At 56.8% G+C, this 108601-nt stretch carries 116 protein-coding genes and 11 pseudogenes (1 of these 127 running past the window's edge); 60 read left to right on the top strand and 67 right to left on the bottom strand.

The features are described from left to right. Positions 1-61 precede the first annotated feature (61 nt). The gene (locus tag ACYZTY_RS16785; RefSeq protein WP_461954654.1) at positions 62-703 is read right to left on the bottom strand and encodes a hydrolase; all 642 of its coding nucleotides are present in this window, start codon (positions 701-703) and stop codon (positions 62-64) included. A 178-nt stretch (positions 704-881) separates the two neighbouring features. On the opposite strand from ACYZTY_RS16785, the gene ACYZTY_RS16780 reads away from it, so the two are divergent. Next, the gene (locus ACYZTY_RS16780; RefSeq protein ID WP_461954653.1) at positions 882-1805 is read left to right on the top strand and encodes a LysR family transcriptional regulator; all 924 of its coding nucleotides are present in this window, start codon (positions 882-884) and stop codon (positions 1803-1805) included. 216 nt (positions 1806-2021) lie between these two features. Here ACYZTY_RS16780 and ACYZTY_RS16775 read toward each other — a convergent pair. Together ACYZTY_RS16775 and ACYZTY_RS16770 are read right to left on the bottom strand one after the other, a co-directional pair. Further along, positions 2022-3450: pseudogene (locus ACYZTY_RS16775) on the bottom strand (IS1182 family transposase). A 248-nt stretch (positions 3451-3698) separates the two neighbouring features. Then, a complete protein-coding gene (locus ACYZTY_RS16770; protein ID WP_461954652.1) occupies positions 3699-4592 on the bottom strand; it encodes a LysR family transcriptional regulator in 894 nt (297 codons plus the stop codon). A gap of 127 nt (positions 4593-4719) precedes the next feature. Between ACYZTY_RS16770 and ACYZTY_RS16765 the strand changes: the two genes are divergently transcribed. From ACYZTY_RS16765 to ACYZTY_RS16755, 3 genes are read left to right on the top strand one after another with little or no spacing between them, the layout of a single operon-like run. Then, entirely contained in the window at positions 4720-5916 is a 1197-nt protein-coding gene (locus tag ACYZTY_RS16765; RefSeq protein WP_461954651.1) for an MFS transporter, read from the top strand. A 33-nt stretch (positions 5917-5949) separates the two neighbouring features. After that, positions 5950-6510: a cyclophilin-like fold protein gene (locus ACYZTY_RS16760; protein ID WP_461959336.1), complete on the top strand. Its 561-nt coding sequence runs from the start codon at positions 5950-5952 to the stop codon at positions 6508-6510. A gap of 25 nt (positions 6511-6535) precedes the next feature. After that, entirely contained in the window at positions 6536-7564 is a 1029-nt protein-coding gene (locus tag ACYZTY_RS16755) for an alpha/beta hydrolase (protein WP_461954650.1), read from the top strand. 43 nt (positions 7565-7607) lie between these two features. On the opposite strand, the gene ACYZTY_RS16750 is transcribed toward ACYZTY_RS16755, so the two are convergent. Beyond that, a complete protein-coding gene (locus tag ACYZTY_RS16750; protein WP_461954649.1) occupies positions 7608-8189 on the bottom strand; it encodes a hypothetical protein in 582 nt (193 codons plus the stop codon). A 193-nt stretch (positions 8190-8382) separates the two neighbouring features. On the opposite strand from ACYZTY_RS16750, the gene ACYZTY_RS16745 reads away from it, so the two are divergent. Beyond that, positions 8383-9309 (top strand): Gfo/Idh/MocA family protein, encoded by a 927-nt coding sequence (locus tag ACYZTY_RS16745; protein ID WP_461954648.1) that lies wholly within the window; start codon positions 8383-8385, stop codon positions 9307-9309. Between the two features lie 16 nt (positions 9310-9325). Here ACYZTY_RS16745 and ACYZTY_RS16740 read toward each other — a convergent pair whose 3' ends face one another. Both ACYZTY_RS16740 and ACYZTY_RS16735 read right to left on the bottom strand, forming a co-directional pair. Further along, positions 9326-9487: a DUF2986 domain-containing protein gene (locus ACYZTY_RS16740; RefSeq protein ID WP_461954647.1), complete on the bottom strand. Its 162-nt coding sequence runs from the start codon at positions 9485-9487 to the stop codon at positions 9326-9328. A gap of 84 nt (positions 9488-9571) precedes the next feature. After that, positions 9572-10267 carry a tRNA (adenine(22)-N(1))-methyltransferase gene (locus tag ACYZTY_RS16735; RefSeq protein ID WP_461954646.1) on the bottom strand — a complete coding sequence of 232 codons (696 nt, stop codon included), beginning with the start codon at positions 10265-10267 and terminating at the stop codon, positions 9572-9574. Positions 10268-10565: 298 nt separating this feature from the next. On the opposite strand from ACYZTY_RS16735, the gene ACYZTY_RS16730 reads away from it, so the two are divergent. Beyond that, positions 10566-11060: a cupin domain-containing protein gene (locus tag ACYZTY_RS16730; protein ID WP_461954645.1), complete on the top strand. Its 495-nt coding sequence runs from the start codon at positions 10566-10568 to the stop codon at positions 11058-11060. Between the two features lie 12 nt (positions 11061-11072). Here the strand turns inward: ACYZTY_RS16730 and ACYZTY_RS16725 are convergent, their stop codons facing one another. Next, positions 11073-11990 carry a LysR substrate-binding domain-containing protein gene (locus ACYZTY_RS16725; protein WP_461954644.1) on the bottom strand — a complete coding sequence of 306 codons (918 nt, stop codon included), beginning with the start codon at positions 11988-11990 and terminating at the stop codon, positions 11073-11075. 354 nt (positions 11991-12344) lie between these two features. Between ACYZTY_RS16725 and ACYZTY_RS16720 the strand changes: the two genes are divergently transcribed. Together ACYZTY_RS16720 and ACYZTY_RS16715 are read left to right on the top strand one after the other, a co-directional pair. Then, positions 12345-12797 (top strand): Ohr family peroxiredoxin, encoded by a 453-nt coding sequence (locus ACYZTY_RS16720; protein WP_461954643.1) that lies wholly within the window; start codon positions 12345-12347, stop codon positions 12795-12797. Between the two features lie 104 nt (positions 12798-12901). After that, positions 12902-14107 carry an epoxide hydrolase family protein gene (locus ACYZTY_RS16715; protein ID WP_461954642.1) on the top strand — a complete coding sequence of 402 codons (1206 nt, stop codon included), beginning with the start codon at positions 12902-12904 and terminating at the stop codon, positions 14105-14107. Positions 14108-14247: 140 nt separating this feature from the next. Here the strand turns inward: ACYZTY_RS16715 and ACYZTY_RS16710 are convergent, their stop codons facing one another. From ACYZTY_RS16710 to ACYZTY_RS16685, 6 genes are all read right to left on the bottom strand, one after another. Then, complete coding sequence (locus ACYZTY_RS16710) at positions 14248-14700, bottom strand: hypothetical protein (protein WP_461954641.1); 453 nt, start codon at positions 14698-14700, stop codon at positions 14248-14250. Between the two features lie 85 nt (positions 14701-14785). Beyond that, positions 14786-15817 carry an NADPH-dependent aldehyde reductase Ahr gene (ahr, locus tag ACYZTY_RS16705; RefSeq protein WP_461954640.1) on the bottom strand — a complete coding sequence of 344 codons (1032 nt, stop codon included), beginning with the start codon at positions 15815-15817 and terminating at the stop codon, positions 14786-14788. 299 nt (positions 15818-16116) lie between these two features. After that, positions 16117-16545, bottom strand: a complete 429-nt coding sequence (locus ACYZTY_RS16700) for a nuclear transport factor 2 family protein (protein WP_461954639.1) — start codon at positions 16543-16545, stop codon at positions 16117-16119. Positions 16546-16563: 18 nt separating this feature from the next. Further along, positions 16564-17310 (bottom strand): SGNH/GDSL hydrolase family protein, encoded by a 747-nt coding sequence (locus ACYZTY_RS16695; protein ID WP_461954638.1) that lies wholly within the window; start codon positions 17308-17310, stop codon positions 16564-16566. A 146-nt stretch (positions 17311-17456) separates the two neighbouring features. Further along, the gene (locus ACYZTY_RS16690; protein WP_140894195.1) at positions 17457-17858 is read right to left on the bottom strand and encodes a hypothetical protein; all 402 of its coding nucleotides are present in this window, start codon (positions 17856-17858) and stop codon (positions 17457-17459) included. 131 nt (positions 17859-17989) lie between these two features. Next, complete coding sequence (locus ACYZTY_RS16685; RefSeq protein ID WP_461954637.1) at positions 17990-18562, bottom strand: chorismate mutase; 573 nt, start codon at positions 18560-18562, stop codon at positions 17990-17992. Positions 18563-18754: 192 nt separating this feature from the next. Between ACYZTY_RS16685 and ACYZTY_RS16680 the strand changes: the two genes are divergently transcribed. Then, a complete protein-coding gene (locus tag ACYZTY_RS16680) occupies positions 18755-19660 on the top strand; it encodes a LysR family transcriptional regulator (RefSeq protein WP_461954636.1) in 906 nt (301 codons plus the stop codon). A 3-nt stretch (positions 19661-19663) separates the two neighbouring features. Here ACYZTY_RS16680 and ACYZTY_RS16675 read toward each other — a convergent pair whose 3' ends face one another. The 3 genes and pseudogenes from ACYZTY_RS16675 to ACYZTY_RS16665 all read right to left on the bottom strand — a co-directional run. Beyond that, positions 19664-20065, bottom strand: coding sequence for a RidA family protein (locus ACYZTY_RS16675; RefSeq protein ID WP_461954635.1), 402 nt, complete (start codon positions 20063-20065; stop codon positions 19664-19666). 170 nt (positions 20066-20235) lie between these two features. Then, positions 20236-21567, bottom strand: a complete 1332-nt coding sequence (locus tag ACYZTY_RS16670) for an IS4 family transposase (protein ID WP_461954634.1) — start codon at positions 21565-21567, stop codon at positions 20236-20238. A gap of 133 nt (positions 21568-21700) precedes the next feature. After that, positions 21701-21865 (bottom strand): annotated as a pseudogene (locus tag ACYZTY_RS16665) (phage infection protein); the annotation flags it as partial. Positions 21866-22084: 219 nt separating this feature from the next. On the opposite strand from ACYZTY_RS16665, the gene ACYZTY_RS16660 reads away from it, so the two are divergent. The 4 genes from ACYZTY_RS16660 to ACYZTY_RS16645 all read left to right on the top strand — a co-directional run bounded on the left by ACYZTY_RS16660 (position 22085) and on the right by ACYZTY_RS16645 (position 27359). Continuing rightward, a complete protein-coding gene (locus ACYZTY_RS16660; protein WP_461954633.1) occupies positions 22085-23635 on the top strand; it encodes a phospholipase effector Tle1 domain-containing protein in 1551 nt (516 codons plus the stop codon). Then, positions 23635-24291 (top strand): DUF2931 family protein, encoded by a 657-nt coding sequence (locus ACYZTY_RS16655; RefSeq protein ID WP_461954632.1) that lies wholly within the window; start codon positions 23635-23637, stop codon positions 24289-24291. The genes ACYZTY_RS16660 and ACYZTY_RS16655 overlap by 1 nt, the downstream gene beginning before the upstream one ends. Before the next feature lie 237 nt (positions 24292-24528). After that, the gene (locus ACYZTY_RS16650) at positions 24529-26202 is read left to right on the top strand and encodes a hypothetical protein (RefSeq protein ID WP_461954631.1); all 1674 of its coding nucleotides are present in this window, start codon (positions 24529-24531) and stop codon (positions 26200-26202) included. Between the two features lie 311 nt (positions 26203-26513). Beyond that, positions 26514-27359 (top strand): helix-turn-helix transcriptional regulator, encoded by an 846-nt coding sequence (locus tag ACYZTY_RS16645; protein WP_461954630.1) that lies wholly within the window; start codon positions 26514-26516, stop codon positions 27357-27359. Positions 27360-27405: 46 nt separating this feature from the next. Here the strand turns inward: ACYZTY_RS16645 and ACYZTY_RS16640 are convergent, their stop codons facing one another. Next, positions 27406-27915: a YkgB family protein gene (locus ACYZTY_RS16640; protein WP_461954629.1), complete on the bottom strand. Its 510-nt coding sequence runs from the start codon at positions 27913-27915 to the stop codon at positions 27406-27408. Between the two features lie 129 nt (positions 27916-28044). Further along, a pseudogene (locus tag ACYZTY_RS16635) lies at positions 28045-28197 on the bottom strand (VOC family protein); the annotation flags it as partial. A gap of 103 nt (positions 28198-28300) precedes the next feature. On the opposite strand from ACYZTY_RS16635, the gene ACYZTY_RS16630 reads away from it, so the two are divergent. The 3 genes and pseudogenes from ACYZTY_RS16630 (at position 28301) to ACYZTY_RS16620 (ending at position 30544) form a co-directional block, all read left to right on the top strand. Next, positions 28301-29227, top strand: coding sequence for a Gfo/Idh/MocA family protein (locus ACYZTY_RS16630; RefSeq protein ID WP_461954628.1), 927 nt, complete (start codon positions 28301-28303; stop codon positions 29225-29227). 53 nt (positions 29228-29280) lie between these two features. Further along, positions 29281-29523: pseudogene (locus tag ACYZTY_RS16625) on the top strand (VOC family protein); the annotation flags it as partial. A 256-nt stretch (positions 29524-29779) separates the two neighbouring features. Next, positions 29780-30544, top strand: a complete 765-nt coding sequence (locus tag ACYZTY_RS16620; protein WP_461954627.1) for a tetratricopeptide repeat protein — start codon at positions 29780-29782, stop codon at positions 30542-30544. Between the two features lie 655 nt (positions 30545-31199). Here ACYZTY_RS16620 and ACYZTY_RS16615 read toward each other — a convergent pair. Together ACYZTY_RS16615 and ACYZTY_RS16610 are read right to left on the bottom strand one after the other, a co-directional pair. Next, positions 31200-31499 (bottom strand): hypothetical protein, encoded by a 300-nt coding sequence (locus ACYZTY_RS16615; protein WP_461954626.1) that lies wholly within the window; start codon positions 31497-31499, stop codon positions 31200-31202. A gap of 128 nt (positions 31500-31627) precedes the next feature. Next, positions 31628-32302 carry an NADPH-dependent F420 reductase gene (locus ACYZTY_RS16610; RefSeq protein WP_461954625.1) on the bottom strand — a complete coding sequence of 225 codons (675 nt, stop codon included), beginning with the start codon at positions 32300-32302 and terminating at the stop codon, positions 31628-31630. Between the two features lie 170 nt (positions 32303-32472). On the opposite strand from ACYZTY_RS16610, the gene ACYZTY_RS16605 reads away from it, so the two are divergent. Both ACYZTY_RS16605 and ACYZTY_RS16600 read left to right on the top strand, forming a co-directional pair. Continuing rightward, the gene (locus ACYZTY_RS16605) at positions 32473-33075 is read left to right on the top strand and encodes an eCIS core domain-containing protein (RefSeq protein ID WP_461954624.1); all 603 of its coding nucleotides are present in this window, start codon (positions 32473-32475) and stop codon (positions 33073-33075) included. After that, positions 32999-33535, top strand: a complete 537-nt coding sequence (locus tag ACYZTY_RS16600; protein WP_461954623.1) for a putative 2OG-Fe(II) oxygenase — start codon at positions 32999-33001, stop codon at positions 33533-33535. Before ACYZTY_RS16605 ends, ACYZTY_RS16600 begins: the two co-directional genes overlap by 77 nt. Before the next feature lie 164 nt (positions 33536-33699). On the opposite strand, the gene ACYZTY_RS16595 is transcribed toward ACYZTY_RS16600, so the two are convergent. Together ACYZTY_RS16595 and ACYZTY_RS16590 are read right to left on the bottom strand one after the other, a co-directional pair. Then, positions 33700-34194 carry a PaaI family thioesterase gene (locus ACYZTY_RS16595; protein ID WP_461954622.1) on the bottom strand — a complete coding sequence of 165 codons (495 nt, stop codon included), beginning with the start codon at positions 34192-34194 and terminating at the stop codon, positions 33700-33702. A 65-nt stretch (positions 34195-34259) separates the two neighbouring features. Beyond that, positions 34260-35840: a winged helix-turn-helix domain-containing protein gene (locus ACYZTY_RS16590; protein WP_461959335.1), complete on the bottom strand. Its 1581-nt coding sequence runs from the start codon at positions 35838-35840 to the stop codon at positions 34260-34262. 257 nt (positions 35841-36097) lie between these two features. Between ACYZTY_RS16590 and ACYZTY_RS16585 the strand changes: the two genes are divergently transcribed. The 4 genes from ACYZTY_RS16585 (at position 36098) to ACYZTY_RS16570 (ending at position 40097) form a co-directional block, all read left to right on the top strand. Then, complete coding sequence (locus tag ACYZTY_RS16585; RefSeq protein WP_461954621.1) at positions 36098-36859, top strand: SDR family oxidoreductase; 762 nt, start codon at positions 36098-36100, stop codon at positions 36857-36859. 69 nt (positions 36860-36928) lie between these two features. Then, entirely contained in the window at positions 36929-37339 is a 411-nt protein-coding gene (locus ACYZTY_RS16580) for a cupin domain-containing protein (RefSeq protein WP_461954620.1), read from the top strand. Positions 37340-37431: 92 nt separating this feature from the next. Continuing rightward, complete coding sequence (locus ACYZTY_RS16575) at positions 37432-38514, top strand: HlyD family secretion protein (protein ID WP_461954619.1); 1083 nt, start codon at positions 37432-37434, stop codon at positions 38512-38514. After that, the gene (locus ACYZTY_RS16570) at positions 38511-40097 is read left to right on the top strand and encodes an MFS transporter (protein WP_461954618.1); all 1587 of its coding nucleotides are present in this window, start codon (positions 38511-38513) and stop codon (positions 40095-40097) included. The genes ACYZTY_RS16575 and ACYZTY_RS16570 overlap by 4 nt, the downstream gene beginning before the upstream one ends. Before the next feature lie 22 nt (positions 40098-40119). Here ACYZTY_RS16570 and ACYZTY_RS16565 read toward each other — a convergent pair whose 3' ends face one another. The 3 genes from ACYZTY_RS16565 to ACYZTY_RS16555 are packed head-to-tail and all read right to left on the bottom strand — an operon-like array spanning position 40120 to position 43001. Continuing rightward, positions 40120-40791 (bottom strand): class I SAM-dependent methyltransferase, encoded by a 672-nt coding sequence (locus ACYZTY_RS16565; protein WP_461954617.1) that lies wholly within the window; start codon positions 40789-40791, stop codon positions 40120-40122. Between the two features lie 45 nt (positions 40792-40836). After that, a complete protein-coding gene (locus ACYZTY_RS16560) occupies positions 40837-41733 on the bottom strand; it encodes an EamA family transporter (protein ID WP_461954616.1) in 897 nt (298 codons plus the stop codon). Next, positions 41730-43001: an MFS transporter gene (locus tag ACYZTY_RS16555; protein WP_461954615.1), complete on the bottom strand. Its 1272-nt coding sequence runs from the start codon at positions 42999-43001 to the stop codon at positions 41730-41732. The genes ACYZTY_RS16560 and ACYZTY_RS16555 overlap by 4 nt, the downstream gene beginning before the upstream one ends. A 125-nt stretch (positions 43002-43126) precedes the next feature. On the opposite strand from ACYZTY_RS16555, the gene ACYZTY_RS16550 reads away from it, so the two are divergent. Next, entirely contained in the window at positions 43127-43585 is a 459-nt protein-coding gene (locus tag ACYZTY_RS16550) for a winged helix-turn-helix transcriptional regulator (protein WP_461954614.1), read from the top strand. Positions 43586-43609: 24 nt separating this feature from the next. On the opposite strand, the gene ACYZTY_RS16545 is transcribed toward ACYZTY_RS16550, so the two are convergent. From ACYZTY_RS16545 to napE, 5 genes are read right to left on the bottom strand one after another with little or no spacing between them, the layout of a single operon-like run. Then, positions 43610-44206 (bottom strand): cytochrome c3 family protein, encoded by a 597-nt coding sequence (locus ACYZTY_RS16545; protein ID WP_461954613.1) that lies wholly within the window; start codon positions 44204-44206, stop codon positions 43610-43612. Positions 44207-44215: 9 nt separating this feature from the next. Further along, a complete protein-coding gene (locus ACYZTY_RS16540; protein ID WP_461954612.1) occupies positions 44216-44701 on the bottom strand; it encodes a nitrate reductase cytochrome c-type subunit in 486 nt (161 codons plus the stop codon). An 11-nt stretch (positions 44702-44712) separates the two neighbouring features. After that, positions 44713-47217: a nitrate reductase catalytic subunit NapA gene (napA, locus tag ACYZTY_RS16535; RefSeq protein WP_461954611.1), complete on the bottom strand. Its 2505-nt coding sequence runs from the start codon at positions 47215-47217 to the stop codon at positions 44713-44715. Continuing rightward, a complete protein-coding gene (locus tag ACYZTY_RS16530) occupies positions 47214-47474 on the bottom strand; it encodes a chaperone NapD (RefSeq protein WP_461954610.1) in 261 nt (86 codons plus the stop codon). The genes napA and ACYZTY_RS16530 overlap by 4 nt, the downstream gene beginning before the upstream one ends. Before the next feature lie 33 nt (positions 47475-47507). Beyond that, positions 47508-47675 (bottom strand): periplasmic nitrate reductase, NapE protein, encoded by a 168-nt coding sequence (napE, locus tag ACYZTY_RS16525; protein WP_461954609.1) that lies wholly within the window; start codon positions 47673-47675, stop codon positions 47508-47510. A gap of 493 nt (positions 47676-48168) precedes the next feature. On the opposite strand from napE, the gene ACYZTY_RS16520 reads away from it, so the two are divergent. Both ACYZTY_RS16520 and ACYZTY_RS16515 read left to right on the top strand, forming a co-directional pair. After that, positions 48169-48363 carry a hypothetical protein gene (locus ACYZTY_RS16520; protein WP_461954608.1) on the top strand — a complete coding sequence of 65 codons (195 nt, stop codon included), beginning with the start codon at positions 48169-48171 and terminating at the stop codon, positions 48361-48363. A gap of 126 nt (positions 48364-48489) precedes the next feature. Further along, complete coding sequence (locus tag ACYZTY_RS16515; RefSeq protein ID WP_461954607.1) at positions 48490-48675, top strand: hypothetical protein; 186 nt, start codon at positions 48490-48492, stop codon at positions 48673-48675. A gap of 118 nt (positions 48676-48793) precedes the next feature. Here ACYZTY_RS16515 and ACYZTY_RS16510 read toward each other — a convergent pair whose 3' ends face one another. After that, on the bottom strand, positions 48794-49216 hold the full coding sequence (locus ACYZTY_RS16510) for an MAPEG family protein (protein ID WP_461954606.1): 423 nt from the start codon (positions 49214-49216) through the stop codon (positions 48794-48796). 81 nt (positions 49217-49297) lie between these two features. Further along, positions 49298-50251, bottom strand: coding sequence for a diiron oxygenase (locus ACYZTY_RS16505; RefSeq protein WP_461954605.1), 954 nt, complete (start codon positions 50249-50251; stop codon positions 49298-49300). A gap of 199 nt (positions 50252-50450) precedes the next feature. On the opposite strand from ACYZTY_RS16505, the gene ACYZTY_RS16500 reads away from it, so the two are divergent. Next, positions 50451-51407: an AraC family transcriptional regulator gene (locus ACYZTY_RS16500; RefSeq protein ID WP_461954604.1), complete on the top strand. Its 957-nt coding sequence runs from the start codon at positions 50451-50453 to the stop codon at positions 51405-51407. Between the two features lie 54 nt (positions 51408-51461). Here the strand turns inward: ACYZTY_RS16500 and gfa are convergent, their stop codons facing one another. Further along, positions 51462-52037: an S-(hydroxymethyl)glutathione synthase gene (gfa, locus tag ACYZTY_RS16495; protein WP_461954603.1), complete on the bottom strand. Its 576-nt coding sequence runs from the start codon at positions 52035-52037 to the stop codon at positions 51462-51464. Between the two features lie 50 nt (positions 52038-52087). Then, positions 52088-52513: a hypothetical protein gene (locus ACYZTY_RS16490; RefSeq protein ID WP_461954602.1), complete on the bottom strand. Its 426-nt coding sequence runs from the start codon at positions 52511-52513 to the stop codon at positions 52088-52090. Positions 52514-52667: 154 nt separating this feature from the next. Here ACYZTY_RS16490 and ACYZTY_RS16485 point away from each other — a divergent pair, with 154 nt between their 5' ends. Together ACYZTY_RS16485 and ACYZTY_RS16480 are read left to right on the top strand one after the other, a co-directional pair. Then, entirely contained in the window at positions 52668-53387 is a 720-nt protein-coding gene (locus ACYZTY_RS16485; RefSeq protein ID WP_461954601.1) for a TetR/AcrR family transcriptional regulator, read from the top strand. A 131-nt stretch (positions 53388-53518) separates the two neighbouring features. Then, positions 53519-53848 carry a DHCW motif cupin fold protein gene (locus ACYZTY_RS16480; RefSeq protein ID WP_461954600.1) on the top strand — a complete coding sequence of 110 codons (330 nt, stop codon included), beginning with the start codon at positions 53519-53521 and terminating at the stop codon, positions 53846-53848. Between the two features lie 83 nt (positions 53849-53931). Here ACYZTY_RS16480 and ACYZTY_RS16475 read toward each other — a convergent pair whose 3' ends face one another. From ACYZTY_RS16475 to ACYZTY_RS16465, 3 genes are all read right to left on the bottom strand, one after another. Continuing rightward, a complete protein-coding gene (locus tag ACYZTY_RS16475; protein WP_461954599.1) occupies positions 53932-55257 on the bottom strand; it encodes an epoxide hydrolase family protein in 1326 nt (441 codons plus the stop codon). A 106-nt stretch (positions 55258-55363) separates the two neighbouring features. After that, positions 55364-56269 (bottom strand): alpha/beta fold hydrolase, encoded by a 906-nt coding sequence (locus ACYZTY_RS16470; protein WP_461954598.1) that lies wholly within the window; start codon positions 56267-56269, stop codon positions 55364-55366. Positions 56270-56279: 10 nt separating this feature from the next. Then, entirely contained in the window at positions 56280-56993 is a 714-nt protein-coding gene (locus ACYZTY_RS16465; protein WP_461954597.1) for an SDR family oxidoreductase, read from the bottom strand. A 193-nt stretch (positions 56994-57186) separates the two neighbouring features. Between ACYZTY_RS16465 and ACYZTY_RS16460 the strand changes: the two genes are divergently transcribed. Continuing rightward, on the top strand, positions 57187-57777 hold the full coding sequence (locus ACYZTY_RS16460) for a TetR/AcrR family transcriptional regulator (RefSeq protein ID WP_461954596.1): 591 nt from the start codon (positions 57187-57189) through the stop codon (positions 57775-57777). Between the two features lie 119 nt (positions 57778-57896). Here ACYZTY_RS16460 and ACYZTY_RS16455 read toward each other — a convergent pair whose 3' ends face one another. The 3 genes from ACYZTY_RS16455 to ACYZTY_RS16445 form a co-directional block, all read right to left on the bottom strand. After that, the gene (locus tag ACYZTY_RS16455) at positions 57897-58259 is read right to left on the bottom strand and encodes a hypothetical protein (protein WP_461954595.1); all 363 of its coding nucleotides are present in this window, start codon (positions 58257-58259) and stop codon (positions 57897-57899) included. Positions 58260-58391: 132 nt separating this feature from the next. After that, the gene (locus ACYZTY_RS16450; protein WP_461954594.1) at positions 58392-59084 is read right to left on the bottom strand and encodes an RES family NAD+ phosphorylase; all 693 of its coding nucleotides are present in this window, start codon (positions 59082-59084) and stop codon (positions 58392-58394) included. Next, complete coding sequence (locus tag ACYZTY_RS16445; RefSeq protein WP_461954593.1) at positions 59078-59482, bottom strand: hypothetical protein; 405 nt, start codon at positions 59480-59482, stop codon at positions 59078-59080. The genes ACYZTY_RS16450 and ACYZTY_RS16445 overlap by 7 nt, the downstream gene beginning before the upstream one ends. Positions 59483-59726: 244 nt before the next feature. Here ACYZTY_RS16445 and arsN2 point away from each other — a divergent pair, with 244 nt between their 5' ends. The 3 genes from arsN2 (at position 59727) to ACYZTY_RS16430 (ending at position 61416) form a co-directional block, all read left to right on the top strand. Then, on the top strand, positions 59727-60161 hold the full coding sequence (gene arsN2, locus ACYZTY_RS16440) for an arsenic resistance N-acetyltransferase ArsN2 (RefSeq protein WP_461954592.1): 435 nt from the start codon (positions 59727-59729) through the stop codon (positions 60159-60161). 114 nt (positions 60162-60275) lie between these two features. Next, on the top strand, positions 60276-60740 hold the full coding sequence (locus ACYZTY_RS16435) for an anti-virulence regulator CigR family protein (RefSeq protein ID WP_461954591.1): 465 nt from the start codon (positions 60276-60278) through the stop codon (positions 60738-60740). Between the two features lie 172 nt (positions 60741-60912). Next, positions 60913-61416: a hypothetical protein gene (locus ACYZTY_RS16430; RefSeq protein WP_461954590.1), complete on the top strand. Its 504-nt coding sequence runs from the start codon at positions 60913-60915 to the stop codon at positions 61414-61416. A 179-nt stretch (positions 61417-61595) separates the two neighbouring features. Here the strand turns inward: ACYZTY_RS16430 and ACYZTY_RS16425 are convergent, their stop codons facing one another. Both ACYZTY_RS16425 and ACYZTY_RS16420 read right to left on the bottom strand, forming a co-directional pair. Further along, a complete protein-coding gene (locus tag ACYZTY_RS16425) occupies positions 61596-62030 on the bottom strand; it encodes a GFA family protein (RefSeq protein ID WP_461954589.1) in 435 nt (144 codons plus the stop codon). A gap of 48 nt (positions 62031-62078) precedes the next feature. Then, positions 62079-63020: a carbon-nitrogen hydrolase family protein gene (locus tag ACYZTY_RS16420; RefSeq protein WP_461954588.1), complete on the bottom strand. Its 942-nt coding sequence runs from the start codon at positions 63018-63020 to the stop codon at positions 62079-62081. A gap of 105 nt (positions 63021-63125) precedes the next feature. Between ACYZTY_RS16420 and ACYZTY_RS16415 the strand changes: the two genes are divergently transcribed. Further along, positions 63126-63815, top strand: coding sequence for a winged helix-turn-helix transcriptional regulator (locus ACYZTY_RS16415; RefSeq protein WP_461954587.1), 690 nt, complete (start codon positions 63126-63128; stop codon positions 63813-63815). A gap of 57 nt (positions 63816-63872) precedes the next feature. Here ACYZTY_RS16415 and cls read toward each other — a convergent pair whose 3' ends face one another. From cls to ACYZTY_RS16400, 3 genes are all read right to left on the bottom strand, one after another. Then, positions 63873-65279, bottom strand: coding sequence for a cardiolipin synthase (gene cls / locus ACYZTY_RS16410; protein WP_461954586.1), 1407 nt, complete (start codon positions 65277-65279; stop codon positions 63873-63875). An 82-nt stretch (positions 65280-65361) separates the two neighbouring features. Then, entirely contained in the window at positions 65362-65922 is a 561-nt protein-coding gene (locus tag ACYZTY_RS16405; protein ID WP_461954585.1) for a lipid-binding SYLF domain-containing protein, read from the bottom strand. A 280-nt stretch (positions 65923-66202) separates the two neighbouring features. Further along, positions 66203-66898 carry an FMN-dependent NADH-azoreductase gene (locus ACYZTY_RS16400; protein ID WP_461954584.1) on the bottom strand — a complete coding sequence of 232 codons (696 nt, stop codon included), beginning with the start codon at positions 66896-66898 and terminating at the stop codon, positions 66203-66205. A gap of 106 nt (positions 66899-67004) precedes the next feature. Here ACYZTY_RS16400 and ACYZTY_RS16395 point away from each other — a divergent pair, with 106 nt between their 5' ends. Further along, positions 67005-67859: a LysR substrate-binding domain-containing protein gene (locus ACYZTY_RS16395; RefSeq protein WP_461954583.1), complete on the top strand. Its 855-nt coding sequence runs from the start codon at positions 67005-67007 to the stop codon at positions 67857-67859. Between the two features lie 102 nt (positions 67860-67961). On the opposite strand, the gene ACYZTY_RS16390 is transcribed toward ACYZTY_RS16395, so the two are convergent. From ACYZTY_RS16390 to ACYZTY_RS16370, 5 genes are all read right to left on the bottom strand, one after another. Continuing rightward, positions 67962-68363, bottom strand: coding sequence for a hypothetical protein (locus tag ACYZTY_RS16390; RefSeq protein ID WP_461954582.1), 402 nt, complete (start codon positions 68361-68363; stop codon positions 67962-67964). Positions 68364-68477: 114 nt separating this feature from the next. After that, positions 68478-68783, bottom strand: coding sequence for a panthothenate synthetase (locus ACYZTY_RS16385; RefSeq protein WP_461954581.1), 306 nt, complete (start codon positions 68781-68783; stop codon positions 68478-68480). A 225-nt stretch (positions 68784-69008) separates the two neighbouring features. Then, on the bottom strand, positions 69009-69146 hold the full coding sequence (locus tag ACYZTY_RS16380; protein ID WP_461954580.1) for a hypothetical protein: 138 nt from the start codon (positions 69144-69146) through the stop codon (positions 69009-69011). A 50-nt stretch (positions 69147-69196) separates the two neighbouring features. Next, a complete protein-coding gene (locus ACYZTY_RS16375) occupies positions 69197-69919 on the bottom strand; it encodes a nuclease-related domain-containing protein (RefSeq protein WP_461959334.1) in 723 nt (240 codons plus the stop codon). A 172-nt stretch (positions 69920-70091) separates the two neighbouring features. Next, a complete protein-coding gene (locus ACYZTY_RS16370; protein ID WP_042932149.1) occupies positions 70092-70364 on the bottom strand; it encodes a hypothetical protein in 273 nt (90 codons plus the stop codon). A 653-nt stretch (positions 70365-71017) separates the two neighbouring features. Between ACYZTY_RS16370 and ACYZTY_RS16365 the strand changes: the two genes are divergently transcribed. Both ACYZTY_RS16365 and ACYZTY_RS16360 read left to right on the top strand, forming a co-directional pair. Beyond that, complete coding sequence (locus ACYZTY_RS16365; RefSeq protein ID WP_461954579.1) at positions 71018-72010, top strand: HipA domain-containing protein; 993 nt, start codon at positions 71018-71020, stop codon at positions 72008-72010. Next, positions 72003-72752, top strand: coding sequence for a HipA N-terminal domain-containing protein (locus ACYZTY_RS16360; protein WP_461954578.1), 750 nt, complete (start codon positions 72003-72005; stop codon positions 72750-72752). The genes ACYZTY_RS16365 and ACYZTY_RS16360 overlap by 8 nt, the downstream gene beginning before the upstream one ends. Before the next feature lie 244 nt (positions 72753-72996). Here the strand turns inward: ACYZTY_RS16360 and ACYZTY_RS16355 are convergent, their stop codons facing one another. Beyond that, complete coding sequence (locus tag ACYZTY_RS16355; protein WP_461954577.1) at positions 72997-73134, bottom strand: hypothetical protein; 138 nt, start codon at positions 73132-73134, stop codon at positions 72997-72999. A 317-nt stretch (positions 73135-73451) separates the two neighbouring features. Between ACYZTY_RS16355 and ACYZTY_RS16350 the strand changes: the two are divergent. Next, positions 73452-73695 (top strand): annotated as a pseudogene (locus ACYZTY_RS16350) (MATE family efflux transporter); the annotation flags it as partial. Between the two features lie 27 nt (positions 73696-73722). Here ACYZTY_RS16350 and ACYZTY_RS16345 read toward each other — a convergent pair. After that, positions 73723-74166, bottom strand: coding sequence for a DUF6130 family protein (locus tag ACYZTY_RS16345; RefSeq protein WP_461959333.1), 444 nt, complete (start codon positions 74164-74166; stop codon positions 73723-73725). A 297-nt stretch (positions 74167-74463) separates the two neighbouring features. Here ACYZTY_RS16345 and ACYZTY_RS16340 point away from each other — a divergent pair, with 297 nt between their 5' ends. Continuing rightward, positions 74464-74739 (top strand): hypothetical protein, encoded by a 276-nt coding sequence (locus ACYZTY_RS16340; protein WP_461954576.1) that lies wholly within the window; start codon positions 74464-74466, stop codon positions 74737-74739. 26 nt (positions 74740-74765) lie between these two features. Here the strand turns inward: ACYZTY_RS16340 and ACYZTY_RS16335 are convergent, their stop codons facing one another. Next, positions 74766-75269, bottom strand: a complete 504-nt coding sequence (locus ACYZTY_RS16335; RefSeq protein WP_461954575.1) for a hypothetical protein — start codon at positions 75267-75269, stop codon at positions 74766-74768. Next, on the bottom strand, positions 75238-76515 hold the full coding sequence (locus ACYZTY_RS16330) for a flavohemoglobin expression-modulating QEGLA motif protein (protein WP_461954574.1): 1278 nt from the start codon (positions 76513-76515) through the stop codon (positions 75238-75240). The genes ACYZTY_RS16335 and ACYZTY_RS16330 overlap by 32 nt, the downstream gene beginning before the upstream one ends. A 175-nt stretch (positions 76516-76690) precedes the next feature. Between ACYZTY_RS16330 and ACYZTY_RS16325 the strand changes: the two genes are divergently transcribed. The 3 genes and pseudogenes from ACYZTY_RS16325 (at position 76691) to ACYZTY_RS16315 (ending at position 80941) form a co-directional block, all read left to right on the top strand. After that, entirely contained in the window at positions 76691-78550 is a 1860-nt protein-coding gene (locus ACYZTY_RS16325) for an ABC transporter ATP-binding protein (protein ID WP_461954573.1), read from the top strand. A gap of 246 nt (positions 78551-78796) precedes the next feature. Beyond that, positions 78797-80234: pseudogene (locus ACYZTY_RS16320) on the top strand (IS1182 family transposase). Positions 80235-80788: 554 nt separating this feature from the next. After that, positions 80789-80941, top strand: a complete 153-nt coding sequence (locus tag ACYZTY_RS16315) for a YHYH domain-containing protein (protein WP_231669741.1) — start codon at positions 80789-80791, stop codon at positions 80939-80941. A gap of 284 nt (positions 80942-81225) precedes the next feature. On the opposite strand, the gene ACYZTY_RS16310 is transcribed toward ACYZTY_RS16315, so the two are convergent. The 3 genes and pseudogenes from ACYZTY_RS16310 to ACYZTY_RS16300 all read right to left on the bottom strand — a co-directional run bounded on the left by ACYZTY_RS16310 (position 81226) and on the right by ACYZTY_RS16300 (position 84102). Beyond that, positions 81226-81798 carry a hypothetical protein gene (locus ACYZTY_RS16310; RefSeq protein WP_461954572.1) on the bottom strand — a complete coding sequence of 191 codons (573 nt, stop codon included), beginning with the start codon at positions 81796-81798 and terminating at the stop codon, positions 81226-81228. Then, complete coding sequence (locus ACYZTY_RS16305; protein WP_461954571.1) at positions 81798-82187, bottom strand: hypothetical protein; 390 nt, start codon at positions 82185-82187, stop codon at positions 81798-81800. Before ACYZTY_RS16305 ends, ACYZTY_RS16310 begins: the two co-directional genes overlap by 1 nt. A 482-nt stretch (positions 82188-82669) precedes the next feature. Continuing rightward, positions 82670-84102 (bottom strand): annotated as a pseudogene (locus ACYZTY_RS16300) (IS1182 family transposase). A 184-nt stretch (positions 84103-84286) separates the two neighbouring features. On the opposite strand from ACYZTY_RS16300, the gene ACYZTY_RS16295 reads away from it, so the two are divergent. From ACYZTY_RS16295 to ACYZTY_RS16275, 5 genes are all read left to right on the top strand, one after another. After that, positions 84287-85645 carry an MATE family efflux transporter gene (locus tag ACYZTY_RS16295; RefSeq protein WP_461954570.1) on the top strand — a complete coding sequence of 453 codons (1359 nt, stop codon included), beginning with the start codon at positions 84287-84289 and terminating at the stop codon, positions 85643-85645. Between the two features lie 624 nt (positions 85646-86269). Beyond that, positions 86270-86917, top strand: coding sequence for a hypothetical protein (locus ACYZTY_RS16290; RefSeq protein WP_461954569.1), 648 nt, complete (start codon positions 86270-86272; stop codon positions 86915-86917). A 297-nt stretch (positions 86918-87214) separates the two neighbouring features. Next, entirely contained in the window at positions 87215-87895 is a 681-nt protein-coding gene (locus ACYZTY_RS16285; RefSeq protein WP_461954568.1) for a phosphoribosyltransferase, read from the top strand. Between the two features lie 118 nt (positions 87896-88013). Further along, a complete protein-coding gene (locus ACYZTY_RS16280) occupies positions 88014-89141 on the top strand; it encodes a saccharopine dehydrogenase (RefSeq protein WP_461954567.1) in 1128 nt (375 codons plus the stop codon). Positions 89142-89143: 2 nt separating this feature from the next. Further along, the gene (locus ACYZTY_RS16275) at positions 89144-89635 is read left to right on the top strand and encodes a DUF2269 family protein (RefSeq protein ID WP_461954566.1); all 492 of its coding nucleotides are present in this window, start codon (positions 89144-89146) and stop codon (positions 89633-89635) included. 35 nt (positions 89636-89670) lie between these two features. Here ACYZTY_RS16275 and ACYZTY_RS16270 read toward each other — a convergent pair whose 3' ends face one another. Further along, positions 89671-90417: an SDR family oxidoreductase gene (locus ACYZTY_RS16270; RefSeq protein ID WP_461954565.1), complete on the bottom strand. Its 747-nt coding sequence runs from the start codon at positions 90415-90417 to the stop codon at positions 89671-89673. 181 nt (positions 90418-90598) lie between these two features. On the opposite strand from ACYZTY_RS16270, the gene ACYZTY_RS16265 reads away from it, so the two are divergent. Then, a complete protein-coding gene (locus ACYZTY_RS16265; protein WP_461954564.1) occupies positions 90599-91168 on the top strand; it encodes a YceI family protein in 570 nt (189 codons plus the stop codon). On the opposite strand, the gene ACYZTY_RS16260 is transcribed toward ACYZTY_RS16265, so the two are convergent. Beyond that, on the bottom strand, positions 91165-91608 hold the full coding sequence (locus ACYZTY_RS16260; protein ID WP_461954563.1) for a hypothetical protein: 444 nt from the start codon (positions 91606-91608) through the stop codon (positions 91165-91167). The genes ACYZTY_RS16265 and ACYZTY_RS16260 overlap by 4 nt on opposite strands. Positions 91609-91910: 302 nt before the next feature. On the opposite strand from ACYZTY_RS16260, the gene ACYZTY_RS16255 reads away from it, so the two are divergent. Next, entirely contained in the window at positions 91911-93038 is a 1128-nt protein-coding gene (locus tag ACYZTY_RS16255; protein WP_461954562.1) for a GGDEF domain-containing protein, read from the top strand. A 32-nt stretch (positions 93039-93070) separates the two neighbouring features. Here the strand turns inward: ACYZTY_RS16255 and ACYZTY_RS16250 are convergent, their stop codons facing one another. Further along, on the bottom strand, positions 93071-93556 hold the full coding sequence (locus ACYZTY_RS16250; RefSeq protein ID WP_461954561.1) for a hypothetical protein: 486 nt from the start codon (positions 93554-93556) through the stop codon (positions 93071-93073). 123 nt (positions 93557-93679) lie between these two features. Between ACYZTY_RS16250 and ACYZTY_RS16245 the strand changes: the two are divergent. Beyond that, positions 93680-94027 (top strand): annotated as a pseudogene (locus ACYZTY_RS16245) (TonB-dependent receptor domain-containing protein); the annotation flags it as partial. A gap of 156 nt (positions 94028-94183) precedes the next feature. Here the strand turns inward: ACYZTY_RS16245 and ACYZTY_RS16240 are convergent. Beyond that, entirely contained in the window at positions 94184-94624 is a 441-nt protein-coding gene (locus tag ACYZTY_RS16240) for a hotdog fold domain-containing protein (RefSeq protein WP_461954560.1), read from the bottom strand. Positions 94625-94787: 163 nt separating this feature from the next. On the opposite strand from ACYZTY_RS16240, the gene ACYZTY_RS16235 reads away from it, so the two are divergent. From ACYZTY_RS16235 to mqo, 4 genes are all read left to right on the top strand, one after another. Continuing rightward, a complete protein-coding gene (locus ACYZTY_RS16235; protein WP_461954559.1) occupies positions 94788-95420 on the top strand; it encodes a TetR/AcrR family transcriptional regulator in 633 nt (210 codons plus the stop codon). Between the two features lie 159 nt (positions 95421-95579). Then, positions 95580-97193: a DUF1254 domain-containing protein gene (locus ACYZTY_RS16230; protein WP_461954558.1), complete on the top strand. Its 1614-nt coding sequence runs from the start codon at positions 95580-95582 to the stop codon at positions 97191-97193. Between the two features lie 100 nt (positions 97194-97293). Next, entirely contained in the window at positions 97294-98004 is a 711-nt protein-coding gene (locus tag ACYZTY_RS16225; RefSeq protein ID WP_461954557.1) for a GNAT family N-acetyltransferase, read from the top strand. 318 nt (positions 98005-98322) lie between these two features. Then, positions 98323-99963: a malate dehydrogenase (quinone) gene (gene mqo / locus ACYZTY_RS16220; protein WP_461954556.1), complete on the top strand. Its 1641-nt coding sequence runs from the start codon at positions 98323-98325 to the stop codon at positions 99961-99963. A gap of 167 nt (positions 99964-100130) precedes the next feature. On the opposite strand, the gene ACYZTY_RS16215 is transcribed toward mqo, so the two are convergent. The 3 genes and pseudogenes from ACYZTY_RS16215 to ACYZTY_RS16205 form a co-directional block, all read right to left on the bottom strand. Next, positions 100131-100754, bottom strand: a complete 624-nt coding sequence (locus tag ACYZTY_RS16215; protein ID WP_461954555.1) for a hypothetical protein — start codon at positions 100752-100754, stop codon at positions 100131-100133. Between the two features lie 9 nt (positions 100755-100763). Next, complete coding sequence (locus ACYZTY_RS16210) at positions 100764-101585, bottom strand: glycine zipper family protein (RefSeq protein WP_461954554.1); 822 nt, start codon at positions 101583-101585, stop codon at positions 100764-100766. A gap of 68 nt (positions 101586-101653) precedes the next feature. After that, a pseudogene (locus tag ACYZTY_RS16205) lies at positions 101654-102183 on the bottom strand (PAAR domain-containing protein). A 67-nt stretch (positions 102184-102250) separates the two neighbouring features. Here ACYZTY_RS16205 and ACYZTY_RS16200 point away from each other — a divergent pair. Next, positions 102251-102901 (top strand): annotated as a pseudogene (locus ACYZTY_RS16200) (malate:quinone oxidoreductase); the annotation flags it as partial. Between the two features lie 173 nt (positions 102902-103074). Here ACYZTY_RS16200 and ACYZTY_RS16195 read toward each other — a convergent pair. Beyond that, positions 103075-103773, bottom strand: coding sequence for an ion channel (locus tag ACYZTY_RS16195; RefSeq protein ID WP_461954553.1), 699 nt, complete (start codon positions 103771-103773; stop codon positions 103075-103077). Positions 103774-103873: 100 nt separating this feature from the next. Here ACYZTY_RS16195 and ACYZTY_RS16190 point away from each other — a divergent pair, with 100 nt between their 5' ends. From ACYZTY_RS16190 to ACYZTY_RS16165, 6 genes and pseudogenes are all read left to right on the top strand, one after another. Then, on the top strand, positions 103874-104068 hold the full coding sequence (locus ACYZTY_RS16190; protein WP_461954552.1) for a hypothetical protein: 195 nt from the start codon (positions 103874-103876) through the stop codon (positions 104066-104068). After that, the gene (locus tag ACYZTY_RS16185) at positions 104065-104391 is read left to right on the top strand and encodes a low molecular weight protein tyrosine phosphatase family protein (protein ID WP_461954551.1); all 327 of its coding nucleotides are present in this window, start codon (positions 104065-104067) and stop codon (positions 104389-104391) included. The genes ACYZTY_RS16190 and ACYZTY_RS16185 overlap by 4 nt, the downstream gene beginning before the upstream one ends. Before the next feature lie 14 nt (positions 104392-104405). After that, positions 104406-104513, top strand: a pseudogene (locus tag ACYZTY_RS16180) (DUF6124 family protein); the annotation flags it as partial. Between the two features lie 230 nt (positions 104514-104743). Further along, the gene (gene dapF / locus ACYZTY_RS16175) at positions 104744-105559 is read left to right on the top strand and encodes a diaminopimelate epimerase (protein WP_461954550.1); all 816 of its coding nucleotides are present in this window, start codon (positions 104744-104746) and stop codon (positions 105557-105559) included. Between the two features lie 57 nt (positions 105560-105616). Further along, positions 105617-105982, top strand: coding sequence for a hypothetical protein (locus tag ACYZTY_RS16170; RefSeq protein WP_461959332.1), 366 nt, complete (start codon positions 105617-105619; stop codon positions 105980-105982). Positions 105983-106461: 479 nt separating this feature from the next. Beyond that, on the top strand, positions 106462-106824 hold the full coding sequence (locus ACYZTY_RS16165) for a DUF6124 family protein (protein WP_461954549.1): 363 nt from the start codon (positions 106462-106464) through the stop codon (positions 106822-106824). 494 nt (positions 106825-107318) lie between these two features. Here ACYZTY_RS16165 and ACYZTY_RS16160 read toward each other — a convergent pair whose 3' ends face one another. Together ACYZTY_RS16160 and ycaC are read right to left on the bottom strand one after the other, a co-directional pair. Then, positions 107319-108335, bottom strand: coding sequence for an AbrB family transcriptional regulator (locus ACYZTY_RS16160; RefSeq protein WP_461954548.1), 1017 nt, complete (start codon positions 108333-108335; stop codon positions 107319-107321). A gap of 220 nt (positions 108336-108555) precedes the next feature. Continuing rightward, positions 108556-108601, bottom strand: partial view of an isochorismate family cysteine hydrolase YcaC gene (gene ycaC, locus ACYZTY_RS16155; protein ID WP_461954547.1) — the end only. It continues 587 nt past the right edge of the window; the window shows 46 of its 633 coding nt (coding positions 588-633); its start codon lies beyond the right edge, outside the window; the stop codon is at positions 108556-108558.

The following is a 108601-nucleotide window of genomic DNA, read 5'->3' as shown; positions in this document are numbered from 1 at the left end:
AAAATAAAGGCAGCGTCCGCTTTCGCGAGCGCCACCTTCATCAACTGCCCGCTAGTCAGGCCTACTTGTCCGCCTCATCCAGAGCCTTTTCAGCGTTGAACCCGTCGAAATTCTCGAACACGCCCATAAAGCCTGGGACGGTCACTTCTCGCGCCCAGTCGCGCTGCAGTTCGCAGTACATCTGCACCCGGCTGATGAGCTTCGCGCCCGCCTGTTCCATTCTGCGCAACGCCGCCTCGTGTGCGGCGAGCGATGTGCCGCCAACCGCATCGACCGGCACATAAACTTCATAGCCTTCCTGGATCGCGTCGAGCACCGGGAATGCCAGGCAGGCTTCGGTCCAGAGCGCAGTCATGATGAGCTTCTTGCGCCCGAGCGCCTTGACTGCCTGCTTGAATTCCGTGTCCTCCCAACTGTTGATCGAGGTGCGGTCATAGGTCGGCAGATGGCCGAGCACCTCTTGCAGCTCCTGAATCGGTGGCTTGTTGCGGCCGGTCGCGACATTGACGGTCGAGTGGATGATCGGAAGGTTGTAGTTGACCGCAGCCCTGGCGACGCTGGTGATGTTGAAGACGAGTTCATCACGCGGCATCGAGCGGATCGAAGACACCTGAACAGGCTGATAATCGATGATGATCAACGCCGAATTTTCCGGAGTCAGTAGCTGATCGGTATCGGGGTTGCGAAGAGTCTCGCTTGCCATTGGCAAATCCTTTTCATGGGTGACGCACGTTTGTGAAAAGGCCGGAGCCTGTGCGACTGATGGATTCCAGGACACGTGCGAATGATGCCGTGCCTGGAAAATCCATTGTGCTGTTCCCATGTTCGATGCAGTAGTAGCATTGCGCGATGTGCTGTGTCGCGAAAAGGGGAACGCAAGAATGGATATCGAAGAACTACAGACCTTCGTGGAAGTGGCTGATGCCGGGGGCATTTCGCAGGCTGCCCTGCGTCTTGGCGTGTCGAAATCGATCGTCAGTCGCCGCCTGGCTCGGCTTGAAACCGAACTGGGCGTGCAACTGCTGGCACGCTCCACTCGCGGGGCGGCACTTACTGAGGCCGGCGCGACGTTCCGGGACTACGCCGCCAGAGTCTGCACCGAGATCGACATCGCCAAGGAAACGATCCTGCCCGCCGGCGCCCTTCGCGGCCGCTTGCGCGTGGCCGTCCCGCTGTCGTTCGGCCCGACTCACTTCGCCCCGATGCTGGCGCAGATGGCACGTCGTCATCCGGAGCTGCATATCCAGACCTGCTACAGCGATCGCTTCGTTGACCTCATTGCCGAGGGGTACGATTGCGCCATCCGGGTGGGCTATCTGCAGGACTCCAATCTGATCGCAAGGCGGATTGGCCCAGTCTACGGCAAGCTCGTCGCGAGCCCCGACTACATCAAGGCGCACGGCGCACCCGAGACACCGGATGAACTGATCGCCCATCAGGCGCTCATGCAGGGCACCGAAGCCTGGCAATTCATGGATGGCGACAAGATCATTACGGTTCGACCGCAAGGACGCTTCAAGGCCGACAACGGCACCGCCCTCGTCGCCGCCGCGACCGCAGGCCTCGGTGTCGCCTACCTGCCCGATTGCCTCACCCATGAACACGTGGCATCCGGCGCACTGGTGCCGATCATGACAAACCATCCACCCCCCCCGGCCGGTGCCTACATCATCCGCCCGCCTGGTCCGCATCCAGCCCGGAAAATACGTGTGCTCACTGAACTGCTGATCGAGTTCTTCGGCGAAACTCCGCACCTGGCGGTGCAGCCGCTGTCACATCAGGATGATGCGTTGGCATGTAGCTGAGCAAAGCAGGAGCGACAGACATGCCCCTTCAGCTGCCATTCGCGAAGGGCTGCAATCAGCCCAGAGTGTGTAAAAACGTGAGATTGGGTTTTACATCGACGCTAGGAGACCGTGCTTACGTTTCGCAAACTGATCAAGTCCGTGACATTTACAGGAGCAGTTTAAACCGCTCAATAACTTCGTAGAGTCCTTTGGATGGGGTAAAAATGCCGGTTTTTACGCCGTTAACGCTTTCATCAAACCAGTGGCGCCGATGATTTTCATAACCCGCTTCAGGTTGTAGGCAAGCACATTCAAGCTCATCTCTGCGCTTACCCCGTTAAGCTTTCGGGTCAGAAAGTGCGTCGCACCCATCCATTGCTTGAGCGTTCCGAAGGGATGCTCAACAGTCCGTTTTCGGATCTGCATCATCTCCGGCGCGTTGCTCAGCCTGTTCTGCATTTCCTCCAATACGACCTCATGCTCCCATCGCCGAACTCGCCGTTGCTTGCTCGGTGTGCACTTCGATTTCAGCACGCATCCCTGGCAATTAGAACTCCAGTAACGGTGCAACTTCAGGCCTTTTTCAATGCTGGAAAAGCGCCAGATCAACGCCTCACCAGCGGGACAAATGTATTCGTTTTTTACCGCATCGTAGATGAAGGCATCATTATTGAAACGCCCGTCAGCCTTGGCTCCAGAGGTCATCGGCTTAGGCACATAGGCGGTGATGCCTGCATCGTGACAAGCCAGGATTTGTTCGCTTTTGAAGTAACCTCGGTCAGCCACTACCGACAACGTATCTGACGCCATCGCCTCGCGGGCCTGCTTGGCCATCGAGCTGAGTTGATCGCGGTCTGAACCGACGTTAGTCACCTCGTGCGCAACGATCAAATGATGCTGAGTATCGACCGCTGTCTGCACGTTGTAGCCGACGATTCCCGTGCCACGGTCATCATGGAACGGCTGTCTGGATCGGTCAGTGAGACCTGTTTATCGGGCGATTCATTGAGCTGGATTTCGATCGCCTGAAGCTCTTTCATTTGAGTTTTGAGCTTGGCGATTTTCTCTTCCAGCCGCACGGCACTGGGCTCGGAAGCTGTTGGTTCTTGCCGATCGGTAGCATCGAGTGCCGACAGGTAACGGTTGATGCTCGATTCAATTTCTTCCATTCGCCGCTTCAGTTTGGCGCTGGTGAAATTGCGGTCGCGGTTGTTGACTGCCTTGAATTTGCTGCCATCGATGGCGACCAGATGTTCTCCGAACAGTCCCAATTGCTGACACAGCACAACGAACTGCCGACAGACGCCTCGGATGGCCTTGCTGTTGTCTTTTCGGAAGTTGGCGATGGTCTTGAAGTCCGGCATCAACCGCCCGGTCACCACATCAGCTCGACGTTGCGTTGGGCTTCTCGCTCCAAACGTCGGCTCGACTGGATGCGGTTGAGATAGCCGTAGATGTAGATCTTCAGCAAGATCGCGGGATGGTAAGCAGGCCGGCCAGTATCGGCGGGAATGGCACTTTCAAAACCCAGATTGACCAGGTCAAGTTCGTCGACAAAGACGTCGACTACGCGCACCGGATTGGTATCGCTGACGTAGTCGTCGAGGCTCTCGGGAAGTAAGGTGCCTTGGCCTCGATGTTCACCTTGGATAAAGCGCTTCATGGGCGATCCCTGCGATGAAATCCTCAGAAATCATAGCAAGTGTTCGCGAAGGTGTTTTTACACACTCTGGGCCGATTGCTGACAATCACGATGGACCAGCAGCCGAGCCAAGGCGGACGTCAGATGTTTGTCTGTTATTTGATTGCGCCGAGCCTCTGTACCCGGTCGTCTCAGCATCGTCGCTACCCTCCACGAAGAAGGACGATGCAGAGACTCTACCCAAGTAATGAGTCTGCGATTCTCCGCCTCTAGACTCCTTCGCGCAGTGCTCTGGAAACAAGCGAAAATGCTGGAGAGGGTTGCCGCCGGCTGGGGTAATACAAGTAGTATCCAGCGAATGGGGGGCACCAGTCATCGAGTACTCGCATCAGCCTGCCTTCCTGAAGATGTGGTTCAAATTCCTCCTCGGGCAGATACGCAATTCCCAATCCCGACAATGCTGCATCCACTATGTGGATTGAAGTATTGAATGTGAGTTGTCCACTGACGCGTACATTCACCTGCTTGCCGCGTCGCTCAAAGTCCCACACGTAAAGCCCGCCTGATGTCTGCATGCGTTGGTTGATGCAGCGATGGTCCATCAAGTCGCGTGGGTTTTTGGGAACAGTACGAGTGGCAAAGTAAGCTGGCGCGGCAACGGCCGCCATCCGTAAGGGTGGTCCTATGGGCACTGCAATCATGTCTTTGTCGATGGTGTCGCCTAAGCGCACCCCCGCATCAAAACGATCAGCCACGATGTCTCTGAATCCGTAATTGACGTCGAACTCGACCTCGATGTCAGGATATTCGTGGAGCAATGGAGTGAGCTTGGGCAGCAGTGTTTTGCGCAGGACGTGATCGCCGCAGGTGATGCGTACTGTGCCCGCTGGCTTGTCGCGCAATTCTGTCAGGACATCCAACTCCGCTTCGATTTCATCGAAGCGATGACCGATGGCTTGCAAAAGCCGCTCGCCAGCTACCGTAGGCGAGACGCTGCGCGTGGTGCGTGTGAGCAGCCTGATCTGGAGGCGGGCTTCCAGGCCGCTGATGGCCTGGCTAAGCGCAGACTGGGTGACCCCCAGAATCGAGGCGGCGCGTGTGAAGCTGCCCTCGCGAGCCACAGTGACGAAGGACAGCAGATCGTTGAGGTTCCTTCTGACCATATTGCAAACGCCTTCGTGGTCTATTGATTAGCTTTACTTATAGCCTTATTAAGTATTCATTAGCTAGTCGCTGGAAAGTCCTTGCCGCACCATTCCATTCATTAAATTGAATGAAGGTGAGGCCCCGATGGCCACTGTTTTCCCGATAGCCGAGGGGCATGAGCAACCTGCTTACTGGAGCGGGGTCTTTGCAATGACGCTTTGCGTTTTCGCGCTGATCGCGTCGGAGTTCATGCCCGTCAGCCTGCTGACACCGATAGCCGTTGATCTGCATGTCACCGAAGGACGGGTAGGGCAGGGCATTGCGATCTCCGGGGTATTCGCAGTACTGACCAGCTTGTCGATTTCGGTGCTGGCGGGAACCCTCAACCGCAAGACGCTTTTGCTGGCCTTGACTGGATTAATGGCAGTGTCCGGCTTCGTGGTCGCGATGGCACCAAACTATCTGACGTTCATGGTTGGCCGTGCACTCATCGGCGTGGTCATCGGTGGTTTTTGGTCCATGTCGGCTGCAACGGCCATGCGCCTGGTGCCCGCCAACCAAGTACCCAAGGCCTTGGCCATTTTCAATGGTGGTAACGCGTTGGCGACGGTGATTGCCGCACCGCTGGGCAGCTATCTGGGTTCGGTCATGGGTTGGCGGGGCGCCTTTTTCTGCCTCGTGCCGGTAGCGGCGATTGCCCTTATATGGCTATGGACCAGTCTGCCGACCATGAAGGCGAAGGAGCGCACGGCGGGTTCCGGCAATGTCCTCAAGCTGTTAAAGCACCGTTCCGTGGCGCTGGGCATGGCTGGGTGCGCCGCGTTCTTCATGGGACAGTTCGTTCTGTTTACGTACTTGCGGCCGTTCCTCGAAACAGTGACGCAAGTTGACGTCACCACGCTGTCGCTGATCTTGCTCGTGATCGGCGGCGCAGGGTTCATCGGCACCCTGATTATCGGTACGTTCCTGAGGCGTGGGCTGTTCCGGACACTCGTCACCATTCCTTTACTGATGGCCGTAATCGCCTTGACGCTCATTCCCTTCGGCACCTCGGTCTTTGTCGTTGCTGTACTGCTCGGTTTGTGGGGGCTGGTGGCTACCGCGGCGCCTGTCGGCTGGTGGAGTTGGATTGCACAAGTCTTGCCCGGAAACGCTGAGGCCGGCGGCGGGCTGATGGTGGCGGTGATTCAGTTGGCCATCGCTTTGGGTTCTACCGTTGGCGGCCTGCTGTTCGATAGTCACGGCTACCAGAGCACTTTTGTGGCGAGCGCAGCCGTGCTTCTGCTTGCGGCGTTCCTGACTGTTTTGACATCACGCTCCAAAACGCCCCGAGCCGTCTGAATCGAGCGAAGAGCAAGGAGACGCAACATGACCATGATCTGTTCAAGCGCCCCTGTTTGCGAGCTGCGCACCTTCGCCTCGGCAACCGGGCACCGCCGACGCTGGGGACGGAGGGGCCTGCGCTGGTCGGGATTGCTGTATGGAATGCTTTTACTGGGCGGTTACGAAGCCCGCCAACATCCTGCATCTGGCTCACATGAAACAGCTGCGAAAGATGCCGCACAGGCGTCGTTGATATCGGAGAAAACACGCATGTGGATGGACGTCGGCGAGCATCGTTTCGCCATTACTTTGACCGACTCTGATACCGCTCGCGCGTTTGCCGCGATGCTTGCGCTGACGTTGGAGATGAGCGATCTGAACAGCAATGAGAAATTCGCCAGTCTTCCTGAAGCGTTGCCCACCCATCCGAGTGCCCCAGGAACGCTACGCAATGGCGATCTCATGTTGTATGGCACGGACACGCTGGTGGTCTTCTACCTGACCGTCAACTCGTCGTACGCGTACACGCGTCTTGGTCGTGTGGACGACCCCGCCGGCCTGTCTCAGGCACTGGGTTCGCGTGATGTTCGGGTCGTATTTTCCAAAGACTAATTGCTGCACATGAATAGGGTTTCCAATGAAAAAAGTCATTCTTCTACTCACGCTTCTTTTCAGTTCACTTTCAGCAATAGGAGCGGATATGTCTAACGGCGCCGATAATTTTTATACGAGCGAAAAAGTGACCGTGCAAAAAGTTACGTTCAAAAACCAGTACCAAATGAACGTGGCCGGGAATCTTTTTACGCCCAAAAATCTGGATCGCAACGCGAAGAGTCCCGCTATCGTTGTCGGCCATCCGATGGGTGCGGTCAAGGAGCAGAGCGCGAACCTCTATGCCACGAAAATGGCCGAACAGGGCTTCGTGACGCTGTCCCTGGACCTTTCGTTTTGGGGCGAAAGCGAGGGACAACCTCGCAACGCTGTCTCGCCGGATATCTATGCGGAGGACTTTAGTGCGGCGGTGGATTTTCTGGGTACCCAGCCATTCATCGACAGGGAACGGATTGGCGCCATCGGAGTTTGTGGCAGTGGCAGCTTCGTGATTAGTGCGGCGAAGATCGATCCACGCATGAAAGCCATTGCAACCGTGAGCATGTACGACATGGGCGCAGCCAATCGCAACGGGCTGAAGCATTCGCAAACGGTTGGGCAACGCAAAGACATCATCGCGCAAGCCGCGCAACAACGTTACGTGGAGTTCGCTGGCGGTGAAACCCGCTACACCAGCGGTACGGTGCATCAACTGGACGAAAATACGCATCCCATTCAGCGCGAGTTCTACGACTTCTATCGCACCCCGCGCGGCGAGTACACGCCGCCCAACTCGACGAAGGAACTGACGACGCACCCGACGCTGGCCAGCAACATCAAGTTCATGAACTTCTACCCGTTCAATGACATTGAGACGATTTCACCTCGTCCGATGTTGTTCATTGCAGGCGCCGATGCGCACTCAAGGGAATTCAGCGAAGAGGCCTACAAGCTGGCCGGTCAACCGAAGGACCTTGTCATCATTCCAGGCGCTGGTCATGTCGACCTCTATGACCGGGTCAATCTCATTCCCTTTGACAAGTTGACGAGCTTTTTTCGGAGCAACCTGAAGTAATCGATTGATCGGGTCTCAAAAAAGCACCTCAAGTGTGTCGATGCTACGTTAGCTCAAATCGCTCTAACGCATAATCCTTGCCTGCCAAGGTCAGTTCAAAAGTGGTGGCGCCAAACGTACCCCGTGTCACTTTTTGCTTCACAAGACGTTTGGCTTGAAGTTGCTTCAGACCGGTTTCAACTTCTAACGTGCTGAGTGAGACAAGCTTGCAAACCGAGTTTAAGTTTGCAATTTTTCTAAAGTTTGCATGATAGGCCAACGCTTCCATCAGTAGCGTTTGGTTCTCTGTCAGCCGTGGAAACTGAGGGTTGTTCATCTTGTAAACTTTTCGCTCTATTTCATGTAGCTCGTCGTAAGCGCCATCCGTATTGCGGGTGTAGTAAATCGCTACAGACAGAGTGCAGGTTAAAATCGCGATAATCATCAGCAGCGACCAATTCGGCACTGGCGTTTCCAGCAAAAGCCAATCCAGCAAACGTAGCAGTCGGCTCGTGGTATCTGCCAACAATGTCAGGTCGAAGTAAGTGTCGAGCAGCTTTATGGCAGCCCAGGCGACAAGGAAAATTCCAGCCCAGCAGGCCATAGCCTTGAACGTGAACGGGGAATGCTTGCCTTGTGGCGCCATGCTTTTCGTCTCTAGTGCAGAAACAGGTGTTATCAGCATAGCAGTGGAAAAGTGGTCCTATGGCGGCTTGGGATGCCAGCGCTCAATCTCGCGTGCCAGATGAAACTACTCACGCCATCAATGACTTCCCCGCGCCACAAACGTAATCTTGCCGATTCGCGTATCAAGAAAAACAAAAAATCAGGAGTCATTGATGCAACCGATCCGTCTCGGTCTGGTGGGCTACGGCAAGATAGCCCAGGATCAACACGTCCCCGCTATCAACGCCAACCCCGCGTTTCAGTTGGTGTCTGTCGCCACGCAAGGGCAGCCTTGCCCCGGGGTCGAGAACTTTCAGTCCCTGAGCGAGCTGCTCGAAAATGGCCCGCACGTCGACGCGATTGCGTTTTGCACACCACCGCAAGGACGTTTCGCGCTGGTGCAGCAAACGCTGGCGGCTGGCAAACACGTGCTGGTAGAAAAGCCGCCGTGCGCCACATTGGGTGAAGCGATGGCGTTGGTGCGCCAGGCCGAGGAGCAAGGCGTCAGCGGTTTGTTCGCCTGGCATTCACGCTACGCGCCCGGCATCGAAGCCGCCCGTGACTGGTTGGCCACGCGCACCCTGCAAAGCGTACAGATCGACTGGAAGGAAGACGTGCGCAAGTGGCACCCCGGCCAGGCATGGATCTGGCAACCCGGAGGCCTGGGCGTCTTCGATCCCGGTATCAACGCGTTGTCGATTGCCACCCATCTGCTGGCGCTGCCGCTGTTTGTCGAGTCTGCCGAACTGCGAGTCCCCAATAACGGCCAGTCGCCTATTGCGGCTTCCATCAAAATGTCTGACGCGCGCCACCTCGATGTCCGCGCGGAGTTCGACTTCGACCACGGTCATGACGAACTCTGGAGCATTGAGATTCGCTGCACCGAAGGCATCCTGCGACTGGATAACGGTGGCGCACTGTTGAGTATCGACGGCGTGCGCCAGGCTGTATCGGAGGAGGGTGAGTACGCGGCGGTGTATCGACATTTTCAACAGCTGATTGGCGACAAGGCCAGTGACCTGGACCTCCAGCCACTGCGACTGGTTGCTGACAGCTTTTTTGTCGGCAGTCGGGTGTCGGTTGAGCCGTTCTACGATTAGTGGCCGATCGGGTAGATCAGCTCTCAGGGGAAATGATTGAGTCGTCACTGGATTCAGCAGCGAGTTTCAATCGGTCCGCTTTACTGATGTATTTGGACTTGCTTGCCGGTGCCAATTTGGCACTGGCCTTTTTGGCGTGAGCCTTTAACAACTGCTTTATTTTTTTCTGACGATTCATGTTTTTCGCTCAGCTGGAAAATTCTTGAATGATGCCTTGCCTGATCGCCGCTCGGCGACTGTTCGTACACACCCTAAAACCGTTTCAAGCCAGCAGTTCGGTGATCCACCGGGCTTGCCGGGCGACATCCTGCACCTTCTCCTCGGGCACGGCCTGCCGCGCCCGGGCGAAGTGGGTCAGGGTCTGCTGCTTGTGGCGCAGTATCCGCTGCCACTTGACCAGGAAAGCGGGGGTGCGTGCCTGCATCTGCAGCGGGCCGAAGTACAGCTCTTCGGCGGTGTACATCACCGGTCCGGCGCGCTCGGCGACGATGATTTCGTAATCGAAGCGGTTTTCCCGCAGCAGTTCCTCGCAGAGAATGCGGTAGTCATTTTCCATCAGCCATTGGCGCAGCGGCTGCTCGCCACCGTTGGGCTGCAGGATCAGGCGCTCGTGGCCGCTCAGGCGAGTTTTGCCGCTGTCGAGGATGTCGCGGATGGTCTCGCCGCCCATGCCGCAGATGCTGATCGCCGTGATCCCGTCTCCCGGCTCGATCGCCGCCAGGCCGTTGGCCAGGCGCACGGTGATTTGCTGCTCCAGGCCGCTCTCGCGCACGGTACGTTCGGCCGAGCGGAACGGCGTCAATGCCACTTCGCCAGCCACCGCCGCCGCGATGGCCCCACGGCGCATCAACGCCACGGGCAGGTAGCCGTGATCCGAGCCGATGTCGGCCAGCCGCGCACCTGCTGGCACATGCGCCGACACGTGCTCCAGGCGCATGGACAATGTCTGTTCGTTCAACTGCAGTTCCTTTTCACCACGAATATCCCGCACCCTGGGCCGGATCGGGGCGCCATTCTGTCGAGCAATGCCATGCATTTCAAATTCCTGCGACCACGGGCCTGGCTCGAGCCGTATCAGATGCTCGAAACGTAAATGAATCCGGTCTCTTTTTGCCTCAGTCCGGGACGTTTGAAACGTACGACTAGCGTAGTGAATTGATTACATTGCGTATCAACTGAAATACGCATTCTCGGCATCATCGCAAAAGGGGTCTGCAACTACATTAGCGATAACATTTTTCTCAGGTGTGCCGCTCATGATTCAGAACATTATGAAAACTGCTTGCCTGACAACCCTTCTGGTCGTATGTGCAGCAATGTCGGGCGTTCAAGCCCAGCCACTGCCGCTTGGTAAAACCGGTGCTTCATATAATGAAGACGTGGAATGGCGTAGCTTTCCAGCATTTCCGAAAGAAGTAAAACTGGCTGTTCTAGTCGGGGATCCTGCTAAACCCGGGCCCTATGTTGTGCGAGTTAGAGTGCTGAACGGCACGAAACTAATGCCTCATACACATCCTGAAGACCGTATATACACCGTCATGTCCGGCGTGTTTTATATTGGTTTTGGGACTGTGTTCGATCCGGACAAACTGGTTGCTTACGGGCCGGGGAGTGTAGTGGTGCTCCCGGCTAATACTCCGCATTTTCATTGGGCGAAATCGGGGGAATATAACTCTCAGGTTTATGGAACAGGTCCGCTGGGGCTTGAGTACATTGACAGTCGTGACGATCCTCGTCATTTGTCAAAGTAATCCCTGCGGTATTCACCCCTTGGCTCGGTGACGCAAGCGCGAGTAAGAAATCAGCATGCTGGTCAGTTCCTGTGTGACTTGGGTGAAGGGTGACACCCGGCGGCTGATCAAGCACACCTCACCTGACTCCAGCGGTTCCCGAATTGAAATGCTGATAAGCGACGAACAAAACAGCTTCATGCCGGGAAGCATGCTGGGTTCTATGGTCAGGTAATCCGTCTCGGAAATGATGTGCAGGATTTCCAACAGTGATTCGGTGGTGATCACGATCTTCGGAGGAGGTAAGCCTTGGGTCCTGAACAGCTCGATCAGATGCTTCTCCGCGCTACCGATAACGCCAGCCGGCCGGACGCTGATCCACTGACAATCGGCCAGGTCGTGCACTGATCGAGCCTGCGCCATGGGATGCCCCTTGCGCGCAATGACGCTGGTTTTCGAGTGGTAAAGCCGCTCGATCTGCAGGTCGATATCGCAGACATCGGGGCTCAATGGACACATCACAAAGTCGAGCCGGCCAGCGCGGATCATCTCGATCAGCATCTTCGACTTTCCACTGGCGACGTGCAGCTGCACTTTTGGAAATCGGCGGGTAAAACTGCTGAAGACCGGCATCAAACACGCCGCCAATGGTTCCGCTGTGACACCCAATGCGATCTGACCTTCGGGCGCTCCATTCCATTGTCGGACGTCTTGTACCGCGCGATCGCAATCCAGAATGATCGAGCGTGCCCGGGTCAGGAACACCTTGCCGGCCAGGGTCAGACTGATGCCTTGATTGGATCGCACCAACAAGGTGACCCCCAGTTCTCTTTCCAGACTTTGAACCGACTCGGTCAACGTGCTTTGGGCCGCGTCCAGTTCCCGTGCCGCCGAACGAAAGCTGCCCTTGTCGACCACTGAGCAGAAGGCTCGAATCTGGATCAGCTTCATGAAGCAGTGATCCAGTTGTTGCCGTTGTGGCCATGGGAAGCGTGATCGGCAGTGATAAACAGCGGGTGGCTGCTTCCGGTGTTCATGGCTGAGTCTCCAAATGGCAAGGTTGCGATAGCTTGTTATCGTGATCGATTAAATCGTATGCGATGTATAAATATTCCCCCAAAGATCCAATGAAGTCAAAGCTGACGTTGCGCCTTGGCGACGAGTGGTGGTGGGCGGAAAAGCCGAAGGTGATCGGTTTTTCCGTTCTTCTCGGTGCCTTGGTCGCGCCTATAAAATCAATGCCGTCAGATAGTTACGTATCTTTTGTGCTATCTGAAATCTTATAAAAACTTCAAGGAATCACCGATGAGCAACATCGAAAAAGTCCTGGTGACCGGCAAGACTCACACCACCCTGAGCAGTGCCGGCAACACCCCGCGCGGGCACAACGGCAACCTCGACATCGAACTTTCAACGCCCGGGAGCGCCAAAGCCGCCCACTTATTCGCCGCCACTCAACCGCACCCGACGGCCGAGCAGTTGTTTGCCGGGGCATGGTCGGCCTGCTACATCGCAGCCGTTGGCCTTGCGGCCAAAGAGCTGAAGGTGACGCTTCCAGCCGACGTGTCCGTCGATATCGAGATCGATTTGGGTCAAACCGGGAACGCTTATCTTCTGCAGGCCCGGTTCGATGTACGGCTGCCAGGCCTGCCCCATGAGGTCGCTTGCGCTGTCGCACATGCTGCGGATCAGATGTGCCCCTACTCGAAGGCGACACGCGGCAACATCGACGTTGAGTTTAATGTTCAGACGTCGTGATCAAACAACTTTCTCTAACCAGACGTAAGTTTTGCGGCGCTGCGGCAGTGACCTGTGCGGCTGCACCGTTAGGGTTACTCGGTTTATCAATAAAGACTGAAACTATGACTAATAATCCAACAAAAACAAAGAGTTTTTCCGCTGAAATACGCCCCTTTCATTTCAGTGCCCAAGAGGCAGAACTTTCAGAGTTGCGCAGACGTATCGAAGCAACGAGATGGCCGGACAAGGAAACAGTCAATGACTCCTCGCAAGGTGTGCAACTGGCGACGATCCAGAAACTGGCCAGACACTGGGCAACAAAGTATGACTGGCGAGTAATCGAATCCAAAATAAACGCAGTTCCAAACTTCATTACGAATATTGATGGCTTGGACATCCATTTCATCCATGTCCGCTCCAAACACGAGAACGCGTTACCGCTGCTGATGGCGCACGGTTGGCCTGGCTCGATTATCGAGTTGATGAAAGTCATCGGCCCACTCACCGACCCTACGGCACACGGCGGCAATGCCTCCGATGCGTTCAGCCTGGTGATTCCATCGATGCCGGGTTACGGTTTTTCGGAGAAACCGACCGAGGCCGGCTGGAATCCCGAGCGTATCGCCGGTGCCTACATCGAGCTGATGAAGCGTCTCGGATACACCCGGTACGGGGCGCAAGGTGGCGATTGGGGTTCTATCGTTGTCGATCTGATGGCCGCAAAGGCGCCACCTGGCCTGATCGGTATTCATTCGAACATGCCTGGCGTCATCCCCCCTGAACTTGATGCGGCATTGTTTCGCGGCGACCCGGTACCCAGTGGTCTTTCTGCGGAGGAGAAGCAGGCGGCTGATCAACTCGGCAAAACCTACAAGCACATCGGCTACGCAATCATGATGGGCGACCGGCCTCAGTCGCTGACAGGTCTCAATGATTCACCCGTTGGCTTGGCAGCCTTCATGCTTGATCACGATCCTAAAAGCTACGAGATGATCGCCCGTTCCATTGACGGACAACCGGAAGGCCTCACACCCGATGACGTCCTCGACAACATCACGCTGTTCTGGCTGACCAAAACTGCCGTTTCCTCGGGGCGGCTCTATTGGGAGAACAAGTCGACATTTTTCGCCATCAAGGGCGTCACCATCCCGGTTGCGGTTAGCGTGTTTCCTGATGAACTGTATGCAGCGCCGAAAAGTTGGACGGAGCAGGCTTATCCCAAACTTGTGCATTACAACAGGCTTCCCAAAGGCGGGCACTTTGCTGCGTGGGAGCAGCCAGCGCTTTTCTCGCAGGAAGTCCGCGCCGGATTCAAGTCGCTACGGTAAGTGACAAGCCCACAGGCATCGAAGACCTGATGTTGTCATAATCAGGGTGGTTCGGATCGTTGATCGTCATGCGTGAAAATGATCCGAACCGCGCACCCGACGGCTAGGACGCGACCCGAAAGACGAGCGCCAGGCTCTGGCTACTTCGCTGCGCCTCCTTGCTTGATATCCCCGCAAAAAATATCGATGTTGCCACTCTCTGGAGCCGTTCGCACGAGGATGTAATAGTCACCGGCAAGCAGATCTTGCAGTGCGATCGGCGCGCTTCTTGAGAACGACCAGCCGCGTACGGCTTCGCGCGTGGTGTTGACCTTGTCATTCATTGCAAAGGCGACTGGCCCGGGTTGCTGGCAGCTGCCTTTATGGATGAAGGAATAGAGACGCAAGGGCAGAGTCGCTCCGCTTGGAGCCCCACTGATGAAGAAGCTGAGTCCGGTTTGTTTGTCCCAGCTTGTCAGCGTTACATTGCCGATCTGCCCCGTGTTCTGCCGAGTGGCAACCAACGGGACAGACACGCCATGGTCAGTTGAGGTGGCGCAGCCGAACAGGCTGGCGGCGATCATTAGGATTGCAAGTGAGTGTCTGAAGTTCATTGCCAACTCCTGCGTAAGAACTGCAAGCAGACCAGACGATGCGGTGAGGCTCGGGTGTCTGGTTTTCCATATCAGCGCCAGTCCGTTATTTACTCGCATCCAGCACAACGCGATAACGCGCCTTGCCGCTGCGCAGGTGATCGATCGCGTCGTTGACCCTACTCATGGGAAAGAGCTCGACCTGCGGCAGGATCTGATGACGTGCGCAGAATTCCAGCATGGTCGCCGTATTACTCGGTGAGCCGACCGGCGAGGCGGACAAGGTTTTTTGTTGGGGAATCAGGTTGAACACATGCACGGGAATGGCGTCGGGCACGATGCCGACAAAGTGCAGGCGACCCTTGCCGCGCAGGGTGGCAAGCATGGCTGTCCAGTCGAGGTTGGCGTTGGCGGTCACCAGCAGGAAATCCAGGGTGCCGGCAATGGCGTTCAGTGCGTCGCTGTCGGTCGAGGCGACGACGTTGTGCGCGCCCAGGCGTCGGGCTTCGTCGGTCTTGATCAACGACGAGGTAAACGCCGTGACCTCACAGCCCCAGGCATTCAGGAAGCGCAGTGCCAGATGACCGAGGCCGCCGATGCCCACCACACCGACCCGGTCAGTGGGTTTGACGTTGAATTCCAGCAACGGATTAAACACCGTCGAGCCGGCGCAGAACAGCGGCCCGGCCTTCGATGGGTCGAGTTCGCCCGGTATCGCCAGCGCCCAGGCCCAGTGTGAACGCAGGCGATCAGCAAAGCCTCCGTTGCTGCCGATAATGGTCGGTTTGGCGGTGCCGCACAGATGGTGCGCGCCGCCGATGCACGAGGAGCAGTGCATGCAACTGCCCTTGTACCAGCCAATGCCCACCCGTTGTCCCACTTCGAGCCCGCGTACCTGCGCGCCCACTCGCACAATGCTGCCGACCACCTCATGGCCAGGCATGAAAGGGTAGTTGCTGACGCCCCATTCGTTATCGATCATCGACAGGTCAGAGTGGCAGACGCCGCAATATTCCACGGTGACTTCCACCTCCTCATCCCCCAACGGACCGGGTTCGTAGCTGTAACGCTCCAGTGGCGCGCCGGCCGCCGTTGCGGCCCAGCCGGTGAAGGACGTGACTTCGGTGCTATCGCTCATGGGATACCTCCAGATCAGGAGACATAGGGAGTTGGCTGCTTGGGTGTCGCTGCGCGAGCAAGGCAAGTGCAGCGACCGCCTGAAAGGATAGTCCGGGATCCGGGAACCAAGGGGGGTAACCGACAATCAGTTCGCCAGGTGTTGTTCGGTGATGACGGTACGCTGATGGGTGTCTGAATTCGGCGGGCCATGCGTCTGAGCAGGTTAGCGACATCCTGCTCATCCCTGGTCATAGCGGTGGCCTTGTGAACGAGGTGCTCGGGTTGCCCGTAGCACCTCGCCCAAACGATGCAACGCAATCAGGCTTTGCTGGCCGCCAGATACGCGCCAAGGCGTTGTCCCATCTGCTCACCCAACGCTTGCAAGGCGCTGAATGGGCGGACCATCACCTCGAACTCAACGATTTTTCCTTGTTCATTGAACCGGATCATGTCGATGCCCTTCAGCTCTTTACCGCTGACTTTGGCGCTGAATTCCAGGACAACGCTCAAGCCGTCGGCTGTCGACAGTTCGCGGTGGTAAACAAAATCCTCAAACACTTCGATGACCGTGTTGAGAATCATCGATACCACGGCCGCTCCCGGGTAAGGCGTATGAGCCATCGGCGAGCGGAATACCGCGTGTGGGTCCAGTAATTCGGGCAGGGCGCTCAAGTCACCCTTGCGGATCATGTCGTGCCATTGGTTCAAGGATTGTGCGGCGTTGGGATGCAGGTTCAGTTCAGACATTTTCAACTCCTGTAATTTTTATTGTTGTGCAAACGTCGAGGGATGTGAGGCGGTTTCTCGAAAGCGCTGATTAATCATTTCAGCCGCATCGTCTGCCCACAGACTGTACATCGTCGGGCCGGGATGAAAACCATCGCGCGCCATTAAACCGGCCACGGGTGCAAGCCGGGTTGCCAACATCGTACATTGATCTTTGCGATCAGCCAGGTCAGCGAGGTGCTTGTTGAAGCGGGTAGCCCTGATCCCCAGGTACCAGCGCAACGGTTGCGGCAGAGCGGGAAACAGATGCATGGGTGGAAGAGGGGAAATGATGATCTGCTTCACCCCGAACTTGCTGCACAGCAGGTCCATCAACTGATGTTGTCGAGTGACCCACTGATCGGCAGTCAGTGTGCTGGTGACATCGTTCACGCCGATAGACAACAGCACCACATCGAAGGGTTCCGGCGAATTGTGCTCGAGCAGTTCCAGTATCGCTTTTGAATCAAGACCGGATCTGGCCCAGAGTTTCCAGTAAACCTGGTAATCATTGGCCAATCGGCCGACCAGTTGTCCACTGAGCGCTTCATCCTGAGTTGAGGCGCCGACACCCGCAGCGGCGCTATCTCCCAGAATTAATAGCCGCAAGGCGTTGCCGCTACCGGCCATGCCTTGGCGTTCGCCTTCGGCTTCCGGCAGCTTTGGCGTTACCCGCCGAGTGTAGAGGCCCTGAATGAGCAACAAGGGGCCGAGCATTATCTTTGCAAGCGCTTCAGTGTTGCTCATGCCGGGTTTCCGATGGTTTGTCGCAAGACCTCAATAGTGCCGTCAAGATCGAGCGGCGGCTAGGCAAACGCACTGGAAAGCGCTCACGAAAAAGCCCGGCTGATGAGGCCGGGCTTTTCGTTGAGTACCGCGGTGAAACCATTCATTTATGCAGCGCGGCTTTCGATCAGACGGTCGGAACCACCTTCGGCAACGCGGTTTTCGATCAAACGATCCGAACCACCTTCAGCAACGCGGTTTTCGATCAGACGGTCGGAGCCACCTTCAGCAACGCGGTTTTCGATCAGACGGTCGGAACCACCTTCAGCGACGCGGTTTTCGATCAGACGGTCGGAACCACCTTCAGCGACGCGGTTTTCGATCAGACGGTCGGAGCCACCTTCAGCGACGCGGTTTTCGATCAGACGATCCGAACCACCCTCAGCCACACGGCTTTCGATCAGACGATCCGAGCCGCCTTCAGCGACAACCGGGTGAGCAGAAGTCGCGGCGAAAGCGTTAACTGCAAAAACCGAGAAAGCAATGCTGAGAAGGATTTGGCGTTTCATGAGGGTGTGCTCCGGGGTGTAGTTGTTTGGTATGGACGCGATGTTACGCCCCGGAGTTTTTAAGAGAACTTCATTGAGTTAATGGTGACTATTGACGCAGTCAATGGCTGCACCGAACGGACATCGCCCTGTCACTGATCCGCGACACACAACTCCCCGGTAGCGCGTATCAAAGCCTGACCATGCAGTTGGTCCTTGATCAGGCCGGCTCGTGCCTCCCCCAGCCATGTCGGGCAGTTCGGGTCTTTGCGGTAGGGCGCGAAGTCGGCGTATTGCTGCAACAGACGGTTTTGCAGCTCATCCAGCTGTGGGCGGATCTGCTTGGCAAGGTCCGGCCGCGGGGTGTCAGGCGCCTTGCCGGCTGCCCGCCAGTTAGCGACCAGCCCGTACTGCACGAGCTTGTTGGCTTCGATCTGTGCGGCGATCAGCTCGGCGACCTGTTCCGGGTCCAACTTTCGTTTAACGGCCATTTTCCTGGCATTGGCGATGACTTGCGCTTCACGGATGCTGTCCTGGATCGGTTTGCCACTGTCCCACTTGGTCAGCGCCACGAGATCACCAATGTTCAGGCGCTCGTTCATTGTCACCAGCAGCGGTTGCAAACTGTCGGGCACCGGGGCGGGCGTGTTCGCCTGTGCGCCGCCAGCGAGTAAACCGACCAGGGCGCAGGTCAGCAGCTGCGGGACATGTGGGAAGCAGGGCATAAGCAAAACCTCATCAGACTCAGGACTTACAAACTCAGGTGTTGTGTATCACAGACGGACGCCAAGCATACAACGCTTGGAGCGCCCGCTGAGTTAGACTGAAATGCAGAACAAATATACTGATTTCAGTCAGCACTGTGCAGATTCATGGACAGTAAGGCTGCATGTTCATCATGAGGCGGGTAGACCACTGTGAATCAACTTTTAGCAATGCGTGCTTTTGTACGTGTTGTGGAAACAGGCTCTTTCAGCCGGGCTGCAGACCAGCTGGCGCTTCCACGTTCGACCGTCAGCAAGTTGATAACCGACCTCGAAAAGCATCTGGGTATCAAGCTGATGCACCGAACTACACGTGCAGTTGCCGCCACTTCGGATGGGCTGGAATACTACAGTCATTCGATGCGTCTGATTGCCGAACTGGACTCAGTCGACACCGCCGCGCGTGGCAAAAAGCTCAAGCCGGGCGGACACCTGAGGATTGATGCGCCAGCCTCCTTCGCCAATTGCCTGCTGATACCCGCGCTGCCTGATTTTCATCGCGAGTATCCCGATATCACCATTGCCTTAGGTATCAGCGACCGTCCCGTCAATATCGTTGGCGAGGGCGTGGATTGCGTCATCCGCGCCGGTGACCTGGATGACATGACGATGATCGGGCGCAAGATCGTCGACCTTCACTACGTCACCTGCGCAACTCCCGCTTACCTCGAACGCATGGGTACGCCTGCTTCCCCGATCGATCTCCAGACCAACCATGTCCAGGCAGGCTACTTCTTTGCCGCGACGGGTAAACCGGAACCCTTGGTTTTCAACAACGGCACTCATCGATACGAAATCGGTGGCTGCGAATTTTCGACGAATGACGGTAACGGTCTCAAAGAAATGATGCTCGCGGGTCTGGGCATCGGGCAGCACTTCACGCGCATAGTTCAGCCGTATCTGGACGCCGGCGAGTTAGTTGCCGTTTTGGAAGACTGGTCTCGGCCCGCCATGCAGTTTCATGTCCTCTATCCCCCCAATCGACATCAAAATGCCCGGTTAAAGGTTTTCATCGATTGGGTGATTCAGACATTCCGGGAAGAGTCGCCTATCCATTGAGACTCAAGGAACAATGGCGGTCACGCGGATTTCAATGCGCATCGTTGGAAGACCAAGCGCAGCGACCCCGAGCTGTGTCCAGATGGGGGCATGGTTGGGCATGTAATGGCGATACAGCCTGGCCATCGTCTCGTTAACTATCGGGGGGAAACCGCCGACATGGTAAGAGTTGACGTGGACCACATGCTCCCAAGTGGCACCCGCCGTCGCGAGAGTTCGCTCCAGGTTTTGAAACGCTTGAGCAATCTCGTCCTCGATTGAATCGGGAATCTGCAGGTCGTTATCCCAGCCGCCCTGGCCTGAAGTCTCCACTCGATCGCCAATTTTTAAAGCTTGCGAGTAGTGCAAAGCGTTGAGCAGGGTTTCGCCATAACCGGGTGTAACAAAAAACTCGGGCTTGTTCATCGTATTCCTCTATTCAGTTTAATATTTGGTGGAGGCTTCTACCTGTGGTAGATGCTAATAGACTGAATAGCGGATCAATAGCCGTTAAAGCTGTCATGACTATCCATGTGCATGGATAGTTGGATTAATGTTGTGCACGAAAAAGCCCGGCTGATAAGGCCTAATGCTGTTCACTTAAGCGGAGCAGCCTTACGGTCTACTGGAAACCGGGTTTTTGAAATTTTCACCGTCCTTGGTCTCGAAGGCCTTGGGCGGTGATCCAGAAACAATCCTCCAACACCTGCTCTTAACTCAGCCAAACGTCTTCCTGTCGCTGAAATAGGGTTGGCCGCTGCCATCACGATCAGTTGCACGGCGATGTACTGGCACGCCGGTTTGAAACGGATGTCCGAGGGGGCTCGGCCAAACGCCACCGCTGCCTGACTGGCCTCTCGACGAATCACGTTGTAAGCCAGCAAAAGCCCCCACACTTCTTGATAGATCAGCTCGACTTTTTTACTGCGCAAGGTCATGGCGTTCTGCTGCATCGAACTCTTGATGTCCCTGAAGCCCAACTCGATCTCCCAACGCTCCTGATAAAGCTTGGCAACAGCCTTGGTGTTGTAAGCCTTGGCCGGCAACGACGTCATAACGGTCTTCACCTTGCCTTGAATTTCATAGCTGACTTCGCGTACTTCCCAGTGCGATGGAAGAGCCGGGTTTCGCTTTCTGGCCTGCGGCGAGACTTTCATGCGCACCAAACGGTCGTGCTGGCTGTAACGGGCCACTTCCTCGCAGATCAGTCCTTTTTTTGCCGGGATCAACCAATGACGGTTGATGCCTGCTCCGCTCAGGCCCGACAGCAGCTCGGCACCCCAGAAACCTTTGTCGAACAGCGTCACCGAGTGGTCAGGAATCTGCTGCAAAAACTCGTCGGCCAAGCGCATTTCACTGCGTCGGTAAGGGCTCAATTGAGCATCCATGATCACGTGCGAACGCACATTCATCAGGGCCACCAGGCGCAACATCGGAAACGGCGTCTGGCGGTCGCTTGGAGTGTTTCCCGAGCCGAAGTGATCGCGGAGCTCGGGCGTATCCGGAGTACGCAAAAGTGCACCGTCTACCGCAAATACCTGCAGATCATGCCAGGCATCGTCGTCATAGCGCTCCGCACCCCATTGGGTGCCGGTCTTGCGGAATAACCACTCAACAGGATCGGCACCGAGTCGCTTGCGCGCCTCGGTCACGCCACTGCGAGCCAACAAGTGATCAGTGGCAAGGCCTTGGGCGCAGATGTTCAAACGTCTGGCGACCTCGTGAACCGGCTCGTCACGAAACAACGCCATGCCAAGCACCAGCCAAAGCACTTGGTCAGCGGGCAAGCGACGTCGGCGAATGGTCGCCTGACTGGATAGATCCAGCGCAGACGCTACCCACTCGATGGGAATGTTTTGGGTGAAAGTACTCAGGTCGCAGAAGTTGAAAAGGTCGCTGAGGTCGAGCAGGTCTTGTTGAACAGACATAAAAAATCCGATGCCAGAGGTCTGGCATCGGATTTTCGGATAAGCCCCGCTTGGACTCAAATACTTAAGTGAACAGCATTAGGCTGATAAGGCCGGGCTTTTCGTTGGGTATTGCGGTGAAGCCATTCATTTATGCAGCACGGCTTTCGAGCAGACGGTCGGAACCACCTTCAGCGACGCGATTCTCGATCAGACGGTCGGAACCACCTTCAGCGATAACCGGGTGAGCAGAGGTAGCGGCGAAAGCGTTTACTGCAAAAACCGAGAAAGCGATGCTGAGAAGGATTTGGCGTTTCATGATGGTGTGCTCCGGGGTGTAGTTGTTTTGGTATGGAGCCGATCTTACGCCGCGGATTTTTTATGAGAACTTCATTGAGTTGATGGTGACTATCGACGTCGGCAATGGATGGACGACGTTCAAATCCTTTGGGTGATGGCCTCTGGCTACGCGTTGCTTGATTGGATCCACAGTGGCACCCTCAGCGCCCGCTGTACCAAGGAGCCAGGTGATCAAGGAATGAGTGGATACGTCCCCAACCCCCCGAAAAACTACCGATACGACGAAGCCAAACCCGTCGACATCCATGCCCGACGCTGGGCGGAGTATGAGAAACACGGCAAGGCACCGGCACCTGCGAAAGAGAAAGTCAGGGTCGCGCTGCGCATTGGGGTGTTCTTTGACGGGACGCTGAACAATGCCGGCAACTCGGCTTCCGGGCTGCTTTGCGGCGCGCATCATCCAATCCAGCCAGCGGATGTTGATGCGAGTTGTAAGCCCTATATGGCAGATCCTGAAGGCAGTTATGGGAATGATGTCAGTAATGTCTCCAAGCTGTTTGATCTCTACCCCGCAGCCAAAGACGTTGATGGTGAAGGCACTGTCAGGCTTTCCTTACGCAGCCTCTACGTGGAGGGCATTGGGACGACCGGAGGAGCAGAAGATAAGTTATTGAATGCCGCCACCGGACGTGGTGATACCGGTGTTGCGGCCAAAGTCCAGCAAGCATTTTCCGATCTGAATGATTCGATAAGAGAACTTATTGATAAGAGCCCTGGTTGCGAAATCACCTCGCTGACCTTTGACACGTTTGGCTTCAGTCGGGGGGCAGCGGCGGCCCGTCACTTTGCGAATGAGATAGTGCGTTGCAAGCAAGGACCATTAGGGGAGGTGTTGCGTAGAAACCCCAAAGGGTTCAGTTCCAGCTTCGGCAATCAGTTCAACAGCGAAATCATCATGGGCTTTGTCGGATTGTTCGATACCGTACCTTCCGTGGCGGGCTTAACGAATTTTGGAAACATCCAAAGCCCGGTTGCTCCTGGGATCAAGCTATATCTGGATCGCCGATACTTTACCGATGTTGTCCAACTTGTCGCACGTGACGAACACCGAGCGAATTTCGCATTGAGTACAGTTGTGCCCGCCTACCCGGAAATTCCGTTGCCCGGGGTGCACTCCGATATCGGCGGTGGCTACCGCGAAGTCGTGGAGGAGTGTGTGCTGGTTAATCCAATGCAGGCGCTTACAGTGCCGCATGGTACGGATGTCCGCTCCACTTCCATTTACCTGGATGTCCAGCAGCAGAAAGCACGCATGGTGGCCCAGGGTTGGCCCGAATCCATGCTGGAAATTGTGACCCCGACGCCAAGCGTTGCACCTGCCTGGGAACAGGAGAAGGCAGGGCCGAAGAAGCAGAGGGTGTATGCAGGCTTGCAGCTCAAGCGGACTGTCAATGGCAAACTGGCTGTGGTTTACCTGCGTTTGATGCATAAATTGGCAAAGGAGAAAGGTGTGCAATTTGAGGTGATCGACGAGAATGACCCTGCTTACAGCGTGCCTCCTGAACTTCAGCCTTTCTGTGACAGAGTGCTCGCCGGCGAATACAAGCCAGAACCCGACGAAGAAGAGTTATTGAAGCTGAAATACGTTCACATGTCCGCCAACTGGAACAACCCGATTGGTGGGAGTCGTGAGAAGGGCGTAACCCTCCGCTACGCCAATGCACCGACCGACGACGGTGTACGGGTGCGCCATCCTCATGTAGCTGATTCCCCTTGGAGAACATTTTGATGCGCGCATTTTTTTTTTTACTGAGTGCGTTTCTGGTCACCGCTTGCCAGGCAGCAGCGCCTCTATCTGATCAAGCCGACCCGAAGAATCCATGGTGGAGCCTCAGTTTTGTTGAGCCCACCTACATGAAGGTCTGGGTGGAAGACACTGCTGTCGAAGACATCAACGGGAAGCTTTTTCGCCGCACTGGTGGCGGCACTGCAGCAAGTGATGAGCCCGCGGGTGATGCTGAATTTGCTCGTGGCTGGAGCGAAAAAATCAGCAGTGGTACTCGCGGTGTAGTCGGTGCGGATTTACCCAAACGTATTTACGTTCGTTGGCAGTCGGTAGTCGAGCCGCAAACTTATCGTGCATGGGTCGACATTCCTGAAGTGGCTCGACAAATCTTGCATGCCTCAGTGAATGAACGTTGTCCATCCAGGCCTGAAGAAACGGCCAACTACAGGGCCAAGGTTTATCTTGGGCTCGCGCCTGGAGGTATTGTGCAGGTGTGGGTACTGGATAAATGTATGAAATCAATCAAAGTTGCCCACGCCCAAGCGGAGATTGAGTCTTTGGGGCCTCACCTTGGGAAATCTGGCGGCAAGTATTATCCGCTATCCGAAAAATCCAAGCGCTACATCGAAAAATACGGCATCCCTTACGGCAGTTGGTAAAAACCGAAACACCAACCAATAACGGGCACCTCACTGGCGCCCGTTTTCATTTACTCCACAGCCCCGGAAAAACCGCCGGCGCAAACCTGTCGTCGGCTGTACCTCTCAACCAGGAGCGCAGGGCTATGCTTTACCTCCTCAGCTATCAACGGTCTCCAGGAAATCAGACCGCTTCATCATCCCCGTCCGCAAAGCATTTCCTGCGAGGTTTCATGCTCTGATCGAGAGGCTAAATCGATGCACGACTATTACGATTTAGGCACCTACAGCCGCGCGGTAACGACCCATTCACCCCAGGCCCAGCTCTGGTTCGATCGCGGTCTGATCTGGTGCTACGGCTACAACCACGACGAATCCATTCGCTGTTTCCACAAAGCCATCGAACACGACAGCGGCTGCGTGATGGCCTACTGGGGCATCGCCTACGCCTCGGGGCCCAATTACAACAAGCGTTGGGATGCGTTCATAGAGCAAGAGTTGAAAGAAGCCGTGGCCCGCGCCCGGCTTGCGACGCACACCGCGTTGGCGCATCTCGAGGGTGCCAAACCGGTGGAGCAGGCGTTGATCCGGGCGCTGGATAAACGCTATCAGGCTGATGAAGCGGCCAGCCTTGAGCAACTCTTCGCCTGGAACGACGCCTACGCGGCGGCCATGCGCGACGTCTACAAATTCTTCCCTGATGATCTAGACGTCGTTGCGCTGTTTACCGAAGCGCTGATCGACCGCACGCCCTGGCAATTATGGGATCTGAAAACCGGTACGCCGGCACCGGGCGCCGACACACTGGAAGCGGTGGCCGTGCTGGAGAAGGCGCTGCGGCGGATGGAGCAGCACGGCGATGCGCCGCACCCGGGTGTGCTGCACATGTACGTCCACACGATGGAAATGTCGCCTTACCCGGAGCGGGCGTTACGCGCCGGCGACGTCCTGCGCGACCTGGTGCCGGACGCCGGGCATCTACGTCATATGCCGTCGCACATCGATGTGCTCTGCGGCGATTACCGTGGGGCCATGATCACCAACAGCCGGGCGATCCAGGCCGACAGCAAATACCTGCAACAGGAAGGCCCCATCAATTTCTACACCCTGTACCGAAGCCACAACTACCACTTCAAACTCTATTCGGCGATGTTCCTCGGGCAGTACCAACCGGCCCTGAAAGCCGCCGATCAACTGATCGCTACCATCAAGGAAGAGCTGCTGCGCGTGGAGCAGCCGCCCATGGCCGACTGGCTGGAAGGCTTCGTGTCGATGAAGGTCCACGTGCAGATCCGCTTCGGCAAATGGCAGGACATACTCGCCACGCCGCTGCCCAATGACCAGGCGTTGTACTGCGTGACCACCGCGATGCTGCATTACGCCAGAGGCGTGGCGCACGCGGCTTGCGGGCATGTCGCCGCCGCAGAAACCGAACAGCAACTCTTCATCAATGCCCTGAGCCGAGTGCCGGCAACACGTTATATCTTCAACAACACCTGCCTCGACATACTGGCGGTCGCCGATGCCATGTTGCGCGGGGAAATCGAGTACCGCAAAGGCAACCACGACAGCGCGTTTGCGCACTTGCGTGAGGCCTTGGCACTGGACGACAACCTGCCTTATGACGAGCCATGGGGCTGGATGCAACCGGTCAGACATGCATTGGGCGCGTTGCTCCTGGAACAGGGCAGGGTGGAAGAAGCCTTGCAGGCCTATCGAGCCGATCTCGGACTGGATAACACACTCAGCCGCGCGTCCTGGCATCTGGACAATGTGTGGAGCCTCCACGGTTATGTGGAATGCCTGAAACGCCTGGGACGGGACGCTGAAGCCGCGGCTGCCAAAACTCGACTTGACCTGGCAACGGCCCGGGCTGACGTGGAGATTACGGCGTCGTGTTTTTGCCGGGTTGGGGAGCGCTGCTGCAAGTGATGCATAAAAAATCGACGGTAGCGTCAAGCCACAACGCGACCTGTAGCAGCTGGCGAAGCCTGCGTCCGGCTGCGCAGCAGTCGTGAAATCAGACGACGAGGTGTTGCAGGAAGTCCGCGAACTCAGGTTTCACGACTGCTGCGCAGCCGGACGCAGGCTTCGCCAACTGCTACATAAGTTGGGTGATCGCAGAAAAACCGGAAAATTCAGACCGGACATGACATTGAATGCCGCATGAGAATGAGCCCAATCGAACCGCAAACCGTGGGTGATATGCTGCAGCGTATCTACATCTCGCCAAGAGATCGCCCATGGACCGCTTGTCTACCCTGTTGTCGCAGTTCGGCGTGCGCGCAAACCTTTTCTACAACGGCAAGCTATGCGGCATGGCGGCATACGATGGCGCTGACCAGCGCGGTCATATTCATCTGCTTCAGGCCGGTGCCGTCACGTTGCTGGGGCTCGATCGCAAGGACTTGGTGCTGACCCGGCCCAGTCTGATTTTTCTGCCACGCCCACGCCGCCATCAACTGTTTGCCGGTGAACCAGAAGGGGCGCAACTCCTGTGCGCGTCAATGGAGTTTGAGGGCGGTATCGATAACCCGTTATCGGCTTCGTTACCCGATTTGCTGGTGCTGTCCCTGGATGAGCTACCTCTGCTGGCCGACACGCTGAGATGGATGTTCGTTGAAGCGGCCGGCGGACATTGTGGCAGGGAGGCCGCGCTGGATCGCTTGTTCGAACTGCTGATCATCCTGTTGTTTCGGCATCTCCTCGACCACCACCAACTACGTACCGGAATGATGGCCGGGCTGGCCGATCCACGACTGGCGCGCTCTCTGGTACAGATACACAACGCACCTCATCGTCCCTGGTTGATTGCCGAGCTTGCTAGCGAGTCGAACATGTCGCGTGCTGCCTATGCCGTGCATTTTCGGGTCGTTATAGGGCAGACACCGGCTGATTACCTATTGAGTTGGCGTATCAGCCTGGCGCAGAAGCGTTTGCGTGAAGGGCGGCCGATTACACTCATCGCCGCCGAGGTCGGTTATGAAAGCCCTTCGGCGCTTGCCCGTGCGTTTCGTCGCAAGACGGGCTGCAGTCCCCGGGACTGGATGAAGGATTCGGCAGGAGAGGGTGAAGGAGAAATGGCCTGAAAGCATCGAACGGTTTCAGACCATTCCAGGAGGACAAATCATCGTTTTAACGGCTTTCCAGAGCAGTCAGAGAATGGCCGGCCACGAAGATGGAAACGGCAAGCAACCCGATGTCTTTCAGGAGAAACTGACCTGGCGCAACCGAAATGGCTGGGAAACCGAGGCCGGGTTCAATCACGCCGGGTGTCGAAAACATAAAGCTCAAGGTCGTGAAAAACAATCCTGCCGACAACGCACCACCGATCAGTGACAGCTTGGGTGAAAGCAGGCGGCCAGCAATAAGAACACCGATCGAGACTTCCAGGACACCGAGCAGACTGGAGAACGTATCGACACTGAAAATGTTGTAAACCCAACCCAGGAAGGGGCTGTTGCTCACCAGCGGAACCAGGCCCTCGGCTTCATAGTGCGTAAATTTCATGCCGCCAAACCAGAAGTAAATGATGGCAAGAGCGACATAAGCACCATAGGTGCCGATCGCCGTGGTTCTAACCCCGAGCGAAACTTTCTGAGAGGTGCCATTCGTTCCGTAGTTCTCAATGTTCAAGGTATTCATGATTCAGGCTTCCAATAGTGTGGGGACTCGAAACCCAGCGCGGTTTGCGTTGGGAGTGAACACAGTGTTGCCTTTGATCCCACACTCGTGGCTTCTGAACGTATTGAGAACGGTGCAGATCGTCTTGACTCACTGTTGGGCGATCTGGATCAGATTGCCGCAAGTGTCTTCGAATATAGCGGGGGTGCCCGGTCCCATCGCCGTCGGAGGCTGAGTGAAATGGACACCGTCGGCACAAAGCCGCGCGTACTCCGCTTGTACATCGTCGACCCCGAGGGAGGTGCGCCAGAAGGAATGCATGCACGTCATCAATGACTTGCCCGCTGCACAAACGTAATCTTGCCGATTCGCGTATCAAGATAAAACAAAAAATCAGGAGTCATTGATGCAACCGATCCGTCTCGGTCTGGTGGGCTACGGCAAGATTGCCCAGGATCAACACGTCCCCGCTATCAACGCCAACCCCGCGTTCCAGTTGGTGTCTGTCGCAACACAAGGGCAGCCCTGCGCCGGGGTGGAGAACTTTCAATCCCTGAGCGAGCTGCTCGAAAACGGCCCGCACGTCGACGCGATTGCGTTTTGCACCCCGCCACAAGGACGTTTCGCGCTGGTGCAACTAGCGCTGGCCGCTGGCAAACATGTGCTGGTAGAAAAACCGCCGTGCGCCACGCTGGGTGAAGCGATGGCGTTGGTGAATCTGGCTGGGGAGCAAGGCGTCAGCGGTTTGTTTGCCTGGCATTCACGCTACGCGCCCGGCATCGAAGCCGCCCGTGACTGGCTGGCCACCCGCACCCTGCAAAGCGTACAGATCGACTGGAAGGAAGACGTGCGCAAGTGGCACCCCGGCCAGACATGGATCTGGCAACCAGGTGGCCTGGGCGTCTTCGATCCCGGCATCAATGCCTTGTCGATTGCCACCCATCTGCTGGCGCTGCCGCTGTTTGTCGAGTCTGCCGAGCTGCGAGTCCCCAATAACTGCCAGTCGCCTATTGCCGCTTCCATCAAAATGTCTGACGCGCGTCACCTCGATGTCCGCGCGGAGTTCGACTTCGACCACGGTCATGACGAACTCTGGAGCATCGAGATTCGCTGCACCGAAGGCATCCTGCGACTGGACAACGGTGGCGCGCTGCTGAGTATCGACGGCGTGCGCCAGGCCGTATCGGAGGAGGGCGAGTACGCGGCGGTGTATCGACATTTTCAACAGCTGATAGGCGACAAAGCCAGTGACCTGGACCTCCAGCCGCTGCGACTGGTTGCCGACAGCTTTTTTGTCGGCAGTCGCGTGTCGGTTGAGCCGTTCTACGATTAGTGTTCGGTCAGGTAAAGGCAGGAGTACTTCGGCGATGATTTGCTCTTTGGGCGACGGGCGACGGGATGATTTACCGCCATTGCTACTCGACACCGGACATCGAGAAGGCCTATGACGAATTGATCGCCGCGGGTGTCCAGCCCGAAGACGAAAACGGACAGCCGTTGGCCCGCGAAAACCTGCAATCCCCGTCCGGTGCACGCATCATCTGGTTGCCCAAGCGCTTCGGGCATTTCTCTATAGAGATTCTGGAAGACAAGGCGCTGGAGGCGTTTGTCGAGGCGGCGTTTGCCTGAGAAATGCGGTGGTGAACGTTCGCCTTTAGCGCATTACACGCCTGATCGCTGCCTTTGCTTTACTTGAATGACGATCGCGAGACTATGCCCGCATACTGACCGAGGCCCGCATGCCCTTGACCACTCTTGTGCGTTGTTGCAGTGGGAACTTCAGGGTATTGGCCAGGTCAATTGGGGCCCTGTATCGGAAATGCCGAGCAGCGCTGTAGTCTGTTTTACGGCAGTGCCGTCCGAGATCAGTCGAGTCCGCCCCCTCATGCCAACCAAGAGTTTTCTGCCGGGTCTCATCCTGGTGTTCTGCGCCGTTGCATCTCTTTGTTCGGTTGCTGCTGAGCGAAGAGCGGCAGCGCAAAGTAACAGCGCTTCAACCACCCTAATCGAAACCGCCTCGCGGCAGTATGAAAATGGCCAGTTGGACCAAGCCGCTGCCACGCTGGAGCGAGCCCTGCATATCCAGCCGAACAATCCCGCGACGCTGCATTACCTCGGTGTGTTGCGTCTTCAGCAGGGGCAGTACCAGCAGGCTGAAACCTTGGCGGCGCGCTCGAACATGCGGGTTGGTCGCAACGTCGAGTTACGCAACCGCAACTTCCAATTGATCCAGGCGGCGCAGCAGGCCCAGTCTTCGGGTACCCCACCCAGTGCCAAAGCGGACCTGGTCGCAGTTCAGAAGAGGCTGGAAGTGGAGACCCAAAGGCGCAGCGAAGCAGAAATGGGCGTTGTTGAACAATCCACTCAGGACACTGGGCGCGGCGCTGGCAACTTCGCTCGCGCAAAGGCAGACCGGGTATTGGATTCACCGACGGTTGACAGGCCTCGGCCCGAAGGAAAATCGCAAATGGCTTCCGTCGAGCCAGAGCCTGCGTACGATGAGCTTGTGATTCCCCGTGGCCATTTACCGCCTCCGGGTAAATGCCGAATCTGGTTTCCTGATCGCCCGCCGGGGCATCAGCCCGCACCCGGCAAATGCAAGAAGCTGCGATATCGGGTTCCATCAGGGGCCTACTTGGTGCACGGTTGAGTTACTGAATGCCCACTTCTGGCCGGTTGCTGCCCGTCGTGAAAGCCAGCTTCCGATCTGACACTGGACTCACTAGCTTGGGAAGATCAGTCGTTTTGTCATTGCATCCGGACACCATTTTTTATGACATCGGTTCATTGAACATGGCCTCGGCATTTTTGTGTCGGGAGGCTGCCGTGCAGTTCAGGGTATACCCGGTACCACCCGTAACCGCATGAGCTGGAAAATCCCACCGCCCCAAATACATTTTGACTGTAATCCGTGAGCAAGCGTCGATGTGTCTCGGGGAAAATTACGAACAAGGAAATGAGCCCGGCCTGTCGTCGAATGGAATTGCGAGCAAAGGTGCACTAACGTTTAGTTGTAATGCCCTCGTGCCGCATTCCTATTCTGGTTGAGAGGTGGGTTTCATGAACAACATCATCTACATCGTCGGGTTAGTGGTGGTCGTCGTGGTTATCCTGTCGTTCCTCGGATTTGCATAAGTTCGAAGCCCGATTTTACTCCTCGTTTGTCCTCGATTTTTCCTGATGTGGACGTCCGCCTTATTGCCGTTCTTTAACGGGTGGAACGGGCGTCCTCCGCCACACGACGTGACTTCGTCCGCATCCTGCTGCCCACCGCAAACCGAACGACCTGCCTCGCTACCGCTCTATCAATTCCTGCACTCCGCCAACACCACTTGGCAGGTATTGGGCGTGCCACCGGATCGGCCGGCATAGCGGATGCAATTATCCAGGGATTTTTTGCGCGCCACGCTCAAGGTGTTGCCCCAGGCAAGGCCACCCTCGCCGGCGGTGGGGAGCGCTTTTGCATAGCAGGCCGAGCCTACGCTTGAGGTTGCATAGCGAGCGGTGGAGGTTTTGCCAGAACATCCTGCGATCAGCGCCAGGTTGATGGCAAGCAGGGAGGGTATGACCCATGACGAGCATTGGCGTGCTGTATTACCGGCCATCCCGTTTCCCCTGTATCAAGAGGCGATAGGCGTGTTTGTGGTCGTACTCTATTTAGATTAGACGTTGTTGGGTCCGGGATTGTATCGGTTTCAAAATTCGCCGAGTTTCAGTATTCCGGCATTGCTCGCTAAGGGCCCAGCTTTTGCTTGAGCTCGACCTCACTCCAGACGCCGCTGAGCGGGCCGCCCGGCAAACCTTCATTGGCTCGCGCCAGCGGGAAAAGCACCGGTACAAATCCGGCGTCGCGCACTAACCGGGCGCCGAGCTCTCGGGCTTGGGCATCGTCAGCGAAAACGGGAATCGCCTTGCCTTTGCCAGACAGGTCTTTCATTGATGCGTAGCCAATGGCATTGAACGCCCGGACCAGGTGCACTCCGGGCAGATATTGTTGATCCGCCAGGGCGACGCCCAGATCCAGCGCCTTGCGCCCGACGTCCCCATCACGTCCGCTGAATGGGTTGCTGGTGCTGAACACCACTTTGCCGTCCAGCTTGCCCTTCAGCTGTTCGGACAGCACCGGCATTGCGCCGTAGGGAACACTCAACACGATCACGTCGCCCCATGCCGCAGCATCGCTGACCGAGCCCGCCTGAGCGTTGGGGCCGACCGTCTTGACCAGGCCCGCCAGCTCCTCGGGGTGGCGTGACGAAAACAACACCGAGTGCCCAGCTTTTACCCATAGAGTGCCAAGCGTGCCGCCGACGTTCCCGGCGCCGATCACGCCGATCTTGAGCGTGTCCGCCATCGCCGGGCTGGTGCAGAGGACCAGGGCGGCAAACATCAGAGAGAGGATTCTGGACATGTACTGCGCTCCTCGGTTGGAACTCGGTCGTGGAATAACCGTAGTTGAGGCGACGTATAAACGATGCGGACGAGCAGGGGTATTTGATAAGCGGCGTGAGGCAGGTTCAGCACGGGAAGCTAATGTCTATGGAGCCGGCTCGCGCGCTGCGTCCGTGCCTGGAGCGCCCAATGTCGCCCATCATCACGCGCCTGGTGGCGCTGTTTGTTCTTTGCCTGACGCTTGAAGTGCCAGCCCGGGACAGCGCCTGTCCGGCTGGCGAAAAACAAGTGTGCCTGGACGACTGCATCTGCCTGCCAGACGTGGGACCGCTGCTCGGCCCCCTGCCTGATGACATCTACCAGATCGCATCACCTGCCCTGGCACTGTGGCTGACTCAAGCCCGCGCCGAAGCAGCCGTCGCCGGAACTCAACCCATTCCACCGAACATCCGGGAGCAACTGCTGCGCTGGTACGATCCCGGCGTTCTCGATACCGCGCGCTACAAAGTCAGCAACGACGGTCAGTTCAGCGCCGCCACTGCCATATTGCAAAACCCCGATGTCGGTGCCGTGACGCTGATTGACATCATCCTCTTCCGGGATGCGCAAACCGCTGAAGAGAACGTCGCACTCTGGGCGCACGAACTCAAGCATGTGCAGCAGTATCAGGAATGGGGCGTAGAAGGGTTTGCCCAGCGGTATACACAAGATTTCAATGCGGTGGAGGCGCCGGCTTATGCCGTACAGGCCGAAGTCAGACGGTGGCTGGCAGTCCGCGAACGATTTCCCTGAATGGGAAGGGGAAGCCTGCAATGCTTTTGTAAGGTTCGCCACTGAGTTCGCCATTCAACTGACGGCAGTTCATAGCGAACAATACGGGTTAACCGAGCCTGGTTTCGCGTGGAAACTCAACGCCTGGGCAAATGTAAATGAGGCAGGCCACAGCAATTCACTTCATGGGCAACCGGGTGCGTTTTGGTCAGGGGTTTACTGGGTCGACGCCGGCGGCCGAGAGGACGACCCTGCAGTTGGAGGTGATCTGGAGTTTGCAGACCCGCGCGGTATGGTTGCATCGACCTACAATCCTGCGCTGCGAATGAGAGTCGAAGATTGCCTGACTTCCGGCTTTAGTAGTACGTGTGCAGCCAGAAGTGGAACTTTCATCATGTTCCCGTCGTGGCTGATGCATTCAGTGCGACGTTTTGAAGGGGCGAGGCCGCGAATCTCTATCGCGTTTAACTTTGGCGTTTAAAGAGATTCGATTTACTTGAATCGCCGCTAACTTCAAAGACACATCTAAATGAGCGCTATTGTCCGATTGCAATCAGGCACGACTGACCTTTATTAGCCAGTTTTAGCCCATCAGCAAGAAAAGACATGCGCCCAAACAGACTGTCTCTGGAGCATGGAAACAACCTACCGATTATGCGCAACCGCCGCCAGTTGCTCGGTATCCACGCGAACAAAAACCGAGTCTCCAACAGCCGTTATAACGTCCCCGGCGTAAACCTCGCAAATGACACGGGTTTTGCGCCCGACATCGCCTTCCACTCGTGCACGCAGGGTCAGTGGTACGCCCATCGGTGTCGGTTTGATGAACTTGATGCCGAGGTTGCCGGTGACGCAATTGATGCGGGGGAGGCTGGCGGCTTCGCGGTTTTCCGCACGGTAGTGATAAGCCATTGCCGTCCAGTTTGAATGGCAGTCAACCAGCATCGCGATCAATCCGCCGTACACCAGATCCGGCCAGCCGCAGTACATGGCATCAGGCACGTGCTCGGCCATGACATGCACGCCGTCTTCATGCCAGAAGCTCTTGATGTGGAGCCCGTGCGGATTGCTGCTGCCGCAGCCATAACAAACGCCTTCAGGCGCGGCGGTGTCTTGCAAAGAGGTGTCGAGACTGGACATAACGGGGTCTTCCTCAAACAGGTGAACCAGACCGGGCGGATTTTAACGCTGCAATCGGGCCGCGGTCACTCGGGCAATCCGGCCAGCCGCAGTCCATCTGCGAACCGCGAGAGATCCTCGGTTCGCTGGATGGGCAGCCATGCCTTCAGGTTGGAGAGTCGCAACGATGGATCCAGCTCTTGCAAGCGCTGCATTGCCCTTTTCGCTTTGTCCATTCGTCCGCTGAGCGCATGACTGGCCGCCATCAGCGCGACCGGCGGCAAAAGACTGGGCAGGTTCCCCAGCGCCTTTTCCGCCCAGGCCAACGCAACGTCGTAACGGCCGGCGAAGAAATGCGAGAGCGCCATCCCCACCTGCATCCGGAACATTTCCGGATCCAGCGGACTCAAGCGAACGGCATGGGTCAAATGCTCAATCGCTTCGTCTGATTCACCGTGCAGTGCGCGCAGGATCCCTCCCAGGAACCAGGCGGGGGCGAGGTTGGGATTGAGCATGCGCGCCCTGTCGAGCAGGGCAATGCCGCCATCGACATCGCCGGCGAGATGGGCCAGTGCGTGTCCGCCTCGGGTCAGCGCCACCGCATCCTCCCGACCGAGCGCCACCGCCAGTCGCGCGAGCCGCACGCCCTCGGCGATTTCTTGCGTGCGATCGGTCATCCAGCCATTCAACTTGCGCCAGAAATGGCACCAGGCGGCCATGCCGTAGGCTGATGCAAATTCTGCATCGAGCTCGATGGCCTTGTAGAACAACGGCAGCGCTTCTGCGATGTCTTCCCGGGTGCCGCTGTGCAGTTTCGCCATGCCGCGCAGGTAGTAATCGTAGGCGTCGAGGCTTTCCGTCGGTTTGCGCTTGGCGCGCTCGATTTCCGCCCGTTCGAGTTGTGGGGCGATGGCGCCGACGACGCTTTCGGCGATCTGGTCCTGCAGTTCGAAGATGTCGTCGAGCAGGCCTTCGAAGCGCTCCGCCCAGATATGCGTCCCGCTCGTCACATCGATGAGCTGCCCGGTGATGCGCACCTTGTTCCCGGATTTGCGCACGCTGCCTTCCAGCACGTAACGCACGCCGAGCTCCTGGCCAACGCCTTTGACGTCGACCGCGCGGCCCTTGTAGGTGAAGCTCGAATTGCGCGCGATGACGAACAGCCAGCGGATTCGCGACAGGGCGGCGATGATGTCCTCCACCATGCCGTCGGCGAAATAGTCCTGCTCCGGATCGCCGCTCAAATTGTGGAACGGCAAGACGGTGATGGAAGGTTTTTCCGGCAGGACGAGCGGGGCGGCAGGCGATGGATTCGGATCAATCGGTGTGTGTTCGTCGATGCCTGTTTCGCCGGTCTCAGCGACCCTGATTTCACCGACAAAGCGGTAACCCTTGCGGGCGACCGTGCGCACCAGGCGCTGTTCCTCGCCGGTATCGCCAATGGCCTTGCGCACCGCGTTGATGTGGCTGGTGATTGTTGATTCCGAGACGATCCGACCGCTCCATACCGCGTTGAGCAGGTCGTCCTTGCTGACCACCCGATCGCGGTTGCTGACGAGCTGCAACAAGAGATCGAAGACCTGGGGGCCGATGGCCACGACTTGCCCGCGCAAGGTCAGTTCCCGGCGCTCCTGGTCGAGCACGTAGTCTTCAAACACGAATGGCAAGGTGAGCATCCCCTGGTCGAGCGCCCTCGACTCCGTGTCCGAGCTGGCGATTGGTACGTGGGGTCGATCATACGGCAGCTCGAAACCCGCTGCACCGTCCAGCATGGGAACCCACCCGTCGCTGTGCTTTTGGACGAAAAACCAAGGTTGTCCAAAGACAAACTCAAGGTCAGTACAAGGACTTCCCACGCGGGCGGCGTCACTCTTCACTCCATCGACAGCAATGTTTGCCGTCGAAAAGCGGAGGGAGAAAGCCCATGAAGATCGTCGTCATTGGAGGCACCGGCCTCATCGGATCGAAACTTGTGAAGAACCTCCGCGAGCGCGGCCATGACGTGCTCGCAGCGTCCCCCAGCACAGGGGTGAACGCCGTCACTCGCGAAGGCCTGGCCGCCGCGATGGATGGCACCGAGGTTGTGGTCGACGTGGCTAACGCGCCGTCGTGGGAAGACCAGGCCGTCCTCGAATTCTTCGAAGCGTCGAGTCGCAACCTGCTGGCCGCCGAAGTGGCCGCCGGCGTTCGCCATCACGTCGCCCTGTCGGTCGTCGGTAGCGAACGGCTTCCCGACAGCGGCTATTTCGTAGCCAAGATTGCCCAGGAAAACCTGATCAAGGCGTCCGGCGTTCCTTACACCATTGTGCGTGCCACGCAGTTCTTCGAATTTGTCAGCGGCATCGCGCAGGCGGCCACCGTCGACGAGCAGATTTGCCTGTCACCGGCGCTGATCCAGCCGATGGCGTCCGACGACGTGGCGGCGGCGCTCGTCGATGTTGTGCTGGCAGCACCGGTCAACGGCACGGTCGAAGTCGCCGGGCCCGAAGCCATGCCCCTCGACGAACTGATCAGGCGTTTTCTGCGCGCAACTCAGGACAACCGCAAGGTTGTACCGGATGTGCACGCGCGTTACTTCGGCTCCGTGCTCGACGATCAATCGCTGACCCCAGGCAAGAACCCCCGCCTGGGCACGATTCGCTTCGAGGACTGGATCGGTCAGTCGACCACCCAGACGGGTCGCTAAGGCTCCTGGAAAGCGTTGACCCGACATCGGGTCGCGCCCTCATGAAACCTGTACAGCAGGAGATATGCCATGTTCAGCCGAATTATCCTGGCCGCGGCCTTCGCTGCGTTCTCACTCACGGCGTCGGCCGCCGACAAGCCCGCGGGCAAGGTGACGGTGGTGTTCGACCGCCCCATTCCCAACATCCCAGGCAAGAGCATGAGGGGCGTGCTGGTCGAGTACGGGCCGGGTGCCGGGTCGCCGGCCCACCTGCACCCGAAATCCGCCTTCATTTACGCAACGGTCCTTGAGGGCGCGATCCGTAGCCAAGTCAACGACGAACCGGAGAAGGTCTACAACGCCGGTGAAAACTTCGTCGAGGAGCCTGGCTCCCATCACCAGGTCAGCGCCAACGCCAGCGACACGAAACCTGCACGCCTGCTGGCGGTATTCGTCCTCGACACGCGTGAAAAGGAACTCGTCACACCCACCGGGAAGTGAGCCCGTCAACGCGCTCATCGACGCTCGACAGCCGGGTTGCAGGCAACTGCTGCCCGGCTGAAGGTCCTTGGCATTAAACAGGAAATACGAACATGAACTCCCACGCAACCGCTGACGCAAGCGCCGAGATCTCTGTGGTCGTGGCGCGGCAAAGCAAGAAGAAGAGGATCGGCATCTTGCTGTGCATCGGCGCGGTTGTGGTGTTGGCGGCCGGATGGGCGATGGCAGTTTCGAGCGGTTCGACCTCGACTGACAACGCTTATGTCCGCGGCGATGTGACGTCGCTCGCCGCCAAGGTGCCCGGCTATGTCACGGCGGTCGAGGTCGAGGACAACCAGGCGGTGCGGGCGGGTGATGTCCTGTTCCGTATCGACGACCGCGACTACCGCGCACGGCTGGCGCAAGCCGTGGCCAATGTCAGCGCCGCCCAGGCGCGCCTGAGCCATGTGGATGCGGAAACCCAACTCCAGCGTTCCCTGATTCGGCAGGCTGAAGCACAGCGGCGCTCAGTCACTGCCGAGATGAACCTTGCGAACAAGACCCACGATCGCAACCGCAAACTGATCATCAGCAACGCGGTCAGCCAGGCCCTGGTCGATGAAACCGGCGCGGCACGCTCCAAAACCGAGGCGTCGGTATCCGCCGCGTCGGCAACCGTGGAGGCACAGCAGCAACGCATCGCCGTGCTTGTGGCGCAGCGCGAAGCGGCCGTTGCGGCGGTGATCCAGGCACAGGCTGCGCGCGACCTCGCCCAGATCGATCTTGACAGCACCGTGGTGCATGCGCCGGTGGATGGCGTGGTCGGTAACCGTCAGGTGCGCATCGGCCGTTTCGTCACGCCGGGCGTTGCCTTGCTCGATATCGTGCCGGTCCATGATGTGTGGGTCGTGGCGAACTTCAAGGAAACCCAGCTCGAACATATCCGCCCGGGTCAGCGCGTGCGCATCACGGTTGACGGCTACCCCGACTGGGCACTGGAAGGCGTGGTCGACAGCTTTGCGCCGGGGAGCGGGTCGGCGTTCAGCTTGCTGCCCACCGACAACGCGACCGGGAACTTTGTGCGGGTGGTGCAGCGCGTTCCGGTCAAAATCCGCCTTGCGCATAACCCTTTGCCGGGTCGCATCGTGCCGGGCCTGTCGGCGCGTGTCGAGGTTGAGAACGGGAGCGGGTCATGAACCCGGCAGCCACCGCCACGCCGAGCAACGCCAGTACGACGTCCGGCGTCCTGCTCATGCTGGGTATCGTGTTTGCCGCGCTGACGGAAGCGATTGCCGGCACGGTTCTGTCGCTCGGTCGCAGTGACATCATTGGCGACGCCTACGCGACGCCTGACGAATTTGCCTGGCTGGACGTCGGTTACACCGCGCTCAAGTTGATCGGCTTCATGACTTCTCCTTGGTTGCTGAGCCGTTTCGATCCGCGTCAGGTGATGATCGGCGCAATCACGGCGATGGGCCTGGCGTGTGCCATTGCCGCCATCACGGCTCAGCTGGACGTGCTGGTCGCGCTGCGAATGATTCAAGGTTTCGCCGCAGGCACGCTGCTGGTCGGCGGCCAGGCGATCATCTTTCGCGCCTATCAACGCTCCCATCAACCCATCCTTCAAGCCGTGTTTGCCATGGGCGCCGTGGTTGCGCCCGCAACGGTTGCCCCGGCCCTGCAAGGGTGGTTGATCGACAGCCAATCGTGGATCTGGATCTTCTTCAGCGTTGTCCCGCTGGCCTTGGCGGCTATCGGACTGTTACTGATCGCAGACCGCCCGACACCCGCCAAACCCTGGCAGCGCCCGTTTGACTGGATCGGCTTCGCACTGATCTCTGCCTCACTGTTCTGTCTGACCTACGTGCTCAGCCAGGGCAGCCGCTGGGACTGGTTCGAGGAGCCGCGCATTGTGTGGCTGAGCGTGATCGGCATTGCGGCTCTGTTAGCCTTTCTCGGCCAACAACTGCTGATAAAAGGCCAAGGGTTGCTCGACTTCACGCTGTTTAAATCGAGCGATTTTTCCTTTGCCTTTATCGTCAGTTTTGTCGCCGGCGCTGCTTTGTTCGGCAGCGCGTTCCTGATTCCGGTGTTCGCCTTGTCGGTCCTCGGGTTCACGCCGACCGATGCAGGGCTGCTGCTGTTGCCCAGTGGCGGGTTTTTTATCGGCGCGCTGCTCGTTGCCGCCTGGCTCATGCAGGCCCGCCACGTTGCGCCGTTCGCCACGGTGCCTTTTGGCATCCTGATGATCATGGTTGCGATGTGGATGCTGTCCGGTTCGACCAGCGAAAGCGGTGCCGACGACATGATGGCCGCCGTCCTGTTGCGGGGTCTGGGGCTTGGTTTCCTGTTTCTGTCGATCACGCTGATCGCGTTCAGCGACCTCAAGCGCCGAAACCTCGCTTGCGGAATTGGCCTTTTCAATACGGGACGGCAACTCGGTGGTCTGATGGGCGTTGCAGGGCTACAGACTCTGATCGAGCATAACGTCGTCAACAATGCCGTGGTCCTCGGCACCAGCGTCACTCCTGGAGGTGCCGCGGTCATTGAGCGGCTGACGACCACCACGGCGATGCTGATGGCGGAAGGGATGGATGCAGTGGCCGCTGGCCGGGCAGCGGCGGGCCTTTTGGGTCGGGTCGTGTCAGGACAATCAACCGTGATTGCCTTCGACACAGCGTTCCTTGCCGTGACCCTGCTTTTTGCCGTCGCCGCCCCTGTGCTGGTGGGCATCAAGATCGGGTTTGCGCGACACGCGAAAGGGCAGGCTGCGCACTGACCGAATAGTGCTTAACCCACACTCACCGCTGCGGCTCGGCCACCAACAGCAACGACTGCGGCACCTGGCTTTGCGGGTGCTGCGGTTCTTGCAGGCCGGCCAACCGAAAACCGGCCATGTCCAGCGCATTCAGCCAACTGGAAACGGTGCGGAAATACCACGGCATGGGTTGCCACTGGCCCTTGAACCCGGCGAAGGTCTCTTCCCGCCAACCATCCTGATAGTCGCCCGCCGCTGCAGCCCATGGATGCAGCGTCTGGATCACCAGCGCACCACCAGGGGCGAGCAGGGCGTTCATGGCGGCGAGCAGCGGGATGATGTCTTGGTGCAGCAAAGCGAAGTTGGCGCAGATCAGATCGTAGTCGCGGCCGATGTCCACCTTCGCCGCCGCCAACGCTTCATAGCTCGCCAGATGCACCCGCGAAGAGCCCTCCGCCCGCGCCGCCTCGACCAGCGTTGCATCGCCATCCACACCGACCGCCGTGATGTTTCGTTTAGCTAACGCGCGCAATAGCCAACCTTCGCCGCAACCCAGGTCGAGCACGCGCTCCGGCTGGCGACCCATTACCGCCAGCAGGATGGCCTGGTCGGTCACTGTGAGGCGGCTTTCGATGGCGCCGCTGCGGATGGCTTCGATCCAGGCGTGGGCGTTGTGGTGCCAGCTGTCGAGGAGGGTGGATTCGGGGGCGGGCATGTTGAAGTCCAACGTTGTGGGTTGGTTAGAAGGATAGGACAAGTATCACGATGAACATCGGTCAGAACGCCTCAGCACCGCACCGAGCACTCGCTGTCCGTACAAACCAACCCCAAGACCCGACACGATGAGAACGACGGCGACGATTTTGTTGAGCGACAGGCTCTCATTGAAAATCATCACTGAACCGAGCAGTCCGAATACCGGCACCAGTAACGACAAGGGCGCGACGGTAGACACGGGATATCGTTTCAGCAGTGAATTCCACACCCAGTAGCCGAACAGGGTGTTGGGGTAGACCTGGAACAGGATCGACAGGACGGCACGGTAGTCGAGTTGATTCACCAAGGCTCTGTAACCCGTCGAGCCGTTGACAGCGTAATCAAGCGCGAAAAGCGGGATGGGTGAAAACGCGCTGGACCATACCAGGAACGCGAAGACCTGAGTGGTCCTGGCTTTTTTGTTGATCACGTTGGCCACACTCCAGGCCACCGCTCCCAGCAGCACCAGAATCAGCCCGGCCGTCGTGACGGTTCCGTCAACAATCGAGAGGATGCTCAACAAGCCACAGCAGGCGATACCCATACCCGCCAGTTGGTAGCGGGAAATTGATTCCTTGAATATCCAGGCGCCCAGCAGAAGGGTGAAAAACGCGCTGAACTGAAGCACCAGTGAAGCGATGCCGGCTGAAAGACCAGACTTGATGCCAAGGTTGACCACGCCCCACAGTCCGATGCCGAAGACCAGGCCGTAACCAATGATGTAGCGCCACTGCACATCGGGTTTCGGAATGAAAAAGATCGCTGGAAGGGCGCAAAGCGTGAAGCGAATGCCGGCAAGTATCAGCGGGTCAACGGTGGTGAGGCCCAGTTTGATCACCGAGAAATTCAGGCCCCAAATGGCAGTGATCGAGATGGCGAGTAGCAGGTGTCTGGCTTTCATGTTGATCTTCCTTGAAGGGTCGTTGAAAAACGGCTGGTGAGAACCCACAGCACCAAAGCAGTCGCGCTGATCAAGGCGCCCAGCAGGCTGGTTGCCGTCCAGCCCCAGAGCGCATAAACCTGAGTCGCGGCTGCCGCCCCCAGCGCGCTGCCGACCGAGTAGAAACACATGTAGGCGCCGACCATGCGACTTTGGGCGTCGGGTCGTGCGGCAAAAATGAGGCTCTGGTTGGTGACGTGCACGGCTTGCACCGCGAAGTCGAGCAGGACCACTCCCAAGACCAGCGCGATCAGGGACGTCTCGGCGAAACTGATGGGCAACCAGGAAAGTGTCAGGAGCCCCAGCGAAAGGCCGGTCACTCGTTGGCCAAAACCTTGATCGGCCCAGCGTCCGGCTCTTCTGGCAGCAAGCGCACCGGCGACGCCGGCCAGGCCAAACAGGCCGATGGCCGTGTGTGAAAGCGACAGCGGTGGAGCGCTCAACGGCAGCACCATGGACGTCCACAGCACCGAAAAAGCGGCAAAGATCAGCAAGGCCAGCAGGCCCCTGATCCGTAAAATCGGCTCGGTCATGAACAGCTTGAAGAGCGACCGGATGAGAGTCGGATAGGCGTCTTGATTGCGTGGCGACACGGCGGCAGGCACCACTTTCCAGAACACCGCCGCGAGGATCAGCATCAATCCTGAGGACACGAAGTAAACAGCGCGCCAACCCGCCAGATCGGCGATCAGCCCAGAGGTGAACCGCGCCAGAAGAATGCCCAGGACAACGCCACTCGTGACGGTTCCCACGGCCTGCCCACGTTGTGAGGGCGTTGCCAGCACGGCGGCATAGGCCACCAGCACCTGCACGACCACGGCCAGCAAACCCATGACGATCATGGCTCCCAGCAGGGCCAGCCATTGCTGTGCTGCACCGACTGCCGCCAGCGCAATTGCGGACAGCATCACTTGAGTCAAAATCAGCCGTTTACGGTTGACCCGATCGCCCAACGGTACGATGAACAGCAACCCCAGCGCGTATCCAGCCTGAGTGGCTGTCACCACCACCCCGATCAACCCTGAGGTGACGCCCAGGCTTTCAGCCATTGAGGCGAGCAAGGGTTGGGCGAAGTAAACATTGGCGACGGCCAGTGCGCAGGTGACGGAAAACAATAACGTGAGCGATGGAGAAAGCCCCGCAGGCTGGTCGGTTCTGCTGCTTTCTACCGCATCCACAGGCGGCAATTGCGAAGGCTGCCGGGAGAAACGTTGGGCGTCTGCTGTCATGCGCGCCTCCATGGCGTTAAACTGGTTTCAATTAACAACTTGTTTCGATTATTGCTGAATCAAGTTTTAAATTGCAACCAGATTGATCGGCAGACTAGGCAATTCTTATCCAAAAGGTAAATACGATGGTCGAAGGCACTTCACCGCACAGCAGCGAATGCCCCGTAGCAAGAACACTGGATGCGATCGGGGATCGTTGGTCGCTCATGATCATCCGCGACGCGTTTGACGACATTCGCCGGTTCAGCGAATTTCAAAAGAGCCTGGGCGTGGCCAAGAATATTCTGGCATCGCGACTGAAGGCGCTGGTTGAGGTCGGGGTATTCGACGTTCGACCGGCTTCAGACGGAAGCGCCTACAAGGAGTACGTCCTTACGGACAAAGGACGGGAGATTTTTCCGGTGGTGATCAGCATGAGGCAGTGGGGCGAACGTTTTCTGTTCGAGGCGCAGGAGACGCGTTCGGTGCTGCTGGACAACGAGTCTGGCCAACCTCTGATGCCAATGGATGTTCGCTCATCAAGCGGGCAAAAACTTGGGCCGACTGACTGCCACAGGGTGAGGCTGGTTGACGGCGGGTCGTGAATCGATAGCCGACTTGCCGCCTTCTTACCAGCCTTTCACTCCGCTCATATCGGGCAGCTTGTGAGCAATGCCTTTGTGGCAGTCGATGCAGGTGGCCTCACCGTTGGCCAGGGATGTCGAATGCATGGCGGAAGCGCGCTTGCTCTGGCGTGTGAAGTCCATAAACTCGAAGTTATGGCAGTTGCGACATTCGCGAGAGTCGTTGGCCTTGAGCCTGGCCCACTCATGTTCGGCCAGTTCGCGGCGCAGGGTGAGGAACTTGTCGCGGGTATCGATGGTGCCGAAAATCTTGCCCCAAACCTCCTTTGAAGCCTGCATCTTGCGCGCGATCTTATGCGTCCATTCGTGGGGCACGTGGCAGTCAGGACAGCTGGCGCGTACGCCGGAACGGTTGGTGTAATGAATCGTGTCCTTGAGCTCGACGAACACGTTGTCACGCATCTCATGGCAGGAAATGCAGAACTTCTCGGTATTGCTCAGCTCGAGCGCGGTGTTGAAACCGCCCCAGAAAATGATGCCGGCGATAAAGCCCCCAAGCGTCAGAAAGCCCAGGCTGTAGTAGAGGCTCGGACGACGCAGAATGCCCCAGTAATCCTTGAACAAGGCGAACAGAGCTTTCATGTTGCCTCCTCAGCGTTTCTGTGCGGCGTTGGCGTCGTCTTGCAGTATTTTGTCGATGGTCTCGAAACTGTTGCCCACCAGAGGGACAGCCTCTGTTTGCGGCACGTGGCATTGGTTGCAAAAGTATCGGCGCGGTGATACTGCCGCCAGTGGTTGGCCGTCGCGGTCCATGTAGTGAGTGATGCTGATCATCGTCGCCTGCGTCCGCGCGCTGTTGGCCCGGCTGTGACAGGACAGACACTTGTTGCCGTTCATGTCGATCTGATAACCGCGAATGCTGTGGGGGATGGTGGGCGGCTGATCCGGGTAGTTGCGTTCGCGCTTGAGGTCCTTGTTTTCTTCATTGGCGATGGGCGGGGCCGGCAGGATCTGGGTCAGGGTCCCACCGGGCCGGCGCCCGTCCGGCCCGGGTGCATCGAGCGGGTCGTTGACCTCGGCGGCGATCACCACGCCCATCGCGGCGAGCAAGAGCCATGGCAGGATTCGAAAAGGCATGACGGTTCTCCTCAGGCCACGCTGACCAACTCGATTCGGATCGCGCATTTTTTATAGTCGGTCTGCTTGGAGATCGGGTCGGTGGCATCGAGCGTGACCTTGTTGATCAGCTTGTTGGCATCAAAGAACGGCACGAACACCAGCCCTTGAGGCGGTTTGTTGCGGCCGCGGGTTTCGATGCGCGCACGGATTTCACCGCGTCGGCTGATCAACTTCACTTCACTGCCTCGGCGTGCCTTCAACGCTTTGGCGTCTTCGGGGTGCATGTAGACGAGTGCGTCAGGCACGGCTTTGTACAGCTCCTCGACCCGTTGGGTCATGGTGCCGGTATGCCAATGTTCGAGAACGCGGCCGGTGCTGAGCCAGAACGGGTAATCGGCGTCCGGCGCTTCCGCCGGCGGCTCGTAGGGGAGGGCGAAAATGATCGCCTTCTTGTCCGGGTAGCCGTAAAACTGCACTTCGCTGCCTTTCTCCACATAGGGGTCGAGCCCCTCGCGGTAACGCCAACGTGTTTCCTTGCCGTCGACCACCGGCCAGCGCAGCCCGCGTTCGCTGTGGTAGCGGTCGAATGCCGCAAGGTCATGCCCGTGGCCACGTCCAAATTGGGCGTACTCCTCGAACAAACCTTTTTGCAGGTAGAAACCAAACGCCTTGGCCTCATCGTTTTTATAGCCCGCTTCCATTTGCTCGACGGGGAACTGGTCAACCTGGCCGTTCTTGAACAGCACGTCGAACAGGGTCTTGCCCTTGTATTCTGGAGACTGGGCGAGTAATTCGGCAGGCCAGGTTTCATCGGTGGTGAAGCGTTTGGAAAACTCCACCAACTGCCACAGGTCCGACTTGGCGTCGCCCGGCGCACTCACCAACTGATGCCAGAATTGTGTACGCCGCTCGGCATTGCCAAACGCGCCTTCCTTTTCAACCCACATGGCGCTGGGGAGGATCAGGTCGGCGGCTTGGGCGGACACGGTGGGATAGACATCAGAAACAATCACGAAATTGTCCGGGTTACGCCACCCCGGCAGGACTTCCTGCATGATGTTCGGCCCGGCGTGCATGTTGTTGCTGGCCTGGGTCCAGTAGACGTTGAGCACGCCGTCCTTGAGCATGCGGCTCTGTTCCACCGCGTGAAAACCAGGTTTGGGCTGAATGGTCCCGGCGGGCAGTTTCCAGATGTTTTCCGCGGTGGCGCGATGTTTGGGATTGGTCACCACCAGGTCGGCAGGCAACCGGTGGGAGAATGTCCCGACCTCGCGTGCCGTACCGCAAGCCGACGGTTGACCGGTCAACGAGAAAGGGCTGTTGCCCGGCTCGCTGATTTTGCCGGTGAGCAGATGGATGTTGTAGATCAGGTTATTGGCCCAGACGCCGCGCGTGTGCTGGTTGAAACCCATGGTCCAGAACGACACGACCTTGCGTTTGGGGGCGGCATACAACTCGGCCAGGCTTTTAAGCCGTTCAGCCGATACACCGGTCTCCTTGGCAGTGCGTTCCAGTGTGTAGGGTTTGACGAACGCAGCGAATTGCTCGAAGTCGATGTCTGTCCAGGTGTTGGCCTTGTCGGCATTCTTCGCCTGTTTTTCCCGTGGATCATCCGGGCGCAGTCCGTAGCCGATGTCATCGGCCCCCTTGGCGAAGCGTGTGTGTTTGCTGACGAAGTCCTGATTCACCGCTCCGCTTTCAATGATGTGATTGGCGATGTAGTTGAGGATCAGCAGATCGGTTTGCGGCTTGAATACCATCGGGATGTCGGCCAGTTCGAAACTGCGGTGCTCGAAGGTCGACAGCACGGCGACTTTTACGTGCGGGTAACTCAGGCGCCGGTCAGTGACGCGGCTCCACAGAATCGGATGCATCTCGGCCATGTTCGAGCCCCAGAGCACAAAGGCGTCGGTGGCTTCGATGTCGTCATAGCAACCCATCGGCTCATCCATACCGAAAGTGCGCATAAAGCCCATGACCGCCGAGGCCATGCAATGTCGGGCGTTGGGGTCGATATTGTTGCTGCGAAAGCCTGCTTTCATCAGCTTGTTGGCGGCGTAGCCTTCCCACACGGTCCATTGCCCGGAACCGAACATGCCGACCGATTCGGGGCCTTTGCTCTTCAACGCTTCCTTGAATTTCAGTTCCATGATGTCGAAGGCCTTCTCCCAGCTGACCGGCTGGAACTCGCCCTGCTTGTCGTACTGGCCGTTCGTCATGCGCAAAAGCGGCTGGGTCAGGCGATCAACGCCGTACATGATCTTCGACAGAAAATAGCCCTTCACACAATTCAACCCGCGATTGACCTCTGCCTTAACGTCGCCATGGGTGGCAACCACCCGGTTATCCTTGGTCGCGACCATCACGCTGCAACCTGTACCGCAGAAGCGGCAGGGCGCCTTGTTCCAGTCCAGGGTGACCATATCGGCTTCGGTCACCAGGTTACTGGCGGAGGTCACAATCGGCAGTCCGGCGGCGGCAGCTGCAATGGCGGCGGCCTGCGCCTTGACGAATGCTCGGCGGGTCATGCTCATTCGATGTCTCCTTCGGGTTCGAGGAGTTCGTGGTAGACCAGCGCGGCGTTGAGTACGCCCGGCAGGTTGTTGATCTGTTCGATGCGTTGAAGGATCTGGTTTTCGTGCACGGTTTCAAGGACCACCACCAGTTTTCCGGCAGGACTTTCCTGGTGCAGCTCCACGCCGTCCAGCAGGCGCAGGTTGGCTTTGACTGCGTCGAAATATTCAGGCCGGGCATGTACTACAAGGCTGGCGATGTGCAGGGCTTCGTCCATGTGCAGGCTCCAATAGGCCTGAAGAAAAGGCTATTAGTTGGGTGGTCCAGGTGGGCCGTACAACATCTGAAAAAACCAGACGATAAAGCCGTAGCCGCCGACGATTGCAACCGACAGCAGCGGAAAGAGGAAGACGACAAGAAACAGGAAAAGCCGGGTTTCCTTGCGACGCCCGGGTTTACGTTCTTCAACCAATGGCATTAAGCAATCTCCAGCCTGACTTGCACTCAGACTAGATCACGACGTTTTTAAAGTTTCCTGGCGCGTACTTTTAACGACCGACGGTGATTCATTTATGCCTGAGTTTATAAACGGCTATAACGCCTTGAATCATTATTTCCTCAAGTTACAAATGCGCGGGTATCTGATCTGGTCGATGCTGAAGCTCGCCGGTTTCTGGCTTGGCGGATACTCGACGAAGGTTTTCAGGAATTTTGCGGCTTCAAACGAGGCGAGTGAAACGAGGTATGCATTCCTACCGGAAGGTATAGCCAGTGCACCTTCGTTCGCAGCTCTCGGACTTTGCCTACAACTCAACGGGAGTTACCTGCTATCCGGGTATTGATGGAAAGGAAATAGTGATAGGGCAGAACAGCGAAGCATCACCGGCATGGGTGAGGAGCTTCTAACTGCGTTCATCGATTACCCGGAAAAGCAGCCATAGAGTGCCCGCTTAATCCCGAAAGGATGGCTTATGCTACAAAACGACCGCGACAATCTGGAGCTCGATAAACTACAAGTTGAAATTCGGAAATTTACCTCCGAAACACGCAAGTTCATGGCAGAAGAAAGCAAGCTGAAGCAAGAAGCCTTCTGGTACCCGTTCGCAGTGGGGGCTGGTATCGTGACTGCCATCGTCGCCGCTGCGGGTCTTTGGTCAAAGTTCTGAGCACCGGGTTCGCAACAGCGGGACCGTACATCGGCGGTATTTGAGTGTTGCCGTTGCGCGGCCCACATTGCCTGACAAAGGTTCACACACATGGGTTTACCTGTGACCCGCAAAGGAAGAAGTAGCATGGCCTCACAACCTACGAATCAAGCCAGCATTGAACAGTTGCACCGTGATGTAGCCGCTTTGGCCGAAGAAATGAGCAGCCCGGCCCCGACTGCGGTGCGTGCTTTTCTGTTGCCTTTCAGCATCGGTGCTGCGTTCGCCCTTACGACCTTTATCGTCGTCGCGTTGGTGGCCAGACTGGTCTGATTTTCTGCCCCCACTGACTGGATTGGGGGCTGGTGGATCATCTGGAAGTTGGGTCGCGCAATGCGCTCTTGGTATTTCATACAGCGGATATTGGCAGAGACCACCCTGTTCAAGATGCTCATACGCCGTAACAAGCGGCCATAACAATAAGCGCAAGAAAACAGACCAGCTGGACGCTAAAGAAGGTAAACCGAACCGCCACAAACGCATCGGTTTGCACATGGCATACGTGAACCAGAGACTGGCACACGCGAGCGATCAGGACGATTGTCGACAAGTAGCTCACTGCCGGGCCGTCGACACCCAGGGCTGAAATCACCCACACGATCGCGCCAAAGACCGGCAGATTCTCCACGCAGTTCGCGTGCGCTCTTGTTCCGCGCCGATACCAATCCTCGCCTTCGGGCTGATCGCTTCGGAAAGAGGCAATCGGCACGTTCGAGAACAGGATTCTGACCCAGCGATACACCCCGACGGTTGCCATCAACAGCAGCAAAGTCCAGGTTGCAAACCCAAGCAACATCCACATCGGTGTCGTCATGGCTGCCATCCTCAATCAATCATTTTCAACACGTCATCCCACAGCCGCCCGGCCGACGTGTGGTCGGCCGGCGCCTGTCGATCAGTTGCTCATGATGGGGGCCAGTGCGGTCTGAATTCTGGACATCTGTTCGGGTGTGGTCATGTGCGTCAGCAGCCGGCCAAAGTGCGGGTGCTGCACGCCCGAGACAATGTATTGCCAGCGGTAGGCGCTCAGCACGCAGGCTTTGATTTGCGCTGTCTCATCGGCACCGAAGGAGGGTGAAACATTTCGAATGAAGTAGTCGGCGTCGGATGCGGATTGTGCCTGCAGGATCGTGTCGACGGCGGCCACCAGCGCAATCAGATCGTCCACGGCCTGGTCGCGCTCGGCCGGAGAGAGTTTCGCGTGCTCCGCCTTCCACTCCAGTTCATCGAGTACGACGTGCCGGCTTTCATCCTTCCAGTGGAATTTGAAGACATCCTTGAACAGTGGGCACAACTCTTCGCGCGGGGCGATGCTTTGCACGTAGTGCGTCTGCACAAACAGCTCGATATGACAGGTCAGCGCCAGTACCGACCAAGTGCTGGACGCCAGTACTGCACGCGCCACCTCGTTGGGATCGGCGACTTGACGATAGCCCGCTGGCAATTGCGTACCCATCATTGTCTCAATGCGCCGGAACAGCTCCTGATGCTTGATCTCGTCGTTGGAAAAGCGCACCAGCGCTTCGAGCGCGAGCTGATCGTCAAACACATGGGCCCGGCCTTGATCGAGCATTTTGGCACTGATAAAGCGCTCGACCAGGCCAAAGAGATACGCATAGGTTCGGCCCTGAATCTGGCTGAGCAGGCGCGCCTCGTGCGCGGTGAGAAAGGTCAGGCGGTCGATCCTCGACAGCCCTTCGGGCAAGAATTTGCGCGAGAAGTCGAAGCTGCGGTCCTGTAGCAAATCGCGATCGATCTGCCATTCCGCTTTCTTCGATGACCTGACAAGTTGCGCATAGCGGGCGGCGTTGGCCGAGTCTGAGACGGGTAGGGTGGCGACGGTGTTCATAGTGATCTCCTGCTTCCCTGGTCGAGTCGGGATAGGGCGATTAGGGTTAACGTCGGAGCCAATGACCCGGGGTGAAGCGTCTGGGGATCGTCTCGATCACTGAGTCCACGTTGGTGCTAATCTAGGCCTCGCAGTTCAGGCGGCGAATGACCAGTGCGCCTGATTACATGCTCCGGACTCCGGAAAGGAGGGCTGGCAAGTGTTGGATGCGCTGTCTGATGTGTTGCGTGTGATTCGGCTGTCTGGAGGGGTGTTCCTTGAGGCGGAGTTCACTGCGCCCTGGTGCATCAGCGGAAGAATCTCGGCGGACGATTGCAAACCGTTCCTGGCGGCACCCCGACATATCATTGCCTCGCATTTTGTCGCGGCGGGGCACATGCAATTGCGCATCGACGATGGCGTAACCCTCGACGTACGGGCCGGCGAACTCATTCTGCTTCCTCGCAATGACGTGCATACGTTTGGCAGTGATCTGAGCATTGCGCCCATGGCCGCGCGCGACGTTATTCAGCCGCCGGAAGTCGGCGGCATTTCACGCATCAAGTACGGCGGGGGCGGCGGGGCCACACAGTTATTGTGCGGATTCCTCGGCTCTGAAACACCGTTCAGCCCGTTGCTTTCGTCGCTGCCATCCTTGTTGAAACTGGACGTACGCGCGACGGCTTCGGGAGCCTGGATCGAAAGCTCATTCCGCTTCGCTGTCAGCGAGATCGCGGCGGGGCGCGTCGGCTCGGCAACGGTCATCGCCAAGCTATCCGAATTGCTGTTCGTTGAAGCCGTCAGCCAGTATGTGGCGAACCTCCCCGCTGAACGGCGGGGGTGGCTGGCGGGTTTGCGTGACCCGCATGTCGGGCGTGCATTGGCGCTGCTCCATGCTCGTCCAACCGAGGGTTGGACCGCAGAAGCCCTGGCGCTTGAAGTGGGCATGTCGCGTTCGGTATTCGCGGAGCGTTTCACGGCATTGGTCGGACAACCACCGATGCAATACCTGACGCTCTGGCGTATGCACGTGGCCGCTCAACAGCTGCGCGAAGGTCGCGGTAATGTCGCGCAAATCGGCTTTGCTGTTGGCTACGAATCCGAAGCCGCGTTCAGTCGTGCATTCAAGCGCCAGTTCGGCACATCGCCCGGGACTTGGCGCAGACAATCCGCATGAGCTGGAATTGAACCGGGGCCGCGGCCCGGCGAAGAAACCGCGGCGACCGATCAATCAGGCGGGGAGCAGGCCCTTCTGTTTGGCGACATGCGTCGCCATTGCGTCCATCAAGTCCGGAGACAGGCAGTCGTAGGGCTCCAGGCCGATCGAGCGCAGGCGCTCACGGATCGCCTTCATTTGCGCGGGCGGTGTGCCGGTTTCGATGATGGAGGACACGAACGCTGCGAAGCCCGGCGCCGCCCATCCGCGCTGGGGTGAGAGCTCGGTGTGGACGAAGTCCAGGCCATAAAACGCATGGTCCTTGTTCTCGATGCGCCCGAAGAGATGGGCGTGACACTGCTTGCAGGCGTGGCGCTGGATGGTGGCGGATTCGTCGACAATCGCCAGTTTTTCGCCGTGGGCCGTGACGCTGACCTTGTCCCGAGGTACCACGGCAATGACGGCAAATGTCGCGTCTTGCGGTTTCCAGCATTTGCTGCAGCCGCACGCGTGGTTGTGCAGGGTTTGTGCGTCGATCTTGACCTCGACCTTGTCGGTCGCACACAGGCATTGCAGGGTGCCACCGGTGAAATTCTCGGCGGCGGGCTGGATACCGTTGTCCAGTGAAGGGTGAAGTTTAAGGGTGCTCATGCTGGCGTCTCCTTTTCAGGGTGTCCCCAGATAAGAATAGCGGTTGCGCGTTATGACAGGCGCGATTCGCCTGTTGCGCTGCTCAAACGCTCGGCCGTCATGCCAATGCGCGAGAACACCAGCCAAACAAAAAGCAGCACGCTGCAGCCAATGAGGATTGATGCGACGCCAATCAATGGCTCGACAGACGGGAAGCCCTTGAGCCGCAGCGTGAGTGCGCAGAGCATCACCGGGACGCCAACGTTGTACGTCCAGAACTGTGCTTTAGCAGCGGGCCCTTCAGTGATCGACGGGTGCGCTGTGCCGATGATGCCGAACAGCGCCATCGACACCCATCCCAACAGGTTGATATGGGCATGTACCGCGAAGAGCGAATGGTCGCCGGACGCACCCATCGCCACACCCAGCATCACGCCAATGGCAAAGTAGAGGGCCGCGAGCCGAAACCAGGTCCGCGAACGGGGGTTGTGATTCATGGCATTCACCTCATGCGCCCTGCGGCGCGCTCAGTTGCTGAAACAATCGATATGAAATCGCCACGCGGTTGTGCGAGCGACCTCTTGTTGGTGGGTGATTCAGTGTCTATTATGAGACTCAAGTCTCACTACAAGACAGGATCTCATTTACTCCATGCCAAATTCGAAGTCAAGCCCGTCCAGCGGTGACGGCGATCAGGGCCGCGACAACCAGAAGCGCAGAACGCGCCAGGCACTGATCGATGCCGCCATCGCGTTGCGCGACGAAGGCCATAACCCGACACTTTCACAAGTGGCCGAGCGCGCGATGGTGTCGCGCGCCACGGCATATCGCTACTTTCCCTCGACCGAGGCGTTGATCAGCGAGACCGCGGCTGATCGTGACTTGCTGCCGCTGGAGCGCCTCTGGCAGCCGGGAGACGATCCGGTCAAGGGCATTGGTCTGGCGGCGAACGCCTTGAACAAACTCTTGATCGACGACGAGATCGGCCTGCACGTGATGGAGCGTTCGTTCATGACGGTGTGGCTCGAAAACGAGTCCCACGAGACGCCGCTGCGGCCGGGACGGCGCATGAGCTACATCGAGCCGATTGTCGACTCACTGAAGGACGTGCTCTCACCCCGGGCGCGCAAACGGCTGAAGCAGGCGCTGTCGATAGTGATGGGTACAGAGGCGTTGATTGCCGTGCGAGATATCAGTCGCGCGAGCGTTGAAGAATCACTCGACGCCGCCGCCTGGGCCGCTCGGGCGCTCGTTCGTCAGGCACTGGCGGAGGATGAAGAGGCGCGACGAAAGCGCAATGCTGCGAGCTCGCGGTCTGCTTCTCCAAATGAAACGGCCGGCCGGAGTGATGTGAATCGGGTGCTGCCATAGGCCAACCCATACGCACGAAAGCTACCTCCGGCCTGGGCGCCTGTATCTCATAAATGAGTGGCGTCTGTGTCTATCGAAAGTACCACTGGGTGGGTACGGTCCGCAGACATTCCTTTGCTGATGAGGCAACCATGGATCTGACGGCTGTTCCCTTTGGTACGACCGATTGGTCGACTGTCGAGCCTGTCCAGTACGCTGGACAGACCGGTACCGCCTGGTGGCGAACCTGCCAGTTCGGTTCGACGCGTGTGCGGATGGTTGAATACAGTCCCGGCTATCTGGCCGATCACTGGTGCTGGAGAGGTCATATCCTGTTGTGCCTGGAAGGCGAATTGCACACCGAACTGGAGGATGGTCGCCAGTTCACGCTCACCGCCGGGATGAGCTATCAGGTGGGCAACAACGCCGAGGGGCATCGATCATTCAGCACGACGGGGGCCAAATTGTTCATTGTGGATTAACGCTGGGATTGATTCTTGCGGACAGAAATCGGAAGTGCGGCCTGCCCATCAGAAACAATAGGCAGGCCCGTGCAACGCAGCTTTTAGCGCAACGAACGGAAGGCTGCGCGCAGTTCCCTGGCGAACAATTCAGGCTGCTCCCAGGCCGCGAAATGGCCACCCTTGTCCACTTCGTTGAAATAGATCAGGTTGGGATAGGCGCGCTCGGTCCAGGTTTTCGGCGCCTGATAGATTTCCCCGGGGAATACGGTGACCGCCACGGGGATCTTGATGTCCCGGGTCTTCTGTTCCACGGCATTGAAGTTGTTGGTGTTGTTTTCCCAATACAGGCGAGCAGACGAAATCGCGCTGTTGGTCAGCCAGTAGAGTGAAATGCCGTCGAGTATTTCGTCCTTGGTCAGGGATCTTTCCGCATCGCCGCCGCTGTAGGTCCACTGGTTGAATTTGTCGAACATCCACGCGGCCAGACCCACGGGTGAATCCGACAAGCCGTAGCCGACCGTTTGTGGTCGGGTGCTCATCATGGCGCCGTAAGCCGCATTTTTGCCGAAGAAGGTTTTCAGCGACTGATAAGCCGCTGTCTCCTTGGCCGACAGGCCGGCGGGAGGCGGGGTGCCGTCGTTGATCGCCTTGGCGACATCGGCAGGTACGGTGGCCGGCATGTTCACGTGGATCCCCAGCAAACCGGGCGGTGCCTGGCGTCCCATGGCGTCGGCGACCACCGAGCCCCAGTCGCCACCTTGCGACACGTAGCGCTTGTAGCCCAGGCGCTTGACCAACACATCCCATGCCACGCCGATACGGTCGGGACCCCAGCCGCCGTTGGTAGGTCTCTGCGAGAAACCGTAGCCGGGCATCGAGGGAATGATCACGTCAAAGGCATCTTCGGCGCGACCGCCGTAGGCCGTCGGGTCGGTCAACGGGCCGATGGCCTTGGTCAGCTCCAGAATCGAACCGGGCCAGCCATGGGTAAGCAGCAGCGGCAGAGCGTTGGGATGTTTCGATTTGACGTGGATGAACTGGATGTCGAGGCCGTCGATGTTGGTCACGAACATGGGCAAGGCATTGAGTTGGGCTTCGACCTTGCGCCAGTCGTATTGCGCACCCCAGTAGCCCACGAGCGCCTGGAGTTTGGCCAGTTGTACGCCTTGAGATTGGTCGTCGACCGTTTCGCGGTCGGGCCAGCGGGTCGCCAATACGCGTCTGCGCAGATCGGCCACTGCGTCTTCAGGAATGTTGACCTTGAAAGGACGAATGGCGCTGTCCTTCTCGACGGTGGCGGCAACCTCCGGCGTCGTACTGGCCCTGGCGTAAGTGGGCGAAACGAGGGCGACCAGCGCCAGCGCACCAGCGGTTGCAGAAACAGCTAACAGGCAGCGCCGGAACGCTGCAAACGATACTGCTGACATGGTCGTACTCCAGGAGAATTGGGGGCGATAAAACTCAACGACGGACTACATTTGGATTCCGCAACGGCGGGCCGCTCAAAGCGATTTCAAACGCGATGGGTTCGAGCTAGTTCAGGAAGGTATTGGCTTGCTGCACGAAATCGTCGGCATATTGGAACAATGCGCCGTGACCCGAATTGGGATAAATCAGCAGCTTGGCGTTCGGAATGTGCTGCTGCAGCGTGTAGGAGTTCTCGGTGGGCACCATCCTGTCCTTGCTGCCGTTGACCACCAGGGTTGGCTGGGTAATCTGGCTCAATTGCGAAAAAGTGCCGTCACCGGGAGCGCTCCATTTGCCCAGCGCCGCGCCTTGGGCCGCGATGACTTTCATTGAACTGAGCTTGTCGAGGCCTTCCGTACGCTCGTGACGCCTTTCCCAGAAATCCCGGGCTGCCTGCTGGCTCGATGGCGCCGGATCGAAGAACAGGTAAGCGGTCTCGTCCTGCGTGGCGATCGATTCGCGCAACGCGATTCCGGGGACCCGTGGATCATGTCCCGAGACCCCGCCGCGCGGCGACGTACCCGCCAGGATCAGCCGGCGCACCAGTTGCGGATGACGCAATGCAACTTCCTGCGCCACCATGCCGCCGATTGAGAAGCCCAGCACGTCGACCTGCGTCAACCCGCGAGCCCGGGCAAAGGCGGCAACGTGATCGGCCATGGCTTCGAACGAATCAGGTGTTTCGCCGCTGCTAAGGCCCACACCGGCATTGTCAAACAGGTAGACCGGCCGCTGCTTGGCCAGGCCATCGGTCACCGCCGGGTCCCAGTAATCCATATTGCCGCGAAAGTGCTGGAGCAAGATCACCGGCACGCCCGTCTGCGCCCCGAACTGCCGATAGGCATAACGCACGCCGTCAGCTTCGACGAATTGATTGGGTGCGCTGTTGTGCGTAGCCGCCGGCGCCGCAAAGGCGCCGCTGACTGCGAAGGCGAAGACAGCCCCGAGGGCCAGCCGCTGGACGAGGTGCATGGTTTGCTCCTTACGCGCCTGTTTCGGAATTGAGGTAAGCCGCTTGCCCAGTAGACAGGCTGGCTTTTATGTCGCGTGTCCCTTGGTCGGCGAGCACTTCTTTCAGGCCCGCTTCCACGCCGTCCAGCGACTGGATCACCACTTCGGATGGCTGGACTTTCGGCACGTCAAAACCATGGGTCAGGTCGGTGTCGATAAAGCCCACATGCAGGCCTTGCACGCTGGTGCCCTGTCCTTGAAGTTCGATGCGCAGTGAGTTGGTGAAGCTCCACGCCGCCGCTTTCGATGCCGCGTAGGCAGACAGGAAAGGCGCCGCAATCCAGGCCGCATCCGACAGCACGTTGACGATTGCGCCGCCGCCGTTGGCTTTAAGCACAGGGGCGAATGCCAGGCTGACGTGCATGACGCCGTAGTAATTGGTTTCGAAGATTTCGCGAGCGGCTTCCACCAGACCAGGATCCAGCATGGAAGGCAGCAGGCGGGCGATGCCGGCGTTGTTGACCAGCAGCGTCACGTCGCCCGCTTGGGCCACTGCCGCGGCGACCGATGCCGGGTCGCTGACGTCAAGTCGAATGGCGATCACCCCCGGAATGTTCACGCCTTCAGGGTTGCGCACCCCGGCGTAGACCTTGCTCGCGCCACGCGCCACCAGCTCTTTGGCGAACGCAAGGCCAAGACCACGGTTGGCGCCGGTAACGAAGGCAACGGAATTTTTTATTTTCATGATCGTGTGCTCTGGTTGGGTGAGGCTTTCGCCCTGTAAGATTGCGCTCGCAATCATTGAATTAATAATGGTGCTCGCATTTATTAAAGTCAACATAAATATTATTGGTGTAATAAAGCCTTGCTGATGTTGGGTTATCAATAATTGTGAGTACAATCATAGCGTGCAAGACTGAAGCCGGAGGAACCTCGTCATGAAAATCTCGAAAGAAAAATCAGAAGCCAATCGCGCCGCGCTGGTGGAGACCGCCAGCCGTCTGTTCCGCGAGAAAGGGATTGATGGGGTGGGCGTCGCCGAAATCAGCAAGTCGGCCGGTTTGACCCACGGCGCGCTGTACGCGCATTTCCCGTCCAAGGAAGCGCTGGCCGCCGAGGCGCTGGCGTGGAGCCTGGAGCAGGGCAATGCCAAGCTCTACACGAACACGGTCGATGGCGAGCCGGACCTGGACCGCTTCCTGTCCGACTATCTGGCAGTGGACAGCCTGGATAACTACGCCGAGCACTGCGCAATGGCGGCGTCCGCCAGCGAAATCGGCCGACAGGATGCTGCGATCAGCGCGAAGTACACCGAGGGCTACATGGTGCTGGTGCGGGCGTTTGAGCGCCGGGTCGCCGCCAATAATCCCGAGGTTGACGCGCTGGCCACTGCCATGGGCATCGTTGCGGCCATGGTGGGCTCCCTTTCGGTTGCGCGGGCCACGGCGAAGGCCAGGCCAGACGTGTCGGCTCATGTGCTGCGCGGCGTGCGTCTCATGATCGATGCCGCACTGAGCAAACCGGTGTAGTGGGAGGTCTGTCGCAAGGCAGGCCCACAAGGGCACCTGGCGGTCGCAAATGGAGGGCGTAAAAAAGCCCGGCTGGTCAGGCCGGGCTCATTCTTGAGTACTGCGGTAAAGCCATTCATTTATGCAGCGCGGCTTTCGATCAGACGGTCGGAACCACCTTCAGCAACGCGGTTTTCGATCAGACGGTCGGAGCCGCCTTCAGCAACGCGGTTTTCGATCAGACGGTCGGAGCCACCTTCAGCAACGCGGTTTTCGATCAGACGGTCGGAGCCACCTTCAGCAACGCGGTTTTCGATCAGACGATCCGAACCACCTTCAGCGACGCGGCTTTCGATCAAACGATCCGAACCACCCTCAACCACACGACTTTCAATCAGACGATCCGAGCCGCCTTCAGCGACAACCGGGTGAGCAGAAGAAGCGGCGAAAGCGTTAACTGCAAAAACCGAGAAAGCGATGCTGAGAAGGATTTGGCGTTTCATGATGGTGTGCTCCGGGGTGTAGTTGTTTGGTATGGAGCCGATCTTACGCCGCGGATTTTTTATGAGAACTTCATTGAGTCGATGGTGACTATCGACGCCGGTAATGAGTTTGAAAGGCACGGAATAGAAGCTTCAGGCTTCGCTGATCTTGCTGACACTTGTCAACTGTCCATTCCAGACCATCTCGTAATGCGCTGCCTGAACGATTGATAAAACCGGTCTCGGCGTCATCAGCGCCCAGCAATAACTGCCCTGCATCCGCACAGAGTGGTAGCGAATCCCAGGCCATCGCGCCTCTTTGACAGACCTCCCCAAACGCCGCGATTCCGTGTAGTCGTCAGGATCGTAAACAGGATCAGTCGTCGCAATGGCAGCAGCATCCCTCATCGCTACATCCACGAAAGAGCAGGACAACCCCCGGAACACAAACCGCTCATAGTTGAGGCTCGGGACATTCGACCAGTACAGACTCTGGTGATGCCGCACCTCGGCCAACGCCGTTTCCATGGACTCCGCCAGATACAACACCCCAAAACTGCCATCGCTGAATCGCGAGCCCGCCGGGTTGACGTGAGTGAAAGGCGCCGTCGCGTAAGAGCAGCCAGGAATGCCGAACGGGATCTGATCCCGCGCAATCAACTCAAGATGACCCACTTCATTCTTCAGTCTGGGATTCGTCAACGCCTGAATCTGATACAGCACCTCAAACTCATCCGCGTCCGCCACGTCATCAAACATCGCGATCGGAGGAAACTTCGAATTGACCAATCGGTAAGCCTGCTGCTGCTCACCGGCAAGTTCTGTCAGTTCGCTCACCGTCACCATTGCGCACCACGCAGCACGTCAATGCGCTTAAAGGTTTCATACAAGGAAATCATGTCGCCCTGAGCCATGATCTCCAGCGGACTGCGCCCATTGAAAAACTCGTTGTGGTTGGTCATCGACGGGAAGCCGTAGACGTTTTCCGGGTTGTCGAAGATCAGGCGCAGAGCGGCGTGGATGTTGAGCACGAAACTGATGCGCTGCATCTGGTCTGAGTCCAGCGCGACGGACCAGGAGGGATCGGGCTGACGGGCGCGGGTGTAGGTGCTGCGGGAAATGCGCAGGATGCGACAGGCCCGATCGCTGGAGGCGCTCCATTTTTCGAGGATGCCAACGGCGGCGCGAAGGCCTGTGACGCATTGGGCTTTGGTGAACGCTTGTTCCTTGAGAGGGACGGCCATGTTTAATCTCACTACCAATCTATAGATTCAAAAATATATATATTGAATCTACAGATCAATAGTGTGTCGACCAGTGGACATCAGGGTGTTGTCACCAGTCCAACTGGTCGACAATCATCTAGTGCTACCAACCCACGCGACGGCCCTGGCCACCGTTGCCGATCCGGCCCAGGACTTTGTGTGCTTGTCTGACCCACGAGGCCTGCTAGCTTGAGTGCGTAGGAACCTTCAAAGGCGTGTGACCATGCAGATGATTAAAGTAGACGATAACGGTCTGGATCAGCTCCGGGATACGCTCAACCAGGCATCATTACCCAACAATGATGTCAGTGAGCCGGGGCGGCAGTTCTACCGTTTCGAAGTTCAGGGCCAATGGGTGGCTTTTGGAGGGCTGGAGGGGGCAGCCCCCGACATGTTGCTTCGTTCAATGGTGGTGCGCGAGGGACGCCGGGGAGAGGGGCTGGGCAAAACCGTGTTGCGTGCATTGGAACAGTGTGCAGCCTCCCAGGGGGCGCTCCGACTGCATTTGTTGACCCAGGGTGCTGCTGAATTTTTTGCAGCCAATGGATATGACCTGTTTGACAGGCAGGAGGCGCCCGCCGCCATCTGCCAAACAGCCCAGTTCAAACATTTATGTCCTGCGTCGGCGAGCTATTTACGGAAAACATTGAGGGTGTAAATCGATTGCACCCGGAAGGTGTTTTCACGTCAACGCCGCGTGGACATGGAACTGACAGTGTCAATAGCGTCTACATTTCAGAGGGGATATTCCCCAAACTGAAGGAACGACTCAATGTTCAAATCTCGTTCGTTGATTGCCGTACTGACAAGTCTTGCACTGGTCTGCGGCTCGGCTACTGCATTGGCCGATCCTGGCAATGGAAAGGGCCAGGGCAATGGAAACACGCAAAACAGCCAGGCCCATGGCAATCAGGGAGGTCAAGCTGGCAAAGGAAAAAACGCTGGGGGCGCCGATTGGGAGCATGGCCCGAGCATCAATCGCGGCAGCGTTCTGGAAATTGTTGGCGGCTACCGGGACTACTGGAGTCCCGGTCCTGCTTTGCCACCCGGCATTCAAAAAAACCTCGCTCGTGGTAAGCCGCTTCCACCCGGAATTGCCAAAAAACTGGATGGCCGGTTGATCGGCAGACTGCCTCATTACGATGGGTACGAATGGCAACAAGCAGGTACCGATTTGCTCCTGGTTGCGCTGGCCACCGGGCTGATTTATGAAGTGTTGAACGGTGCGTTTGATTAGCGTTTGAGTGGCGAGCACGATTGGAATCCACTGACAAAAGGCTCGCTTTTTTCAGTTCCAGCACAATGCTGATCAGAGTCTGCATGCATTGCATTCCGTCTGTCGCAGGACCTGGAACTGAAACGGGGTTATTGCGTCCTATGGCACGCGATATCAACTTACGGAAGCCATCATGCTTTTAAAGAATAAGAGTCTTTTTGCTGTCATGTCCTGCGCGATGATGCTTGCGGCTGCTCCATTACTCCCTACCGACCTGTCCGTCATGAACTCCGCCTATGCGAAAGAGGGTGGTGGTGGTGGTGGTGGTGGTGGTGGCAACGGAGGCGGTAACGGCGGTGGCAATGGCAATGGCAATGGCGGCGGCCATGGTGGTGGCACGGGTGGCGGTCACAGTGGTTCAGGTCACTCCGGCAACGCTGGCAGTAATGGCCGTGGCAATGGACTGGCCGGCGATCATGCCGGCAAGGCCGTTCGAGACCGGGGTGAAAGCGGAAACCACTACGGCAGTGATCGCGGAGTAAGTCGCGGTCATGGCTCAACAACTTCAGGCATCGCCCAATCCCGAGATACCCGTGGCGTCACCAAGGCCGGTGCCATTTCGACCTCGACTCCAGGCGATCACAACACCAAAGGGTTGCGCAACGCTGCCACCTCAGGATCAAAAAAATCGCACTGATCGCGAGATTGAGCATCGGTGTGTGAATTGGCCAGGCGGAGCAACCGCATCGGCTTAAGTCAGCGACGATGATGAAAAAAAACGGGTGCCTTCAGGGTGCCCGTTTTTATTTGTTCCGCTGCTTGAGCGCCCAGCAGACAGCAACCGGTATGGGATTCCATGCATTTAGCTTGCCCGCGCTATTCCTCCACGCTGATACCCGATCCGCCTAATTCGCCGGGAACATCCTTCAGCTTGGGCAATCCATCTTTGATCCGCAGCACCGTCTCCTGATAGTGCACGTGAACACCCGGCGAGTATTCAAGGTCCGGAATGACCGCGGCATACACATCGACCAGCCCCATCTCAGGGTGTTGAGTGAAGAGGTGTCCGCCGCACGTCTTGCACCACTTTCGGTAACTGCGCGGTGTCTTGTTGTAGGTGCCGATGTTGTCGGCGCCCCGGGTCACTCGCACCGCGTCGGGTTTCCACAACGTGAAGGCGTTGACCGGTCCTGCCGACCAATGCCGACACGACTCGCAGTGGCAATAGCCCATTCCGGCCGGCTCGCCGCTGACGGTGAACTCGACTGCGCCGCAAAAACAACTGCCCCTGTAAGACCGTTCATTGCTCATGGCATGACTCCTTAATCACGGGCCAGGCGATACCGCCGTTGCCTGTCTTCACTCGTCGATATAGCGCACCGCTGTCGTCGGCGTGCGCCGCACCTGCAGCTCGAAAATGTCCGGGCGCGCGTAATGCCCGGTGACGTCAAGCGCCCGCCGTGCCGGTGCCACGAGTGCGACGTCGATGTCCGCATACAAAATGCCGGCCTCCCGGTGCAGTGGACCGGCCACGATCCGGCCTTGAGGACTGACCACCACCGAGTCGCCGTCATTGATCCATTCCTCCGGATCGGCAAACAGTTGCGCACGCGCCGGGAAGTCCTCGGGAATGTCACTGCCGCGCAGCGCGGTGCCACTGCCGAGCACCCAACAGCGGCCTTCGAGTGCAATGTGCCGCATCGTACTGATCCAGCCTTCGCCGGCGTCGTAAGTGGGCGCGACGTAGATTTCCACGCCTTGGGCATACAGTGAATAGCGTGCCAGCGGCATGTAGCTTTCCCAGCAGATCAGCGCACCTATGCGACCGACCGGTGTATCGACCGCACGCAACCCGGACGCATCGCCGAAGCCATGCACCATGCGCTCGGGATTCGTCGGCATCAGCTTGCGGTGTCGGTTGAGCACGGCGCCGTTCGCGCCGATAACGACTACGCTGTTATAGAGCGTGCCGCCTCCATTGCGCCGGTCGCGTTCATTGATGCCGCACACGATCGTCACGGCGTGAACCCTGGCGGCCTCGCACAATGGGCTCAGGTCACCGTTCGCGATATCGACGGCGTTGGCCAGCAGCCGCGTGTGCAACTGGCCCATTAGAGCCCCGTCCTTTCCCGCTGCCAGCCGCCAGATCCACGACGGGTAACCCGGAATGAACTGTTCGGGCAGAACGATCAGCGAGGCTCCCGCCACCGCAGCCTCGGCGACCGATTCCACGGCTCGGGTGATCGTTGCGCTGCGATCGAGCAGCACGGGTGGGCGCTGAATGATGGCTACCTTGATCATGGCGTTCTCCATTGGCTTTTGGCTTTCGAAGGCTTGAGCGTGCGCGTGGCGAAGTGGCCGGACTAGTTCAAAAAGTGAAGCGTTGCAGTAGCGGGAGTCCAGACGATGGAAGGGAGCTACGGTCAGTTCTGCACGGTCGCACGCGGTGCCGAAGCCCTGTGTGAACGCTGGACACCCTTGGTGGTGCGCGAGCTGCTGTGCGGCAGCAAACGCTTCAATGAACTGCACCGCGGCGTACCCCGAATGTCCACCAACCTGCTGGTACAACGGCTGCGCCACCTGGAAGAAATCGGCGTCGTACACCGCACGGCCACCGGCAACGTCTGGGAGTACAGCCTGACCGAGGCGGGCGAGGAACTGCGCCCCATCATCATGGCGCTAGGGCACTGGGGCGCACGCTGGATCGGCAGCCGCCTGCGCGACGACGAACTAGACGCCGGCTTGTTGATGTGGGACGTGCGCCGGTTCGTGTGCATTGAAACCTTCCCGTCGCGACCGGTGGTTATCCAGTTCACGTTCCGCGATGCGCGGCCCGGCGAGCAAGCGTGGTGGCTGGTGGTGGAGCAGGGCGTGGCGGATTTGTGCCGCGACGACCCTGGGCGTGAACTGACGCTGGTTGTGGATTCAAGCGTGCGGGCGTTGACCGAAGTGTGGACCGGCGACCGCACACCGAAAGAGGTGCTTCAGTCGCAAGAGTTGCGTGTGGATGGCGCGGTGAAGGATGCGCAGAGTTTGTGGCGCTGGTTGGGTACGAGTGCGTTTGCGGGGACTCGCCGTGCGGCGGTGACTCGGTAGGTTGGCGAAATACCCATCAGGGAGCAGGAGAGCGCATCCGGCAATGCGCCACTCGACTCAAAGCCAGTACTCCCAGAGTCGCGCCATCTGCTCTTTGGCTTTCACCGCGAGCGAGCGGCGCTGCCATTTTTCCAGCTTGATTTCGTTCGACTTCGCCAGATCAGCCATGAATGCCGCCTGCATCTTTTTTCCGAACCCGGTGCCCAGCACAACCACGTTGACTTCATCGTTGTGCAGAAAGCTGCGCCAGTCGAAGTTGGTGGAGCCGACACTCGACCACACGCCATCGATGACTGCCGTCTTGACGTGGAGCAGCGCGTCACGGCGTTCGTAAAGCTTGACGTTGGCCTTCAAAAGCTCGCTGTAGTAAGCGCGTCCGGCATGAAACACCAGCGACGAATCAGTGCTGCTGGGCAGCACCAGTTTGACGTCGACGCCACGTGCCGCCGCCTCCTTGAGTGCCGCCAGCAACTGCGGATCAGGCACAAAGTAGGCGTTCGTCAGCCATATCTCGGTCTGCGCGCTATGCAGCGCCGAAATCAGCGTCGCGTAGATCAGGCTGAACGGCTCATCTGGCGAGCTGCCGATGGCGCGAACCACCTCGGTGCCTTTGCGCTCCTGTGGCGGAAAGTATTGGCGAGCGGCGAGTGGTTCACCTTTCTGGGTCGTCCATGTTTCGATGAACAGCTTCTGCAGATCCGCAACCACTGGCCCCTCGACGCGCAAGTCGGTATCGCGCCAGGGCAAATCACCATTGGGGCGAGTCTTCGAGTGAGAGCTGAACGAGCCCCCCGAATAGACGCTGCTGATGTTGATCCCGCCAAGAAAGGCAATACGGCCGTCCACTATCAGCAGCTTTCGGTGGTCGCGCTGGTTCACGTCCCAGCCCGCTTTGGCCGTCGCCGGATTGACCGGGTTGTACTCCAGCACCTTGATGCCCGCTTCGGTCAATCGAGCGAAAAACGCTGAGGGTGTTCCAAGGGTTCCGACGCTGTCACGGATCAGATTGACCTGCACCCCTTTGTGTTGCTGAGCGATCAGTGCGGCGGCGAAGCGCTGGCCGACTTCATCATCGTCGAAGATGTAGGTCTCCATGTTGATGTGGTCGCGCGCACCTTCCACCGCTTTGATCATCGACTGGTAGGTGGAGGGGCCGTCCTGCAGCAAGTCGACCTTGTTTCCTTCCGTTAGCGGACTACCGACAACGGATTCTTCGATAGCGAGGTGCACATCGAAGATGTTGGTTTCTGCGCCTGTGGACTTGAGTCGGTCGAGAATGGCTTTGCTGCGCTCGGCTGACAGAGGTCCGTGGACCCCGTCGAGTTGCACTGGCACAGAGGACACGCGAGCCATGTCGGGCACTATCCTCGGCAATGCACTGCAGGCAATCACCAGTGTCAGCAACACCGCCACGCACAGCGCCAGAGGAATACATACACCCTTGCATCTGGTTAGAAGATTCATCAGGCCACCTCTTGGCGAGGACGGTGATAACGCTCTGTCGGGGCGTCTTGCAGACAACGCAAGGCGCCTTGATAGACGGCTTTCAGCGCTTGATCAGGGAAATCTTCGTGCCCTCGATGCTGACTCCGGCCATTAACCCTTGCTGGTCAAATATGAACGCGTAGGCATCGTCCTTCAGCGTCGAACTGGACAGGTTCTTCGAAATCCCTTCATCCACTACAACGACGGTGGGCCCTACGCCGATTTCCCACCCCTTGGTTTCGCGAACATAGTTCACGGCTTTGTCGGTCATGAGGAAAACCACATAGCCATACGACTGGGCACCGGCCTGCAACCCCCATGACCCGGTGACAGAGTTGTAGTAACCCTCAACAGTCTTGCCTTTGAACAAAACGCCTTCGCCATAGCTGCCGCCAAACACAAGGCCGGCCTTGATGATTTTCGGGAAAACCAGTATCGCTTTGGCGTTGTGCGACATGGTCTCGGCAAATGGATGAGTCTTGTAGAGCGTTTGCAAGGCTTGCCGAGAGTCGGTATTCAGGTCCTCGGCGGTTGCCGCACCGGCAGAGTTCATGAAACTCGCCGATGCCAGTGAGGCAGTCGCGAGGACGATGGATAGGAAGAACCGCATTGACTGAGTCATTTTCGTACTCCGATACGGGAGCATTGGATGTGAGCAGCAGTCTGCACCTGCCTTGGGCAGAGTTCGAGCCTACTGAAATTTATCCGGCGCACCCTACAGTGTGTGAACGACTGGCTTCGTCCTTGAATGAAATAGGCTCGAGGCCTTTGATCATTGGCGATGCCATCAACTGCTTTGACCTCTGGGGGCGGGGCGGGTTCGTCGGTAAATACCGTGAGGTAGGGGAGGCCGGTCAGATGATTCTCGGATTTTGCCCCTGCTGCGTATGGGCGGGCCGTGGCTATTGAAGTTTTTCGCTTTGTAATGAATCGATTTGCGGCAGGGGGGGCTGAAGCGCCAGCGACAAACTGTCTGCCAGGCGCCTGGCCTCCTGAGTCGCGGCCTCCCGCGCGCGCAAATCAACGTCTTCCCCCAGGATGGTTTTCTCCACAATCACCGAATGCACATCGGTGACGCCGATAAATTTCAGCCAGGCTTCCACGTAGGGTTTCTGGAAGTCAACGCGCTCCGCCGGTGTGATCGACTGCGCCGAAAAATCCAGTCCGCGGGCGTACATCACCACGGCTAGTTTGTTGTGCAGCATGCCTTCCAGACCGCGTTCCGGGTCAACGCTGAACAGGATGTCTTTCTGCGATACCAGGTCGATGAAATGTTTGAGTTTGTAGGGGATGCTGAAATTCCACAGCGGGACAGACATCACCAGTACATCCGCGCAGTGCAGGTGTGCAGCCAGATCTTTCAAGGTGTTCCAGGCGTCCTGCTGCGCCGGGGTCAATGGCGTGCCATTAAGCCCGGCGTATTTGGCTTCCATTGCCAGATCATCGAATTCCGGCAGAGCCATATTCCAGAGATCGAGGGTGATGATTTCGGTGTCCGGACTGTTTGATTGATAACGCGCAATGAAGCTGCGCGCGACTTCAAGGGAAGCCGAACGGATCTTGCGTGGAGAACATTGAATATGGAGAAGCGTCGTCATGTCACACCTTGAATGATGGAGAGGCAGGGCAGGTGGGAGCATTGCAACATAGTTGTATTTGAAATATAAATCGTAAATTCCTACTCGATTAATCACGTATAGAACTATGTTCGATGCTCTCCTGCTCAAGACATTTGTCACGGTCGTCGATGAAGACGGCTTCAGCCGTGCTGCCCAGAAGCTGCACCTTACTCAGTCGGCGGTCAGTGGCCATGTGCGGCGACTGGAGGAGCAGATTGGTAAACCCCTGTTGACGCGTACCACCCGCTCCCAGCAACTGACGGCCGATGGCGAGCGCCTGGTCTCTTATGCGCGCACGATCCTCGCGTTGAACCGTGACGCCTGGACAGACCTGACACGCACGCCGTTTCACGGGCGCCTGCGGATCGGGGTGTCCGAAGATTTTGTCGAGTCTCGATTGCTGCGCACTGTTCAAGAGTTCGCGGCGCAGTACCCCGGTCTGGAAATCGAGGTGCAGGTGAACATTCCGGGTTCGTTACTGGCGCTGATGAAGCAAGGGCATCTGGAGGTGGTCATCGGTTCGCTGTGCGAAACCAGCGAAGCGGGGCTGCTACTGTGGCAAGAGCCGTTGGTATGGGCCTGGTCGGTACAACCCGTCACCCGGCTACCGACGCCGTTGCCACTGGCCCTGTTCCCCGAGCCGTGCCCTTATCGCGAGGCCGCGCTGACGAGGCTGGCGCAGGCGGGGATTGCCCAGCGCACGGCGATGTTGTGCAGTAGCACGGCCGGGTTGCGGGCGGCGGCACTGGCAGGCTTCGCGGTCGCGCCCATGCCACTCAGTCAGTTGGGGCAAAGACTGGCGGTGCTTGGGGCTGAACAAGGGTTGCCGCCATTGCCGGATGCGCAGTGTCGGCTGTTCACCTCACCTGAAACGGATCAGGCGATGGTGGCAGCGATCACTCAGCTCATCGTGGAATATTGCTCCACGCGTAGAGCTTGATTGTCCTGCCTGTCGGGGGCTTGGCTGAGTAAAGTCAGAGCATTAAAAAACCCGGCTGATGAGGCCGGGCTTTTCGTTGAGCACCGCGGTGAAGCCATTCATTTATACAGCGCGGCTTTCGATCAGGCGGTCGGAACCACCTTCGGCGACGCGGTTTTCAATCAGACGGTCGGAACCACCTTCGGCAACGCGGTTTTCGATCAGACGGTCGGAGCCACCTTCAGCAACGCGGTTTTCGATCAAACGATCCGAACCACCTTCGGCAACGCGGCTTTCGATCAGACGATCCGAACCACCTTCGGCAACGCGGCTTTCGATCAGACGGTCGGAACCACCTTCGGCAACGCGGTTTTCGATCAAACGATCCGAACCACCCTCAGCCACACGACTTTCAATCAGTCGATCCGAGCCGCCTTCAGCGACAACCGGGTGAGCAGAAGAAGCGGCGAAAGCGTTAACTGCAAAAACCGAGAAAGCGATGCTGAGAAGGATTTGGCGTTTCATGATGGTGTGCTCCGGGGTGTAGTTGTTTGGTATGGAGGCGATGTTACGCCCCGGAGTTTTTAAGAGAACTTCATTGAGTTGATGGTGACTATCGATGGCGGCAATGGATGCGCCTTACGCCCAGGTTTGCCCGAGCCTCCCCAAATCGGCCTTTTGCAGATCCTCCGCACTCAGCACAATTCGGAACTTGCAGTTGGCATCGAAGTTAAGAAAAAAGGGCTCGGCCAAAGCGGGGATGTCGGATGGCTCTTTCACGTCGACCAGAAAAATCCCGCCGCGCATGCCATCCTGCTCGGTAAAATACACCGCCTCCGGCTTGATGCTTTCCAGAATGCGCTCAATCACTTCGCCCACCCTCCCGGCTTTGACAAGGGAGTTGAAGGGTTCATTAGGGCATTCGACCATCAGTAACATCTTCATCATTCAATCCTCTGCTCAACCTGCAACCCTATAGCCAGGCCTATGTGCCTGACGCCCGTGCCGCCGGCCTCCAATTCCACAGTCCTCGCAGCTCGTTCTATCAAGAATAGCGAAGCGTGTGCCGGTCCTCGGGCAGGGTTACCGGTGGTCATGAAGCCTCGCTTCCAGAGGTGAGAGTCCTGAGGGTTGGCCTTGCTGCGCGGCTCGGGGGAAACCGCTCAACGCTCAATTCGACTGCTTAGGCGGGTAGTTACCGCGCAAGCCCCCGGACTTGTTGCCGGTTTTGCTGGGCAGGTTTGGCACGACCGGGCGGGAACGGGGTTGAGGGTTGGAGCGGCTGCGGGGTTGGGGTTGTTTGCTCATGGTGCGCCTCCTGATTTTTCAGTAATCGCGAAACGGCCTCCTGATAAAGCTTAGCTGCTTGGCGTAATGGGCTGCATCGTTCGGCATTTGGGGAAGGTGCTACATCCCCAAAATTGTTGACCGCTCCTGGGACCGCTTTTGAATGTGCGCACCACCAGCGCACTGCCGCAGCGCGGGCATTGGCGTGAGGCTGATGGATCGTTGCGCTGCTTCAGACGTTGCACATGCTCACGCCGGGTCGCGAGCGTCGGCGCCAGGCGACCTGCTTGCAGGGAGTCCAACATGGCCGTCACCTGCGCCTCGCTGAACACTGTTTGCTGGAAAGACTTGATGTAACGGACCCAGCCACTGCCGCGAATGACATTAATCGGCATCCTGGTCTTGAAGGTGCTTGGGCCGACAAACACGATGACCGAATGCACATGTTCCGGACCGATACCCAGCGCGGCTTGCAGCGCCTTCAAGTGCTTGTAGTTCTGGCGGACCGGGTTCTGGAATGTGAAGCGCTTCTTGTAGATCTGTTGCGTCCACCGAGCCTGCTTTTCACCGCCGAAGATCCAACCGCTCATGTTCTTGGTCTCCAGCACGAAAATGCCGAAGGGCGAAACAAACACATGGTCGATCTGCGTGGTGCCGTCCGGGGTGATCAGCGTTACGTCATGCAGGCGGCGGTACACCTGACGATCCAATTGAAAGTGCGCGAGCAACCGTACCAGCTGTTCACCGAACCAGCCTTTGAACAGGCGTGTTTGCAGCAGCGTCAACACCAGCATCAGCGGTAGGAGCCAAATCAGGATGTTGAGTAAGGGTTGCAGGATAACGGAGGGGTTCACATGGCAGTCCTTTGCTGTGAGAGATGGGCAGTCGTGTCGTCTGATGCTACGTTTCAGTAAAGCATTCCCGAGCACAAACAAAACGGGCGCCTGACAAGGTGCCCGTTTTCATTTACTCCGCCGCCTGCGCCCGCAAGCGTCGGCCGATCACATCCATCAAGTCACAGCCATCGCGTAATGGAATGGCCAGCAATTTGGAAAAGTCCGTCAACACGACCGTGTCGCAACCGAGTTCGGCGCGGAAGGCGATGTTTTCCAGCACCTGCGTGACCGTGCGGATGCGGTAGTCGGCCATGGCTTGCAGGACGTCGAGTGGAGCTTGGGTGTCGATGAGCAGGGAGGCCGGGATCAGGTCGATTCCGGTGAGAGGCATGTATCTTTCCATAGGTGAAGCTCCGAATCAGATTAATGAGGACTGATCCGATCTGCAGGTCGCCAAACCTGGTCGCTTGGTAAGCGACGTAAACACTATAGTATCTGTGGTTGAATGAAAAAAACAGGAGCGTTCCTACTTTTCTGTAGGAACGTCAATTAGGAGCACATTGACGGAGTAAAAAAAGCGGAATTAGCTAAAAGTAGGGCTTTTATTTTCGGTTGTTTTATTTGCGGCTTTGGAACTTAGCGGTTGGGGTGTCAGAAAGCTGGCCATTATTTGTAAGAGGTTTCTGTTTTGTGCGTAAATTTGATTGCGTGGCGAATTAGGTTTTGGTATTGATTTTAAGCCGTCGATGGTGATGGCTTTGTTTGTAAGAAATATCTCACAGTATGGTGGCTTGGTAATAAAGAAACAGATGAGTTGAGAGTGGTTTGGTTTGGTTTGGGTTGGGTTGTGAAAATGTGTTTATGTCTCATATTTCATATATATTGTTCGGTAAAGTGGTGGTAATGTGGTGCGCGTATGTTTTTGGGTGATAGTTGTATAATGCGACTGTTTTGACGTTCGCAAGGGTAAATATTAGTTTGGGTTGTGTTTGTTTATAGAAGGTCGGCTGGTGTTGAGGAAGGGTGGTCTCTCTTACTTTGGTGCAGGTTTGTACGGTGAAGAAAGTGGAATACGTTATTTACGATGTGTCAAGTTTTCAGAGTGAGCAAGTTGAGCCTTTAGGGACAAAGTCCAAGTATTGGTATTCTGGTGCGGACGGAAAGGATTATCTATTTAAATCCATAGAGACATACGATGCTAATAAACAGCTTGTGACCCGTGGTGGAGAGGATTGGTCGGAGAAGATATCATGTGAGCTTGCAAAGTTCCTGTCTGTTCCATGCGCTGAATACGATTTGGCACATAATGGGCTGTCGCGCGGAGTGATTACGAGGAATTTCATTGCAAAAGGAGGTGCGTATCTTGTTACGGGGAATGAGGTGTTGAATAACTACAGCCCCCCAATTGCTGTTGTTGGTCCCGGCAGAATTGAGCAGCAAGATATTATGAATGTATATAATGTTCTTAGGCGGGTTGTGCGTAATAAGCCGGCGGGCTTTAATAGTCTGCCTGGTATTAAAACTGCCGCTGATTTTTTTGCGGGTTATCTTATGCTTGATGCGCTAATATCTAATCAGGACAGACATAGCGAGAACTGGGGGTTGATAGTTATTGGTAAGAGGCGATTTCACTTGGCGCCAACATTTGATCATGCGGCAAGTTTGGCTAGGAATGAATCCGATTTAGCGAAGGAGGAAAGGTTGCTGTCTTTAGATGTAGGGCAGCAAGTGTCAACTTATGTTCGGAGGGCTAAGTCTTATTTTTATCTGAGGGGTAAACGGCTTCGTACACTTAGGGCGTTTGAGTATTTTGGTGTTCTCAATCCCGTTGCTTCCATAGGATGGATTGAACAGTTGCGGTTGTTGACTCCCGAGGTAATGCAAGCTATTCTAAGTTCCGTGCCCGAAGGGATAATGAGTGATGTTTCTAAGAAGTTTGCCTTTGAAATGCTTGTTTGTAACAAGGCGAATATCATGGCTCTTGAGCCTTTCTTTGAGAAAAACTTAGATCCACTTTTTAGAAGACAGCAGATTAAAAATTATGAGTAGTGCATTTGTTATCTGGCAGGATCCAGAAACGACTATGTGGGAGCCGGTCGCTAAGTTGAAAGTGTCTAGTGGTGTGTTTAAATTTTCATATACCCGGGGCGCCCTCAATAAACGCTTTGTGGCATTTCCTCGGATGGAACTTAAAAATAAAGAATACACTTCTAGCGAGCTATTTCCGTTTTTCCAGAATAGATTGATTCCGGAGCGGCGACCAGAATATCACACGATGATGTCTTGGCTCGATATGGCGCCTGGTACAAATGATCCGTTGGAAGTACTTAGTGCTTCTGGAGGAGCCAAGAAGACAGATAACTTCAGAATTGTAAAAGCTCCTGAGAAATCTCTTGAAGGCGAGTACAGGTTGAAGTTTTTTGTCAGCGGTATCGCGTATCTTTCAAATGAAGCAAAAAACGAAGTTCTCTCGTTTGATAGCAGAACAAGGCTTTATTGCTCTGTTCAAGCAAATAATCCAGCTGACCCGAATGCTATAGCAATCGTCAAGAAAGAAGGTTTGCAAAGCTTTGGATATTATCCTCGCTATCTTAATGAGGATTTGATTAGGCTTAATCAGATGTGTGGTGTGGTTAGTGGTGAGGAACTACTCACTCGCATTGAAGTTGTTAGAGTCAACGCGTCGGCTCCGGAGCAATATCGTTTGTTGTGCGAGTCTATTACTCCTTGGCCTGAAGGGTTCGAACCTTTTCAAACGGAAAAATATAAGCTTCTAGCTGAAGGCTACTAAATGTATGGTAAGCCATCCTCCGAATATAATCCATCATCGATCAGTTAGAAAAGCGGGCGGATTCTAAAATAATTGAGATTTACCCTCATCCTAATAGAAGTAAGATTAATAGCTGATCCCGATGAGATAGCCGGTGTACGCAATCTATATATTAAGGTTTGTGATGAATGTATTTCATAAGCTCGAATAAATGGGGCGTTTTTATTAAGTCAGTGACCAGTCTAAAATACGCCCCAGTTCCTCCTTATTTCTTTTTCTTATCTGAGGCCTGCGTCAGCGCTGAACCGGCAACTGATTTTTGATCAGGTGTGGATTTTTTATCTTTGAGCTGTTCGCTTGCTTTGGACGCTACGCCTTTGCTGGTTTTTTCATTGTTCGCCATTTTGCTTCCCTTAAAATGGTGATTTCTCCGAAATTGGAGCCTATCCCGAGAATAGGTATAGGTCATATGCCACTATTTTCCATTCGCGGGATAGAAATCTCATGAGAAGAGACGTCCCCATCGTTTCCCAGGAAGTACAACTGACCACTTCTGGTTGAAGCTTGATATGCATCATGCTAACCGGATCTTTGAAGTCGGGGGACATTATTGGCAGTTCCCTAGCGAAGAATTCCCCAAGCCCACACTCGAGACGGACCTTCAATGCAAGGCTCTACAACCGACCCCTCTGGAACACCTACCTCCTTTTCTTAGCCTCCATGGTCCTCTCCAACTTCCTCCAATCCATGTCGGGCACCATCTACATCATTTACATCGGCCAAATGCTCGACATCCAAGTACCAACTGCCGTCCGGCATGTTCCCCATCGTCTTCTTCATCGCCCTAGTCATCGCCCTAGGCGCAGGTGCGGCGTGCTGAGTGGTCAAGCTAGGGGCGCATGAACCGCATCTGGTGAAAACCATCACCGACATCACCTTGTTGCTAGGCGCAATTATCGGTCTTGACAGAAATAAGCCAGTCCCCTTCGATTCATGGCTTGTTCTCCGGAACTACAAAACTCACCACCGTACTAGTCAAAATCTTATGACTCGGATCAGCCACCTCAAGCAGCACCTTGTGACTACCTGGCGTCAGCCCAACCAAAATAATCGGATCTTCACTGGTATGCGCCCATGTACCTTTCCAGTCGTCGACGGTCACGTGAAGGTGACCGAGCCGTGGTGACACTTCGACAGCCGTTTTGCCAAACACCGGCATGATCCTGGCGTGCTCTGCTCGATACTGAATAATGACAACCCCACGGGCGAGCGGCCCGGCAAGCGGCGGATAGGCTATGAGTTTCGGCCCCGTCTCAGACTCCAATGGGAGTATGGCGGGTGGCTGATCGGTGTTGGCTACCTCTTGCCCCCACGCGGCCATGCAAAAAAACACACCCAAAGCAACGGCGGATAGCTTTCTGAGAGCGAAGGGCATGGTGTTTTTCTCCCGCGTGATCTCCTTCAAGGCTAGATCAAACCGAGCAGTTGTCGATGCCAAAGCTGCCACGCTCTGCAAAACAGCCGAGTGGGGAGGCACAGAAGATCGGCCAAAAACAGCCAGTGAATGGAGCGACGCAAAATGAGAGCTAAGCTTCCTTCTACTGTCGGGCTTATTGAGCAGATTGGGCTTTGCGGCCATGGCGTATAACCGCCTTCAGCGGTCACCACGCCGTTACAACATCCTGCCCGATTTTGAGCGTTAGCCCTTCACCACAGCCTCGGAGGGGAGCCAGTGAAACGTTTCGTCATGCTCATCGCGATCTTTTTGCTGACCACTGCTTGTCAGAGCACAAATGATAATGGCGTCACCCGACTGGACAATTGTGTCTGCTATAAATCGCCCGAGGGGCAACATTTGCAAGCATCGGAAATGGCTTGGAAAGACCCCGAAACGTTGCAAAAACAATTCTCACATTGCATTTGCCGAGCCTTGGTTGACCTGAAGAAGGTCGATGATCCCAGTAAATATTTCGTACCCGGAACCGAAATAAGAACGGAACTGAAATGAAACAAGTGTGCCGGAGCTATCTGGGCTCAACGTCCATATTCAACGTACGGGCCCAAGTCGAAACCTTGCGTATCCCAGTTGATTCGATAAATCACTTCTTTCCCTGTCTTGATCTTGGCCGCAACGGTTTTGATCACGGCACCCGCACATAATCCAGACTCGGCGAGCCCGGCACCGAGATTCACTTCACCGGCCGGCAAAACGAAAGATGCCTTCTGACCGGGACCTATCTTGGCTGCGCGCTGACCATCAATGTAGAACACGGCGTCACATCCCGCACCGACAAACCCTTCATCACGGAGGATGGTCAGGCGTCCCGGATCTTTCGTCCCCTGGCTTTTGAACGCGTACATCTTGTCGGTCGGCACTGGCCGCGCTTCAGAAACCCGCATAGGTGAGGTTGCGCACCCGCCCAAGGCCAGCAAGAGTGCTCCCGTTGCGATAATCCTTCGCATGATTTTTCTCTCCTGAAACAGTGCGAATGTATCGGTACCGTGATCACAGGGCGCTGGCATCGTTTTCGTGTTCATCTGCAAATGCCATGAGCACCTCCAGATCGAGCACATCCAGTTTTATCTGGGCGATGAAAGCGGAGAAGGCCAGGTTGGCGGCGAGTAGACGTAGATCGCAGGCCCAGGCCGGTACATAGGTGGGTCCCTGCAGCCAGCCGGACTCGAATAGAGGAGCCAGGCGCACTGTATCAGCCAGGCTGAGGCGTCCCGCAAACAAATGACCCACCAATTCCGGTCGATTGTCGCGGATCGCGATGCGCAGCAGGGTATGGACACCGAGCAAACCCGTCAGGTAGGCGGCATCCTTGGTAAACGCCGAACCACCGCGCAGGTCGGCGCCCCGGAAGACCCGCTGGGTTGAGCGGAAGGACTCCTCTTGCGACTGGCCGGCGGCAAGAAAACCCTCGAAGACCTGTATGAAATCGGCGCCGTCCAACGCTTGCTGGACCGCCAGCACGCGCAGGGCCAGGCGGCGCAATCGGCTGATGTCCATACTGCCAGTGAACAGTTCTGCCAGGGTGGCAATGCCTTCCTGAGTTTGAGTCGTGCGTGGCGCTCCCAGACCCAGGCTTTTTAGGTTGGGCTGGAGCGCGCCATTTTGTGCGGTAGCGACATGCACGAAGGCCTCATGCTGCAATAACTGATTCTTGTCCAGTTCAGAGAACAGTGCGCCGCTACGCAGACGAATGCGGCTTGCCCCGGCGATTGCCTTGGCAGCAAGGGTCGGGTCGAGCACGACCGTGACCCGGCCCTCGCCAAAGAAACGGTCCAGTTCCGGCTGCATCCAGGCGGCGAAGGCCTCGGCCGGGATCTCAGCTTGAGTCGGTGGAATCCGGGCACCCCCCAGCAGGGCATCGGTGGTTGTGAGAAAGAAACGGGCCGCGTCCAGCATGCTGAGTTTCTGGTTCGGATAATAGAAATCCGGGCGCCGGTACAACGCGGATGAATATTGAGTGAAGGCGGGAGTGCCAATCGCACCGAGCATGCGTCCAGCCGTGGCATAGCTACGCGCTGTCATGGCGAGGTAATTCCCGGCTGGATGCCCCTGATCGCAACGCCCGATAAAAGCTTCCAGCGCGGCGATGTCGGCGCTGTGCTCGCGTGGGTGCTGCTCGACTTCAGGCAATGCGGCTTTCCCGGCGCGCCAATGCGCCAGGAAGATTTCCTCGACGCCATCCGGCCAGGACAGGGCATCCAGTACGCGGATCTTGCGCGCCAGACCGGGTAGAGCGGCATCAAGTTCAGACAGGGGGGCGCTGCTCATGAAGTCTCCCTTGAAAGACGAGGTTCCTTCGAAAAAGCTTAGCCGTTCCGATGCATTGCGTTGTAGCCGGTCAAGGGGCCTTCTGCTGTTCAGCGCCATACCTCAACTTCGCAAAACCCTCAAAGCAACCGTTCAATGACAGAATCTCCTACACTTGATCGTTTTGGAGAACACCATGCTTCGTGCGTTTGAACGAAGACTCGACCCTTTTCCTCCTGACGAGGTACCACCGCCACCCGCCGGCCTGGCTCGGTTCCTGTGGGCCTGTACGCGCGGCGCCCGCGGTTACATCCTTGCGCTTGCGCTGCTCAGTGCCGGTGTGTCGATTTACGAAGCCTGGCTATTTTCCTTCCTCGGGCAGGTCGTGGACCTGCTCTCGACCTGGCAGGCAGGCGGTGAAGCGGCTGCGCAGGAAAGTCGCGTGTTGTGGGGCATGGGCATCGTCATGGTGGCCAGTGTCGGGCTGGTGGCGTTGCGCACCATGGTGCAGCACCAGATCTTGGCGATTAACTTGCCGTTGCGGCTGCGCTGGGACTTCCATCGCCTGATGCTGCGGCAAAGCCTTTCGTTTTTTTCCGATGAGTTTTCCGGCCGAGTCACTACCAAGGTGATGCAGACTGCGCTCGCGGTGCGCGACGTGCTATTCACCCTTATCGAGATCGCACCCGGGATCGGGGTGTATTTCATTGCGATCATCGCACTGGCCGGCGGCTTCGCCCTGAAACTGATGCTGCCTTTCGTTGCCTGGATCGTGTTGTTCGGGCTGGCCATGCTGTACTTCGTACCCCGTCTGGGTAAAGTCGGGCAGGAACAGGCCAATGCGCGGTCGATGATGACCGGGCGTATCTCGGACGCCTACACCAACATCACGACGGTGAAGCTGTTTTCCCACTCCAATCGTGAAGCGCACTTCGCGCGTGCAGCGATGGAGGATTTCAAGCAGACCGGCTTCCGCCAGATGCGCCTGGTCAGCCAGTTCGAGATCGTCAACCAGGCCTTGGTGGTGGCGTTGATCATGGCCGCAGGTGGTTATGCCCTGTGGCTATGGCACCAAGGTGAGGTCGGCGCAGGTGCCGTGGCGGCAATCACCGCCATGGCGTTGCGGATCAATGGCATGTCGCACTGGATCATGTGGCAAATGACCTCGCTGTTCGAGAGCATCGGCACCGTGCAGGATGGCATGGCAACATTCACCCGTGGCCCGAAGGTGCAAGACGCGCCGGGTGCGGGCGTGCTGGTGACCTCCGGTGGCGCAGTCACCTTCGATAACGTGAGCTTCAACTACAACGGCGAACGTCAGGTGCTCGATGGCCTGAGCCTGAGCATCCGCGCGGGCGAAAAAATCGGTCTGGTTGGCCGCTCCGGCGCCGGCAAATCCACGCTTATCAATCTGCTGCTGCGCTTCTATGACGTCGACAGCGGGGAGATTCGCATCGATGGCCAAAACATCGCACACGTGACGCAAGACAGCTTGCGCAGCTCCATCGGCATGGTCACGCAGGACACCTCTCTGCTGCACCGCTCCATTCGCGACAACATCGCTTATGGCCGTCCCGATGCGACCGATGCGCAAATTCGTAGCGCCGCAGCCAGTGCCCAGGCCGATGAGTTCATCAGTCAACTGAGCGACCGGCAAGGTCATACCGGCTACGACACTCTTGTAGGCGAGCGCGGCATCAAGCTGTCGGGCGGCCAGCGCCAACGCGTCGCGATTGCCCGGGTGATGCTCAAGAATGCGCCGATCCTGCTGCTTGACGAGGCCACCAGCGCGCTGGACTCGGAAGTCGAAGTCGCCATTCAGGAAAGCCTTGATGAAATGATGCAGGGCAAGACCGTGATCGCGATAGCCCATCGGCTGTCCACGATTGCGGCCATGGACCGGCTCATCGTCATGGATGACGGACGCATCATCGAACAGGGCACTCACACCGAATTGCTTGGGAAGAACGGCGTCTATGCGCGGCTGTGGCACCATCAAAGCGGAGGGTTCCTGGGCGAGGATAAGGGCGTGGTCGAGGCCCTGGATCAGGTGTGAGGGTGTAGGGTGCGCAGCCGGAGTCGGGTGCACGAAAATATCAGCCTGGATCAAAGGCATGTTTTTGGGCTGCGCGTACTCCGGGACTTTAGGGGTGGGAATGTATCTGCATAGTTTATGGAGGTGTCGACTGGCCGCATCTGGCCGTTTTTTGCCTATCACCAAGGGCAGCAACCGACCCAGACTGTGTGAAAACTCCCGCAATTGTCTAATCTTCTGATCGTCGAGATCGTAGCGGGGGCGATCATGAAGCGATTTATTGAAGGTGAGGCCCGGACGCAAGTCACCTTGCTGCCGGAGTGTCTGGACGATTACGTAGCCGAAGAAAATCCAGTGCGCGTGGTCGATGTTTTCGTCGATGAACTCGACCTGGGCGCACTTGGTTTTGAGGGCGTCGATCCTGCCGCAACTGGTCGTCCGGCCTATCACCCAGCGGTGTTGCTGAAGATCTATATCTACGGCTATCTCAATCGGATTCAATCCAGCCGCCGACTTGAGCGAGAGACCGAGCGCAACGTCGAGTTGATGTGGCTAACGGGGCGTTTGGCTCCGGACTTCAAAACCATTGCCGACTTTCGCAAAGACAACGGCAAAGCCATTCGCAGCGTATGCCGCCAGTTCGTAGTTCTTTGTCGCAACCTCAATCTCTTCTCCCAATCGATCGATCGCCATCGACGGCAGCAAATTCAAAGCCGTCAATAATCGCGACCGCAACTTCACTCAGGGCAAGGTGAAGGCACGCATGCAGCAGATCGAGCAGAGCATTGATCGATATCTGGCGGCGATGGATTCGGCGGATCGGGCAACGCCCGAAGTGGCCGAGGCCAAAGCAGAGCGGCTTAAAGAAAAGATAGAAACACTGAAAAAGCAGATGCAGAAACTCAAGGACATCGAGGCGCAGCTCCACGAAAGTCCAGACCAGCAGATCTCCCTCACAGACCCAGATGCACGCTCAATGGCTACGAGCGGCCGAGGCACCGGAACGGTGGGCTACAACGTACAAACAGCTGTCGACGACAAACACCATCTGATCGTTGCCCATGAGGTGACCAACGTTGGTAATGATCGTGGGCAACTGAGCAATATGGCGAACCAAGCGCGTGAAGAAATCGAGGCTGAATCGCTAACGGTGGTTGCCGACCGAGGCTATTACAAAGGTCTGGAAATCCTTGCTTGCGAGCAAGCCGGCATCACTACCTTCGTACCGAAACCCCTCACATCTGGCAGCAAAGCCGAAGGCAGATTCGGCAAACAGGATTTCATCTACCTTATTGCGTCGGACGAGTATCGATGCCCTGCGGGGCAGTTACTAACCAGTCGGTATTCGTCGATGGAAGACGGCATGTTATTGCATTGTTACTACTTCTCGGGCTGCCAGTCCTGCTCAATGCAAAAGCAATGTACGACGGGTAAGGAGCGCCGTGTGAAGCGCTGGGAACATGAGGCTGTAGTCGACGCGATGCAGGTTCGGCTAGAACATGATCCAGCGATGATGAGGGTTCGTCGACAGACCGTTGAACATCCTTTTGGAACGCTCAAGCACTGGATGGGAAGTACCCACTTCCTGACCAAAACCCTGCCGAGGGTGAGCACTGAGATGAGCCTTCATGTGCTCGCCTACAACCTCAAACGAATGATGAGCATCTTTGGCATCGCAGGACTGCTTGAGGCGATCAGGGCGTGAACCCAGCCGCTTGGCTCGCTCGTTAGTAGCCGTTTGGGCCGCTGGCGCGGCCCAAACGGCATTACGAACGTCTATGTCACTGACTAAGCTAATTCGCGCTTTCGCCCGCTGATTCCATAGGCAACCCTTGCGACTCTCAGTTTTCGAGGTATTTAGCGCGTTTTCACACAGCCTGGACCCAAAGCCGACATTCATTTTGAGTCGCTCAATCGCTGGCTCAGAGGACAGTGTCGTCACGTAGAAATAAACAAGGCCGCAATCGCAGCCTTGTTTATTTCGGAGTGTTACTCGTGCGAATGGCCGTGCTCGGCACTCTCGGAGGTTGTGCCTTTTTCGCCACCGCCGCATGAAAGCGACGAGTTTCCAGTTTGTAGGGGATTTTATATCCCCCCTAGGGGGATGTGGGGCCATCCGAAACCAGAGCCAGTGGTAGCTCAAGAAGTAGGCGCTCAGCCGTTCATCTAATGCTGGGAAGACAGTTAGGAAGTCGCTTGCCCAATGAAGGCAATTAGCCATACGCTGCGAAGCGTGAGATATCTCACGGATAAAAAAACATGAGCATGGAGCAAGCCCTGATGAAACTGTCCGCCATTTTGATCGCCGCTTTACTTTCGATTACGTCCGTTGCTGTCTTCGCGCACAGTGGCGGTACTGATTCAAAAGGTTGCCATCGCAACCATAAAACGAACGACTACCACTGCCACTAAACAGCAAGAGCACACCTTGCGGCTGGGCCGCAAGGTGGCTTTCTCACATTTGTGGAGGCCAGTTAAAGAAAGGCTTCTTTCATGCGCTTCAGACTTTAAAGTGAAGGGCCGTTTTCTGCCTGTCGCGAAGATCTGAAACCCGAAGCTGCCTCTTGGAGAGCTAAAACCGAGGTTGTCACTCGTCAAACAGAGTCCAATCATGGTGAATGCCGGCAAAGTCTTTTGCCGTAAAAAATATAAGTGGGCGCAATAAGTAAATCTTACCTACGAACAAACCACAGGAGTTATGTACCGCTTTGAAGAACAGTGCTTCGATCTGGGAACTTGTACCCAGAAAGATATTCGGGCCCAATTGAGTTAATAATTTGCTCGGAAGATCCGGCAACCTTTCTCATCTCTTCATCAGAGATTGATGGCGTATCTATCTGATGAACAATCATATTTCGCATTTTTCGAAAAGTATCAATTTTACGAATTGTGTTCGTGTCAAGATTCGCCATCACTTCTAATTCAACCATGGTGAAGTTCTTAAAAATATCCTCAGAGAAGTTATTGAGAGCTCCAACTCTCTTGGAGTTATAGGTCGCAACCCTATTCACAAGAGCTTGATGAATTGAATTCCATCCATCAATTATAGCAAGCTGTGGTGAGAGCTTTTGAAGATCATGCATCCGCTTCATGAAAGAGTCGATATCTTGGGGGGGCGAGATTTTTATCGGTGTCGCCCCGCCTAATTTAAGAAAAATGTCTTTTGAAATATGTGAGTCCAGCTTTGAAATGTAAGCTTTTATGAAGTGCACAGCCAAACCAACAATTGTTCCCAATACTAATGGCGTAAATAGTATTATGATTTCCATCAAATCGCCTCCTTGATTTCTGCAATTACAACTCCGGCAAAATAACAGGCGAAGCCAATCCAGATCGGAGCGTCATAACCTAAAATTAGAAAAGGTGTTTTTTTCCCCACCAGTACTAACGAAAAGGTCCAGGCGGATATAAAGCAAAGAATTAGCAAGATTGCAATTACCACAAATGCATCGTCAACGTTACTTCTGGGAGATACTTTCAGCCGTTTTAACTCGGCGACAATATCCGGTGAAAGAGCGCTTGGCCTGCTCTTTGGGGACAAACAGGGGATCAGTAATCCCACTGCTGCGGTGGCCAAAGTAGGTCCGACGAAATCTAAAGTATCGGTATTTAGGGCCGATTTCAGACAATATTCAATCGTCAGAAGGATGAACGGCATTAGGTAGGCAATAATCCGATACAAAAGAGTACCTTCCTTTCAAAATCAAGCCGAAAAACTGCTTCTTAGGGTGACAGTCTAGATGGATCCACCGTGATGGCAAATGACTACAGCTCACCTTCGAACACAGCCGTCTCCTTCCGAACGATTTTCAGTCGCTAAGGTCGTGCCCCGACCCAGGTGTCTAACCTCCTACTATCAGAGTCATGTGGTTTTTTTGAACGTAGCAAAGCAAAAGGGGTGTATTTAGCAATGCGACAGAAGGCAAGTCGCGCTGGTTGGTATCCAGAGGTTCAAAAGGACGACACGAATGGCCGCTCCTGGCCCAGAGTGTGTAAAAACGCGCTGATGCACTGTCGGCGCGTAGCGCCGACGGCTGTTAGCTGAGTAATTGCTCGCAACAAGTCCTGCGGATCATCACTAGGGCCTGGGAGCCCCCAGCGCAGCGTCTATCTTGCTGGGCGGCCAAAATACAGACCTCTTCAGGCCGACAGCGCCTTCATTAAACCACTAGTACCGAGAATTTTCATGACCCGCTTCAGGTTGTAGGCGAGGACGTTCAAGCTCATCTCCGCACTTACTCCGTTCAGCTTTCGTGTCAGGAAATGCGTGGCGCCCATCCATTGTTTGAGTGTCCCGAAGGGATGCTCGACCGTACGTTTGCGGACTCGCATCATGTCCGGCGCGTTGCTCAGCCTGTTCTGCATTTCCTCCAATATGGCTTCATGTTCCCAGCGCCTCACTCGACGATTTTTGCTCGGCGTGCACTGCGTTTTCAGCGCGCAGCCCTGGCATTTCGAACTCCAATAACAGTGCATATTCATGCCTTTCTCAGTACTGGAGAAGCGCCAGGGCAGCGCCTCTCCCGCCGGACAGATGTATTCGTTTTTCGTCGTGTCATAAACGAACGCATCTTTGTTGAATCGACCATCCGCCTTGGCGCTTGAAGTCATCGGCTTTGGCACGTAGGCAGTGATGTTCGCGTCGTGACAGGCAAGGATTTCTTCACTCTTGAAGTAACCTCGGTCAGCTACCACCGCCAGCGTATCTGACGCCGTCGCTTCGCGGGCCTGCTTGGCCATCGAGCTGAGTTGATCGCGGTCGGAACCGACGTTGGTCACCTCATGTGCAACGATCAAATGGTGCTGGGTATCGACCGCTGTCTGCACGTTGTAACCGACGATTCCAGTGCCGCGAGTCATCATAGAGCGGGCGTCGGGATCGGTCAGTGAGACCTGTTTATCCGGCGATTCGTTGAGCTGAATTTCAATGACCTGTAACTCTTTCATCTTAGCTTTGAGCATGTCGATTTTCTCTTGCAGACGAGTAGCTTTGGGCTGAGCGATTGAGGGTTCTTGCTGATCGGCTTCGTCGAGCGCAATCAGATACCGATTGATACTCGATTCAATTTCTTCCATGCGCCGCTTCAGCTTGGCGCTGGTGAAATTGCGGTCGCGGTTGTTGACGGCCTTGAATTTACTGCCGTCGATGGCAACCAGATTTTCTCCGAATAATCCCAGCTGCTGGCACAGCACCACGAACTGGCGGCAGACGCCTCGGATGGCCTTGCTGTTGTCTTTTCGGAAGTTGGCGATGGTCTTGAAATCGGGCCTCAAACGCCCGGTCAGCCACATCAGCTCGACGTTGCGTTGGGCTTCTCGTTCCAGGCGCCGGCTCGACTGAATGCGGTTCAGATAGCCGTAGATGTAGATCTTCAGCAGGATCGTAGGGTGGTAAGCAGGCCGGCCTGTGTCAGCTGGAATAGCACTGTCAAAACCCAGATTGACCAGGTCGAGTTCGTCGACGAAGACATCGACTACGCGCACACCGGATTGGTATCGCTGACGTAGTCGTCGAGGCTCTCGGGAAGTAAGGTGCCTTGGCCTCGATGTTCACCTTGGATAAAGCGCTTCATGGGCGATCCTTGCGATGAAATCCTCAGAAATCATAGCAAGGGTTCGCGAAAGCGTTTTTACACACTCTGGGCCGAAAGCTGACATCGTCCATACTTTCTAAATCTTCGAAATCGAAGCGCGTTGGTGTCAGCTCCCTAGCGTAGAATTTGCACACCGCGAGCCCCCACCTGAGACGGACCCTCAATGCAAACCCCCACAACCAATCACCCCCTCTGGAAAACGTACCTCCTTTTCCTCGCCCCCATGGTCCTCTCCAATTTTCTCCAATCCATGTCGGGCACGATCAACAGCATCTACATCGGCCAAATGCTCGGCACTCAAGCCCTGGCCGCCGTCTCGGGCATGTTCCCCATCGTCTTCTTCTTCATCGCCCTGGTCATCGGCCTCGGTGCGGGTGCGGGCGTGCTCATCGGCCAAGCCTGGGGCGCGCGAGAACCGCATCTGGTGAAAACCATCGCCGGCACAACCTTGCTCTTGGGCGCAATGATCGGCCTCACAGCAGCAATCCTCGGCAGCGTCTTCGCGAGGCCGGCGTTGCAGGGTTTGGGGACACCGGCCGACGTCCTCGACGATGCGGTGTCCTACGCCCACGTCATGATGTGGATCATGCCGTCGCTGCTGGTCTACGTGCTCTTCACTCAACTGCTGCGCGGGGTGAGCGATACGGTGTCGCCGCTGATCGCGTTGGTGGTGTCGACCTGCATCGGTCTGGCGCTGACACCAGCGTTGATTCGCGGGTGGTTGGGGTTGCCGATGATGGGGATTCAGAGTGCGGCGTATGCCGGGTTGGCGGGTAACTTGTCGGCGATGGGGTGGCTGGCGTGGCGGTTGATCAGTAAGGGGCATCCGTTGGCGCCGGATCGGGAGATGTTTGCGGCGATGCGCCTGGATCTGGTGATTCTCGGCAAAGTGTTGCGCATTGGCTTGCCGACCGGGTTGCAGATGGTGGTGTTGTCGGTGTCGGAGCTAGTGATTCTGGCGCTGGTGAATCAGCACGGTTCGCAGGCGACGGCGGCGTATGGGGCGGTGACGCAGATCGTCAATTACGTGCAGTTTCCGGCGTTGTCGATTGCGATCACCGCGTCGATTCTTGGCGCTCAGGCGATCGGGGCGGGGCGGCTTGAGCGTATGGGGCCGATTCTGCGCACGGGGTTGTTGATCAATGTGTGCCTGACCGGTGGCCTGGTGGTGTTGGGTTATCTGTTGTCGCACTGGTTGCTGGGGTTGTTCCTCACGGATGATTCCACCCGGGCGAAGGCGGAGCATCTGTTGCACATCATGCTCTGGAGTCTGTTGGTGTTTGGCTTCCAGGCAATTGTCGGCGGCATCATGCGCGCCAGTGGTTCGGTGCTGGTACCGATGGCGATTTCGATTTTTTGCGTGGTCGGGGTGCAGTTGCCGGTGGCGTATGTGCTGGATGCGCGGTTCGGCTTGCAGGGTGTGTGGATGGCGTTTCCGGTGGCGTATCTGGGGATGCTGATGTTGCAGACGGCGTATTACAAACTGGTCTGGCAGCATCAGAGGATTGAGCGGTTGGTGTAGGGTAGCGACCCAGCGATCTGTGCTTGATCGATGCCCGGAACTGCGACGCAAGTTCCGCCAGTAATCAGGTCTTCACCTTCTTCGGCGAGTGGAATGGTAAAAGTATGACTGTTTCAGTAGGGGAGGGTCCTAAATGCGAGCCGCTCGTTATTGCACTTTTCGTAAGTTACCTAACAACTAATGGATCCAATAAACAATATTGGAAACCCCTGTAGTTCATCAGCCCAGTTGTCATGGGGCTGACAGAGAAGTTGATACGTTAGTACCTGCGTGTGGGACGTTCACAATAACCGCCGTTTGTCGGTGGGTTGCTCAAAAAATGAACATTCCGGGATCCCTGGCCTCTGATCCTGCAGCACGTCACCCAAGACCTGCTCCTGCAGCCGCAGAAAAGAAGTGGAAAATAAACCTCATGTGCATTGAATGCCAATGGGGATTTTTTTACCTGAAATTCAGGAGGCAAGAAATAGCCGGTCATTGTTTTGCCAGGCGAATCAATGGGCTAAGCAGTGCCAAGTCCATGATTTGGCATATCTTATAAAAGTAAGATCGCACAGGGTATTAAAGCGTTGGATGCCCTGTGAACTATCGATCTGTACTATCGAATAAGGTGGAGAAAGTACCGTGGCGATAAATACAATTATGAGCCTGCTCGAAAATAAAGAGTTTATGGAGTTGTTGCGATTAGGCGTTATTTACGTTCATTTAGTAGCGTGTTGTGTGGCCATTGGCTTGGTATTAACCAGTGATATGGCGATGGTTAGAGACTTGTTAAAACGGAAAACATTGACTGAGCATGATAATGCGCACATGGAAAGTCTTCAGAAGTCTGTCATCTTTGCATTGATAGCGTTGTGGGTGACCGGCATCGCCGTCATCGGTATTGATTACCTGGAAAAAGGTATGAATTACTTTATGAATCCAAAGCTTCACGCCAAAGTGATTATTGTCGTGTTGCTGAGTTACAACGGCCTCTTGTTGCATCGGCTGGTATTGCCCGCACTGCAAAAGGCCGGCTCGTTGCTCAATCTCGGGTTCAGCGCACGGATGATGGCGCTGTTCTGCGGCTCGCTGTCGGCCGTGTCCTGGATGTATGCGGCCATGCTGGGGGTCGGGCGTCCGTTGGCCTGGAAATACTCTCTCTCCGAACTGTTGATGGCGTATCCGCTCCTGATCGCACTGGGTTTCCTAACGATGCTGGCATTGACTCAGCGTCTGAAAATACAGGATTCCATCGCTATTTCTCCGCGGACAGTAGCGAACGCACGGTAGGCCGGTTCACTGCGTAAAACTGGCGGGCTTGTCCTGAGCCTGCCAGGCGCGACCTTCTTTGTGCAGGGGATCATTAAAACCTGCATCGGGGAGGTCGCTTTGTTTTGAGTCAGAAGGCCGGATGCTTCCAGACTTTAAACACTTCTGTGAAAAGCCCTGTATGAGTTCGCGCTGACGCCGGTGCATACGTTCCGGTGCATCGGTGGCTGGACTTGCTGTCAGCCATCTTCAGACTGACAATCAAGAGTGACCATCTGACGCAAACCGACAGGCGTGATCGCCTGAGGAGGTTTTCCAATGAGTCCCTCATCGCCCACCATCCTGCAAGACCGGGCCGCTGCCGGACGGCGTCTGGTTGAACCGCTGCTCAAATACGCTCATCGCCCTGACGTCACTGTTCTCGCCTTGCCCCGTGGCGGGGTACCGGTGGCCTATGAAGTGGCCATCGCCCTGGAGGTTCGCCTCGACCTGATGCTGGTGCGCAAGCTCGGAGTGCCGTCCCATGAAGAGTTCGCGATGGGCGCGATTGCCAGTGGCGGCATACAAATCCTCAACGAACACGCACTGCGGGTTCACCCGATTGATACGGCTACGTTCGATGCCGTGGTTGCCCGGGAAGCCCGGGAGCTGTTGCGACGTGAGCAGGCTTACCGGGGAACGCGGGCGCCGGTGCAGCTCAAGGATCAGGTGGTGATTCTGATCGACGATGGCCTGGCGACAGGCGCCTCGATGATGGCGGCGGTCCACGCGGTGCGGGTGCATGCGCCGGCGCGCATTGTCGTCGCCGTGCCGGTGGCGCCGATTGAGACGGCGGAGGCGCTGCGCAGTGAAGTGGATGAGCTGATTTGTCCGCTCATCCCAGAATGGCTGATGTCGATCGGCCGTTGGTACATGGATTTTTCCCAGACTTCGGATGCGGAGGTCATCAGGTTGTTGCAGCGGGCGTGGCTCAGAGAGTCCAGTTCCGCTCAACGGTAAGCATTTCGATTGTCTGCAGTGCGTCGCTGCTTGCCTGCCCATCCGAAATCAGCAAAGCTCTGCCGCGCCCGGTCTTGGGCGGTTCGCCACATGATCCAATGGTCAAGGAAAGCGTTAAATGGCACTTAGGGTGATGGTGATCGGTGGCTACGGAAATTTCGGCAGCATCGTTTGCAGGCATTTAGTCGCGATGTCGGGCGTAGAACTGGTGATCTCGGGCCGCGACTCATACAAGTTGAAGTGCAAGGTTGATGAGCTCAAAACCCAGTCCGGCCGTGTCTGCGAGAGTTGGTGCGGCGATGCCATGGGCGCCGCGTTCGGGTCGACGCTGAGCGCGATGGGCATTCAGTGGGTGGTCCATACCGGCGGCCCGTTTCAGGGGCAATCCTATGCCGTCGCGCAAAGTTGTATCGACGCGGGTGTGAGTTACTGCGATTTGGCGGACTGCCGCACCTTCGTCAATGGCATTGATGTGCTCGACGCGAGCGCAAAGCAGGCCGGCGTGGCCATTCTCAGTGGGTGCAGTTCGGTGCCGACGCTGTCGTCGGCGCTCATCGATCAATACCGTTATCGCTTCAAACGCATCGACTCGATCGAGCATGGCATTTCTTCCTCGGCAAAGATGCCGGGCCTTTCGACCGTCGAAGGCGTGCTGGCCTACGCGGGCAAACCGATCATGCAGCTCAAGAATGGCCAGGTGCACGAAGTGTCGGGCTGGCAGGACCTGACCCTGCGCAAGATGCCGCAATTGGGGAGCCGGGTCCTGTCCAACGTCGATGTGCCGGACATGGATATTTTCGCGAGCCGCTACGGCGCCCATACCTTGAGTTTCAAGGCCGGCTCGGGACTGAAACTCGGTGGCGTGGCCAACTACGTGCTCGCCGAGGCGCTGAGAATCGGCCTGGTGCGAGACTCTGCGGCGTGGGCGGCACGACTGCATCGCTGGGGAACGTGGTTCGAGCGCTTCGGCGATGGACTGAGTGCGATGTACATCGACATCGAGGGGCAGGGCCTTGATGGGCAACCCCTGTCCATGACCGTGCAATTGACGGCGCACAACGACAAGGGCCCGCAAATCCCGAGTTGCGCGGCCGTCGCGTTGGCGGCAAAACTGGTCGCCGGTTACGTACCGGCACCCGGAGCCCGTCCTTGCGTGGGCGAGATCAGCGTCGACGAGTACATGGCGGCGATCAACGATCCGGCCAATCTGCACTTGTCCGTTCGCTTTTCTGACGAGCAGGTCTGAGCATGCTTTACCTGTGCCTCAAGTACATGCACGTGATTACCGCGATTTTCCTGTTCGGGTTCGGCATGGGCTCCTACCTCTATTTGATCGCGGCGAGTCGCACGGCCAACCCGCAAGTGATCGCGCACGTGGCCAGGATGGTGGTGCACTTCGACACCTGGATTACCACCCCGGCAGGCTTCATTCAGATCGCCACGGGTTACCTGCTGATGAAAGTCTCCGGGCTGCCCATGACCACGGAATGGATTCTGACCTCGCTGATCATTTTCCTGTGCGTGGGTTCGCTGTGGCTTCCGGTGTTGGTGCTGCAGAAACGCCTGCAGGTGATGGCGCTGAGCGCGGTGGAAACCGGTGAGGGGCTCGACGCGCAATTCCGGTCGGTCTACAAGAAATGGTTCTGGATGGGCGTGGCCGGTTTTGCGGGGATGTTTGTGATCGTGATGATGATGGTCACGAAGATGACGCCGATGCAGCTGGTTGAGGCGGTGGTCTAGCGCAACGGCCACGCCTCACTATTTGACTTGACCGTCTAGTGGGTTTCAAGCCAGTCCTGAAACCGCGTCGCACCGACGATGGGATTGGCACCCGGTGTCAGCGACTGGTCATTGATCGGCGCACCAAAGTACGGAACCGTGTCGTCCGCGACGGTCTGGCGCGGGTCCTTGGTGTGCTTGAGGTAATCGCTCGCGAACTCGATAAGGGGGCGGTTTTCAGGGCCAGCCACCTCGACGGTCTGATTGATCGGCGCTTTCAGCGCGATGTCCGTCAGTGCCGCCGCCACATCGGCCGAGGCCACCGGTTGCAACGCGGCGGACGTCAAGTGAATGGTGTCGCCTTCCTCGCGCCCGGAGTGAGCAATGGCGTGGATAAACTCGAAGAACTGCGTGGCCCGCAGGATGGTGTAGGGAATGCCCGACTTCTTGATGAGTTTTTCCTGGGCCATTTTTGCTCGGAAATAACCACTGTCGAGCATCCGCTCGGTGCCGACGACCGACAGGGCAATATGGTGTTTGACGCCGTCGATCTTCTCCGCCGCAATCAAGTTGTGCCCGGCGGTTTCGAAGAAGTGCAGCGCCGCGTGGTCCTCGAAAGAGGGCGAGTTCGCCACGTCGACCACCACGTCCGCACCTTTTAACGCCTCTGTCAGCCCTTCACCGCTGATGACATTGACGCCGGTGCTCGGCGATGCCGCCAGGGCTTCATGCCCCAAATCCTGCAGGTTCTGGCAGAGTTTGCTGCCGATCAGCCCGGTGCCACCGATGACGACGATTTTCATGTCCTGTCTCCCGATGCGGTGAGTGCTTGAGTCATTAAACACCTGCGCGGGTGGCCGCATCGGGCGCTGGTTCGCGTTGCCGACAGGTGGTCGGAAGTCTCGGCGCGAGGTGGAACAAACCGTGGTTCTTTGCTTTAGTCCACCTATCGTCGGCCTGCGTGTGCCGCGACCGGAGCGCCCCATGAATGCTCGATCCCCGTCGATTTCCATACTGGCTGTTGCGCTTGCCTTGGGCTTTTTTCCCTGTGCCGAAGCGGCCGAATACACGCAAGTGAATGAAACCGCCAGCACCATCTCCTTTACCTACAAGCAGTTCAGCTCGCGGGTGTATGGCACTTTCCGCAAGTTCAAGGCCACGCTTGATTTCGACACGGCCAACCCCTCAGCGGGTCATGCTGCGCTTACCATCCAGCTCGACAGCATCGATGCCGGCAGCGAAGACGCGAACGCCGAGCTGCAAAAGCCTGCCTGGTTCGACGCGCAGAAGCATCCCGAGGCGACGTTTGAGTCGACGGGAGTGAAAGCGCTGGCTGACAACCATTACACAATCACCGGCAAACTCACGCTCAGAGGCGTCACCCGAGAGGTGGCCGTTCCGATCGTACTGAAGGCAGAGAACGACATCGGTATTTTCGATGGCCAGCTAACGCTCAAGCGTAGCGACTTCAAAGTTGGTGAGGGGGAATGGGCGGACAGCGTGGTTTCCGACGACATCAATATCCGGTTTAGGATGGTTGCGCCGCAGCGCTAACGACAGGCATCAGCGACGGCCTTCTCGGCGCGTTCAATTTCCTGCTTGATGTCAGTGGTGATCCGTTGTTCCTTGTGTTTCTGTTCCAGGAATATCTGACTCCCCTGGTTCTTCAACTCTGCGTCAGACGCGGCGTCCTGTGCCTGCAACTCGGCAGCGTGTGCGTCTATGACGGCTTCAACCTCGGCATCATTCTTTGCGGTATCCAGGGCGGAGACTAATTTGTCGACCTCCGCTTTCTCGGCATCGGCGTAAGCGTCAACGGACAGCCCGGCAGCCATCGCTCGTGCGCGAATTTGCAGGGTTTCCATATGCTGCTTTGCTGTCTTGCACACCGCTTCCTGCCGTGCGCTTTCACTCGCCTTCCATTCCATAAACCCATACGTCGTCACACTGATCACGGCCAGAGTGATGATGGCGCTAAATAATTGGGCTCTCACATTGCACAACCTCAACAATCAGGGGGACAACAGTTTTGGGTGATGATCGCCGGATTCCATTCGAGGCCTAAAAAGCGTAGCAGGACGGACGAGTTGCATGATGGCGGGATGGCATTTGACTTGATCACTACAAGGCATGGAGAGCGCACTTGTGTGCTATTACTTTTTGGGGCTTTCAATTAGAAGCATGGACGCATTACCGCGAATTAGCGCGTGCCCATGAGTCTTAATTGTTTGTTTGCCTGAGTGGCAAGGTGCCACAATCGTCTTTTTTGTCGCAGCATCATGATCAGGCGGATCAAATGGGTGGCCCAGGATTTCGGCACGACCAGGATACTTTCATCGCCGCGCAGGTGCGCAGTGATCGATTGCATCAGCTATTCCACCAGTCATTCCCGGCGATTTTCGGTAGTTTTCTAGCCGCGCTGATGCTGTGCGGCTTGTGCTGGGAGCGCTTTGATCACGCCGTCATTTTCTGGTGGGTTGGCCTGCTGACGGCATCTTCGATGCTGCGCATCCTGATGTTCGTTGCCTGGTTTCGCTGCCCTGAAAGTGAGCGCACTCCGCAACGCTGGGAGAAGCGATACTGGTTCACGCTGGTGTTGTCCGCCAGTATCTGGGGGGCAGGCGCTTTAGCGGTGATGCCGGCAAACGACCTGTTGTCCCAGGCGTTGGTCATGCTCTTTGCCGTCGGCATGTCGGTCAGCGCCGTGTCGTGTTACTCGTCCTATCGCTACATGACGTTGGCGTCGATTGGCCTGGTCTTGTTGCCGTGTACCCTCTGGCTGCTGTTTCAACCGTCAGCGATGCAGATCGGCATGGCGTTGGCCGTACTTGTGTTCGCCTCGTTCGTGGCCAGCGCGACACGCAAATTGTCCGAGGCATTGGAAACCGCCTTCCAGTTAACCCGTGAAATGGAACGCGCTCATCGCATTTCCACCTATGCCGCACAAACCGATGAACTCACTGGCCTGAAAAACCGCCGCGCTTTTTTCGAACACGCCCACCAGTTGTTCCATGACTGCAAAAACAACCGGTTACCCCTGTGCGCGGTGATGCTGGATATGGATCACTTCAAGCACATCAATGACACCTACGGTCATCAGGTCGGCGATCAGGTTTTGCGACAAATGGGCGCGATCATCAACAGGTCCTTCCGCGATACCGATGTCTTCGGCAGGCTCGGTGGCGAAGAGTTCGCGATCCTGCTTCCGGATACGTCAATTGAAATCGCCCTTAACATCGCCGAGCAACTTATCCAGTCTATCGGTGGATTGATGACCGGACCGGTTCACCGCATATCGGCGAGTCTGGGTGTTGCGGCAATGGAGATCAGCGACAACGATCTGCAGAGTTTGCTGAATAATGCGGACAAAGCGCTGTATCGAGCCAAGGCGCGTGGGCGTAATCAGGTGGCGGTTTCAGAGTAACGGGGCGGAAGGTTTAATGCGTAAACGGCTCCTCAATAAAACCGGTCTTCTTCCTTCATCGCATAAATCCGTCCCAGTGTCCTGGCCGATATCCCCAGGAACAACAACGCCAGCAACACCCCACCCAACATGATGTAAAACCCCGGGCGATTGCCGTTCAGCTCGCGGGCAATGCTGTTCTGCCCCGGTAACCAGCGCGAGTAAAGCAGGTCGATGCTGCCGCCGGTTTCATAGGCGGTTTTCTGTGCGTAGCGCTCGTCGACGTATTGATCGTCGTGCACCTGGCCGTTGTGATCGGTGTAGCGGTAATGGATGACTTTGCCGTCGCTGTTCATCAGGATGTTGTCCAGCTGCGTCACCGTGCCAGGGGTCTCGACAGGGCTCAAGCGGATGGCGGCATAGGCAATGCCCTCGTGCCGGGCCATGCCGGCGAGGATCAGCACCACGCAGCAGGCAACGGTGAGCAGGATCACGCGGTTGAACAGGTGGTCTTTTTCAGCTGCGCGGGGGTAATACATTTCACGGTCCTTCGTTGGTGAATTCACCAGAAGGAGTCGGCGAGCGGGGGGACAACTTTAGTCGAGCCGGATCAAACGGCGATTGTCCCTGGCTTTTTCCTTGGCCGTATCCAGCCACCGATGCAACCCAACCGCAACGAAGCGCAATCGTCGGTATCCGCCTCATTGTGGGCGGATTATCACTTCACCCAAGCGGTGCTCAAAGGCTTGACTTTCGGTGCGGGCGCACGATACACCGGGCGCAAACCGGGGGATTCATCCAACTCTTTCGACGTGCCGTCTTATGTGGTCTACGACACCACCATCAGTTATGACATGGGCAAACTCGACCCAAGCCTGCGTGGTTTGCAAACTCGCTTGAATGTGCAAAACGTGTTTGATCGCGAGTGCGTCTCGGACTGCAATTGTTCGTTCGGTTGCTACTACGGCCAGGAGCGCGTTGCGTCGGTTGAAATGAGCTACGACTGGTAACGCAAATCTTTGTAGCAGCTGGCGAAGCCTGCGTCCGGCTGCGCAGCAGTCGTAAAATCCGAGCACGCGGTACATCAGGCAGACCGTGCATGTAGGGTTTACGACTGCTTCGCAGCCGGACGCAGGCTTCGCCAGCTGCTACAGGATTTCGGGTGCTCAGGCGAGCTTCACATTCATGGTGATCCGCGCCGTGAACACCTTCTTGCCTTCGGCGTCATGAATATCCACCGGCACGATCTTGTCGCCTTCAGTCAGCCAATCCACCGCCTCACCATCGGCCACCGCCGTCACGTCTGTTTTGGCCTTGGCCAAATACTCAACCGTCATCCCTTTCGGAATCCAGCGCGCACCCGCGGGAATGGACACGTCGGTCATCGTCCCGGCAGCCAGCTCGGCGGCGTTGCACATCGCAATCGCGTGAACCGAGCCCAAGTGGTTGGTGATTTCCTTGCTGAACGGCACCTGCACCGTGGCATGGCCCGGACGCAACGCCGAGATCAGCGGGTTGATGGTGCTGAAGTAGGGCGCCACCTGGCAGGCCATTTTGCTGAACGCTTCGGGGCCGGCGCTGTTAAACATGCTGAGAAACTGACTCATTTTAAAGCCTCGCTGAGGAGTGGTTTTACAGAACGATCTTCCGTTACAGAATAATGTTCTGTTACGGAACAGTATTCTGTCGCGATGAAATCTGTCAACCTAGCGCAGCTTTCTCATCGGCAGTCGTCTGCCTTGTCATGGATTTTCTTGGCCTGTGTCCAGCATGGAAACCTCAGATTTACTAGAGCGCAGCTACCCCGGCAGAAGAGCCGAACTCAAGCGCGACATCTTCAGAAAGGCCCTGGCCCTGTTCAACGAACAAGGGCTCGAAGCCACGACTATCGAAATGATCCGCGCCGAATGCGATACCAGCGTGGGCGCGATCTACCATCATTTCGGCAACAAGGAAGGCCTGGTGGCCGCGCTGTTTTTCACCGCGCTGGACGATCAGGCACTGCTTCGCGACAGCTATCTCGCCGAAGCACAGACAACCGAAGAGGGCGTGCACGCGCTGGTCCACAGCTACGTCGATTGGGTCGACAGCCAACCCGAGTGGGCGCGGTTTCAGTACCACGCGCGGTTCGCCGTCACCAAAGGGCCGTTCAAGGATGAGTTGGTCACCCGTAACAAAACCCGTAATCAGAAGCTCGGACAATGGCTGGCAGAACCCGGCCGCCGCGATGAGCTGCAGGCGATTCCGGCCGAATTGCTGCTGTCGCTGATCATCGGGCAGGCGGACAGTTACTGCCGCGCATGGTTGTCGGGGAGGGTGAAAGGCAGCCCCAAGACCTACAGGAAATTGCTGGCTGAAGCGGCGTGGCGATCAATCTGTGGCGATGAAGCCGTTCCTGGCTGATAAACATCGGTTCAACAAGGCCGTTCTCCGCTGGACGGCCATTATTCCGTTGATGTATGGCTATGCTTGATCTGCTGCCGCAAACAATGGGAGTCAATCGGGCCGTTTTCCAATGTAGAGAGGGCAGGCGTTCAATCCATTACTGATGGAGATGAAACCGTGAGACCACTCATTCAGCTTCTGACAGTCCCGGCTGCGTGCATTGCACTGACGCTCCCGACTTTTGCCGCGCAAGACACTCCGCCCATTTCCGCCTCGATCAGCACGCCTGCCAAAGTCGACACCCGTTTCGGCACGCTGGACTTCAAGGACGGCATGCCGAGCAAAGACACACTGGACAAAGTCTACGACAACCTCGATTACATCCACGCGTTCAATGCCATCACCAACACCTTCCAGGGTGTCAATACGGTGGCGATTCGAAAAGGCTTCCAGGACATCGGCGTCAAGGATAACGAGATCCTGATCTTTTCCGAATTGATGGATGCCAAGTCGCTGTTCCTGACGGCCAACGCCGATACCATTTATTTCCTCGGCTTCATCGACGTGAGCAAAGGGCCGATGGTGCTGGAAACTCCGCCCAACTCGCTGGGCACGCTGGACGATTATTGGTGGCGCTGGATGATCGACTTCGGCGCGCCGGGGCCGGATCGGGGGCTAGGCGGTAAATACCTGGTGCTGCCGCCAGGCTATGACGGGCCCGTTCCCGAAGGCGGGTATTTCGTCACACGTGCGCCTACCAGCAAAGTGCTGATCCTGGGTCGCGCTTTCATGGACAAGAGCGACCCCAAGCCAGTGGTCGAGTTAATCAAGAAAACCACCAAAATCTATCCCTATGTACCGGGCGGTTACGGCACCAGCGTGGCGCAGTTTCTCAGTGGCCAGGTCGCGTTGGCCAAGGTCGTCGAGCCGCCGCCCACGGTGTTCCATGAAGGCAGCGGCAAAGTGATGAACACCCTTCCGCCGAACGACTTCGGCGCCTACGAACTGCTCAATGAGCTGGTGCAACAGGAGTCCGCAACCACGCTCGACGCCGAACTGATGGGCTCACTGGCCGCCATCGGCATCGTCAAGGGCAAGCCTTTTGCCCCGGATGCGCGGATGAAGAAAATCATGACCGAAGCGCTGGCAGCGGCGAATGCCACCTCGCGCAGCTTGCTGATGAATCCACGTGATCCGGATTGGTATTACTACCCGGGCTCTGCCTGGTCCAACTTCCTGTTCATCAGTGGCAGTGAATTTGAAACGCCCATTCCGATGATTACCTCCGAAGGTGCCAAGCCGTTCCCGGCGACGGGCTACCGCACCCTGGATGCTCGCTCGGCGTTTTTCTACGGCGTCACCGGCATCACGCCGGCAATGGCGATGCGTTTGCCAGGCATCGGATCGCAATACCTGTTCGCCATGCTGGACTCGAAGAAGGAGTATTTCGACGGGGCCAAGACCTACAAGGTGACGCTGCCAAAAGGTATTCCTGAAGCCAACTTCTGGTCGTTCACCGTGTACGACAACCAGACCCGATCGATGCTGGATACCCCGCAACGTTACCCGCGCGCCGGCAGTCAGAGCTACCCGTCGCCAGCCGCCGAGGCCGATACGGATGGCTCGACCACCGTCTACTTCGGCCCTCAACAGCCGGAAGGCGTGAAGCGTGGCAACTGGATTCAAACGCTGCCGGGCAGAGGCTGGTTCATGCTTTTGCGGCTGTACGGACCGCTTGAACCGTTCTTCACCAAGGCCTGGCGTGCGGGTGAAGTGGAAGAGGTTCGGTAAGTCAGTCGAGGGAAAGGCTGCCACAGCAGTTATCATAGGCGCGCCCGATGCCAACATTTCACGTCACGGGTGCGCCTTGATCCTTGGAGTCCGTCACGCAATGCCCCAGCTCAGCCACTTTCAAACCCCGTGCCCGGAGCACATCAACAGCCAGATCCTGCAGATGGTCGTCGACAACCTGACCGACATCAGCATGGTCGGCATCGCGCCGAGCAACCCGCTGTACAACGTCTATCAGTACGCGGTCGGCTACGAAGTGCATCTGTACCTGGAGGCCCTCGGCGGGACCAAGGGCATTGCGGTCGAGTTGATCGTCGCCATCGACGATGAAGACCCTGAGAAGGTCATCGGCTTTCTGCTGTACCTGCCGGTCAAGGATGATCCCGAAGCCTGCGGCGTGGCCTACATGGCGGTCGACGCGGGGCATCGTCGCCGAGGCGTTGCGCGAGCCATGTTGCACGACATGATCAGCCGCTACCCGCACGCCGAACTGACCTGCACCGTCGCCAAGGTGCCGTGGTTCGAGTCGATGGGTTTTCAGGTTCTCGGCGTGCGCGGCACGCACGTGCTGATGAACACTCGCGATCACAGCAGTGAAGGCTTGATGGGACTGTTGGATGTCACATTTATCTACAGTTCTTTAGAGGTCCGGCAGATACATACCTACTTGCTGCAAAAACACGGAAAGCGCGCAATGGTCGATGCTGAAAAGCAGCGCGACCGGCATCTGGACCAAATGACCCACAACGCCAAGGTGTTTGTGCTGAACCGTTTGGGCCAGAACGCGGCGAACGAGCCCCGTCTGGACTAGACTCATAAGTCCTTTCGGAAGCGCGCGGTCATCGAGCCGTGATATTCTGCGCGCCAACTTGGTTTGACCTATTCAGTTTGCCCGTCCCTGAGACGTGCCAGCAGGATCAATGTCGCTCAAGTAGCTGAAGCCAATAATGATAAAAAGTCAGTTCAGTAGGGACATATAAACTGAGGTCGATGGAGACACGTCGGCCTTGTGTGCCCACCCTCCAATCCTTATGTACGAGCACCCACGACGTCCTGCCTGAATGTCGTGAACCAGGGGCCCGTAAGTGAGGATGGAAGGGCGGATGGCGTTTTATCATAGGTGCTACAGATGTTTAAGAAAATGAACACGGCCCTGCTGGGGCTGGCTTTGTCGATGGGGATCACGTCCGTTCACGCGGAAGAGGCAAAGAAGGTTGATGTCCTGCTGATCGGCGGCGGCATCATGAGCGCGACCCTCGGTGTGTGGCTCAACGAGCTGGAACCGGGCACTTCGATGGAAATGATCGAGCGCCTCGACGGCGTCGCCCAGGAAAGCTCCAACGGCTGGAACAACGCCGGTACCGGTCACTCCGCCCTGGCCGAATTGAACTACACCCCGGAAGACGACAAGGGCAACGTACAGATCCCGAAAGCCGTTGAAATCAACGAAGCCTTTCAGATCTCCCGTCAATTCTGGGCCTGGCAGGTTCAGCAAGGCGTGCTGAAAAACCCGCGTTCGTTCATCAACTCCACACCGCACATGAGCTTTGTGTGGGGCGATGACAACATCAAGTTCCTGAAGAAGCGCTACGAAGCCCTGCAAGCGAGCCCGCTGTTCGCCGGCATGCAGTACTCCGAAGACCCGGCTGTGATCAAGAAGTGGGTTCCGCTGATGATGGAAGGGCGCGACCCGAACCAGAAAATCGCGGCCACCTGGAGCCCGATCGGCACCGACGTCAACTTCGGCGAGATCACCCGCCAGTTCGTTGCGCACCTGCAAACCACGCCGAAGTTCGACTTGAAACTGTCTAGCGAAGTGCAAGACATTACCAAGAACGAAGACGGCACCTGGCGCGTCAGCTACAAAAACCTGAAAGACGGCAGCAAGTCCGAAACCGACGCCAAGTTCGTGTTCATCGGCGCAGGCGGCGGTGCACTGCACCTGCTGCAGAAGTCCGGCATTCCTGAAGCCAAGGAGTACGCAGGCTTCCCGGTTGGCGGCTCGTTCCTCGTGACCGAGAACCCGACCCTCGCCGAGCAACACCTGGCCAAGGCCTACGGCAAAGCCTCCGTTGGCGCACCGCCAATGTCGGTTCCGCACTTGGACACCCGTGTCCTCGACGGCAAGCGCGTCATCCTGTTTGGCCCATTCGCGACCTTCAGCACCAAGTTCCTCAAAGAAGGCTCGTACCTGGACCTGCTGACCACCACCACCACGCACAACGTGTGGCCAATGACCAAAGTCGGCATCAAGGAATACCCGCTGGTCGAGTACCTCGCCGGCCAACTGATGCTGTCCGACGAAGACCGCCTCAACGCCCTGAAAGAATACTTCCCGAACGCCAAAGCCGAAGACTGGCGCCTGTGGCAAGCCGGCCAGCGCGTGCAAATCATCAAGCGTGATGAAGCGGCGGGTGGTGTGCTGAAGTTGGGTACCGAGATCGTTGCTTCTGCTGACGGCACCATCGCCGGTCTGCTGGGCGCATCGCCGGGTGCATCGACTGCTGCACCGATCATGCTGACCGTGCTGCAGAAAGTGTTCAAGGACAAGGTTGCAACGCCTGCCTGGCAGGAGAAGCTGCATCAGATCGTGCCGAGCTATGGCACTCAGCTGAATGGCAGTCCTGAGAAGGTTGCGCAGGAGTGGGCTTACACTGCCAAGGTGCTGGAGCTGACTCCTCCGCCGGCGATTGGTCAGGTGGTGGCTCCGGCTGATGCTGATAAAGCGAAGGCGCCGAAGGCTAATGCTGCTAGTGATATGGCTTTGTAAGTAGACGCGTAATCAGAAAAAGCCCACTGAACCGGTAACGGTCAGTGGGCTTTTTTGTGTCCAGAGTTCAGCATTTGGCGTCCACGCAAATCTCAAGACTGACACTGTTCCTGTGGCGAGGGAGCTTGCTCCCGCTGGGCTGCGGAACAGACCTGAACACGTCAGATTCACTCATCGCCGTACATCAAATTCAGGCTTTCTATCCATTCATCTGTAGCTTCGAATCTTGCGTAATACTCCTGTTTTTCTAAATCACTCAATTGAGTGAAGAAGGGAAGGAAGTAGTTGTCATTGTAGTATCCCTGAGCGCCTTGCATAACACCCCCCCACCATGACGGGTTGTACCCTTCGAATGCTATCCACGGGGGAGGTGCAACGAGCTTCTCATGGGAAACAACATTCATGAAGTCAACGCTATTCGTTACCATTCGAACGGTTGTGGAGTTGAATTCTCTCGTGGACGTAAAAAATACTAACTGCTCGTTTCTTTCCTCGCTAACATACTGCCTTGCAGGTAGTTCATTGAATATTTTTTCAGACTTGTACTTGAAGTTTGATTCGGTGAGCGCTAAAAAAATGTGAATGTCTTTGTTGTCAATTAAAAATGAAGAATAAAAGGCCGGAATGCCTAAGCCTTCCAAAGACGTTGATTTCGGATACTCGGGCAGACGGCTATTTATGTTTGTGGAAGAGCTAGTGAAAATAGTTTTGAGCTCTGTTACAGAATAACCTGCAATTTGCTCTTCTGGTTCTTGCTTGATTAAAGATTTTAAACGACTAAAAAAGCTCATGGCCAGACCTCAGTCTTGTACGTAATCAGTAAGCCAGGTTGCACCCAAGTAACCCGCAGTACCGAAGATGATTCCACCGACAGCCGCACTAACAATTGCTCCGGGGCCCGTTTCAATACCGACAGCTGCGCCAACTGCAAGACCTATCCGTCCGCCCGCGATCGCGGCGCCCCAACCTCCAGCTTGCTTGACTACCTCAACAGAGATCGGTTTGACGCTTTTTTGCTTGATTGACTCATCTGTGGCTAATTTCAAGTCATAGGCGGTAAAACCGATGGCAAAAACCCTTACTACTCTCGCGCCCTTAATCAGCATGTTTGTTGCTTTGTAGGATCCTGGGGTAAAGACTGCTTTGGCCGGTACTTTTTCAGCGTGAACCAATACCTCCTTGTCTATATTTTTAACCCAATCTGCGATTTGTTCGATCTGAACTACTTTCTTTGGTGCGAGTTTTTTGTATTCTTCGAGCGACTTTAATATCTCTTCGGTGGTCACAAGCTTTGCGCCGGCGGCTTTTGCTTTTTCTATATCGATGTAAACGGTTTTGCCCTCAAATCGCGGCGACCCGTTTGGAAATTCAGAACTTGTGGAGAGATAGCTGGATGGATATTTTCTGCTGCTAAAAACGTGCTCAGCTACTGTGGCGTTAGATTTTGGATCAATAGGTAGCATGCCAAATTTTTCCGGCCACACCTCGTGTTTGATTTGAAATGCCGGAAGGTTCTTTGCGACAAGATGAGGGTTATCTGGCGAAGAGTAGATTTTGCGAACCAAAAAACCATCTTTACCTATTTCATCAACGACGACGAATAAGTGAATGTTGGCAGGCATTGAATAGCCAGGCACATTGCTAACCGACCCGGACTGTTGGTTTGTAGGGACCTTACAAGAATACTCGGTCATGCATCGCCCCACTTTTCCAGCGCAGCAACGCCCGTGGTGATTTCAAGTGTTTCCTGTTTCTTCGTAGTAATTCGTGGTGTATGCCCTGATTCGTCAGAAAAGCCAGTGTAAACCCGACCCGCTTCATCTTTGATGTGATAAGGCACATGGGCGAGAGGCTGGCCGTCGCTTCCGAGAATACGAAACTGCTCATTGAATGGCTGCAACCACAGCGGCATCGGTAAAGGCGGGACAAAATCCGTTGGTGTGTGAGAGTTGCCAATGATGACCGTTCCGGAGCCACTTACAACGTTGTTGCCATGGGCACCGATACTGCCCACGGTTGCGGCGGGTTTGCCGTTGATAAGAACGGTAGAGGCGACCTCTGCGACAATGGGGCTGCCACACGCACTTTTGCGTCTTGGCGAGCCGCAGCCAAACCGTCAAAAAATACATCGGGAGAGCCAGCCGCTATGGAGTTAACCCCATGGCCGGGAAGCGGACAACTTGTAGGATCCGTGACTCGGGCAGCAGGTTTGCCAGCCATTTTGAACATCCTTGTAAAATGCGGAATTTAGGATTGTTACATAAAGAATCCGCTGACAACCATGGATATCCTTTTTAGCCCATTCGCGACCTTCAGCACCAAGTTCCTCAAAGAAGGCTCGTACCTGGACCTGCTGACCACCACCACCACCACGCACAACGTGTGGCCAATGACCAAAGTCGGCATCAAGGAATACCCGCTGGTCGAGTACCTCGCCGGCCAACTGATGCTGTCCGACGAAGACCGCCTCAACGCCCTGAAAGAATACTTCCCGAACGCCAAAGCCGAAGACTGGCGCCTGTGGCAAGCCGGCCAGCGCGTGCAAATCATCAAGCGTGATGAAGCGGCGGGTGGTGTGCTGAAGTTGGGTACCGAGATCGTTGCTTCTGCTGACGGCACCATCGCCGGTCTGCTGGGCGCATCGCCGGGTGCATCGACTGCTGCACCGATCATGCTGACCGTGCTGCAGAAAGTGTTCAAGGACAAGGTTGCAACGCCTGCCTGGCAGGAGAAGCTGCATCAGATCGTGCCGAGCTATGGCACTCAGCTGAATGGCAGTCCTGAGAAGGTTGCGCAGGAGTGGGCTTACACTGCCAAGGTGCTGGAGCTGACTCCTCCGCCGGCGATTGGTCAGGTGGTGGCTCCGGCTGCTGCTCCGGCTGATGCTGATAAAGCGAAGGCGCCGAAGGCTAATGCTGCTAGTGATATGGCTTTGTAAGTAGACGCGTAATCAGAAAAAGCCCACTGAACCGGTAACGGTCAGTGGGCTTTTTTGTGGGGAGGGGTTTTCAAGGGGTAAATTCATCTCGGCCTACATGTCTGCTTTCGGCTGCGGATTCAACCGGTCGACTCAATCACTGATGCCCGGAGGCGGCTCAGTCAAATAGAGAGTCACTTAGTCTGATTCGATGGATAAACACCGGCAAGCCGCGCTATCACAACACCCACGTAAAAGATGCCTGAGAATTCTTCGACCATCACAAGTGAGCGGGCGTGGTTGGTCAACGGGATAACATCACCGTAACCAGTGGTCGTGAGCGTCGTGAGGCTGAAATAGATCAGTTTGAAGAAAGTACCGGGCTGTCCGAAGTCGAGGTGGCCAGGGCCGAATGAGCCAGCGCTGGATATTTCGACCAGGGCATAGACGAAGGACCAAACGAAGGCCAGCATTATGTAACCCGCAAGCGCACCATGCAGCTTGTCGGCAGTAATTGGCCCGCGCTTGAGAATATAGCGAACCACTCCGCTAAACGAGACTGCAAGAGACGCCGCATAAGATATCCCGGCAAGTTCAAGAATCGCGATACTCTCAGCCCACAACGCCGTCCATTGAAGGCCAACCCCAAGCAACGCCAGGCCCAGTTTCAGGATGAACCCCCGCCGAGTCTGCCTGGTGGCGAAAGCGCCCACGAGCAGCACGATTGAAAACAGAATGCCGAGCAACGTGCGAGCAAATATACCTTCCTCAAGAAAGGGAAACACGAGGATCAATCCTAGTAAGAGCAGCAATAGATAGGTGCAGGGCCCTCGTCCTATTACCATCTGAGCTAAATCCTCGTCAGATTCGGCTTTATCTTGCGGATTTGCCATATCGGTTTCCCAGAGATTGAAATAATGCTCGAGACCTGATGTCGCACAGTTGAAATCTGATCTGGCTTTAGAAGAGTCGGCAGTGAAATTCTAGTCGCGAATGCATGTGAGAGGAGCCAGCCTGACAGATCAGGTCTGTAAATGCGGCAATGACAAAGCGGTTCGTCCGCTGAAGTTCAAGCCGGAAAAGAACTGGAAGCTGATGTACACCGGTGCCGACAAGCTGGTCAGGGCACGCCAACTCGGCATGAGCTATCCCATCCGCACCACCCGCCAATTGTTGGATCAAGAGTGACTAACCTCCTGTTTGTCTGCAGCCGTAACCAATGGCGTAGCCCTACTGCGCAAGCAATCTGGCGCCGTCGACCTGGCTTCAGTGCCCGTTCAGCGGGCACTAGCCCGAACGCACGTAAACCCATCGACGCGGCGGATGTTCGTTGGGCCGATGTCATCTTTGTCATGGAGCGCAAACACCTGAATCGCTTGCAGGCTCAGTACGCTCGTCTGCTTGAACACAAGCGGATTCACTCTTTGGATATTCCCGACGACTTTCGTTACATGGACCCTGAACTGGTGGACATGCTCGAAGTTTCGGTGAAGCCCTACCTTTCTACTTAAGCTTGCGCTTCGGAATCCGTACCGGCCCGCAATGCAACATGGCGCTGGGCATCCAGCAGATGATTTTTCTGGCAGAGTTGTCGGTGAATCGGGCGTTGGATCAGGTACATCCGCAGGAGTAGGTGAGGGCGTTGTTTCAACGCGTAACGCAGTAAAAAGCCCACTGAACCGGTAACAGTCGGTGGGCTTTTTTGTGTCTGGAATTCTGGTTTTGAAGATTACGAAATGCTCAAAGCAGACGAGTGTTTTGTGGTGAAGGGACCAGCCTCACGCATCTTGCAAAAGTCATGTTGATGGGGCTAGATCGCCTTCACCAGCCAATTCACCAACGTCTCCTTGCCAGGGTCTATTTATGCCGCTGAGTTTTCATAAGATGCACGCAAATGGCGATGACTTCGTTGTTGTGGACTCGCGAAACTCGGCCAACCCAGTGACAGGCACCCTGGCTCGGCAAATGGGCGACCGGAACCGCGGAGTCGGATTCAATCAACTCGCAGTGGTGCTCGATTGTGATGATGCAGATGCGTGCTTGATGTTTTGGAATGCAGATGGCACCACGCTGGATGTTTGTGGCAGTGCAACGCGGGGTGCCGCAGATATGTTGATGCGCGAACTAAATTCTACGTCGATAGCGCTCCGAACCAACCGTGGTCTACTCACTTGCGAACGAACTTTAACCGGCGCCATTTCGGCCAGCATGGGGGAGCCGCTGTTCGGCTGGTCGGATGTTCCCCTGGCTCAGGAACTGGATACTGCAGTGTTGCCACTTGCGGGTGATCCAGCTGCATGCAGCATGGGAAATCCGCACTGCACCTATTTTGTGGATGATCTAACGGCGATTGATATAGCGACAATCGGACCAGCCATTGAAACCAACCCCCTGTTTCCCCTCAGGACGAACGTGCATTTCGTCCAGATCATTGACCGAAAGCACATCCGGTTGCGCATTTGGGAGCGCTGGGGCGGTATTCCGCTCGGTTCAGGTTCCTGCTCTTGTGGCGCCGTTGTTAACGGAATTCGTCGTGGCTTGCTGGACAATTCCGTAGAGGTTGAATGTGATGGCGGAACCGTAACCGTTCAATGGAATGGCGTGGGACTGGTCTTTCTCATTGGACCGGTAGAGAGAACTTTTTCGGGAACACTCACGGGTAGCTGGTCAAACGGGTAAGGGTTAGGATCATCGAAAGATGGAATGGAACATCTCGACTACAAGGACGCGACATTTATGGAAACTCCCTTTTCTCCAATCAGCGAGCGTTTGAACAATCGCCGATTTACGGTAGCGGGCAACGCCCATGGGCTATCTGGTGCAGGCACGGTATTTCATTACCATGTTGAGGAAGATGCCATTTTGGGCGCTTACCAAGGCGGCCGGATCCGTACGGGTAATCAAGTTGGGCGCGTGACAGGCCCCGACACCATTGAGCTTCTTTATCATTGCTTGACTACGGACGGTGAGATTCTTGCCGGCTGGTCTCGTGGCACGGTAGGCGTTGATCAGGCAGGGCGTACAACGCTGACCTTCGTATGGGGTTGGTTGTCGGGCGCGACTGGAGGTGGGGAGTCGAGTTACGTCGAGCTTGTCGCGTAGTGGTAACGGATTTTTTGATCATTGCGCGTCCATCTGCGCGGCTCGGGAGGGCGTTGTTTCAACGCGTCACGCAGTAAAAAGCGCACTCTCAATTTGTATCGCCCACAGCCTGTTTAAACAGAAAAATCAGACACGTTTAAATGACGCTTGCTGTTACTGCATCAAGGCTACAACGCCTTGCGCCACCCCCTGCACGTAAGACAGAATCCGCCGGCTTGTGCGTCTTGGGCACGGGTTTTATCGTTGCTGGGTCACTGAAAAACAGTGATCGGGTTTGGTAGCCCGGTATAACTAGACGTATAGCGCACCGTTCGCAGACGTGTTCACGTCTCTGATTTATGGTGGCCATGCGCAGGGCTCCTTCGGGGGCGCCGGGTTCATCTAGTTACCGGTCTACCAACCCGCGTATGGCCGCCACCCATTCGTTTGGTAGCGAGGGTGATGGCTTCTCTTCATGTGTTAACTAGAGAGTTTCATTTATGTTCAAACCTACGCCTAACCCACCGGATACCGATCCGGCATCCCCCTACGAATCCCTCGATTCAAAAAAACTCCACGACGCCGCCGAACGCGCCCTAGACCACTACCTCAACCCGGGCGCCCACATCATGGCCAGCACCCACGAGCCCGAACCCATGTTCCTCGCCAACCCCAAGTACGACACCGAATCCCTGTTGGCCAACGCCAGCGAATCACTGGGCTCGGCCACCACCATGCTCAACAATTTCGCGGCGTCACTGGATAACTCCCACCGCAAGACACTGCTGGGGATTACCCAAGTGGTGATGCTGGGAGAGTTGGCGGTGAATCAGGCGCTGGATAACGTCGAGCCGAAAGCGTAAATCACAAATCCTGTGGCGAGGGGGCAGACCTTCACCTCAGGCAACTCTGCATAAATCCCCCTGTAGCAGCTGCCGAGCAGCGCGAGGCTGCGTTCGAAGACGTAGTCTTCGCAAACCCGGTAAACGCGGTACTCCTGAAAGAACCGATTGCCTGATTTTACGACTGCTTCGCAGCCGGACGCAGCCTCGCAGGCTCGGCAGCTGCTACACATTCAACGTTCTGATCCGTATTTTCCGTCGCCATCTGACTCTGTAATGCACCCCACCTGCAGCTCACAATGACAGCACGGTCCGCACTCACTTATTCACTGCACCGTAAACTCATAATGTAGGAGGCCCTATGGGCAAGATGGCAATTTTCCTCGGTGGATTTCTCGTGTTAACCATTTTGATCGGTGCCTTGGCCACGATCTCTCCCGCTTAGTCCCTTCCTCCCGTCAGCACAAAGCAAAACGCCTCCACAGTGGGAGGCGTTGCCGGTTTTTGTTCAGCAATCACTCTGCCCGCCAGCGCCGCGCCTGGACGATCAGCGCTGGTGCGAAGTGCAGCACGACCATCCGCACCAGGTGATGCGTCAGGATGAACACCACGTTCAACCCGCCACTGAACGCGACGATGGCGATGGTTTCGATGGCGCCCGGCATGTACGCCAGCCACAACGACAAGGGATCGCTGCCCAGCACCCGCCCGGCCACGCCGGCAAACGCCGCTGCGATCACCAGCATCAGGCCGACGGCGATCAGCCCGGCGCGGCCATGGCGGACAAGTTCGGCAAAGGTGATGTCCTTGAATTTCGAGCCAATCAGCACGCCGATGACAACGGAGGCGGAGTCAACACTCCACTGCGGCAGGTGGAGCGCCTGGAGGTAGCCCAGCTTTATATAGGCGCCGGTGAGCACGATCGCGGTGAGCATGAACGGTGCCGGCACGCCGACGCTCAACAGCAAGCGGCCGAGCAACAGGCACAAGGCGATCAGCGACAGCAGGGTCAGCGCCGTGCTCAAGTCCAGCGGGCTGTTCTGGGCAAGCACCACGTCGATAGGCCCGGGAATGCAAAAGCTGACGAGCAAGGTGATCGACAACAGCCGAACCAAATGCACGACGATCACTTTTCCGGACGCGCGTTCGGACTCGATCAAGTCGAAGACGGCGGCGAGTGCGCCCGGATACACGGATAACAGAGAGTCTTTCAGGTTCCAGCCCGAAACGCTGAACAACCAGAAACCAGCCACGCTGCTCTGGACCGCCAGACACAGAAGCATGAAACCAAGGCTGGGCAACATGGCCGCCACCGTGTGGTTGTCCCACGAGGTGAACATCAGACCGGTCGCAATGCCCAGCACGATTTGCACGTAGCCAAGGCCGAAGGGCAGGGTAGGGGAGAATCGCAGGTTGCTGGCGATCAACGCAGTCGCGAGTATCGAGCCCAGCAACAGGCCGTGGGGGATGCCAGCGTATTGCAGCGCGGTGCCGACGCCGGTGGCGATCAGCAAACACAATAGGGTTTTCATGAGTCGTCCTTGATTCGTGTAGTACGCCAACGCTTCCATTTGGGCCATAAACGTTTTCCCACTTAACAACGCGAGGCGTCAAGTACGCGCGATTCAACGCGGTAAAACGAGATCTCTGGCATTCGGCTTGTGCCATTTATCGCTTAGGCTCGAACTCGATTTGTAAACCCCTGATGCCAAAAGCCCGCAAAAGCGGGCTTTGGTTTTTAAGAGTAAGGCTTTACGCCTGGCGTGCTGTGAATGCCGAGTAGCTGTTCATCAGGTTG

Source organism: Pseudomonas sp. LB1P83 (genome assembly GCF_054897885.1).
The sequence above is the reverse complement of the archived record's forward strand: the minus strand, read 5'-3'. Positions and strand labels throughout refer to the sequence as shown.

Excerpts from the sequence above, each read along its gene's own strand:
- ACYZTY_RS16785 (WP_461954654.1), bottom strand. The coding sequence starts at position 703 with ATGGCAAGCGAGACTCTTCGCAACCCCGATACCGATCAGCTACTGACT.
- ACYZTY_RS16780 (WP_461954653.1), top strand. The coding sequence starts at position 882 with ATGGATATCGAAGAACTACAGACCTTCGTGGAAGTGGCTGATGCCGGG.
- ACYZTY_RS16770 (WP_461954652.1), bottom strand. The coding sequence starts at position 4,592 with ATGGTCAGAAGGAACCTCAACGATCTGCTGTCCTTCGTCACTGTGGCT.
- ACYZTY_RS16765 (WP_461954651.1), top strand. The coding sequence starts at position 4,720 with ATGGCCACTGTTTTCCCGATAGCCGAGGGGCATGAGCAACCTGCTTAC.
- ACYZTY_RS16760 (WP_461959336.1), top strand. The coding sequence starts at position 5,950 with ATGATCTGTTCAAGCGCCCCTGTTTGCGAGCTGCGCACCTTCGCCTCG.
- ACYZTY_RS16755 (WP_461954650.1), top strand. The coding sequence starts at position 6,536 with ATGAAAAAAGTCATTCTTCTACTCACGCTTCTTTTCAGTTCACTTTCA.
- ACYZTY_RS16750 (WP_461954649.1), bottom strand. The coding sequence starts at position 8,189 with ATGGCGCCACAAGGCAAGCATTCCCCGTTCACGTTCAAGGCTATGGCC.
- ACYZTY_RS16745 (WP_461954648.1), top strand. The coding sequence starts at position 8,383 with ATGCAACCGATCCGTCTCGGTCTGGTGGGCTACGGCAAGATAGCCCAG.
- ACYZTY_RS16740 (WP_461954647.1), bottom strand. The coding sequence starts at position 9,487 with ATGAATCGTCAGAAAAAAATAAAGCAGTTGTTAAAGGCTCACGCCAAA.
- ACYZTY_RS16730 (WP_461954645.1), top strand. The coding sequence starts at position 10,566 with ATGATTCAGAACATTATGAAAACTGCTTGCCTGACAACCCTTCTGGTC.
- ACYZTY_RS16725 (WP_461954644.1), bottom strand. The coding sequence starts at position 11,990 with ATGAAGCTGATCCAGATTCGAGCCTTCTGCTCAGTGGTCGACAAGGGC.
- ACYZTY_RS16720 (WP_461954643.1), top strand. The coding sequence starts at position 12,345 with ATGAGCAACATCGAAAAAGTCCTGGTGACCGGCAAGACTCACACCACC.
- ACYZTY_RS16715 (WP_461954642.1), top strand. The coding sequence starts at position 12,902 with ATGACTAATAATCCAACAAAAACAAAGAGTTTTTCCGCTGAAATACGC.
- ACYZTY_RS16710 (WP_461954641.1), bottom strand. The coding sequence starts at position 14,700 with ATGAACTTCAGACACTCACTTGCAATCCTAATGATCGCCGCCAGCCTG.
- ahr (WP_461954640.1), bottom strand. The coding sequence starts at position 15,817 with ATGAGCGATAGCACCGAAGTCACGTCCTTCACCGGCTGGGCCGCAACG.
- ACYZTY_RS16700 (WP_461954639.1), bottom strand. The coding sequence starts at position 16,545 with ATGTCTGAACTGAACCTGCATCCCAACGCCGCACAATCCTTGAACCAA.
- ACYZTY_RS16695 (WP_461954638.1), bottom strand. The coding sequence starts at position 17,310 with ATGAGCAACACTGAAGCGCTTGCAAAGATAATGCTCGGCCCCTTGTTG.
- ACYZTY_RS16690 (WP_140894195.1), bottom strand. The coding sequence starts at position 17,858 with ATGAAACGCCAAATCCTTCTCAGCATTGCTTTCTCGGTTTTTGCAGTT.
- ACYZTY_RS16685 (WP_461954637.1), bottom strand. The coding sequence starts at position 18,562 with ATGCCCTGCTTCCCACATGTCCCGCAGCTGCTGACCTGCGCCCTGGTC.
- ACYZTY_RS16675 (WP_461954635.1), bottom strand. The coding sequence starts at position 20,065 with ATGAACAAGCCCGAGTTTTTTGTTACACCCGGTTATGGCGAAACCCTG.
- ACYZTY_RS16670 (WP_461954634.1), bottom strand. The coding sequence starts at position 21,567 with ATGTCTGTTCAACAAGACCTGCTCGACCTCAGCGACCTTTTCAACTTC.
- ACYZTY_RS16660 (WP_461954633.1), top strand. The coding sequence starts at position 22,085 with ATGAGTGGATACGTCCCCAACCCCCCGAAAAACTACCGATACGACGAA.
- ACYZTY_RS16655 (WP_461954632.1), top strand. The coding sequence starts at position 23,635 with ATGCGCGCATTTTTTTTTTTACTGAGTGCGTTTCTGGTCACCGCTTGC.
- ACYZTY_RS16650 (WP_461954631.1), top strand. The coding sequence starts at position 24,529 with ATGCACGACTATTACGATTTAGGCACCTACAGCCGCGCGGTAACGACC.
- ACYZTY_RS16645 (WP_461954630.1), top strand. The coding sequence starts at position 26,514 with ATGGACCGCTTGTCTACCCTGTTGTCGCAGTTCGGCGTGCGCGCAAAC.
- ACYZTY_RS16640 (WP_461954629.1), bottom strand. The coding sequence starts at position 27,915 with ATGAATACCTTGAACATTGAGAACTACGGAACGAATGGCACCTCTCAG.
- ACYZTY_RS16630 (WP_461954628.1), top strand. The coding sequence starts at position 28,301 with ATGCAACCGATCCGTCTCGGTCTGGTGGGCTACGGCAAGATTGCCCAG.
- ACYZTY_RS16620 (WP_461954627.1), top strand. The coding sequence starts at position 29,780 with ATGCCAACCAAGAGTTTTCTGCCGGGTCTCATCCTGGTGTTCTGCGCC.
- ACYZTY_RS16615 (WP_461954626.1), bottom strand. The coding sequence starts at position 31,499 with ATGGCCGGTAATACAGCACGCCAATGCTCGTCATGGGTCATACCCTCC.
- ACYZTY_RS16610 (WP_461954625.1), bottom strand. The coding sequence starts at position 32,302 with ATGTCCAGAATCCTCTCTCTGATGTTTGCCGCCCTGGTCCTCTGCACC.
- ACYZTY_RS16605 (WP_461954624.1), top strand. The coding sequence starts at position 32,473 with ATGTCGCCCATCATCACGCGCCTGGTGGCGCTGTTTGTTCTTTGCCTG.
- ACYZTY_RS16600 (WP_461954623.1), top strand. The coding sequence starts at position 32,999 with ATGCGGTGGAGGCGCCGGCTTATGCCGTACAGGCCGAAGTCAGACGGT.
- ACYZTY_RS16595 (WP_461954622.1), bottom strand. The coding sequence starts at position 34,194 with ATGTCCAGTCTCGACACCTCTTTGCAAGACACCGCCGCGCCTGAAGGC.
- ACYZTY_RS16585 (WP_461954621.1), top strand. The coding sequence starts at position 36,098 with ATGAAGATCGTCGTCATTGGAGGCACCGGCCTCATCGGATCGAAACTT.
- ACYZTY_RS16580 (WP_461954620.1), top strand. The coding sequence starts at position 36,929 with ATGTTCAGCCGAATTATCCTGGCCGCGGCCTTCGCTGCGTTCTCACTC.
- ACYZTY_RS16575 (WP_461954619.1), top strand. The coding sequence starts at position 37,432 with ATGAACTCCCACGCAACCGCTGACGCAAGCGCCGAGATCTCTGTGGTC.
- ACYZTY_RS16570 (WP_461954618.1), top strand. The coding sequence starts at position 38,511 with ATGAACCCGGCAGCCACCGCCACGCCGAGCAACGCCAGTACGACGTCC.
- ACYZTY_RS16565 (WP_461954617.1), bottom strand. The coding sequence starts at position 40,791 with ATGCCCGCCCCCGAATCCACCCTCCTCGACAGCTGGCACCACAACGCC.
- ACYZTY_RS16560 (WP_461954616.1), bottom strand. The coding sequence starts at position 41,733 with ATGAAAGCCAGACACCTGCTACTCGCCATCTCGATCACTGCCATTTGG.
- ACYZTY_RS16555 (WP_461954615.1), bottom strand. The coding sequence starts at position 43,001 with ATGACAGCAGACGCCCAACGTTTCTCCCGGCAGCCTTCGCAATTGCCG.
- ACYZTY_RS16550 (WP_461954614.1), top strand. The coding sequence starts at position 43,127 with ATGGTCGAAGGCACTTCACCGCACAGCAGCGAATGCCCCGTAGCAAGA.
- ACYZTY_RS16545 (WP_461954613.1), bottom strand. The coding sequence starts at position 44,206 with ATGAAAGCTCTGTTCGCCTTGTTCAAGGATTACTGGGGCATTCTGCGT.
- ACYZTY_RS16540 (WP_461954612.1), bottom strand. The coding sequence starts at position 44,701 with ATGCCTTTTCGAATCCTGCCATGGCTCTTGCTCGCCGCGATGGGCGTG.
- napA (WP_461954611.1), bottom strand. The coding sequence starts at position 47,217 with ATGAGCATGACCCGCCGAGCATTCGTCAAGGCGCAGGCCGCCGCCATT.
- ACYZTY_RS16530 (WP_461954610.1), bottom strand. The coding sequence starts at position 47,474 with ATGGACGAAGCCCTGCACATCGCCAGCCTTGTAGTACATGCCCGGCCT.
- napE (WP_461954609.1), bottom strand. The coding sequence starts at position 47,675 with ATGCCATTGGTTGAAGAACGTAAACCCGGGCGTCGCAAGGAAACCCGG.
- ACYZTY_RS16520 (WP_461954608.1), top strand. The coding sequence starts at position 48,169 with ATGCTACAAAACGACCGCGACAATCTGGAGCTCGATAAACTACAAGTT.
- ACYZTY_RS16515 (WP_461954607.1), top strand. The coding sequence starts at position 48,490 with ATGGCCTCACAACCTACGAATCAAGCCAGCATTGAACAGTTGCACCGT.
- ACYZTY_RS16510 (WP_461954606.1), bottom strand. The coding sequence starts at position 49,216 with ATGACGACACCGATGTGGATGTTGCTTGGGTTTGCAACCTGGACTTTG.
- ACYZTY_RS16505 (WP_461954605.1), bottom strand. The coding sequence starts at position 50,251 with ATGAACACCGTCGCCACCCTACCCGTCTCAGACTCGGCCAACGCCGCC.
- gfa (WP_461954603.1), bottom strand. The coding sequence starts at position 52,037 with ATGAGCACCCTTAAACTTCACCCTTCACTGGACAACGGTATCCAGCCC.
- ACYZTY_RS16490 (WP_461954602.1), bottom strand. The coding sequence starts at position 52,513 with ATGAATCACAACCCCCGTTCGCGGACCTGGTTTCGGCTCGCGGCCCTC.
- ACYZTY_RS16485 (WP_461954601.1), top strand. The coding sequence starts at position 52,668 with ATGCCAAATTCGAAGTCAAGCCCGTCCAGCGGTGACGGCGATCAGGGC.
- ACYZTY_RS16480 (WP_461954600.1), top strand. The coding sequence starts at position 53,519 with ATGGATCTGACGGCTGTTCCCTTTGGTACGACCGATTGGTCGACTGTC.
- ACYZTY_RS16475 (WP_461954599.1), bottom strand. The coding sequence starts at position 55,257 with ATGTCAGCAGTATCGTTTGCAGCGTTCCGGCGCTGCCTGTTAGCTGTT.
- ACYZTY_RS16470 (WP_461954598.1), bottom strand. The coding sequence starts at position 56,269 with ATGCACCTCGTCCAGCGGCTGGCCCTCGGGGCTGTCTTCGCCTTCGCA.
- ACYZTY_RS16465 (WP_461954597.1), bottom strand. The coding sequence starts at position 56,993 with ATGAAAATAAAAAATTCCGTTGCCTTCGTTACCGGCGCCAACCGTGGT.
- ACYZTY_RS16460 (WP_461954596.1), top strand. The coding sequence starts at position 57,187 with ATGAAAATCTCGAAAGAAAAATCAGAAGCCAATCGCGCCGCGCTGGTG.
- ACYZTY_RS16455 (WP_461954595.1), bottom strand. The coding sequence starts at position 58,259 with ATGAAACGCCAAATCCTTCTCAGCATCGCTTTCTCGGTTTTTGCAGTT.
- ACYZTY_RS16450 (WP_461954594.1), bottom strand. The coding sequence starts at position 59,084 with ATGGTGACGGTGAGCGAACTGACAGAACTTGCCGGTGAGCAGCAGCAG.
- ACYZTY_RS16445 (WP_461954593.1), bottom strand. The coding sequence starts at position 59,482 with ATGGCCGTCCCTCTCAAGGAACAAGCGTTCACCAAAGCCCAATGCGTC.
- arsN2 (WP_461954592.1), top strand. The coding sequence starts at position 59,727 with ATGCAGATGATTAAAGTAGACGATAACGGTCTGGATCAGCTCCGGGAT.
- ACYZTY_RS16435 (WP_461954591.1), top strand. The coding sequence starts at position 60,276 with ATGTTCAAATCTCGTTCGTTGATTGCCGTACTGACAAGTCTTGCACTG.
- ACYZTY_RS16430 (WP_461954590.1), top strand. The coding sequence starts at position 60,913 with ATGCTTTTAAAGAATAAGAGTCTTTTTGCTGTCATGTCCTGCGCGATG.
- ACYZTY_RS16425 (WP_461954589.1), bottom strand. The coding sequence starts at position 62,030 with ATGAGCAATGAACGGTCTTACAGGGGCAGTTGTTTTTGCGGCGCAGTC.
- ACYZTY_RS16420 (WP_461954588.1), bottom strand. The coding sequence starts at position 63,020 with ATGATCAAGGTAGCCATCATTCAGCGCCCACCCGTGCTGCTCGATCGC.
- ACYZTY_RS16415 (WP_461954587.1), top strand. The coding sequence starts at position 63,126 with ATGGAAGGGAGCTACGGTCAGTTCTGCACGGTCGCACGCGGTGCCGAA.
- cls (WP_461954586.1), bottom strand. The coding sequence starts at position 65,279 with ATGAATCTTCTAACCAGATGCAAGGGTGTATGTATTCCTCTGGCGCTG.
- ACYZTY_RS16405 (WP_461954585.1), bottom strand. The coding sequence starts at position 65,922 with ATGACTCAGTCAATGCGGTTCTTCCTATCCATCGTCCTCGCGACTGCC.
- ACYZTY_RS16400 (WP_461954584.1), bottom strand. The coding sequence starts at position 66,898 with ATGACGACGCTTCTCCATATTCAATGTTCTCCACGCAAGATCCGTTCG.
- ACYZTY_RS16395 (WP_461954583.1), top strand. The coding sequence starts at position 67,005 with ATGTTCGATGCTCTCCTGCTCAAGACATTTGTCACGGTCGTCGATGAA.
- ACYZTY_RS16390 (WP_461954582.1), bottom strand. The coding sequence starts at position 68,363 with ATGAAACGCCAAATCCTTCTCAGCATCGCTTTCTCGGTTTTTGCAGTT.
- ACYZTY_RS16385 (WP_461954581.1), bottom strand. The coding sequence starts at position 68,783 with ATGAAGATGTTACTGATGGTCGAATGCCCTAATGAACCCTTCAACTCC.
- ACYZTY_RS16380 (WP_461954580.1), bottom strand. The coding sequence starts at position 69,146 with ATGAGCAAACAACCCCAACCCCGCAGCCGCTCCAACCCTCAACCCCGT.
- ACYZTY_RS16375 (WP_461959334.1), bottom strand. The coding sequence starts at position 69,919 with ATGCTGGTGTTGACGCTGCTGCAAACACGCCTGTTCAAAGGCTGGTTC.
- ACYZTY_RS16370 (WP_042932149.1), bottom strand. The coding sequence starts at position 70,364 with ATGGAAAGATACATGCCTCTCACCGGAATCGACCTGATCCCGGCCTCC.
- ACYZTY_RS16360 (WP_461954578.1), top strand. The coding sequence starts at position 72,003 with ATGAGTAGTGCATTTGTTATCTGGCAGGATCCAGAAACGACTATGTGG.
- ACYZTY_RS16355 (WP_461954577.1), bottom strand. The coding sequence starts at position 73,134 with ATGGCGAACAATGAAAAAACCAGCAAAGGCGTAGCGTCCAAAGCAAGC.
- ACYZTY_RS16345 (WP_461959333.1), bottom strand. The coding sequence starts at position 74,166 with ATGCCCTTCGCTCTCAGAAAGCTATCCGCCGTTGCTTTGGGTGTGTTT.
- ACYZTY_RS16335 (WP_461954575.1), bottom strand. The coding sequence starts at position 75,269 with ATGAACACGAAAACGATGCCAGCGCCCTGTGATCACGGTACCGATACA.
- ACYZTY_RS16330 (WP_461954574.1), bottom strand. The coding sequence starts at position 76,515 with ATGAGCAGCGCCCCCCTGTCTGAACTTGATGCCGCTCTACCCGGTCTG.
- ACYZTY_RS16325 (WP_461954573.1), top strand. The coding sequence starts at position 76,691 with ATGCTTCGTGCGTTTGAACGAAGACTCGACCCTTTTCCTCCTGACGAG.
- ACYZTY_RS16315 (WP_231669741.1), top strand. The coding sequence starts at position 80,789 with ATGAGCATGGAGCAAGCCCTGATGAAACTGTCCGCCATTTTGATCGCC.
- ACYZTY_RS16310 (WP_461954572.1), bottom strand. The coding sequence starts at position 81,798 with ATGGAAATCATAATACTATTTACGCCATTAGTATTGGGAACAATTGTT.
- ACYZTY_RS16305 (WP_461954571.1), bottom strand. The coding sequence starts at position 82,187 with ATGCCGTTCATCCTTCTGACGATTGAATATTGTCTGAAATCGGCCCTA.
- ACYZTY_RS16295 (WP_461954570.1), top strand. The coding sequence starts at position 84,287 with ATGCAAACCCCCACAACCAATCACCCCCTCTGGAAAACGTACCTCCTT.
- ACYZTY_RS16285 (WP_461954568.1), top strand. The coding sequence starts at position 87,215 with ATGAGTCCCTCATCGCCCACCATCCTGCAAGACCGGGCCGCTGCCGGA.
- ACYZTY_RS16280 (WP_461954567.1), top strand. The coding sequence starts at position 88,014 with ATGGCACTTAGGGTGATGGTGATCGGTGGCTACGGAAATTTCGGCAGC.
- ACYZTY_RS16275 (WP_461954566.1), top strand. The coding sequence starts at position 89,144 with ATGCTTTACCTGTGCCTCAAGTACATGCACGTGATTACCGCGATTTTC.
- ACYZTY_RS16270 (WP_461954565.1), bottom strand. The coding sequence starts at position 90,417 with ATGAAAATCGTCGTCATCGGTGGCACCGGGCTGATCGGCAGCAAACTC.
- ACYZTY_RS16265 (WP_461954564.1), top strand. The coding sequence starts at position 90,599 with ATGAATGCTCGATCCCCGTCGATTTCCATACTGGCTGTTGCGCTTGCC.
- ACYZTY_RS16255 (WP_461954562.1), top strand. The coding sequence starts at position 91,911 with ATGGGTGGCCCAGGATTTCGGCACGACCAGGATACTTTCATCGCCGCG.
- ACYZTY_RS16250 (WP_461954561.1), bottom strand. The coding sequence starts at position 93,556 with ATGTATTACCCCCGCGCAGCTGAAAAAGACCACCTGTTCAACCGCGTG.
- ACYZTY_RS16240 (WP_461954560.1), bottom strand. The coding sequence starts at position 94,624 with ATGAGTCAGTTTCTCAGCATGTTTAACAGCGCCGGCCCCGAAGCGTTC.
- ACYZTY_RS16235 (WP_461954559.1), top strand. The coding sequence starts at position 94,788 with ATGGAAACCTCAGATTTACTAGAGCGCAGCTACCCCGGCAGAAGAGCC.
- ACYZTY_RS16225 (WP_461954557.1), top strand. The coding sequence starts at position 97,294 with ATGCCCCAGCTCAGCCACTTTCAAACCCCGTGCCCGGAGCACATCAAC.
- mqo (WP_461954556.1), top strand. The coding sequence starts at position 98,323 with ATGTTTAAGAAAATGAACACGGCCCTGCTGGGGCTGGCTTTGTCGATG.
- ACYZTY_RS16215 (WP_461954555.1), bottom strand. The coding sequence starts at position 100,754 with ATGAGCTTTTTTAGTCGTTTAAAATCTTTAATCAAGCAAGAACCAGAA.
- ACYZTY_RS16210 (WP_461954554.1), bottom strand. The coding sequence starts at position 101,585 with ATGCCTGCCAACATTCACTTATTCGTCGTCGTTGATGAAATAGGTAAA.
- ACYZTY_RS16195 (WP_461954553.1), bottom strand. The coding sequence starts at position 103,773 with ATGGCAAATCCGCAAGATAAAGCCGAATCTGACGAGGATTTAGCTCAG.
- ACYZTY_RS16190 (WP_461954552.1), top strand. The coding sequence starts at position 103,874 with ATGCATGTGAGAGGAGCCAGCCTGACAGATCAGGTCTGTAAATGCGGC.
- dapF (WP_461954550.1), top strand. The coding sequence starts at position 104,744 with ATGCCGCTGAGTTTTCATAAGATGCACGCAAATGGCGATGACTTCGTT.
- ACYZTY_RS16170 (WP_461959332.1), top strand. The coding sequence starts at position 105,617 with ATGGAAACTCCCTTTTCTCCAATCAGCGAGCGTTTGAACAATCGCCGA.
- ACYZTY_RS16165 (WP_461954549.1), top strand. The coding sequence starts at position 106,462 with ATGTTCAAACCTACGCCTAACCCACCGGATACCGATCCGGCATCCCCC.
- ACYZTY_RS16160 (WP_461954548.1), bottom strand. The coding sequence starts at position 108,335 with ATGAAAACCCTATTGTGTTTGCTGATCGCCACCGGCGTCGGCACCGCG.